This window comes from Bacteroides sp. M10 (genome assembly GCF_014334015.1).
Classification (GTDB): domain Bacteria; phylum Bacteroidota; class Bacteroidia; order Bacteroidales; family Bacteroidaceae; genus Bacteroides; species Bacteroides intestinigallinarum.
Genome location: NZ_CP060488.1, coordinates 1 through 115,343 on the forward strand (window position 1 = coordinate 1; position 115,343 = coordinate 115,343).

At 40.0% G+C, this 115,343-nt stretch carries 100 protein-coding genes (1 of these 100 running past the window's edge); 54 read left to right on the forward strand and 46 right to left on the reverse strand.

Translation table 11 applies throughout. The features are described from left to right. Window positions 1-1,413 (forward strand): chromosomal replication initiator protein DnaA, encoded by a 1,413-nt coding sequence (dnaA, locus tag H8796_RS00005; RefSeq protein ID WP_008998903.1) that lies wholly within the window; start codon window positions 1-3, stop codon window positions 1,411-1,413. A gap of 104 nt (window positions 1,414-1,517) precedes the next feature. On the opposite strand, the gene H8796_RS00010 is transcribed toward dnaA, so the two are convergent. After that, window positions 1,518-2,261 carry an NADPH-dependent oxidoreductase gene (locus H8796_RS00010; protein WP_117934411.1) on the reverse strand — a complete coding sequence of 248 codons (744 nt, stop codon included), beginning with the start codon at window positions 2,259-2,261 and terminating at the stop codon, window positions 1,518-1,520. A 284-nt stretch (window positions 2,262-2,545) separates the two neighbouring features. On the opposite strand from H8796_RS00010, the gene H8796_RS00015 reads away from it, so the two are divergent. From H8796_RS00015 to folB, 4 genes are all read left to right on the forward strand, one after another. After that, on the forward strand, window positions 2,546-5,089 hold the full coding sequence (locus H8796_RS00015; RefSeq protein ID WP_117934243.1) for an adenosylcobalamin-dependent ribonucleoside-diphosphate reductase: 2,544 nt from the start codon (window positions 2,546-2,548) through the stop codon (window positions 5,087-5,089). A gap of 131 nt (window positions 5,090-5,220) precedes the next feature. Beyond that, the gene (locus tag H8796_RS00020) at window positions 5,221-7,902 is read left to right on the forward strand and encodes a 4-alpha-glucanotransferase (protein WP_117934245.1); all 2,682 of its coding nucleotides are present in this window, start codon (window positions 5,221-5,223) and stop codon (window positions 7,900-7,902) included. 300 nt (window positions 7,903-8,202) lie between these two features. Beyond that, window positions 8,203-9,255 (forward strand): acyltransferase family protein, encoded by a 1,053-nt coding sequence (locus H8796_RS00025; protein ID WP_004326208.1) that lies wholly within the window; start codon window positions 8,203-8,205, stop codon window positions 9,253-9,255. Continuing rightward, complete coding sequence (gene folB, locus H8796_RS00030; protein WP_004326209.1) at window positions 9,239-9,610, forward strand: dihydroneopterin aldolase; 372 nt, start codon at window positions 9,239-9,241, stop codon at window positions 9,608-9,610. Before H8796_RS00025 ends, folB begins: the two co-directional genes overlap by 17 nt. A gap of 131 nt (window positions 9,611-9,741) precedes the next feature. On the opposite strand, the gene H8796_RS00035 is transcribed toward folB, so the two are convergent. From H8796_RS00035 to mtaB, 4 genes are read right to left on the reverse strand one after another with little or no spacing between them, the layout of a single operon-like run. Beyond that, window positions 9,742-10,266: a methylglyoxal synthase gene (locus tag H8796_RS00035; protein WP_004326210.1), complete on the reverse strand. Its 525-nt coding sequence runs from the start codon at window positions 10,264-10,266 to the stop codon at window positions 9,742-9,744. A 3-nt stretch (window positions 10,267-10,269) separates the two neighbouring features. Beyond that, the gene (locus H8796_RS00040) at window positions 10,270-11,298 is read right to left on the reverse strand and encodes a glycosyltransferase family 2 protein (RefSeq protein WP_117934247.1); all 1,029 of its coding nucleotides are present in this window, start codon (window positions 11,296-11,298) and stop codon (window positions 10,270-10,272) included. After that, on the reverse strand, window positions 11,295-12,218 hold the full coding sequence (locus H8796_RS00045) for a lysophospholipid acyltransferase family protein (protein ID WP_117934249.1): 924 nt from the start codon (window positions 12,216-12,218) through the stop codon (window positions 11,295-11,297). Before H8796_RS00045 ends, H8796_RS00040 begins: the two co-directional genes overlap by 4 nt. Before the next feature lie 2 nt (window positions 12,219-12,220). Next, a complete protein-coding gene (gene mtaB / locus H8796_RS00050; RefSeq protein WP_117934251.1) occupies window positions 12,221-13,540 on the reverse strand; it encodes a tRNA (N(6)-L-threonylcarbamoyladenosine(37)-C(2))-methylthiotransferase MtaB in 1,320 nt (439 codons plus the stop codon). Window positions 13,541-13,650: 110 nt separating this feature from the next. Here mtaB and H8796_RS00055 point away from each other — a divergent pair, with 110 nt between their 5' ends. Next, window positions 13,651-15,324, forward strand: a complete 1,674-nt coding sequence (locus tag H8796_RS00055) for a long-chain fatty acid--CoA ligase (protein WP_117934253.1) — start codon at window positions 13,651-13,653, stop codon at window positions 15,322-15,324. Window positions 15,325-15,483: 159 nt separating this feature from the next. Continuing rightward, on the forward strand, window positions 15,484-15,699 hold the full coding sequence (locus H8796_RS00060; RefSeq protein WP_117934257.1) for a hypothetical protein: 216 nt from the start codon (window positions 15,484-15,486) through the stop codon (window positions 15,697-15,699). 89 nt (window positions 15,700-15,788) lie between these two features. Here H8796_RS00060 and H8796_RS00065 read toward each other — a convergent pair whose 3' ends face one another. The 8 genes from H8796_RS00065 to rpsF all read right to left on the reverse strand — a co-directional run bounded on the left by H8796_RS00065 (window position 15,789) and on the right by rpsF (window position 23,423). Next, complete coding sequence (locus H8796_RS00065; protein WP_117934259.1) at window positions 15,789-16,697, reverse strand: sugar phosphate isomerase/epimerase; 909 nt, start codon at window positions 16,695-16,697, stop codon at window positions 15,789-15,791. Between the two features lie 146 nt (window positions 16,698-16,843). Then, the gene (locus H8796_RS00070; protein WP_004299334.1) at window positions 16,844-17,710 is read right to left on the reverse strand and encodes a DUF1080 domain-containing protein; all 867 of its coding nucleotides are present in this window, start codon (window positions 17,708-17,710) and stop codon (window positions 16,844-16,846) included. Window positions 17,711-17,748: 38 nt separating this feature from the next. After that, window positions 17,749-19,236: a Gfo/Idh/MocA family oxidoreductase gene (locus tag H8796_RS00075; RefSeq protein ID WP_074559144.1), complete on the reverse strand. Its 1,488-nt coding sequence runs from the start codon at window positions 19,234-19,236 to the stop codon at window positions 17,749-17,751. Window positions 19,237-19,248: 12 nt separating this feature from the next. After that, window positions 19,249-20,361: a Gfo/Idh/MocA family protein gene (locus tag H8796_RS00080; RefSeq protein WP_117934261.1), complete on the reverse strand. Its 1,113-nt coding sequence runs from the start codon at window positions 20,359-20,361 to the stop codon at window positions 19,249-19,251. 238 nt (window positions 20,362-20,599) lie between these two features. Continuing rightward, window positions 20,600-22,264 carry a DUF6377 domain-containing protein gene (locus H8796_RS00085; protein WP_117934263.1) on the reverse strand — a complete coding sequence of 555 codons (1,665 nt, stop codon included), beginning with the start codon at window positions 22,262-22,264 and terminating at the stop codon, window positions 20,600-20,602. 81 nt (window positions 22,265-22,345) lie between these two features. Continuing rightward, complete coding sequence (rplI, locus tag H8796_RS00090) at window positions 22,346-22,789, reverse strand: 50S ribosomal protein L9 (protein WP_004299330.1); 444 nt, start codon at window positions 22,787-22,789, stop codon at window positions 22,346-22,348. A 14-nt stretch (window positions 22,790-22,803) separates the two neighbouring features. Further along, a complete protein-coding gene (gene rpsR / locus H8796_RS00095; RefSeq protein ID WP_002562536.1) occupies window positions 22,804-23,076 on the reverse strand; it encodes a 30S ribosomal protein S18 in 273 nt (90 codons plus the stop codon). 2 nt (window positions 23,077-23,078) lie between these two features. Continuing rightward, window positions 23,079-23,423, reverse strand: coding sequence for a 30S ribosomal protein S6 (rpsF, locus tag H8796_RS00100; RefSeq protein ID WP_004306610.1), 345 nt, complete (start codon window positions 23,421-23,423; stop codon window positions 23,079-23,081). Between the two features lie 160 nt (window positions 23,424-23,583). Here rpsF and H8796_RS00105 point away from each other — a divergent pair, with 160 nt between their 5' ends. Both H8796_RS00105 and H8796_RS00110 read left to right on the forward strand, forming a co-directional pair. Next, a complete protein-coding gene (locus tag H8796_RS00105) occupies window positions 23,584-24,030 on the forward strand; it encodes a MarR family winged helix-turn-helix transcriptional regulator (RefSeq protein WP_004299328.1) in 447 nt (148 codons plus the stop codon). 141 nt (window positions 24,031-24,171) lie between these two features. After that, the gene (locus tag H8796_RS00110; RefSeq protein WP_167511779.1) at window positions 24,172-24,348 is read left to right on the forward strand and encodes a hypothetical protein; all 177 of its coding nucleotides are present in this window, start codon (window positions 24,172-24,174) and stop codon (window positions 24,346-24,348) included. Between the two features lie 79 nt (window positions 24,349-24,427). Here the strand turns inward: H8796_RS00110 and H8796_RS00115 are convergent, their stop codons facing one another. The 4 genes from H8796_RS00115 to H8796_RS00130 form a co-directional block, all read right to left on the reverse strand. Beyond that, on the reverse strand, window positions 24,428-25,129 hold the full coding sequence (locus tag H8796_RS00115) for a response regulator transcription factor (RefSeq protein ID WP_004299326.1): 702 nt from the start codon (window positions 25,127-25,129) through the stop codon (window positions 24,428-24,430). A gap of 1 nt (window position 25,130) precedes the next feature. After that, entirely contained in the window at window positions 25,131-26,687 is a 1,557-nt protein-coding gene (locus H8796_RS00120; RefSeq protein ID WP_004299325.1) for a sensor histidine kinase KdpD, read from the reverse strand. A 322-nt stretch (window positions 26,688-27,009) separates the two neighbouring features. After that, complete coding sequence (locus H8796_RS00125) at window positions 27,010-27,945, reverse strand: FKBP-type peptidyl-prolyl cis-trans isomerase N-terminal domain-containing protein (RefSeq protein ID WP_158570810.1); 936 nt, start codon at window positions 27,943-27,945, stop codon at window positions 27,010-27,012. A gap of 124 nt (window positions 27,946-28,069) precedes the next feature. Next, complete coding sequence (locus H8796_RS00130) at window positions 28,070-30,226, reverse strand: translation factor GTPase family protein (RefSeq protein WP_117934267.1); 2,157 nt, start codon at window positions 30,224-30,226, stop codon at window positions 28,070-28,072. A gap of 431 nt (window positions 30,227-30,657) precedes the next feature. Between H8796_RS00130 and hemW the strand changes: the two genes are divergently transcribed. The 10 genes from hemW (at window position 30,658) to H8796_RS00180 (ending at window position 39,810) form a co-directional block, all read left to right on the forward strand. After that, window positions 30,658-31,788, forward strand: a complete 1,131-nt coding sequence (hemW, locus tag H8796_RS00135) for a radical SAM family heme chaperone HemW (RefSeq protein ID WP_117934269.1) — start codon at window positions 30,658-30,660, stop codon at window positions 31,786-31,788. 19 nt (window positions 31,789-31,807) lie between these two features. Then, window positions 31,808-32,362, forward strand: coding sequence for an RNA polymerase sigma-70 factor (locus H8796_RS00140; protein ID WP_008650130.1), 555 nt, complete (start codon window positions 31,808-31,810; stop codon window positions 32,360-32,362). A gap of 87 nt (window positions 32,363-32,449) precedes the next feature. Next, window positions 32,450-32,884 carry a hypothetical protein gene (locus tag H8796_RS00145; protein WP_117934271.1) on the forward strand — a complete coding sequence of 145 codons (435 nt, stop codon included), beginning with the start codon at window positions 32,450-32,452 and terminating at the stop codon, window positions 32,882-32,884. Window positions 32,885-32,910: 26 nt separating this feature from the next. Next, the gene (locus H8796_RS00150; protein WP_117934272.1) at window positions 32,911-33,789 is read left to right on the forward strand and encodes a FecR family protein; all 879 of its coding nucleotides are present in this window, start codon (window positions 32,911-32,913) and stop codon (window positions 33,787-33,789) included. A gap of 1 nt (window position 33,790) precedes the next feature. Beyond that, window positions 33,791-36,493: a TonB-dependent receptor gene (locus H8796_RS00155; RefSeq protein WP_187343895.1), complete on the forward strand. Its 2,703-nt coding sequence runs from the start codon at window positions 33,791-33,793 to the stop codon at window positions 36,491-36,493. Between the two features lie 7 nt (window positions 36,494-36,500). Then, window positions 36,501-37,499, forward strand: a complete 999-nt coding sequence (locus tag H8796_RS00160; RefSeq protein WP_117934276.1) for a DUF4249 domain-containing protein — start codon at window positions 36,501-36,503, stop codon at window positions 37,497-37,499. Continuing rightward, window positions 37,496-38,266, forward strand: coding sequence for a hypothetical protein (locus tag H8796_RS00165; protein WP_233530306.1), 771 nt, complete (start codon window positions 37,496-37,498; stop codon window positions 38,264-38,266). The genes H8796_RS00160 and H8796_RS00165 overlap by 4 nt, the downstream gene beginning before the upstream one ends. A 2-nt stretch (window positions 38,267-38,268) precedes the next feature. Continuing rightward, window positions 38,269-38,556: a LysO family transporter gene (locus tag H8796_RS00170; RefSeq protein WP_004299315.1), complete on the forward strand. Its 288-nt coding sequence runs from the start codon at window positions 38,269-38,271 to the stop codon at window positions 38,554-38,556. Next, entirely contained in the window at window positions 38,553-39,161 is a 609-nt protein-coding gene (locus tag H8796_RS00175; RefSeq protein ID WP_004326224.1) for a lysine exporter LysO family protein, read from the forward strand. The genes H8796_RS00170 and H8796_RS00175 overlap by 4 nt, the downstream gene beginning before the upstream one ends. 292 nt (window positions 39,162-39,453) lie before the next feature. After that, window positions 39,454-39,810: a hypothetical protein gene (locus tag H8796_RS00180; protein ID WP_004299310.1), complete on the forward strand. Its 357-nt coding sequence runs from the start codon at window positions 39,454-39,456 to the stop codon at window positions 39,808-39,810. 77 nt (window positions 39,811-39,887) lie between these two features. Here the strand turns inward: H8796_RS00180 and H8796_RS00185 are convergent, their stop codons facing one another. The 10 genes from H8796_RS00185 to H8796_RS00230 form a co-directional block, all read right to left on the reverse strand. Continuing rightward, window positions 39,888-41,894, reverse strand: coding sequence for a glycoside hydrolase family 97 protein (locus tag H8796_RS00185; RefSeq protein WP_117934280.1), 2,007 nt, complete (start codon window positions 41,892-41,894; stop codon window positions 39,888-39,890). A 22-nt stretch (window positions 41,895-41,916) separates the two neighbouring features. Further along, a complete protein-coding gene (locus H8796_RS00190; RefSeq protein ID WP_117934282.1) occupies window positions 41,917-44,025 on the reverse strand; it encodes a glutaminase family protein in 2,109 nt (702 codons plus the stop codon). A gap of 31 nt (window positions 44,026-44,056) precedes the next feature. Continuing rightward, the gene (locus H8796_RS00195; protein ID WP_117934284.1) at window positions 44,057-45,526 is read right to left on the reverse strand and encodes an endo-alpha-N-acetylgalactosaminidase family protein; all 1,470 of its coding nucleotides are present in this window, start codon (window positions 45,524-45,526) and stop codon (window positions 44,057-44,059) included. Between the two features lie 27 nt (window positions 45,527-45,553). Then, the gene (locus H8796_RS00200) at window positions 45,554-47,593 is read right to left on the reverse strand and encodes a hypothetical protein (RefSeq protein ID WP_369907089.1); all 2,040 of its coding nucleotides are present in this window, start codon (window positions 47,591-47,593) and stop codon (window positions 45,554-45,556) included. Window positions 47,594-47,684: 91 nt separating this feature from the next. Beyond that, complete coding sequence (locus H8796_RS00205) at window positions 47,685-49,202, reverse strand: DUF1735 domain-containing protein (protein WP_117934286.1); 1,518 nt, start codon at window positions 49,200-49,202, stop codon at window positions 47,685-47,687. Window positions 49,203-49,220: 18 nt separating this feature from the next. Next, window positions 49,221-51,152, reverse strand: coding sequence for a RagB/SusD family nutrient uptake outer membrane protein (locus tag H8796_RS00210; protein ID WP_117934288.1), 1,932 nt, complete (start codon window positions 51,150-51,152; stop codon window positions 49,221-49,223). Between the two features lie 31 nt (window positions 51,153-51,183). After that, window positions 51,184-54,510, reverse strand: a complete 3,327-nt coding sequence (locus H8796_RS00215) for a TonB-dependent receptor (protein WP_370449145.1) — start codon at window positions 54,508-54,510, stop codon at window positions 51,184-51,186. A gap of 202 nt (window positions 54,511-54,712) precedes the next feature. Continuing rightward, window positions 54,713-55,693: a FecR family protein gene (locus tag H8796_RS00220; RefSeq protein ID WP_117934290.1), complete on the reverse strand. Its 981-nt coding sequence runs from the start codon at window positions 55,691-55,693 to the stop codon at window positions 54,713-54,715. A gap of 72 nt (window positions 55,694-55,765) precedes the next feature. Next, a complete protein-coding gene (locus tag H8796_RS00225) occupies window positions 55,766-56,335 on the reverse strand; it encodes an RNA polymerase sigma factor (RefSeq protein WP_117934292.1) in 570 nt (189 codons plus the stop codon). 27 nt (window positions 56,336-56,362) lie between these two features. After that, complete coding sequence (locus H8796_RS00230; protein WP_117934294.1) at window positions 56,363-57,427, reverse strand: DUF2027 domain-containing protein; 1,065 nt, start codon at window positions 57,425-57,427, stop codon at window positions 56,363-56,365. A gap of 184 nt (window positions 57,428-57,611) precedes the next feature. Between H8796_RS00230 and H8796_RS00235 the strand changes: the two genes are divergently transcribed. Then, window positions 57,612-58,304, forward strand: coding sequence for an HAD family hydrolase (locus tag H8796_RS00235; RefSeq protein WP_117934296.1), 693 nt, complete (start codon window positions 57,612-57,614; stop codon window positions 58,302-58,304). Between the two features lie 17 nt (window positions 58,305-58,321). On the opposite strand, the gene H8796_RS00240 is transcribed toward H8796_RS00235, so the two are convergent. Continuing rightward, window positions 58,322-59,095, reverse strand: a complete 774-nt coding sequence (locus tag H8796_RS00240) for a response regulator transcription factor (RefSeq protein ID WP_008998911.1) — start codon at window positions 59,093-59,095, stop codon at window positions 58,322-58,324. A 111-nt stretch (window positions 59,096-59,206) separates the two neighbouring features. Here H8796_RS00240 and H8796_RS00245 point away from each other — a divergent pair, with 111 nt between their 5' ends. Continuing rightward, entirely contained in the window at window positions 59,207-59,848 is a 642-nt protein-coding gene (locus H8796_RS00245; RefSeq protein ID WP_117934298.1) for a DUF1349 domain-containing protein, read from the forward strand. Between the two features lie 117 nt (window positions 59,849-59,965). Here H8796_RS00245 and H8796_RS00250 read toward each other — a convergent pair whose 3' ends face one another. Both H8796_RS00250 and H8796_RS00255 read right to left on the reverse strand, forming a co-directional pair. Next, on the reverse strand, window positions 59,966-61,018 hold the full coding sequence (locus H8796_RS00250) for a winged helix DNA-binding domain-containing protein (RefSeq protein ID WP_117934300.1): 1,053 nt from the start codon (window positions 61,016-61,018) through the stop codon (window positions 59,966-59,968). Beyond that, window positions 61,015-61,563, reverse strand: coding sequence for a WG repeat-containing protein (locus tag H8796_RS00255; RefSeq protein WP_008998914.1), 549 nt, complete (start codon window positions 61,561-61,563; stop codon window positions 61,015-61,017). Before H8796_RS00255 ends, H8796_RS00250 begins: the two co-directional genes overlap by 4 nt. A 190-nt stretch (window positions 61,564-61,753) precedes the next feature. Here H8796_RS00255 and H8796_RS00260 point away from each other — a divergent pair, with 190 nt between their 5' ends. The 6 genes from H8796_RS00260 to H8796_RS00285 all read left to right on the forward strand — a co-directional run bounded on the left by H8796_RS00260 (window position 61,754) and on the right by H8796_RS00285 (window position 66,401). After that, window positions 61,754-62,248, forward strand: coding sequence for an RNA polymerase sigma factor (locus H8796_RS00260; RefSeq protein ID WP_117934302.1), 495 nt, complete (start codon window positions 61,754-61,756; stop codon window positions 62,246-62,248). Further along, window positions 62,235-62,825 carry a hypothetical protein gene (locus H8796_RS00265; RefSeq protein WP_117934303.1) on the forward strand — a complete coding sequence of 197 codons (591 nt, stop codon included), beginning with the start codon at window positions 62,235-62,237 and terminating at the stop codon, window positions 62,823-62,825. Before H8796_RS00260 ends, H8796_RS00265 begins: the two co-directional genes overlap by 14 nt. Before the next feature lie 39 nt (window positions 62,826-62,864). After that, window positions 62,865-64,094, forward strand: coding sequence for a 3-phosphoshikimate 1-carboxyvinyltransferase (locus H8796_RS00270; protein WP_370449146.1), 1,230 nt, complete (start codon window positions 62,865-62,867; stop codon window positions 64,092-64,094). Window positions 64,095-64,106: 12 nt separating this feature from the next. Continuing rightward, window positions 64,107-64,676: a Crp/Fnr family transcriptional regulator gene (locus H8796_RS00275; protein ID WP_117934307.1), complete on the forward strand. Its 570-nt coding sequence runs from the start codon at window positions 64,107-64,109 to the stop codon at window positions 64,674-64,676. A gap of 74 nt (window positions 64,677-64,750) precedes the next feature. Then, window positions 64,751-65,467 carry an SDR family NAD(P)-dependent oxidoreductase gene (locus H8796_RS00280; protein WP_117934309.1) on the forward strand — a complete coding sequence of 239 codons (717 nt, stop codon included), beginning with the start codon at window positions 64,751-64,753 and terminating at the stop codon, window positions 65,465-65,467. Window positions 65,468-65,651: 184 nt separating this feature from the next. Further along, window positions 65,652-66,401, forward strand: a complete 750-nt coding sequence (locus tag H8796_RS00285; RefSeq protein ID WP_117934311.1) for an N-acetyltransferase — start codon at window positions 65,652-65,654, stop codon at window positions 66,399-66,401. Between the two features lie 57 nt (window positions 66,402-66,458). Here H8796_RS00285 and H8796_RS00290 read toward each other — a convergent pair whose 3' ends face one another. Then, window positions 66,459-67,457, reverse strand: coding sequence for a M28 family metallopeptidase (locus tag H8796_RS00290; protein WP_117934313.1), 999 nt, complete (start codon window positions 67,455-67,457; stop codon window positions 66,459-66,461). A gap of 49 nt (window positions 67,458-67,506) precedes the next feature. After that, entirely contained in the window at window positions 67,507-68,601 is a 1,095-nt protein-coding gene (locus tag H8796_RS00295) for a leucine-rich repeat domain-containing protein (protein WP_117934315.1), read from the reverse strand. Between the two features lie 121 nt (window positions 68,602-68,722). Here H8796_RS00295 and H8796_RS00300 point away from each other — a divergent pair, with 121 nt between their 5' ends. From H8796_RS00300 to H8796_RS00315, 4 genes are all read left to right on the forward strand, one after another. Then, on the forward strand, window positions 68,723-69,148 hold the full coding sequence (locus tag H8796_RS00300; protein WP_117934317.1) for a phospholipase: 426 nt from the start codon (window positions 68,723-68,725) through the stop codon (window positions 69,146-69,148). Between the two features lie 88 nt (window positions 69,149-69,236). Next, window positions 69,237-70,049, forward strand: coding sequence for a metal ABC transporter permease (locus H8796_RS00305; RefSeq protein ID WP_007757858.1), 813 nt, complete (start codon window positions 69,237-69,239; stop codon window positions 70,047-70,049). A gap of 12 nt (window positions 70,050-70,061) precedes the next feature. Continuing rightward, window positions 70,062-70,475, forward strand: coding sequence for a tRNA (adenosine(37)-N6)-threonylcarbamoyltransferase complex ATPase subunit type 1 TsaE (gene tsaE, locus H8796_RS00310; protein ID WP_117934319.1), 414 nt, complete (start codon window positions 70,062-70,064; stop codon window positions 70,473-70,475). Next, on the forward strand, window positions 70,472-70,699 hold the full coding sequence (locus H8796_RS00315; RefSeq protein WP_117934321.1) for an immunity 17 family protein: 228 nt from the start codon (window positions 70,472-70,474) through the stop codon (window positions 70,697-70,699). The genes tsaE and H8796_RS00315 overlap by 4 nt, the downstream gene beginning before the upstream one ends. A 54-nt stretch (window positions 70,700-70,753) precedes the next feature. Here H8796_RS00315 and H8796_RS00320 read toward each other — a convergent pair whose 3' ends face one another. From H8796_RS00320 to H8796_RS00345, 6 genes are read right to left on the reverse strand one after another with little or no spacing between them, the layout of a single operon-like run. Then, window positions 70,754-72,064 carry a DUF58 domain-containing protein gene (locus H8796_RS00320; protein WP_117934323.1) on the reverse strand — a complete coding sequence of 437 codons (1,311 nt, stop codon included), beginning with the start codon at window positions 72,062-72,064 and terminating at the stop codon, window positions 70,754-70,756. Beyond that, window positions 72,065-73,039, reverse strand: coding sequence for a MoxR family ATPase (locus tag H8796_RS00325; RefSeq protein WP_117934325.1), 975 nt, complete (start codon window positions 73,037-73,039; stop codon window positions 72,065-72,067). It lies immediately after the preceding gene. An 11-nt stretch (window positions 73,040-73,050) separates the two neighbouring features. Beyond that, window positions 73,051-74,322, reverse strand: a complete 1,272-nt coding sequence (locus H8796_RS00330; RefSeq protein ID WP_117934327.1) for a DUF4350 domain-containing protein — start codon at window positions 74,320-74,322, stop codon at window positions 73,051-73,053. Beyond that, window positions 74,319-74,936, reverse strand: coding sequence for a DUF4129 domain-containing protein (locus H8796_RS00335; protein ID WP_117934329.1), 618 nt, complete (start codon window positions 74,934-74,936; stop codon window positions 74,319-74,321). The genes H8796_RS00330 and H8796_RS00335 overlap by 4 nt, the downstream gene beginning before the upstream one ends. Window positions 74,937-74,952: 16 nt before the next feature. After that, entirely contained in the window at window positions 74,953-75,891 is a 939-nt protein-coding gene (locus H8796_RS00340; protein ID WP_117934331.1) for a hypothetical protein, read from the reverse strand. Further along, window positions 75,872-76,834 carry a stage II sporulation protein M gene (locus H8796_RS00345; protein WP_117934333.1) on the reverse strand — a complete coding sequence of 321 codons (963 nt, stop codon included), beginning with the start codon at window positions 76,832-76,834 and terminating at the stop codon, window positions 75,872-75,874. Before H8796_RS00345 ends, H8796_RS00340 begins: the two co-directional genes overlap by 20 nt. Before the next feature lie 101 nt (window positions 76,835-76,935). Here H8796_RS00345 and H8796_RS00350 point away from each other — a divergent pair, with 101 nt between their 5' ends. Beyond that, window positions 76,936-77,661 (forward strand): RDD family protein, encoded by a 726-nt coding sequence (locus H8796_RS00350; protein WP_008998930.1) that lies wholly within the window; start codon window positions 76,936-76,938, stop codon window positions 77,659-77,661. 91 nt (window positions 77,662-77,752) lie between these two features. On the opposite strand, the gene H8796_RS00355 is transcribed toward H8796_RS00350, so the two are convergent. The 3 genes from H8796_RS00355 to H8796_RS00365 form a co-directional block, all read right to left on the reverse strand. Further along, entirely contained in the window at window positions 77,753-78,088 is a 336-nt protein-coding gene (locus H8796_RS00355; protein ID WP_004307939.1) for a hypothetical protein, read from the reverse strand. 41 nt (window positions 78,089-78,129) lie between these two features. Beyond that, complete coding sequence (trxA, locus tag H8796_RS00360; RefSeq protein WP_008998931.1) at window positions 78,130-78,444, reverse strand: thioredoxin; 315 nt, start codon at window positions 78,442-78,444, stop codon at window positions 78,130-78,132. 134 nt (window positions 78,445-78,578) lie between these two features. Next, entirely contained in the window at window positions 78,579-79,607 is a 1,029-nt protein-coding gene (locus tag H8796_RS00365; protein ID WP_074559169.1) for a LacI family DNA-binding transcriptional regulator, read from the reverse strand. A gap of 199 nt (window positions 79,608-79,806) precedes the next feature. Between H8796_RS00365 and H8796_RS00370 the strand changes: the two genes are divergently transcribed. The 13 genes from H8796_RS00370 to H8796_RS00430 all read left to right on the forward strand — a co-directional run bounded on the left by H8796_RS00370 (window position 79,807) and on the right by H8796_RS00430 (window position 102,027). Then, on the forward strand, window positions 79,807-81,246 hold the full coding sequence (locus tag H8796_RS00370) for a mannitol dehydrogenase family protein (protein ID WP_099146655.1): 1,440 nt from the start codon (window positions 79,807-79,809) through the stop codon (window positions 81,244-81,246). 27 nt (window positions 81,247-81,273) lie between these two features. Further along, window positions 81,274-82,599, forward strand: a complete 1,326-nt coding sequence (locus H8796_RS00375) for an MFS transporter (RefSeq protein WP_117934335.1) — start codon at window positions 81,274-81,276, stop codon at window positions 82,597-82,599. A 223-nt stretch (window positions 82,600-82,822) separates the two neighbouring features. After that, window positions 82,823-83,413, forward strand: a complete 591-nt coding sequence (locus tag H8796_RS00380; protein ID WP_117934417.1) for an RNA polymerase sigma factor — start codon at window positions 82,823-82,825, stop codon at window positions 83,411-83,413. Window positions 83,414-83,502: 89 nt separating this feature from the next. After that, the gene (locus H8796_RS00385; RefSeq protein WP_117934337.1) at window positions 83,503-84,498 is read left to right on the forward strand and encodes a FecR family protein; all 996 of its coding nucleotides are present in this window, start codon (window positions 83,503-83,505) and stop codon (window positions 84,496-84,498) included. Window positions 84,499-84,657: 159 nt separating this feature from the next. After that, a complete protein-coding gene (locus tag H8796_RS00390; RefSeq protein ID WP_117934339.1) occupies window positions 84,658-88,005 on the forward strand; it encodes a TonB-dependent receptor in 3,348 nt (1,115 codons plus the stop codon). A 12-nt stretch (window positions 88,006-88,017) separates the two neighbouring features. Beyond that, entirely contained in the window at window positions 88,018-89,511 is a 1,494-nt protein-coding gene (locus tag H8796_RS00395; protein ID WP_117934341.1) for a RagB/SusD family nutrient uptake outer membrane protein, read from the forward strand. Between the two features lie 46 nt (window positions 89,512-89,557). Further along, complete coding sequence (locus tag H8796_RS00400; protein WP_199488031.1) at window positions 89,558-91,045, forward strand: arylsulfatase; 1,488 nt, start codon at window positions 89,558-89,560, stop codon at window positions 91,043-91,045. 12 nt (window positions 91,046-91,057) lie between these two features. Beyond that, window positions 91,058-92,023: a DUF6528 family protein gene (locus H8796_RS00405; RefSeq protein WP_117934345.1), complete on the forward strand. Its 966-nt coding sequence runs from the start codon at window positions 91,058-91,060 to the stop codon at window positions 92,021-92,023. Window positions 92,024-92,102: 79 nt separating this feature from the next. After that, window positions 92,103-92,990, forward strand: a complete 888-nt coding sequence (locus H8796_RS00410; protein WP_117934347.1) for a DUF6528 family protein — start codon at window positions 92,103-92,105, stop codon at window positions 92,988-92,990. 22 nt (window positions 92,991-93,012) lie between these two features. Next, window positions 93,013-95,334, forward strand: coding sequence for a family 20 glycosylhydrolase (locus H8796_RS00415; protein ID WP_117934419.1), 2,322 nt, complete (start codon window positions 93,013-93,015; stop codon window positions 95,332-95,334). A 20-nt stretch (window positions 95,335-95,354) separates the two neighbouring features. Then, a complete protein-coding gene (locus H8796_RS00420) occupies window positions 95,355-97,172 on the forward strand; it encodes an alpha-L-rhamnosidase C-terminal domain-containing protein (RefSeq protein WP_117934349.1) in 1,818 nt (605 codons plus the stop codon). 72 nt (window positions 97,173-97,244) lie between these two features. Then, entirely contained in the window at window positions 97,245-98,630 is a 1,386-nt protein-coding gene (locus H8796_RS00425) for a LamG-like jellyroll fold domain-containing protein (protein ID WP_004299223.1), read from the forward strand. Between the two features lie 154 nt (window positions 98,631-98,784). Continuing rightward, on the forward strand, window positions 98,785-102,027 hold the full coding sequence (locus H8796_RS00430; protein WP_004299222.1) for a glycosyl hydrolase: 3,243 nt from the start codon (window positions 98,785-98,787) through the stop codon (window positions 102,025-102,027). A 218-nt stretch (window positions 102,028-102,245) separates the two neighbouring features. On the opposite strand, the gene dnaE is transcribed toward H8796_RS00430, so the two are convergent. Beyond that, window positions 102,246-106,052: a DNA polymerase III subunit alpha gene (gene dnaE / locus H8796_RS00435; RefSeq protein ID WP_117934351.1), complete on the reverse strand. Its 3,807-nt coding sequence runs from the start codon at window positions 106,050-106,052 to the stop codon at window positions 102,246-102,248. A gap of 161 nt (window positions 106,053-106,213) precedes the next feature. Here dnaE and H8796_RS00440 point away from each other — a divergent pair, with 161 nt between their 5' ends. The 3 genes from H8796_RS00440 (at window position 106,214) to H8796_RS00450 (ending at window position 107,976) form a co-directional block, all read left to right on the forward strand. Next, complete coding sequence (locus H8796_RS00440; protein ID WP_117934353.1) at window positions 106,214-106,900, forward strand: phosphatidylserine decarboxylase family protein; 687 nt, start codon at window positions 106,214-106,216, stop codon at window positions 106,898-106,900. 10 nt (window positions 106,901-106,910) lie between these two features. After that, window positions 106,911-107,618, forward strand: a complete 708-nt coding sequence (gene pssA, locus H8796_RS00445) for a CDP-diacylglycerol--serine O-phosphatidyltransferase (RefSeq protein WP_004306563.1) — start codon at window positions 106,911-106,913, stop codon at window positions 107,616-107,618. A 67-nt stretch (window positions 107,619-107,685) separates the two neighbouring features. Continuing rightward, window positions 107,686-107,976: a DUF4834 family protein gene (locus H8796_RS00450; RefSeq protein WP_004306562.1), complete on the forward strand. Its 291-nt coding sequence runs from the start codon at window positions 107,686-107,688 to the stop codon at window positions 107,974-107,976. Window positions 107,977-107,991: 15 nt separating this feature from the next. Here H8796_RS00450 and H8796_RS00455 read toward each other — a convergent pair whose 3' ends face one another. Together H8796_RS00455 and H8796_RS00460 are read right to left on the reverse strand one after the other, a co-directional pair. Continuing rightward, a complete protein-coding gene (locus H8796_RS00455; RefSeq protein WP_004299216.1) occupies window positions 107,992-108,429 on the reverse strand; it encodes a nucleoside deaminase in 438 nt (145 codons plus the stop codon). A gap of 42 nt (window positions 108,430-108,471) precedes the next feature. After that, the gene (locus H8796_RS00460) at window positions 108,472-108,705 is read right to left on the reverse strand and encodes a hypothetical protein (protein WP_004299215.1); all 234 of its coding nucleotides are present in this window, start codon (window positions 108,703-108,705) and stop codon (window positions 108,472-108,474) included. 67 nt (window positions 108,706-108,772) lie between these two features. Between H8796_RS00460 and H8796_RS00465 the strand changes: the two genes are divergently transcribed. From H8796_RS00465 to H8796_RS00480, 4 genes are all read left to right on the forward strand, one after another. Next, the gene (locus H8796_RS00465; RefSeq protein WP_117934355.1) at window positions 108,773-109,138 is read left to right on the forward strand and encodes a YraN family protein; all 366 of its coding nucleotides are present in this window, start codon (window positions 108,773-108,775) and stop codon (window positions 109,136-109,138) included. 53 nt (window positions 109,139-109,191) lie between these two features. Then, window positions 109,192-109,548 (forward strand): MmcQ/YjbR family DNA-binding protein, encoded by a 357-nt coding sequence (locus H8796_RS00470; RefSeq protein WP_117934357.1) that lies wholly within the window; start codon window positions 109,192-109,194, stop codon window positions 109,546-109,548. Next, window positions 109,532-110,290 carry a biotin--[acetyl-CoA-carboxylase] ligase gene (locus tag H8796_RS00475; protein WP_117934358.1) on the forward strand — a complete coding sequence of 253 codons (759 nt, stop codon included), beginning with the start codon at window positions 109,532-109,534 and terminating at the stop codon, window positions 110,288-110,290. Before H8796_RS00470 ends, H8796_RS00475 begins: the two co-directional genes overlap by 17 nt. Window positions 110,291-110,376: 86 nt before the next feature. Then, window positions 110,377-111,813: a S41 family peptidase gene (locus tag H8796_RS00480; RefSeq protein ID WP_117971421.1), complete on the forward strand. Its 1,437-nt coding sequence runs from the start codon at window positions 110,377-110,379 to the stop codon at window positions 111,811-111,813. A gap of 34 nt (window positions 111,814-111,847) precedes the next feature. Here the strand turns inward: H8796_RS00480 and H8796_RS00485 are convergent, their stop codons facing one another. Further along, on the reverse strand, window positions 111,848-112,531 hold the full coding sequence (locus H8796_RS00485) for a lipopolysaccharide assembly protein LapB (RefSeq protein WP_099146643.1): 684 nt from the start codon (window positions 112,529-112,531) through the stop codon (window positions 111,848-111,850). A gap of 112 nt (window positions 112,532-112,643) precedes the next feature. Here H8796_RS00485 and H8796_RS00490 point away from each other — a divergent pair, with 112 nt between their 5' ends. Beyond that, complete coding sequence (locus tag H8796_RS00490; protein WP_117934362.1) at window positions 112,644-113,972, forward strand: MATE family efflux transporter; 1,329 nt, start codon at window positions 112,644-112,646, stop codon at window positions 113,970-113,972. A gap of 54 nt (window positions 113,973-114,026) precedes the next feature. Beyond that, window positions 114,027-114,737, forward strand: coding sequence for a UMP kinase (gene pyrH / locus H8796_RS00495; protein ID WP_004306551.1), 711 nt, complete (start codon window positions 114,027-114,029; stop codon window positions 114,735-114,737). A gap of 105 nt (window positions 114,738-114,842) precedes the next feature. On the opposite strand, the gene H8796_RS00500 is transcribed toward pyrH, so the two are convergent. Beyond that, on the reverse strand, window positions 114,843-115,343 hold the end of the coding sequence (locus H8796_RS00500; protein ID WP_117934364.1) for a hypothetical protein. It continues 1,053 nt past the right edge of the window; 501 of the gene's 1,554 nt are visible here — the last part of the coding sequence; its start codon lies beyond the right edge, outside the window — the gene reads right to left on this strand; its stop codon occupies window positions 114,843-114,845.

Sequence of the window (115,343 nt, forward strand, 5' to 3'; positions counted from 1 at the left end):
ATGATTGAATCAAATCATGTCGTACTTTGGAACCGCTGTCTCGACGTAATTAAAGACAATGTTCCTGAGACGACATATAATACTTGGTTTGCCCCTATTGTCCCGTTGAAATATGAGGACAAAACTTTGATCTTACAGATCCCGAGCCAGTTTTTCTATGAAATCCTGGAAGAGAGATTCGTAGATCTAATACGCAAGACATTATATAAGGTCATTGGCGAAGGCACCAAGTTGATGTACAACGTCATGGTGGACAAGACTTCGATTCCGAATCAAACCGTGAATCTCGAAGCAAGCAATCGTTCTACAGCTGTTACCCCTAAAAGTATAATCGGAGGCAACAAAGCTCCCAGCTTCTTACAGGCTCCTGCCGTTCAAGATCTGGACCCGCATTTGAATCCCAATTATAATTTTGAGAACTTCATTGAAGGATACAGCAATAAACTTTCAAGAAGTGTAGCAGAAGCTGTAGCGCAAAAACCAGGAGGGACCGCTTTCAACCCGTTATTCCTTTATGGAGCATCCGGAGTGGGAAAGACACACCTGGCAAACGCAATAGGCACGAAAATCAAAGAAATTTATCCAGAGAAAAGAGTATTGTACGTTTCGGCACATTTGTTCCAGGTACAATATACGGATTCTGTACGTAATAACACGACCAACGACTTTATTAATTTTTATCAGACGATTGATGTATTAATCATTGATGATATTCAGGAGTTTGCCGGTGTCACCAAGACTCAAAACAACTTCTTCCATATCTTCAATCATTTACACCAGAATGGTAAACAGCTCATATTGACTTCGGACCGTGCTCCTGTATTATTGCAGGGTATCGAAGAGCGCCTCCTGACCCGTTTCAAATGGGGTATGGTAGCCGAGCTGGAAAAACCGACCGTAGAACTTCGCAAAAACATTCTACGCAACAAGATACACCGCGACGGGTTACAATTCCCGGCAGAAGTGATCGACTATATTGCTGAAAATGTGAATGAAAGTGTACGTGATTTGGAAGGTATCGTCATCGCCATCATGGCCCGTTCTACTATTTTCAACAAGGAAATAGACCTGGATTTGGCACAACACATTGTACATGGCGTGGTTCACAATGAAACGAAAGCTGTCACTATTGATGATATTCTCAAAGTGGTATGCAAACATTTCGACCTGGAGCCGTCTGCCATACATACAAAATCCAGAAAAAGAGAAGTCGTCCAAGCACGACAGATCGCCATGTATCTGGCTAAAAACCACACAGACTTTTCAACTTCTAAGATAGGTAAGTTCATTGGTAACAAAGACCATGCAACCGTACTTCACGCCTGCAAAACCGTAAAAGGACAATTGGAGGTAGACAAGAGCTTTAATGCAGAAGTACAGGAAATAGAGTCGTTACTGAAGAAGAGAAACTAGAATCAAGTATTAGGTATAAAGTATTAAGTATTGTCCGTGCAAACACGCATTTATAATGCAGTTTCACATCAGTACGGCAATACTTAATACTTTATACCTAATACTTATTTTAAGAACCCTTGTTGGCGGAGTACTTTCAACAAGTTTTCAGACATAAATTCATTATCTTTCTTTGTATAACGCACATCCGTGAAAACCTGAGCCAATGTTTCTTTTTTATTTTCCTCGATGAACTGCTTATTTTCCGGCAACGATTCTTTGTAGGCATAGAGTTTATCTATCTCTTCCTGTGTATAGTCGTGATATTTTTCGTCATGCACAGCAGCTTCCAAAGGTAGACGGTCGACTTGGGCGGGAATACCATCCGGATAGCCTACCGTTATTGTTGTGAGAGGGAATACCAATTCAGGCAGTTGGAGAGTATCGATAATCATTTGAGGATTATAAGTGGTAGTCCCCAGATAACAAATGCCGAGTCCTACTTCTTCCGCCAGTGTACAGAAAGTCTGCGCAACGAGCAAAGTATCCATAGACGCATTCATAAAAGACATTAAATTATCATAGCCCGGCACAGCTTTCCGTTGTTCACACCATTTACTGAAACGACGGAAATCAGCACAAAAAGTCAATACGACCGGTGCATTTTTTACCATAGGCTGATTGAAATGAGCAGGCGAAAGTTTCTCCTTCATTTCTGCATCACGAGTCACAATTACACTATAAAGTTGCATTCCCCCCATCGTAGAAGCACGGAAAGAGGTTTCGAGCAAATCATTTAACAAACTAGGATTTATATCTTTAGGCAGATATTTCCGGATAGTTCTTCTGTTCTTTACGGTTTCAAACATATCTTTTTTTTGCAAAGATATAAAAAGAAAAAAATATTCTACCACACTAACAGAATAGAATAGTTTTCTTTTTGGAGAACTTTAACCTTTGAACAAAATTCAATTTTAACTGTTTATCAAACACTTAGCATAGACAAATGGAAAACTTGCAACCTGTTAATAAATTATTTCATTTTTATTTTGATAGATGAAAAAACATTCTTAGCTTTGCGGCTGCATTTGTTAACGATAAGTAAACTTCTACACATTACTTATTAAAAACGAGATTTAACACACATTGAATCGTGGAAAAACAAATTTATTCTTACGACGAAGCCTATGAAGAATCTTTACGATATTTTCAAGGCGACGAGCTTGCTGCAAGGGTTTGGGTAAACAAATACGCAGTAAAGGATTCTTTCGGTAATATCTATGAAAAATCTCCGGAAGACATGCATTGGAGAATTGCAAATGAAGTGGCACGCGTAGAATCAAAGTATCCGAATGCGTTGACAGCAAAAGAACTGTATGATTTATTAGATCACTTCAAGTACATCGTCCCCCAAGGTAGCCCGATGACAGGAATCGGTAACGACTATCAGGTTGCTTCACTATCCAATTGCTTCGTTATCGGAGTGGATGGCGCAGCCGACTCTTACGGTGCTATTATCAAAATCGACGAAGAACAGGTACAACTGATGAAAAGACGCGGTGGTGTAGGTCACGACTTATCACACATCCGTCCGAAAGGTTCTCCCGTTAAAAACTCGGCACTGACTTCTACCGGTCTTGTTCCGTTTATGGAGCGTTATTCGAATTCCACTCGTGAGGTTGCTCAAGACGGACGTCGTGGTGCACTGATGTTGAGTGTATCCATCAAGCATCCGGATTCTGAAGCATTTATCGATGCCAAGATGACTGAAGGTAAAGTGACAGGAGCCAATGTTTCTGTCAAGCTGGACGATGCTTTCATGCAGGCTGCCGTAGACGAAAAGCCGTATGTACAGCAATATCCTATTGACTCTGTCAACCCGACATTTACCAAAGAAATCAACGCTTCCACCTTGTGGAAGAAAATCGTTCATAATGCATGGAAATCGGCAGAACCGGGAGTTTTATTCTGGGATACGATTATCCGTGAGTCTGTGCCTGATTGTTATGCAGATCTGGGTTACAGAACTGTATCTACCAACCCATGCGGAGAAATTCCTCTATGTCCTTACGATTCATGCCGTCTATTGGCTATCAATCTATATTCCTATGTAGTGAATCCGTTCAAACCGGATGCATCTTTTGATTTTGATCTGTTCCAGAAACACGTGGCTCTTGCTCAACGGATCATGGACGATATCATCGACCTCGAACTCGAGAAGATCGAACGTATCATGACCAAGATTGACGAAGATCCGGAAAATGAAGAAGTAAAACATGCAGAACGCGCACTTTGGGAGAAAATCTACAAGAAGAGCGGACAAGGTCGCCGTACTGGTGTAGGTATCACTGCAGAAGGTGACATGCTTGCTGCATTGGGATTGCGTTACGGAACGGAAGAAGCGACAGAATTCTCTGAAAAAGTACACAAGACAGTCGCCCTCGGCGCATACCGTTCTTCAGTGGAAATGGCCAAAGAACGTGGTGCTTTCGAAATATACAATAGCGAACGTGAACAGAACAATCCGTTCATCCAACGTTTGGCAGCAGCCGACCCGAAACTGTATGAGGATATGAAGAAATACGGTCGCCGTAACATTGCCTGCCTGACAATTGCTCCAACCGGAACGACCAGTTTAATGACACAGACTACTTCGGGTATTGAACCTGTATTCCTGCCTGTTTACAAACGCAGAAGAAAGGTAAACCCGAACGATACGAATGTACATGTAGATTTTGTAGACGAAACAGGAGATGCATTCGAAGAGTATATCGTATTCCATCATAAGTTTGTGACCTGGATGGAAGCTAACGGATACGATCCGGCCAGACGCTACTCTCAAGAAGAAATTGACGAACTGGTTGCCAAATCTCCTTATTATAAAGCAACTTCCAACGACGTCGACTGGTTGATGAAAGTGAAGATGCAGGGAAGAATCCAGAAATGGGTAGACCACTCCATCAGCGTAACAATCAATCTGCCAAACGATGTAGACGAGGATTTAGTAAACCGTCTGTATGTAGAAGCATGGAAATCCGGCTGTAAAGGCTGTACCGTATATCGCGACGGTTCACGCTCTGGAGTTTTGATTTCCACTAAATCGGATAAGGAAAAGAAAGAAGACCTTCCTCCTTGCAAACCGCCTACGGTTGTAGAGGTACGTCCGAGAATATTGGAAGCAGATGTTGTCCGTTTCCAGAACAACAAAGAAAAATGGGTAGCTTTTGTCGGATTATTAGATGGGCACCCTTATGAAATATTCACAGGTTTGCAAGATGATGATGAAGGTATCTTGTTGCCTAAGAGCGTGACTTGCGGACGTATCATCAAAAATGTAGATGAAGACGGTACCAAACGTTACGACTTCCAATTCGAGAACAAACGCGGATATAAGACGACCATTGAAGGATTGTCAGAGAAGTTCAACAAAGAATACTGGAACTATGCAAAATTGATTTCCGGCGTGCTTCGCTACCGGATGCCGATTGAACAGGTTATCAAACTGGTTGGCTCTCTCCAATTAAACAGTGAAAGTATCAACACTTGGAAAAACGGTGTGGAACGTGCATTGAAGAAGTATATTCAGGATGGAACAGAAGCCAAAGGTAAGAAATGCCCGAACTGCGGTAATGAGACATTGGTTTATCAGGAAGGCTGTCTGATTTGTACAACTTGCGGTGCTTCCAGGTGTGGATAATAGTCCTACGTATGTTAATTAATATATAAACAAAAGATTAAAAGGAGTCCGGTGCGGCTCCTTTTATTTTTTATTCAAAAAAATGTCTTATACTTGCAGTGTCTTACATATACAATTAAAATCTAATATATATGATTCTATCATTTAATATTGAATACCGCACCAACTGGGGAGAAGAAGTAAGGATTTCCGGCTTATTTCCGGAATCAATTCCTTTACACACCACTGATGGTATCTATTGGACGGCAGAAGTTGAGCTTGAAATCCCGCATGAAGGGATGATTATCAATTATAACTATCAGATAGAACAAAACGGAATAGTTATCCGCAGGGAATGGGACAGTTTTCCGAGATCTATTTGCCTATCGGGCACTTCCAAGAAGATATACAGAATCAATGATTGCTGGAAAAACATCCCGGAACAATCGTATCTGTATAGTTCAGCTTTTACAGAAGCTTTACTGGCACATCCCGAGAGAGAGAGTATCCCGCAAAGTTATAAAAAGGGACTGGTTATCAAAGCCTATGCTCCACATATCAATAAAGATTATTGTCTGGCGATCTGTGGTAACCAGAAATCATTAGGCCACTGGGACCCGGAGAAAGCGGTTCTAATGAGTGATGCCAATTTCCCGGAGTGGCAGATAGAGCTGGATGCCAGCAAACTAAAATACCCGCTGGAATACAAATTCATCCTCTACAACAAACAAGAAAAGAAAGCGGACTGCTGGGAGAAAAACCCCAACCGTTATCTGGCAGACCCGGAACTGAAGACAAACGAAACGCTCGTGATCTCCGACCGGTATGCCTATTTCGACATTCCTGCCTGGAAAGGCGCAGGAATCGCTATACCTGTATTCTCCTTAAAATCGGAGAAAAGTTTTGGAGTAGGTGATTTTGGTGACTTGAAACGTATGATCGACTGGGCAGTGAGCACCCATCAGAAAGTTATTCAGATTTTACCGGTCAACGACACCACCATGACTCATGCATGGATCGACTCTTACCCCTATAACAGTATTTCCATTTATGCTTTCCACCCGATGTATGCGGATATCAAGCAAATGGGAACTCTGAAAGATAAAGAAGCCGTATCAAAATTTAGCAAAAAGCAAAAGGAGCTGAACAGCCTGCCTGCCATTGACTACGAAGCAGTCAACCAGACTAAATGGGAGTTTTTCAACTTACTATTCCGGCAGGAAGGAGAAAAGGTTTTGGCCTCCAAAGGTTTCAAAGACTTCTTTGAAGCCAACAAAGAATGGTTGCAACCCTATGCAGTCTTCAGTTATCTGCGCGACGCCTACAAAACGCCCAATTTCCGTAAATGGCCACGACACTCTGTTTATAATGCGGAAGATATAGAAAAAATGTGCCAGCCGGAAACTGTAGACTATCCTCATATCTCATTGTATTACTATATTCAGTATCACCTGCACCTGCAATTACTGTCTGCAACCGAATATGCCCGTCAACACGGTGTCGTATTAAAAGGAGATATTCCAATCGGTATCAGCCGCAATAGTGTGGAAGCCTGGACAGAGCCTCATTACTTCAATCTCAACGGACAAGCAGGTGCTCCACCCGATGATTTCTCCATCAACGGGCAAAACTGGGGATTTCCTACATATAACTGGGATGTCATGGAAAAAGACGGCTACCGCTGGTGGATGAAACGTTTTCAGAAAATGGCAGAATACTTTGATGCCTATCGGATCGATCATATCCTCGGTTTTTTCCGTATCTGGGAAATACCGATGCACGCCGTACACGGATTGTTAGGTCAGTTCGATCCTTCCCTCCCTATGAGCCGGGAAGAAATCGAAAGTTATGGTTTCACATTCCGGGATGAATACCTGCTCCCATCTATTCATGAATCTTTCCTTGGACAGTTGTTCGGACCACATACCAATTTAGTAAAACAGGACTTTCTTCAATTAGTTGACGACTCCGGTACCTATCGGATGAAACCGGGATTTGAGACACAAAGGGAAGTAGAACAATTCTTTGCCGGCAGAAACGATGAAGATAGTATCTGGATTCGGGAAGGGCTTTATTCGTTAATCAGTAATGTTTTATTTGTTGCGGACAAAAAGGAGGAAGGGAAATTCCACCCTCGCATCGGCGTACAGCGGGATTTTGTATTCCGATTGCTAAACGAAGAAGAAAAGAATGCTTTTAACAAGCTATACGACCAGTATTATTATCACCGGCACAATGAGTTCTGGTATCAACAGGCTATGAAGAAATTGCCCCAGCTGACACAATCAACCCGTATGTTGGTTTGTGGAGAAGATCTGGGAATGATTCCTGCTTGTGTATCGTCAGTGATGAATGATCTCCGTATTCTTAGTTTGGAAATTCAGCGGATGCCTAAAAATCCGATGTATGAATTCGGGCATTTAAATGAGTACCCATACCGGTCTGTCTGCACAATCTCCACCCACGATATGTCTACCCTGCGTGGCTGGTGGGAAGAAGATTATCAACAGACCCAACGTTACTATAATGCAACGTTAGGACACTACGGCGCCGCACCAACCACTGCTACTCCGGAGCTGTGCGAGGAAATTGTACGCAATCATCTCAACAGTAATTCTATTCTCTGTATCTTATCTTTCCAAGATTGGTTATCAATAGACGAGAAATGGAGAAATCCGAATGTGACGGAAGAACGGATTAATGTTCCATCAAATCCACGAAATTATTGGCGATACCGGATGCACCTCACATTGGAACAGTTGATGAAAGCAAAAACACTCAATGATAAGATTTGTGAACTGATAAAAAACACAGGAAGAGATCCGAATAAATAAGATAAAAGACACTAACTCTTTTTAAAGGACATTTTCCGGACACTACTGACGCGGATAACACTAGATTAAGAACTCTAAAATCAATATTATCCGCGTCATTCGTTTTTTAAAGATATATTGCCAATAGAGGTAAAATAAGGAATTTCAAAACACAGCCAACGTTTTTTTTCGCAATAACAGTATTACCTTATATCATACTTTTTCGCTTTGCGTATCATTCGTTTATTTTTTCAATCTTCCTCTTTTTATTCCAATTTATGAAGTATCTTTGCGCCGAAAAAGTGAAATTGAAAAGAGATAATGGAAGGCAACCAAAGCAGACGTATTGATTTCGTGGACTTAACCAAAGGAGTCTGCATCATCCTTGTAGTAATAGCGCACGTTGGAGGAGCCTTCGAACAGCTGGATACCAATTCCATGCTCTCCTGTTTTCGCATGCCGCTTTATTTCTTTATCTCCGGAGTATTTTTCAAATCATACGAAGGCTTGTTCGGATTTATCCTACGGAAAATAAACAAGTTGATTATCCCTTTTCTTTTCTTCTATCTAAGCGCATTTCTAATGAAATATATCGTTTGGAAAATAGCACCCGGGGTATTTCAACTGCCTGTATCATGGAATGAGCTCCTGGTAGTGTTTCATGGACATGACCTTATCAAGTTCAATCCTCCGATTTGGTTCCTACTTGCACTATTCAACTGCAATATCCTGTTTTATCTGATCCACTTTCTGCGTGAGAAACACTTGCCTATCATGTTTGCTGTCACACTCCTGATTGGTTGCACAGGATTTTATCTCGGAAAGTTACAGATAGAGTTGCCTTTGTATATAGATGTTTCCATGACCGCCCTCCCTTTCTATGTAGCCGGTTTCTGGATTCGGCGGTATAACTTTTTTCTGTATCCCAGTCATCGTTTCGACAAGTTGATCCCGGTTTTCATTCTGTTGGCACTGGTAGTCATGTACTTTACCGCTACCACATTGGGTATGCGCACCAACAACTATGCGGGAAATATTTTTCAAGTATATATCGCTGCATTTGCAGGAATATTTATGATTATGTTACTTTGCAAAAAAGTGAAGGAAATAAAGGTTATCTCTTACTTAGGGCGATATTCGATCATCACCTTGAGTATTCATGGACCGATACTTCATTTTTTAGGTCCATTGGTCAGCCGTTATATTCACAATAGTTGGGCACAGGCAAGTGTACTTTTGCTTATAACACTAAGCATCTGCATTCTGCTCACCCCCGTCTTTCTAAAAGTGATTCCACAAATGGTTGCACAGAAAGACCTGTTAAAAGTCAAACAAGATCACACTAAAAAGACAGTATATGAAGATAAACAGTAGCTATATTCTTTTGAAAGAAATTCGTTGTTACGCCTATCATGGAGTTGCACCGCAAGAAAATCTGATTGGAAATGAATATATCATTGACCTGAAACTGAAAGTGGATATCAGCAAAGCTACCCGAACAGACGAAGTTGCCGACACCGTCAACTACGCCGAAGTACATCAGGTGATAAAAAATGAAATGGCTGTTCCCTCAAAATTGCTGGAACACGTTAGCGGACGGATTATACAAAAACTCTTTGACCAATTCCCCTGTATTGAAGAAATCGAACTCCGGCTTTCCAAACGAAACCCACCGATGGGAGCAGATATAGAGTCCGCAGGAATTGAGCTACACTGCAGCAGGAAATAAGATATCACAGTTGGAAATGAAACATAAATGACGAAATGCAGATAATACGATATTAATAAAGTAATCCGTATCATCTGCATTCCTTTTTTAAGCAAGATCTGCTTCTATTTTCACAGCCGTAAACTACCGGCTTATTTTCTCTTCTTTTTTCTTCTATTTACCGATTCTACAGCCTCCGTCACCACAGGTTTATCCTGGAAACGCTTCGTATAACTGGAATAGTCCGGATGAATGCGCTCGTAGTCAGGATCCATAAATAACGGACTGGAAATAATATGATCCGCCGTAGAACGATTACAGCAAAAAACAATGTTTTCTACACCAGCCAAGCGGGTTAATGCTTTCACATCCGTATCATGCGGTTGCAATGTCATAGGGTCAGTGAAGAAAAACAGATAGTCAATCTGTCCATCCACAATACGTGATCCCATTTGTTGGTCACCACCCAGCGGACCTGATTTTAAAATCGTAAAATCCCATTCTTCATCAGGGTGCTTCTCTTTTAATGCTTCCAATATCAAAGTACCGGTAGTACCTGTACAATAGAATTTATTTCCCATCAACAGTTCCGAGTTCCACAGTACCCATTCGATGAGGTCTTTTTTCATTGCATCATGCGCTACCAGCCCGATGCCTCTTCTAACCTTTGCTTTCATTTGCTATCCTTTTAAATCCGACAATTGAGAGAATCTTTTGCATCCTCTCGCATAAAACTGCCACAAGATACTACTTTTTGTCCGTTCAGGTATCGGATTCAAAGTTTTTTTTCTCATATTCTCTTCACGGGATAAAGAAAATGAAGGACGTAGCTGTTGGTACTCTTTCCGTGCACGCATGACGGCACGAGCATTGTCCCAATGTCCTTGCAACAAGAAATTAAACGCTGCCACATAATCAAGACAGGCCCGGATACGCATCACTTTATTTAACTCCTCCTGTGGAAGATTCTTATAGAGCATGACAAGATTATTACGGAAATTAAGAAAAGTCTTATGAGGATTCTCTTTTTTAAGAGTAGCTCCCCCCACATGATAGACAACACTTTGAGGCACACAAACAATCTCACGTCCTCGCGAACGAAGTCGCCAGCACAAATCTATTTCCTCCATGTGTGCAAAAAAACGTCCATCCAATCCTCCGGCATTCATATAATCAGCGCGTCGGATAAACAGGGCTGCCCCCGTCGCCCAGAAAACAGGAATCACTGTATCGTACTGACCGTCATCTTTCTCCACAACGCCCATTATACGCCCCCGACAGAAAGGATAACCGTATTTATCAATAAAACCACCGGCTGCCCCGGCATATTCGAAATATTCTTTTTGTCGCTGGCTACGTATCTTCGGCTGACAGGCAGCCACCTCCGGATGAGCATCCAGATAAGCAACCATTGGTTCCAGCCAATGCTCCGTCACCTCGACATCCGAATTCAAAAGCACTACATATTCTGCATCTACCTGCTGTAATGCCAAATTGTATCCGTCTGCAAAACCATAATTCCGATCGAGCACAATCGTCCTAACAGAAGGAAATTCCTGTTGAAGCAAAGCCACAGAATCGTCCGTAGAGCCATTATCAGCCACACAAACCTCTATCCCCTCTCCTTTCGAATAGCGGACAACAGACGGAAGAAAAGTACGGAGCATATCACATCCGTTCCAATTCAAGATTACAACTGAAACTTTCATTGCTGTTCTTTCTTCTTGTTCAATTCTTCCTGTTGTTCAGCCTCCTCCCTGTTTAATTTCCAGCGTTTATGAGACCACAACCAGTATGCCGGTTCTCTACGAATCGTCTGCTCCAATCGGTGAGCAAACATTTCAGTAATTTCTCCTTCCTTGGTTTCTTTCGGCGTCTCCGTCATTAGTTTGAATTCCGCTTCACAATATCCTCTCCGTCTCTTACTAAGTTCGCAATAGAAAACAGGAAAATTCATCATTTTAGCAATGCGCTCAGCACCATTCAGAAAAGCAGTCTCCTGCCCTAAAAAAGTAGTCCAATATCTATCAAATCCGCTGGGCCATTGGTCGGTAATCAGACCGACTACCATCTTTTTCCCATCACGCTTCAACTTAATAATTTCGCGTGCAGTAGAATGTTTTGGAATATTATATCCACCGAAACGAGAGCGGATACGTTTAAAAAGTTTATCCAGATATTGATCTCTCAACGGTTTATAAACCTGCACAGGAACATCTCCGGGTTTCATGATTGCACCCATGCCAATCAACCATTCATAATTGGCATAATGAGGAATCATCACAATAATACCTCCGTACTTTTCAGTCAGTTCCAGATATTGTTCCGTATTCTTATAAGTCATTCTCACACAAAGCTCTTCGGCAGACATATGCAACAGTTTCAAATCCTCAAGCATATAATCCGACAGATAGCGATAGAATTTGCGCTCTATCTGCAATCTCTCTGCATCAGTTTTTTCCGGAAATGATCTCAACAGGTTCCCCCGAACTACTTTCCGGCGATATTTTCCAATATGATACATCAACAGATAATTCAAATCCGAGAACATATACAAAACCCGGAACGGAAGTGCCGAAAACAACCACATCCCACTATATACCAACCAGTAGATAAGTTTTGATCCCATACTTATATCAGAATTGTACCTTTAAGTGCTGTCATCTCTTCATTAAAATCTCCCAAACATACATTGACCACCCTATTATCCAGTGAATCATCGCTTTCCACCTCTACACGTATATAGTTCTCCGTAAATCCATGCATCGGAGCACCTGCCTTTGATTTTTCCATCAGCACCGGCATTGTCTGCCCAATATGACGAGCATAAAAGGCCTGCGTTTTTTGGTCCGACAGTGTCAATAAACGTTGGCTACGCTGATGTTTCTCTTCCGGAGAAACCACATATTCTATTTTTAAGGCCTGCGTTCCGGGACGTTCGGAATAACTAAACACATGCAACTGTGTCACATTCAAACTCTCAATAAACTGATAAGCTCGTTCGAAATACTCCGGCGTTTCTCCACGGGTTCCCACAATCACATCCACACCGATAAAAGCATCCGGCATCACCTCTTTGATCTTCTTCACTTTCGAAGCAAAAAGAGCTGTGTCATAACGGCGGCGCATTAATTGCAAAACCTCATCACAACCGGACTGCAAAGGGATATGGAAATGAGGCATAAAACTACGGGAGCGAGATACAAATTCAATGATCTCATCAGTCAACAGATTAGGTTCTATAGAAGATATCCGATAACGTTCGATTCCATCTACCTGATCCAGTGCTTTTACCAAATCAAAAAAGCTCTCTCCTGTTGTTTTACCAAAATCTCCAATATTCACTCCGGTCAGAACAATTTCTTTTCCTCCCTCGGCAGCCGCTTGACGGGCCTGCTCAACCATGGAAGCAATAGTCCCGTTACGACTTCGCCCCCGGGCAAAAGGAATCGTGCAATAAGAACAAAAATAATCGCATCCATCCTGCACCTTCAAAAAGAAACGGGTACGGTCTCCCCGTGAACACGAGGGAGAGAATGAACGGATATCTTTGGTCGTCGTAGTGATAGCCTCTCCTTTTTCATGCTTTTGGAGGTCGCCCAGATATTGAAGCAATTCTCCTTTCTGTTCCGCTCCCAACACTACGTCCACTCCATCTATCTTTGCCACATCGCCGGGCTTCAATTGCGCATAACATCCGGTCACTACCACAAAAGCACCAGGGTGTTGTTTTACCAGACGATGAATCGCTTGCCGGCATTTCTTATCCGCCATCTCCGTCACCGAACAGGTATTTACCACACAGATATCTGCTTTCTCTCCTTTACGCGCAGTCCGAACTCCTGCCTCACGCAGAATTTTACCAATAGTTGAAGTCTCTGAAAAATTTAATTTGCAGCCTAAAGTATAATAAACGGCTGTCTTATTTTGAAATACAGTGGTATCTATCATAAGCTGTTATAAACACATTAACTTTGCAAAGTTACACATTATTATTAGTAAAACGCTTTTGGATACGAAAGTTTATTCTTATTTTTGCACAATTCACTAAAAAACGTGCAATGATTAAAGAGAATTTCATTAAACTATACGAAAATAGTTTTCGTGAAAATTGGGATCTACCTTGTTACACTGATTATGGAGAAGATACCCAATATACTTATGGGGAGGTAGCTGAAAAAATCGCCCGTTTACATCTGTTATTCAAACATTGTAGCCTCCGCAGAGGAGATAAGATTTCAGTTATCGGCAAAAACAACGCTCACTGGTGCATCGCCTATATGGCAACCATCACGTATGGAGCAATCATTGTTCCCATCCTTCAAGACTTTACGCCCAACGATGTTCATCATATCGTCAATCATTCCGAATCCGTATTTCTGTTCACCAGCGACAGCATTTGGGACAATCTGGAAGAGGAAAAACTAACGGGACTGCGAGGCGTATTCTCACTGACCGATTTCCGGTGTCTTTATCAGCGTGACGGAGAAACCATACAGAAGTTTCTGAAAAATACCGATAAAGAAATGCATTCTTTATATCCGAAAGGATTTGCCCGCGAAGATGTTCAATATACCACTTTATCCAATGATAAAGTGATGCTATTAAACTATACTTCCGGAACCACCGGTTTCAGTAAAGGAGTGATGTTGACAGGGAACAATCTGGCAGGAAATGTCACTTTCGGTATCCGCACCGAACTTCTTAAAAAGGGAGACAAAGTACTCTCTTTCCTCCCACTCGCTCATGCATACGGCTGTGCGTTCGACTTTCTGACTGCAACCGCTGTCGGCACCCATGTCACTCTGCTTGGTAAAACTCCTTCTCCGAAGATTATAATGAAGGCTTTTGAGGAAGTGAAACCCAACCTTATTATTACTGTCCCACTAGTGATCGAAAAGATATATAAGAATATCATCCAGCCACTCATTAATAAAAAAGGTATGAAGTGGGCACTCAACATTCCGCTGCTCGACACACAGATCTACAACCAGATACGCAAAAGACTGATTGATGCACTAGGAGGTCGGTTTAAGGAAATCATTATCGGCGGCGCCGCTATGGACAAGGAAGTAGAAGAATTCTTCTACAAAATTAAGTTCCCTTTTACTATAGGTTACGGTATGACGGAATGTGGACCACTAATCAGTTATGCCCCTTGGGATGAATTTGTACTAGGCTCTTCCGGAAAGATTCTGGATATAATGGAAGCACGTATCTATAAAGAAAACCCTGAAGCAGAAACCGGAGAAATCCAGGTCCGGGGGGAGAACGTGATGGTAGGATATTACAAGAACCAGGAAGCAACAGAGGAAGTATTCACACAAGACGGCTGGCTACGTACGGGTGACCTCGGTAGCATGGACAACAGCGGGAATATTTTCATCCGGGGACGGCTCAAAACCATGATCTTAAGTTCAAGCGGACAGAACATCTTCCCCGAAGAGTTGGAAACAAAACTGAATAACCTGCCTTTCATTCTTGAAAGTCTCGTTATCGAGCGCAACAAAAAATTGGTAGCACTCGTTTATGCCGATTATGAAGCGTTGGATTCTCTCGGATTAAACAATCCGAATAACCTGAAAACAATCATGGATGAAAATCTTAAGAATCTGAACAGCAATGTAGCCGCTTATGAAAAAATCAGCAGAATCCAACTTTATCCTACGGAATTTGAAAAAACTCCCAAAAGAAGCATAAAAAGATACCTATATAACAGTATTGCTGTCGATTAGCATGTTCTAAAACATACGAAAGAGGGAGAAAAGTGGCTAGTTACAAAAAAAAATATAAAAAAAGTTGGTGTTTCGAGAACAACGTATTGAAAAAGTACATACCTTTGCAACGTTTTAATAAAGCAATTGATTGTATTACGTTTTTAAAAAGCAAAGAAAATGAAAAAATTAGTTTTGATGGCCGTAGCTATCGTAGCAGTATCATTCGCATCATGTGGTAACAAAGCAGCTGACGCAGCAAAAGCAACTGCAGATTCTATCCGTATCGCTGACTCAATCGCAGCAGTAGAAGCAGCAGCTCTTGAAGCTGAACAAGCAGCAGCAGCCGCAGCAGATTCTTTGAATGCTGATAGCACTGCAATTGTAGCTGAATAATTCAGACACAACTTAGAGAGAATTGAAAGTCTGCCATGCGAAAGCATGCACAGACTTTTTTTTATGCCTTTATTTTAGCAATTCACACGCTATTTAGCGTATGAACTCTTCACAAAAGGAGCATCCAACAAATAATCCAAGCTCACTTCCACACTTTCTTCTACCGGCATACTATAACCCTCGATTTCAGCAACGAGATAGTTAACACCTGCAGTTTTTGCATTCTTAAAGATAGCGTCAAAACCTACCATTCCACTTTGTCCGATCTCTCTGTGATCCTTAACATGGAATATCTTGAAGCGGCCGGGATATTTATTAAAATAATCAACAGGACTGTTTTGTCCGCGAACTACCCAATAAAGGTCCATCTGGAAGAAGACATATTCAGGATTCGTATGTTCCAGCATATAATCATACATCACTTTATCTTCTACTTTCTGAAATTCATGAGCGTGATTATGATATCCAAACGACAGACCTTGTTGTTTACAACGCTTGCCTATCTCATTATAATATGCACAATACGTATCCAAATCCTTGAGCGTCTTAGGTACATCCATCCACGGAGCTACAATATATTTCATACCGGCAGCTTTATGATCGGCAATACACTGATCCCACCATTCAAGTGATTTCGAATAGTCACCGGAAGCAAGTTCTTCTTTCGACAGTCCACGCGTACAGTGTGAAGACAAGACTTTTAATCCAGCCGATTCTACATCTTTCTTAAATTGTTGAGGAGTCCGGTCATAAAATTTACCGTTGTTATAATTGGCAGCTTCAACACCGGTATATCCCATGTTTGCCAATTTCTTCAGAAGAGCAGTATAAGTGGGGTCACACTTACCATCTTTATTGTCTACTTTATTCAATATATCTCTGACAGAATAGAGTTGAATAGCTACTTCTTTTTTAGCTTTCTTCTTTGTTTGCGCTGTCATTGCCTGTGGAATCATGAAAAGAGCAGCCAACGCACATAAATAAATTTTTGTTTTCATATAATAGATATCAGGGGATTACAATTATTAGATTTATATAGAAAAAAACAGGCACGGATTACACAGACTTCACGGTTACTCTATGGCAATCGCCATTCAAAAAAACGTGAAATACGTGTAACCAGTGCCCTTTTATTGCTATTTGATTAGTCCAAAACCTTCACGCGGATGTTGCGGAACCAAACATCATCACCGTGATCTTGCAAACCGATGAAACCTTCGTGATTTTCGCCACCACAGTTATTCAGCAATTCAAATGCCAAAGGCCATTTATCTTCGCTGAACTTACTTGCCTGCAACATATCAGTCCATTGTTTTGTCCACAAATGATATTCAAGTACGTTTTCATCGTTTTGTCCGTGAACCACTGTACCTTTATAAACCATAATCTTAGCCTTGTTCCATTCGCCAAACGGTTTAGAGTTTTGAGGAACTGCCGGAATCATGTCATACAAAGAAGCCGACTGACGATTGTTATCTTTACCCAATTTAGCATCCGGATGATTGGCATTATCCAGGATCTGATATTCAGGTGCGGAAATATAAATAGGTTCAAGCACATCATTACCATCTTTGTCTTTAGAAGTAACTTCCTGAGCTAAATACAGAATACCTGAATTGCTACCTTTAGCAACCTTCCATTCCAATTCCAACTCGAAGTTTTTAAATTTGTGAGCAAAGATCAAGTCACCACCATCACCGTCTTGAGCTTCACCGCCGCCAGAACCGTTGAATTTAATACAGCCATCTTCGATTGTCCATTTAGTAGGAACACGGTCTTTTCCATAACCACGCCATCCGTTAAATGTTTCACCATCAAAGATTGTGATATAACCATTTTCGTCAACAGGCAGATTCAAACTATCAGTTTCCGGTGCTTTCAATGATTTAGAGTAAGACAATGCAACTTTGCTCGGTTCTTCCTGAGCATTTGCTTTTTTCTGACCACCGCAAGAAGCAAAAACTCCTGCAGCAAGACAACAACAAGCTAATGGATAAAATACTTTTTTCATGATAATAACGATTTAATTTTTTATCTTTAATTTCTAATTTATCTCGGCATATCAGGCAGTCTCCAGCCGTCACGATAAGTATGTTTCACTAATTCAGCAGCAAACTGTTTCGCATTAATCGGATCAGTCCATGTCTTGTCAAATGTCGGATGACCATCATGAATCTTGAATCCGTCTTTGATAACGGTACGGATCGTTTCGTTATCACCGATATTCGTAAAGCACATGTTAGCTCCATCCCATTCAAGAGTCTTATTCAGCGCTTGCAAACGAATAGCCAATACACCCATTGCTACCATTTCATTCATTGGTCCGGCTTCTGAGAAATCAGACTTAGTCATGATACGGTTAGATTTATTTTCTTTACATGCACGTACCCAGTCCATTTCGTGACCACCGTTCATAGCATTGGGAACACGACGGCAAACCTTTGGCGCATTTGGTTTACGACCAGAAAGCAACCAAGGATTCTGTCCATAACATCCGCAAATCAAAGTATCTTTCGTTCCGTGGAAAATAGTCAAACCACCACCACTCTGCATCAGTTGTTTTCCTTCCGGGAATCCTTTCGGACGTTCAGGCATCATACCGCCATCGTACCAATGTACTTCCACTTCAGGCATAGCTACTTTCGGCATATTTTCACGAGCAGGGAAAATCATTTTCACATGCTGTGCCTGCGGAGCACAAGCATTCAACAATAAAGTAGATGATCCTTCCACTTTGGTAGGATATTGCAATTTCAATGCTCTAAACGGCTGATGCAAAATATGGCAAGCCATATCACCTAATGCACCTGTTCCATAATCCCACCATCCACGCCAGTTCCAAGGATGATAAATAGCATTGTAAGGATTCATTTTAGCAGGACCTGTAAACAAATCCCAATTCAATGTACTAGGAATACGGTCTACACCTTCAGGAACATTCAATCCTTGCGGCCAAATAGGACGGTCTGTTGCACATTCCACCTTAGTTATATCACCGATTTCACCATTCCAAATCCATTCGCATACCAAATCCGTACCTTCGTCCGATGAACCCTGATTACCCATCTGAGTAACAACACCTGTTGAAGCAGCTAAATTTGTCAATAAACGAGATTCATAAACAGAGTGGGTCAACGGCTTCTGACAGTACACGTGTTTTCCCATTGTCATTGCATCAGCAGTGATGATAGCATGAGTATGATCGGCAGTTGCAATAATCACACCGTCGATAGATTTACCCATTTCCTCATACATCTTACGATAGTCCCAGTATTTTTTAGCCTTGGGGAATTCGTCGAACACACCTTTTGCATACTTCCAATCCACATCACAAAGAGCCACAATATTTTCAGTGCCCTTTACGTGATTAATATTGGCATGTCCCATACCACCAATACCCACGGCTGCAAGATTTAGTTTGTCAGTAGGCGAAATATGCCCGTGGCTCATACCTAAAATAGTACTGGGAGCAATAGTAATGCCTGCTAAAGCAGCAGCCCCCGTTTTGAGAAACTTTCTCCTCGAAATGTTTGACATGATTTTATTTATTTAAGGGTTAATAATCTTTGGAAGGTTGCCATGCAACAATCCATATCCATTTTTCATGTTTCTTCTTCGCTCGCGTATTTGCTCCAGAGTGCGCAAATTACCAATAGCGGGCAAATCGTGTTTGCGTGTGTCTTTCAAGAATGTCCACGCATATTCGGATGCAATGGCCGAATCGCGCATGGACGGTAAGCGGGAACTGCGCTTTCCGGTTTCTACCGAATCAGCAAACAGGTCACACAACACGTCTATATTCTTGCCACCGAAAGGCTTCTCCACACGAATGGTCTGATTGACACCGTGTAGATCGACAACAGCGGTATTGAAATCATGCGTCATACGCACAACTCCTTTTGTACCTATAATATCCACATACGAATTATGTGTCTGGTCTTTAGATAATTGTCCATAAACAAAGCCCTGAGTAATATCAAAGACTACACCATTTTGGAAAGTTCCGTGACATTGTACCCACCAAGGATCTTTATAATTCCACATATTCACTCCCTGGGCATTCCATGTTCTATAATCACAGCCTGCATACCAACGGGTAATATCGACATAGTGCATTCCACAATCATGGAAAGCCGGCCCCTCATACTCATGCCCTTCGCCCGGTGCCAAGCCGGGAGTCATGTGGCAAATACGGATAATAGCCAGTTCTCCAATCTCTCCCTGCTCGATATACTCTTTCATTAGATTATGGTACCAGGAATTCCGCAGATACAAGTTTACCGCAGAAATGAGGTTGGTATTTTCTGTCATTTCCACGACCTTCCACTCATTTTCCATGGTATCTGCAATCGGTTTTTCTGAAATAATGTGTTTGCCGTAGCGAATAGCTTTTTCTATTTGTTCCATCCGCGAGTCGGCCAAAGTGAAAAGACCGACTACCTGTACACTTTCATCCTCAAAAACTTTTTGATTATCTTCTACTATAAGAGATTCAGGAGATAACTTCTTAGCCAATTGACGTGATTCCGGATCGGTATCGCAAATATAAGCAATATTCCATCGCCCACTTTTTGTCATCGCTTCCCAATAGAATCTTCCCATTCTACCGAAACCGATAATTCCAACTTTAATTCTCGTGTCTACTGAAGATTGCGTGTTCATAATAAAACATAGTGAATTTAAGTACAAATAATAGATAAAGTATCAATTTTCACCATCAAGCTGATGAGTAAAAAACTGATATTGCAAATCTAGCCAAATAAATAACGGCTTATTTGACTTACACTACTTTATGTAGATAGCAAATTAGTATTTCTCCCTATTAATCAAACACTTAACGCTTTAAGTATATCCCAAAAATGTAGATGATTTGGAAAGGGGGTCAGCAGTAAAATGATAATTATGTCTCTTGAGTTGAACTAATTTTCATAATTTCGTTCTCAAATTCATCTCTGTCGACAGCAGCTTTATTTCTCATCTTCGTACGATAATTATAAACCGTACTTGTAGAGCACCGGAGGAAGTTCGCTATCTTCCCACTATCCGTAATACCCAAACGTAATAAAGCATAAATACGAAGTTCCCTATTCAATAAAGCATCCGGTTTTAAAATAATCTTCTCTTCATCTTTCAATAAAGCATTAAAATCTGAAACAAAAGTAGGATACAAACCTAAAAAGACCTTATCGAAACGGGCATACAATGCACTAAGCTCTTCATCAATAAGCGCGGACGACTTTAGTTTCTTAATCAACTCGTCATAGTACTTATTAATAGCTATTTTATACAACATATTCTGGAATTTCTCCATTTTGTGGATATAGCTAAAGCACACATCGAAAAATTCGGCTATATAATATTCCTTTATACCATTAATTTCATACAACTGATTATTGGTGTCATTCAACTGGCTGTTCATACTATTCAGTTTATTGTTCAGCCGCAGAAGTTCTTCATTACTTTGTGCCAATGCCTGCTTTATTTTCAACGTTTTCTTCATCTGAATATAGATAAAAACAACGAGCAGAATCAAAAGGAAAAGGATAACGCTTGTAGAAATAAGAAAAGTAGTCAGATGCGATCTCGATTTAGCCTGTTCCGCCTGATAGGCAGTATTGATAATAGAATTGAATTTATAGATTTCGATTGCACGGAAATGAATGCCGGAAGAAATTACATCATCAATAGCAGACTGTGTAAACTTAAAAGCATCGGCCAGATTCTTTTCTTCGTATTGTATCAATGCAAGAGATTGAAGAGAGGCATTTTCACGTGTTGCATTCCGGGTATCGGCAATCGCCGACAACATCAGATATTTTTTTTCCTCATCATATTTCTTCTGATGGTGGCATAACCTGGAATACGAATGAGTAATCATGGCATAATTAGGCGTTCCTACCTCCTCAATATCCAACAATTCCTTAAAAATTTCCTTCGATTTTAAGGTATCACGCCAGATATAATAAGAAGCTTGTGACATCCGGTAATCCCAAGAAGTATGATCTATGAGAGCAAACAGTGAATCCTGATAAGCAGATTGTTGCTTTCCATACAGATTGTTGGCAACAGAAATGGAGTAATGCCCCCAGAAACTGGAGTAAGTCTGATAATAGTCTATTAATAAATCTTTGGGGAGTTCTGAAGTCTTTATACTTTTCAAAAGAATCTCGGCTTCGCGGAACCTGCCGCACATCGAATACAAAAGACTAAGATTTAAAGACGACTGATTGGTAAAATAAGGTTTATTCAACTGGTGGGAAATCTCGATATTACGATCAACATAATGAATGGCCGAATCAATATGAAACTTTTTATACTCGCTATATAACCGTAAATTGATTCTATACTCCCCTTCAAGAGTCAAACCGGGACTTTTCAACATACATTTTATCCGGTTTATCCTCTCCTCTTTCTTTTGAACATAGACATGCTTCTCATCTATCACTCTACGCAAAGAATCCGTCAATAGCTTCAACTCATCATTCGCATAAAGGACACTGCCAATTCCCAAAGCAATCAGCAGAAGCAAAAACCTCTTCTTCAGAAAACAACAGTTGAATTTCATAATAGTAATAGCAAAGATAACAAAAAAAGCGATTCATCCATTCAGAACAAATCGCTTTTTGTATATGAAGTAAATTTGCTCTTATTCAGCAACTACTTCGAAAGGAATTTCTACCGAAACTTCCTTGTGAAGCTTAACAATAGCCTTATAGCTACCAACTTCTTTCACAGCGTCTTTTACAACGATGATCTTTCTGTCAACTTCATGACCCAGCTTAGACAAAGCCTCAGCGATCTGGATGTTACCAACAGAACCGAAGATAGTACCGGTTGAGCTAACTTTAGTTGCAATAGTCAAAGAAACGCCTTCCAACTTAGCAGCCATAGCCTCAGCATCTTTCTTGATTTTCTCAAGTTTGTGAGCGCGCTGTTTCAGTTCTTCAGCCAACATTTTCTTTGCAGAAGGAGAAGCGATGACAGCTTTTCCAGTCGGGATCAGATAATTACGACCGTATCCGGATTTCACGTTTACGATATCGTTCTTATAACCCAAGTTTACTACGTCTTCTTTCAATATAATTTCCATACTTTTCCTCCTTCTTATTTCATCATGTCAGTTACATAAGGCAGCAATGCCAAGTGACGAGCTCTCTTCACAGCCTGCGCGATACGACGTTGGAACTTCAAAGAAGTACCTGTAATACGACGCGGAAGGATTTTTCCTTGTTCATTCAAGAATTTCTTCAAGAATTCAGGATCTTTGTAGTCGATATACCTAATACCACTCTTTTTGAAACGGCAGTATTTTTTCTTCTTAACATCTACTGACGGCGGAGTCAAATATCTGATTTCTGATTGAACTTGTTGTGCCATGATTAATCCTCCTTTTTGTTTGATTTAACACTTCTTCTTTTTGCAGCGTATTCAGCAGCATACTTATCCATCTTGAAAGTCAAGAAACGGATTACGCGTTCATCACGACGGAAATTAAGTTCCAGCTTGTCAATTACAGTAGGATCTGCATTGAACTCAATCAGTTGGTAAAAACCTGTAGACTTCTTCTGAATTGGGTAAGCCAATTTCTTCAGTCCCCAGTTTTCTTCATTGATAATCTCAGCACCTTCAGCTTGAAGAACGCCTTTGAATTTTTCTACCGCTTCCTTCATCTGAACATCAGACAAAACGGGAGTTAAAATGAAAACGGTTTCGTATTGATTCATACTTCGTTTAATTAAATAAATAAATTATTTGATTTTAAATGCGGGTGCAAAGTTAGACATTTTATTTTGAACTACAAATATTTAATCTTTTTTTGTATCCGAAGATAGGATTTATCCGGGAAGTGACTTACCTTTGCAAAGTTGTTTAAACAATAATTTCATGATAGAGCAATTTAATTTCGATATCCGGCTTATATTCGCCATACTAAATGGCAAAGTTTCCGCGGCAATCAACCGTAAACTGTACCGTAACTTTCGTCAGAACGGACTGGAAATCAGTCCGGAGCAATGGACGGTACTCATTTTTCTGTGGGAAAAAGACGGTGTTACACAACAAGAGTTGTGTAATGCAACTTTTAAAGACAAACCCAGCATGACCCGTTTGATAGACAATATGGAACGGCAGCATCTTGTTGTGCGCATTTCCGATAAAAAAGACCGCCGTACCAATTTGATCCACCTGACTAAAGATGGAAAAGAACTGGAAGAAAAAGCGCGCGTCATTGCCGGCCAGACTCTGAAAGAGGCTCTTCATGGCATCACCCTCGACGAATTGAGCATTGGCCAGGAGGTACTGAAAAAGGTATTCTATAATACGAAAGATTAAGCAGAAGAACAGATCTTAAAATCATAAAATCCACTAAATCGTGCATTTATAATGGAATTTTTATCCAAATAATTTCGCCCGTTAAAGAATTATGCTTTAATTTGTGACTGGAATATTATAATCTATTAAAAATACACACGCATGAAAGGCTTATTAAAGAACTTAGGATTGATATTAATCTTGGCCGGAGTAGTCATCCTGTTGGCTTGTTCCTTTACGGGAAATGTAAACAACAACGCCATCCTGGGTACTTCAGTAGTACTTGTAGTACTGGGACTCATTTCTTATATTATTATTAATAAGAAAATCGCTGATTAATTTCGCTGAAAATCAATAAAAAATCCCGGAAACGAATGCTTCCGGGATTTTTTATTTGTAGTCATCTCAAATGCGATTATTAAGATTCAACTTCCGGGGTAATCAGCTTATAGCCTTTTCCGTGGATATTGATAATCTCGATAGAATCATCTTCTTTCAGATGCTTACGTAGTTTCGTGATATACACGTCCATACTACGGGCATTGAAATAGTTATCGTCGATCCAGATCGTTTTCAAAGCAAAGTCACGTTGCAAAATCTCATTTGCATGTGCACAAAGCAATCCGAGCAGTTCAGATTCTTTGGTAGTCAGTTTAGTCTGTTTGCCTTCTGACGACAGAATTTGTTTCTGTGTATCGAAAGTAAACTTACCAATCTTATAGATATTGCTTTCTTTGTTCTTCTTTCCACGAACACGTCTCAAGATTGCTTCAATTCTGAACGTCAATTCTTCCATACTAAACGGTTTGGTGATATAATCATCCGCACCGATTTTAAATCCTTCCAGGATATCTTCTTTCAGCGTTTTAGCAGTCAGGAAGATAATAGGAATTTCAGCATTTGCTGCACGGACATCCTGTGCCAGTGTGAAGCCGTCTTTTTTAGGCATCATTACGTCGAACACGCACAAGTCATATTTATTCTTCAAGAAAGCCTTATAACCGGCTTCTCCATCAGGATATAACTCAGCAGAATAACCTTTTGCCTGTAGATATTCTCTTAAAAGCATGCCAAGATTTTCGTCATCCTCGCATAATAAAATACGCAGTTTCTCGTCCATATCAATTATTTTTTAATAAAGGTAATGCAATAATAAATTTAGTTCCCACGTTCAGGTCACTTTCCGCCCGGATGGTTCCCTTATGATCCAATATAATTTTTCTCACATAAGCCAATCCTAGTCCAAAGCCCTTCACATCGTGCAGATTACCCGTATGCACACGATAGAACTTTTCAAATATTTTTTTCAGGTTCTCCTTCTTGATACCAATACCGTTATCCTGTATCGAAATCATCAGTTTACCCGACTCATTCCACGTTCTCACTTTCAGTTCCAAATCCTCTTCCGGTTTCTTATATTTCACCGCGTTATCCATCAGATTAAAGATTACATTTGTAATATGCATCTCATCTGCAAATATAACAGGATCGGTAGCCTCAAGGTTCGATGTTATCTTACCATTATATCGTTCCACTTTCAGAGCAAAGGTATTGACAACACCTGCAATCAATTCATTCGCATCAATCTCCTTCATCTTCAAAGTTGCCTTCTGACGTTCGAACATCGACATCTGGAGCACCTTTTCCACCTGGAAGCGCAAGCGCTTGGTTTCATCATTAATCACTCCCGATATATGCTGGAACATCTGCGGTGATTTTCCTACCGCGGGATCTTTCAACATCTGTGCTGCCAATGAAATGGTAGATATCGGTGTTTTAAATTCGTGCGTCATATTATTGATAAAGTCATTCTTCATTTCCGTCAGTTTCTTTTGCCGGAATACGATATAAATCGTAAAGATGAATGTCACTAACAATACCAGCGTAAATATCAGCGACGGAATCATGAAACTGATTGAGTCAAAGATATAATCTTTCTTACCCGGAAAGTGCACTTTCAATATGCTCATTTTTGCAGGCGGATCATTTTTGAACAATGCCTGCTGATAAGCGTCTTCACTTCCCTTTGCCTCATAATCCGCACAACGATAGACTTCCCTACCGTCTTTGTCAATCACCGTAAAGTGATAAGGCAAGTCTATACTATTATTATATAAGCTCGATTTCAGATAGTCATCCAGTTCTTTGAACCGTACCCTGTCTCCAATCGATTTGTCACTTCCCCGATAAATCATCTGCCAGGCCACTTCATCGAGTAACGCCCGTTGATACATATACCGATTCTTGATGGCTTCCACTAATGAACGCGAAGTTTCCGGAATGGTCTTTGTTCCCCTATAAGGAGAAATCATAGCCTTTGGAAGCTCGGAGGGCTTAGTGGTCATCACTTTCAGCTCAAAATCCGAATATACTTTTCCATCCTTAGACTTCACCGTGAACCGTTGCGTTTGCTGAATCAAGTTGTCTTGTTGTATGGAAGCGTTATTCGCAATCAGCGCTTTTCTTTCCGCTTCTGAAATATCTTCGATCAACCAACGTCTGGTCTCTGCATATTCCACATCCTTGGAAACCTGATCCAGGCTATTGCGTACAGCCGAATCAAACTGTTCCTTACGGGTTTTCATCATTTCCTCGATATAACTAACCTGCAAATACAGCAGGCTAAGGAAGGAAAGCCCCATTACAATACCTAATATCCAAATTGTTGACTTCTTCATAGCAACAAAATTAACACTCCCTAATTAACACTCCTAATGCATTAACTTGATTTAACCGGAACTTCCCGGAAATTAACCGTAAGGAGCTATTTAGGTTGTATTCTGATTACTACAACAATAAAACCCCTCCTTTGGTTTGCAAATTTAATAAAAAATTAAATCTTTTCCTTGCGTTTTTCCATTTTTATTAATCATAGTTAAACAAAAAACGGCATCTTTTGGGCGAATTAGTTAAATTAAGAATGACTATTAACACAAAACGACTAAATTCATTGAGAAAAAAGCCTATAAAAATAGTAGAAGAGAATAAAAGTATAAATATCTACTCTTCCTGATAAGGTTCAATTGAGACTAGTTCGTATTCACAAATGAGAGGCAGATTAGGACTGGTTGCACTACGCAGGTTCAAAAAGTTGGTATCCGTCCAGATGGTGATTTTCCCACCTACACCCATCAGTTTTATTATTTCCAAGAAGTCCGGAGATGGAAACCTGTTGTATGAGAAACATCTGTCTATTTCATATTCACATGAGTTTTCTCCTCCAGCCACTCCTCCCAACTGGACTGTTTGCCGATAGTTCATTCTGCAAATGTCAGTGTCCCGGTTGATTCGTTCGTTACTACCCATCTTATCTATACGATAAAGCACTCCGCTTTTACTACGCTGTATACCCGGAGTCTTAGCTTCAATTTCTGCAAAGTACTGTTTAGCTTTGACCAGATTGCGCGCAGGCAGACGTTTTTCATAAAAGTCTCTCAACAAATTTTCTGCCTGTTCTCTTCCCAACAATGGTTTAGGATTATCTGTTAACGCATCATGCATTCCTTTAATAAGAATATCCGGATTTTGTTCGAACAGAACGATTTCTTTTCTAAACTTATCCTGATAAAAGAGAATCCCATAAACAATAGCCAACGAATCCAGATTGACAGGGCACCCGGCATTTTGTGCATCAAAGAAATCATGTATTTTGTGGTTGGCATCAGGATACGATATAGGCTGACGCCCGGCAAAAGCCATGCGCAAAACATTTGTAATCGTATCAAAATTGCATTTCTCTATATCCGGAACTGCTCCTTTTATAAACCAGAAGATATTCGCTTCCTGTTCTTTATATTCGCACACAGTACAGTAACCTGCCGCATAACTCAATGAATCGACTTCAGTACGCATCTTTAAACCCGATGTAGCACAAGAGCACAACATCATATTCACCAAGATTATCAATAATTGGATAGTCAGTGTTTTATTGTTCATTTCGTTTAAATCAATGTGTTTTGTTTGGAATCTACAAAAAGAGAGCATCCGCGATGGACACCCTCTTTCTTTGTATTATAATCAACTATCCGGAGTTAAATCTGAAATTCCGGAGAAGTTATCTTTATTCTTCTGTCTGCTTAGCCTCAAAGTCTTTCATCAACTTATCCTGAACATCTGCCGGAACAAGCTCATAACTAGAGAACTTCATAATAAACGAAGCACGTCCGCCGGTGAGTGAGCTAAGAGCTGTAGAGTAGGACGACATTTCTTTCAAAGGAACTTTAGCAACCAGTTTCTCAAAACCTTTTTCGCTACTCATACCCATAATCATGGCACGACGTCCCTGAAGATCTCCCATCACATCTCCCATCCTATCAGACGGAACAAACACTTCTACATCATAAATCGGTTCCAGAATTTTCGGACCGGCGTTCTTGAAGGCTTCACTAAAGGCATTACGTCCGGCAAGCATAAAGGAGATTTCATTAGAATCTACCGGGTGCATCTTACCATCGTAAACAATGACACGCACGTCACGAGCATACGAACCCGTCAACGGACCTTGCTCCATACGAGACATAATACCTTTCATAATAGCAGGCAGGAAGCGTGCATCGATAGAACCACCGACGATACTGTTGATAAACACCAGTTTACCACCCCATTCCAATGGTATTTCTTCCGTACCTCTCACGGTAATCTTAAATTCCTGTCCATTGAACTTATACGTATCGGGCACAGGCATACCTTCTTTATAAGGTTCTACAATCAGGTGAACTTCACCAAACTGACCGGCACCACCGGATTGTTTCTTATGACGATAGTCGGCGCGGGCGGCTTTTGTAATCGTTTCACGATACGGAATCTTCGGTTCTTCGTACTTCACCGGAAGTTTTTCGTTGTTTTCCAAACGCCATTTCAATGTACGAAGATGGAATTCTCCCTGTCCGTGTACCAAAGTCTGTTTCAATTCCTTTGACTGTTCGATCACCCAGGTAGGATCTTCTTCACGCATACGATTCAGAATACTCATCATCTTTTCCACATCCGCTTCATTCACCGGCTTGATGGCACGGGTATATTTAGAATTCGGATATTTGATAAAGTTGAATTTATAGTCGCAATCCTTACCGTTCAGCGTATTACCGGTTTTCACATCTTTCAGTTTCACAGCAGCACCGATATCACCGGCTTGCAGTTCTTCCACCTTGACACGGTTACCACCGGCTACCACATAAATTTGCGCAATACGTTCCTTCGAACCACGGTCGGCATTCAGTAAATCGTCCCCTTCATGAACTTTACCGCTCATTACTTTGAAATAGGAAACTTCACCGATATGCGGCTCCACACTGGTCTTGAAGAAATAAAGGGATTCCGGTCCGTTAGTATCCGGAGCCACTTCTTTACCTTCAGTATTCTGTACCTTCGGCATTTCAGAAACAAAAGGAACAACGTTACCCAAGAATTCCATCAAGCGGCGAACGCCCATATCCTTACCTCCACAAACACAGAATACAGGGAACATACCTCTGGCGATCAATCCCTTACGGATACCTTCGCGCATTTCATCTTCTGTAAGAGAATCTTGTTCGAAGAATTTCTCCATCAGATTTTCATCATTCTCGGCAGCAGCTTCTACCAATGCTTTGTGCATCTCCATAGCCTTATCCATTTCTTCTGCCGGAATATCTTCGATGGTCGGAGCCCCTCCTTCGGGTTTCCACGAATATTTCTTCATCAACAGCACGTCGATCAGCGCATTAAAGCCCGGGCCGGTAGCTATTGGATATTGGATAGGAACAACCTTAGAGCCATAAGCCTCTTTCAGCTGTTCGAGGATATTATCATAATCGCATTTTTCATTATCAAGCTGGTTGACTAGAAAAATAACAGGTTTATTCAGCTTTTCTGTATAACGGAAGTGATTTTGTGTACCGACTTCGACGCCGTATTGGCCATTAAGAAGAATGATTGCTGTGTCGGTCACATTTAGTGCAGTTACTGTACTGCCTACGAAGTCGTCCGATCCCGGACAGTCAATAATATTAAGTTTTTTGTTATTCCATTCTACATGGAGAACGGTGGAGAAAACGGAGTAACCATACTCTTGTTCAACAGGGAAATAATCGCTAACAGTATTCTTTGCGGCAACAGATCCGCGACGTTTTATAACACCACTCTCGAAAAGCATCGCTTCCACGAGAGTGGTTTTCCCAGAGCCAGAACTTCCCAACAAGGCAATGTTCTTGATTTCATTAGTCTGATATACTTTCATAATATATAAGATTTTAGTAATTACTCAGTATGTTTCTCACATACCATTAATTTTGTGATGCGCAAATTAGGGATTAATTGGGGGAAAAGCAACACTTATGACGGTGTTACTAAACAATGTTATGTAACACATCTTTAACATAAACATTTTTTGCTTGCTCATAATTTAATTTCTATACGAACCACCATTCAATAGTATATATGCATATAATATTTAGACTGCACAAACGGATTGTTCAACACCCGGGTCTCAGGCATACCGACACCCGGGTGTTGATAGTGCTGACACCCGGGTGTCAATACCAATGAGACCCGGGTGTCAGACAACTTATCTATGCAACGCCTCATAAGAATGATTTCAGTCAATAAGATTTTTTGTTATATCTGATAATAATCTTACTTTTACAGCCACTAAACTCAAACGGCACAACTATGGCAGGTATCTATCTTCATATTCCTTTTTGTAAAACACGGTGCATCTACTGCGATTTCTACTCAACCACCCGTAGCGAGCTCAAAACCCGTTATGTACGAGCACTTTGCCAGGAGTTAGCCATGCGGAAAGACTACCTGAAAGGAGAAGATATAGAAACCGTTTATTTCGGTGGCGGAACCCCGTCTCAATTGGAAAAAGAAGATTTCGAACAGATATTTGATACGATCCGGACACATTACGGATTAAGCCATTGGCAGGAAATCACATTGGAAGCCAATCCCGACGATCTGACAAGTGAATATCTGAAAATGCTTTCTTCGCTCCCTTTCAATCGTATCAGCATGGGAATACAGACTTTTGACGATCCCACTCTCAAACTATTGAAACGTCGTCACAATGCCCGTACAGCTATCGAAGCTGTTCACAGATGTCGGGAAGCCGGTTTTCAAAATATAAGCATCGATCTCATCTACGGATTACCGGGAGAAACCAAAGAACGATGGGAGAATGATCTTCGTCAGGCTGTCAGTCTGAACGTGGAGCACATTTCCGCTTATCATCTGATTTACGAGGAAGATACACCTATATATAATATGTTAAAACAACATCAGATATCGGAGGTGGACGAAGATTCCAGTTTAGATTTTTTCACGTTACTGATAGAGCATCTGCAGAAAGCGGGATTTGAACATTATGAAATTTCGAATTTCTGCCGTCCGGGCAAGTACTCTCGTCACAACAGTTCTTACTGGAAAGGAATACCTTATCTGGGGTGCGGACCGTCGGCACATTCTTTTGACGGGATGACACGGGAATGGAATGTTTCTTCCATCGATACATATATAAAAGGTATAGAGGAAAACAACCGTGCTTTTGAAATAGAGTATCTGGACCAGACGACCCGCTACAATGAGTTTATTATCACTACCATACGTACTGTATGGGGAACACCTATAGAAAAGCTGAAACAGATGTTCGGCAATGAGATGTGGGAGTATTGCCAGAGAATGGCTGCGCCTTATCTGAAAAATGGGAAACTGGAAGAACACGATGGAGCCTTACGCTTGACTCGTGAAGGTATTTTCATCTCCGACAGTATAATGAGTGATTTACTTTGGGTAGATTAACAAAACAAACAGCAAGCCGATGACCGAATCAGAAGTTAGAAAGTTATTGCGGCAAATGAAAGAACTGGATTCGCAAACTGCTTTCCGGGACTTTTACAACATGACTTACGATCGCCTCTTCCGCATAGCCTACTACTATGTGAAGCAGGAAGAATGGTCGCAGGAAATCGTTCTCGACGTATTTCTGAAACTATGGAAACAGCGTAGCAATTTACTTGATGTGAGAAACATTGAAGATTATTGTTTCATTCTCGTCAAGAATGCTTCGCTCAATTATCTGGAAAAAGAATCAAAACACACTTACATTCATCCCGATTCTCTGCCGGAGCCACAGGAACAGAGCTATTCGCCGGAAGAATCACTCATCAGTGAAGAATTATTTGCTCTTTACGTAAAGGCACTCGACCGGCTTCCGGAACGTTGCAGGGAAGTATTCATTCGCATCCGCGAAGAAAAACAAAGTTATGCACAAGTAGCGGAAGAATTAGGTATCAGCATGAATACAGTGGACGCACAACTTCAGAAAGCAATCACACGACTCAAAGAGATGATTAGCCGGGCAGAAATAGATTAACAATTATTTAGAAAAAGAGCGTAGGGAGTTTCTGTCAACCTCCGGTCTTTATCAACAAATAAATCAATCACTAAAAAAGACAGAAAAATGAAAAAGCTAAATGACGCAAACATTGGAATCCTTGTTCTTCTATCAACTTGTCTGTGCCTGTTTTCATGCAACAATGACAACGACAATTTGCCCAAAGACTATGCAGGATTCGAACATTCGAAGGAAACGGTAGAATGTGAAGGAAACAAATCAGAGTGTGAATTGGAAATTAAAATTGTGGCGATGGAGAAAGCGAAAGAAGACCGGACGGTAGTACTTGCCGCACCTCCTTCGGTGACAGGGCAAGCAGCAGTCATACAACTGACGGAAAAGAAAGTAATCATCAAAGCGGGTAAGAAGTCGGCTACGACTATCATTAAAATCTATCCCAAACAGATGGTATTGAATAAACAGAATGTCACTTTATCCTGCACTCCCCAATGGAAAGAAGGAGGAATCAGCAAACTGACCATTCTGTTGAAACGAAAATAATGGATCAAGAGTAATACAGAAAAAATATGAAACACACCGATACGGAATTAGAAGAAATACTGAATCAGCTCATTGCTTCCACGCGTTCACCGCGAGGGCGTTTTTCAGCAACAGCCAGTTACCCGGAACTAGAAAAAAGACTGAAGTCGCATACCCGGCGCCTGACTTTGATACGCACCTTCTCGGCAGCGGCGGCAGTAGCTCTACTTTGCCTATCGGTATGGACAGCTTATTTATATATGCAACCTGCTGCAATACAAACGGTTTCCACTCTGGCAGAGACACGTACAGTCCGTCTTCCTGATGGTAGTTCCGTCACGCTCAACCATTATTCTTCGCTTTCTTATCCGGAAAAGTTCCAATCGGACAAACGGGAAGTGGAGCTAAATGGAGAAGCCTATTTTGAAGTAAGCAAGGACCCAAAGCATCCGTTTATCGTGCAGACTGAAACGATTGACGTTCAAGTGTTGGGAACCCATTTCAATGTAGATGCATATCATGACAATCCGGATGTAAAGACAACGTTATTGTCCGGCTCGGTAGCAGTCAGCAATAAAAGTAAATCTGTCCGTATGATTTTGAAGCCTAACGAGATTGCTATATATAATAAGGTAGAAGAAAAACTCACCCGCAAGGTTTTAGAGAACGCAGAAGATGAAATTTCCTGGCGACAGGGAGAGTTTATATTCGACGACCTGCCTTTACAGGAGATTGCCCGCGAACTGTCCAACTCATTCGGAGCAACGATCCATATAGCCGATACGACTTTACAAAATTACCGGATCACAGCACGATTCCGCGATGGAGAAGATCTGGCAACCATTTTATCTGTATTACACAACGCCGGTTATTTCAACTACTCACAAAACAATAAACAGATTATTATCACTGCTAAACCAGACTAAGATGAATATAATATTCCAAGATCGCTTCCCTATCAGAGCCATTGTTCTGATAGGGGTGGCGCTCCTTATCACCACGCAAATATATGCACAAAATGCGGAAGCCCGGCTTTCGCTGACACTACGAAACGCCACACTAAAAGAATTCGTCAAACGGATTGAAAACTCAACCGGATATTCTTTTATCTATGGCGAGGAAATTATCATCAAACATAAAATCAATTTGCAGGTAAAGGATAAGCCGTTGCGTGAAATACTTGATCTCGTATTCAAAAATGAACAGATCAGTTATCAATTCACCGGCCGCCATATTCTACTGCAAAAGAAAAAAGAATCAAAAACCGTAGGCCGTAAGTTCACTATCAGCGGATATGTCACAGATGGAACGTCTTCCGAGACGTTGATTGGAACCAATATCATTGAGAGTCATCAGAATCAAGGAACAACCACCAATCCTTACGGTTTTTACAGCATCACTTTGCCCGAAGGAGAAACCGAACTGCGTTTCTCCTATCTGGGTTATGCCACAGAAGCGCACCATTTTACGCTCTCACAAGATACATTGCTGAATATCCGCATGCAGGGAAACACGCAGTTGCAGGAGGTAGTGATCGTTTCCGATAAAACTGAAACGGGCACCGTAGCCACCCAGATGGGCTCTATCGAAATTCCGATGACACAGATTAAAAATACACCGAGCATACTGGGAGAGGCAGATGTCATGAAAGCCATCCAGCTGATGCCTGGCGTACAGGCAGGAGTAGACGGTTCAGCCGGACTGTATATACGCGGCGGCAGTCCGGACCAGAATCTTATTCTACTGGATGGGGCTCCTGTATACAATGTAGACCACATGTTCGGATTCTTTTCGGTTTTTACTCCGGAGGCTGTCAAAAAGGTAACACTATTCAAAAGTTCCTTTCCGGCACGTTTCGGCGGACGGCTTTCTTCCGTCATTGATGTCCGTACCAATGACGGAGATATGCAGAAATACCACGGCACGCTTAGTATCGGATTACTAACCAGCAAAATCAATCTGGAAGGCCCGATTGTGAAAGGAAAAACCTCTTTCAACATTTCCGCCAGACGTTCGTATGTCGATCTCATCGCCAAGCCATTTATGCCGGATGATGAAGAATATGGCTATTACTTTTATGACATCAATGCCAAAATCAATCATAAATTCTCCGACCGGAGCCGTATCTATCTAAGCGTTTACAACGGGAAAGATCATTTTGCCGCCAATTATGATGGGGATACCGACTCCAAAGATGGAAGTACAATGAATTGGGGAAATACCATTGTTTCCGCCAGATGGAACTACATATTCAACAACCGTCTGTTCAGCAACACGACTATCTCTTACAACAACTATTTATTCGACGTCAACTCATACAACAACAATAAATATGCTAACAGTATGGGAGCTTCGATAATTAACCGATATTCAGCCGATTATCGTTCGGGAATCAATGACTGGAGCTATCAGATTGATTTCGATTATAACCCGTCTCCCACACACCACATTAAATTTGGTACAGGATATATCTATCATCGGTTCCGTCCGGAGGTCATGACATCCAAAATCTCCGAGAAAACAGGAGACAAAGTAGATCGCGACACCACTTACCACAGCATCGCCAACAGCCGGATTTACGGGCATGAGCTATCGGCTTATCTGGAAGACAACATCAAGGTGAATGACCGTCTGCGTCTGAATCTCGGATTACACTTCTCCTTGTTTCAGGTACAGAAGCAGAGTTATTCTTCTTTGCAGCCACGAGTTTCCGCCCGTTATCAACTAGGGAAAGACGTAACTCTGAAAGCCTCTTATACACAAATGAGCCAATACGTACATCTGTTATCATCCATGCCAATCGCAATGCCTACGGACTTATGGGTTCCCGTGACTAAAAAAATCAAACCGATGCGCTCTCACCAATATTCATTAGGCGGATACTATACGGGAATCGAGGGATGGGAATTCTCGGTAGAAGGCTATTATAAAGATATGTATAATGTATTGGAGTATAAAGAAGGAGTCAGCTTCTTCGGTTCTTCTGCCGGTTGGGAAAATAAAGTGGAAATGGGCAAGGGACGTTCGGCAGGTATTGAGTTTATGGCACAGAAGACACTTGGAAAAACGACGGGATGGCTGTCCTACACTTTGTCCAAAAGTGATCGTCAGTTTGCCAAAGGCGGTATCAACAACGGTGAACGGTTTCCATATAAATATGATCGAAGACACAATATCAACCTGACAATCAACCATAAGTTCAGCGAACGTATCGACATCGGTGCTTCCTGGGTGTTCTATACAGGTGGAACAAGTACAATCCCTGAAGAGAAAACCGCTGTCATCCGTCCTAGCGACGGCACAAACAACGGATTTGGAGGAGGATATGGATATGGAGATTATTTTGATTCAGGCATAACTTCACCCATCATCGGAGAAGCTTCGTATGTGGAGCATCGTAATAATTACCGGTTACCAGCCAGTCACCGGTTGAATGTGGGAGTCAATTTCAACAAAAAGACCAAACATGGTATGCGTACCTGGAATATCAGTCTGTATAATGCATATAATGCGATGAACCCTACATTTGTATATCGCAGCACCAGCAAAAACGATCCCTACAAACCGATTATCAAGAAGTATACTATACTTCCATTAATTCCATCATTCACTTACACTTATAAATTCTAAACCCATTATGAGAACTCGTATATATTATCCATTTATCCTGTTAATAGCATTACTGACAACAGTATCTTGCGAAAACGAACTCCCGTTTAGTGTAAAGGACAATCCACCCAAACTAGTGATGAATGCACTAATCAACGCAGATAGTCTGACCAATGTTCTTTACCTCAATTTCACGGGAAGAGGATATGCCACTCATGCAGAAAAAGCCACCGTGGAAGTACGTGTTAACGGGCAGTTGTCAGAAAGTTTACGTCCGCTCCCACCACAGGCGGAAGGAGACATGCAATGCCGCTTCAATATTTCCGGCAAGTTCTCTCCCGGAGATGTAGTACGTATCGACGCTCTCACTGACGACGGGCAGTATCACGCATGGGCTGAAGTTACCGTTCCACAGCGTCCCCACGAAATAACTGATATCGATACGGTCACTGTTCCACTGACACAGTATTATTATACACAGAATTATCTCCGGTATAAAATCAACATCAAAGATCGCCCCGACGAAAATAATTTCTATCGACTTATCATGGATAAGCAAATGACAGTGAAAGACTATAATAATGAAATAGGCGAATATGTCACTCAAACTATACACCGTTATCATTTTATATCCCGCGAAGATGTTGTATTGACGGACGGACAGCCTACCAACAGCGATGACGAAGATAATGGCATGTTCGACACCGTGAAGAATATATATGGGGTATTTGACGACTCACGATTCAAAAATACATCTTATACCATGACAGTTTACAACCAGACAAATGTTGAGGGGCTTTCCAAATATGGAACGAATGTAAAGATGGATATGATTGTGCGTCTGTTAAGCATTACAGAAACCGAATATTACTATCTGAAAGCACTCAACCTGGCAGATTCCGACGCTTATGATGAGACAATAAACGAACCAATCAAATATCCCGGCAATGTGCACGGAGGGGTCGGGATTGTCGGGATCAGTACGGAGACAAGCAAAATCATTCATATAGAAAAGCCATGGATATGAAAACTCATCACCTGCTATTTATACTCATCGCATTACCGCTGTTCTGTTCCTGCCGAAGCAGCCGGAGTATGCTAAGGGAGATACAAGCCTTAAAATCCAGCTTGTATTACGAGCTCACTTCTCCTATCTATCAGGAGAAAGCAGATCAAACCGTATATCTGGACTTCATCGACTATTCCAACATGGATTATTACACCAGCGTGAAACGAAAAAAGTCTGCATATATTCCGCTACTATTATATAACTATGAGGGCGAACTTTTCCATCTTCGGTTAGGAGAGTCTTCTCTCACCCAACTCTATCGGGAATTTCTGACGGAGGCACTGCTTACCGAATGTAACAGTAGCACCTGCTGTCATCTGATAGATAATCAGAAAGGAAAAATGATTCCCGATTCCGCCTATCGGCTGGAAATAAAAATCAGAAAGAATGAGACGTGTGGCAGAATCAAACTCAACCAGTCAAGCATCCCTTGGTTTGAGGGAGAAATGTTGGAGGTTGTCAATAACAAAATTCGCCCGGCAGCTTCCAGTCTTGCCATTTCTATCCGCCTCACTCAAAAGGAAGATTGCCTGCTTGATAAAACTTACTCTACAGAATATCAGCAAACTACCAAAGCGCAAAGATTCGAAGATTCACCGTCCGCCAATGCCGCTTGCCTGGATGATATGACCGAATGTTTGTCAATGGCTACGAAAGAAATCGTGGAGGAGATTAGTCGGGATATACATTTAATACTATCTTTGCAGCCAAAAAGCAGGCACTAACTATGTTTATCATTATTGGAATTATGCTGACAGGCATGCTTCTTGGCTACTTGTTGCGCAGTAAAAGACTATCATGGATACACAGGATAATTACTCTTCTTATATGGATTCTCCTCTTTCTTCTCGGAATAGATGTAGGAGGTAACGAATCTATTATCAAAGGTTTGCATACTCTCGGACTGGAAGCTATTATCATCACGGTAGCTGCCGTTGCAGGAAGTACGTTATGCGCCTGGGGATTATGGTACCTATTATATAAATGGAATGGAGGAAAGGAGACAAAAGCATGAAAGGTAGTTTGATTATCGTCTCTTTCTTCATTATCGGTACTCTTTGTGGAGTTTATCATCTTATTCCATACGACTTCACCGACAGCAAGCTCAGTTACTATGCCCTCTGCGGACTCATGTTCTGCGTAGGCATCAGTATCGGCAACGATCCGAATACTTTGAAGAGTTTTCGCTCCCTAAATCCGCGGCTTGTATTCCTTCCCATCATGACGATCATTGGCACATTAGCAGGTTGCGCCGTAGCAGGAGCCTTTATGAGCCAACGAGGTCCTTTAGACTGTATGGCAGTCGGAGCCGGATTTGGCTATTATTCACTTTCCAGCATTTTCATTACCGAATACAAGGGTCCCGAATTGGGAACTATTGCGTTACTTTCCAATATCATGCGTGAAATCATCGCTTTGCTGTGTGCGCCATTATTAGTGAAGTATTTCGGAAAGCTAGCCCCTATTTCTGTTGGTGGAGCCACTACAATGGATACCACTCTTCCTATTATTACCCGATATTCGGGAAAAGAATTTGTAATCATTTCCATTTTCCATGGTTTTGTTGTTGATTTCAGTGTTCCTTTCCTAGTCACGTTCCTTTGTTCAATATCATTTTAATAGGAATAAATCCTAAAAAGCAGATTATTTTCACTATCGTTTTCGCACACGTATTACAAATATGTTTCATAAAGAACTATTTTTGTATCAAAAAGCATATCATCTCTTGACTTACATCAAGAAATGAGGCTAAATAGAATCTTTTCCTTTCCTTTATTTTTATGCTATAAAACATATTCTTATATTTGCATAGGTAAAAAGAAAAAACTAAGCGCTTAGACTAATTTTCAATAGGTATTAGATTTGTTTTTAGGAATAGTTTTTAGGTATAACAATTAAAAAAGTAGGTATTATGAAACGTTTAGGATTAACATTAGTGGCAGCGCTCTGCCTTGCTGCTACAACATTTGCAGCCGGAAATCAACCTACAACTGCAAAATGGGAAGGTAACATCAATGTTAGTAAATTAGGTAAATATTTGAACTTGAATTCAGTTCAGAGTGAAGAGGTTGCAAACATCTGCGATTATTTCTCCGAACAGATGTCAAGAGCCACAACAGCAAAGAAAGATAAAGAAGCTAAATTGCGTAACGCTGTTTATGGTAACTTGAAACTGATGAGAAAGACTCTTAGTGCTGAACAGTATGCCAAGTATGCTGCATTGATGAATATCACTTTACAGAATAAAGGTATTGAACTGAATAAGTAAAATGAGTAATATGCAAAAGAGAGAGAGGGTGGAAGCCAGTTTGGGCTTCCACTTTTTTTATTTCTCTTTATCCTCATCTATTCACATGGTTTTATCTTTATCGCATATCCGCCCCCCGGATACATTACAACTTTAAGCTTCCTATCAACTGGTAACTTTTTTATTACTTTACGATAGTCGGAAGCATTTCTATCCGAATTTAAACCATCACAAAAGATTTCTACATAATAATCTGCATTCGGCAAAAAAGACAAATCAACCAGAGTCTCACGAATCGACCAATCATTCATCCCCCCTACATACCATACATCTCCTTTACGACGAGCAATGTGAATATAATGAGAAAGTTTGCAGTCCAACGAGCGCGTCTCATCCCAAACTGTAGGAACAGATGATATAAAATCAGTGCATTCTTGTTCTTTCATGTACCGGGTAGGTGAATCACATAACATATTCAAAGGAGAATTAAAGACTACATACTCCGCCATTTGACGACATCGCGTACCTTGACTCATTGGGTTACTATAAACCGGATAAAAACTTCCCCGAACAGCATTCTGCATAGCTCCTTGTGTATAATCCACAGGTCCTGCCATCATTCGTATAAACGGAAATTGCAAATCATAAGTAACCTGATCACATTCTATTGGTCTCCATTTCATTTGCTCCAATCCATGTACTCCTTCAAAATTCATCACATTCGGATAAGTCCGTTGAATACCAAAAGGTTTACAAGCACCATGATAGTTAAGAATCATGTGATATCTGGAACATAATTCCGCTGCTTCCCACATAAATCGAATCATATCCTGATCATCCCTATCCAGAAAGTCTACTTTAAAACCTTTCACTCCCATTTCTGCATAGTGCTTCACCACTTTTTCCATATCCCGGTGAAATGCCCAATAACCAGCCCATAAAATAATATCTACATTCTTACTTTTAGCATAAGAGACTAACTCTGTCAAATCAATTTCAGGAATAACCTGCAACATATCCGCTTGCTGGTTTACTGCCCAACCTTCATCCAAAATTACATACTTAATCTGATTTTTAGCAGCAAAATCAATATAATATTTGTATGTCTCATTATTAATTCCTGCTCGAAAATCCACTTTGGAGATATTCCAATCGTTCCACCAATCCCAAGCGACCTTACCAGGCTTAATCCATGAAATATCTTTTAGTACGGAAGGTGTAGCCAACAAGTAAACCAAATCATTATCCAACAATTCCCTATCCAGTTCAGCTATCGTAAATATTCTCCAAGGAAATGTACGCTTTCCATTAGTGTGGGCAATATAATCACAACGTTTCACCACTATTTGCTGTAGTTGATTATGCCCTCCCTGCACTGTTTTCTCTGGTAAAGGTGCCCAAACACCTTTCATTGAAAAGCTATCAGGACTACTTTGCAGAAACATACCGGGATAATCGCGCAGGTCACTTTCCGTAATACATACCTTTTCAAATTTATCCGGTAGTTCCACTAAAAAAGGATAGAAAATCAACCGTTTACTATTCAGTTGAGACAACAATTGATTATCATAAGTATTCTCAAAAGAATTTAAATACTGACTAGACAAGTCGTTATCATCTCCATAATTACTGTAAGCAGCATACCCTTTAGTTCCTGATGGGAAATGAAAAACAGCCTTCTCATTATTAATAACAATCTCCCTCTCCTTGAAATCAGTTACAAAACGATAAGCAACTCCCTGATTATAACAACGGAAAACAACCGAATAATTACCTCTAAAACTAGCAGTCAATTCATTATAAATATTATCAACCTCATCTTTTATATATATAGGAGATAATAATTTTTCCGTCACTGAACGTCGGCTTACACTTTTTAGTTTTGGATTTTCTCCTAATATTCCTATAAAACGGACATCCATACCAATCGCAGACGGTTGAAGTACTGTCGTCCCATTCCGAATAATAGCGATCTCCAATTCTTGACCTATCATAACCTGAAGTTCAATTTTCCTATCTGGCGACTGCACATATAATACTTTTTGTCCCCAGCTTACTACAGGTAACAACAAAATATATAACAACAGTTGATACTTGATTTTCATTTTATCAATCGAATTATTTATTTTATTCACCTTTTAAACGTCTCTCCAGCATTTTCATATAATAGCCACCAACTACCGAACGTGCACGGAATACTTTCACTTCGGGTCGATCCGTATACATCCAGTCAGTCATCGGTACACGATCTGGAGTTGTAGTCATAAACAAATAAACAGGATCAACAAATTTTTCGAATGTTTCCATATCCGAAGCCAAAGTAGCCGTCCACATAATCCAGTCAGTTTTGGTATAAGTTTCACGGTTATCCAATGGTAGACCGTATTTATTCTGTACTGAAAGATAATAAGGTATTTCTGTCTGTATTACTTTATCTGGAAATATATGCCAATCCATCAGTTTATCCCACACCAAATTATACTTTTGGCTCCATGTTCCCGGTTTGTCAAATGCCAATTTATAATGATCACCATCATCAGCCATCTTTACCCATTCCAGAGCCATTTCTTTTGCTTTTTGTATATAGCTTTCACTTTGTTCCTTATAGCCTAGCTTACCAGCCAGATAACCATAAGAAGCTACCCCTAAAATTGCTTTTATAGAAAGATTTGCATTATGAGCCAAATGCCCGGCAAAATCATCTGTACAGAGTTGGTTCGCAGGATCAAGGCCGTTATGAAGTAAATAATCTGCCCACGCTGTTAATGTTTTCCAATGTCTTCGGGCATAATCAGTATTTCCCTCTACAGCAGCAATCGACGCAGTTAAAATTAAGATATTACCAGATTCTTCTATGGGCATTTCTCCAACATATGTCTCACCATTAGCTAGTGGATAAGTTCCGACATCATGAGCAGCAAACGGTTTAGTCCATCTACCACTCTCGCTATAATAGAAGATAGGATTCAACATACCCTTAACTAGTTCCGGATTATAAAGCAGAAACAAAGGAGCTGAAGGATAAGTAATATCCACTGTGCCAATAGATCCATTACTGGAATTTTCTTTTGAAAGGAACAGTAAATCTCCATTAGGAGCCTCTACCAATTTATGTGCCGAAATTGCCTGACGATATGCCAAGGCACAAAGCTCTGCATATCTACGTCCTCCTGCTTCAGTTGCCTCTTTCATTAATTGATAATCGAAAGCTATGCATTTCTTTATTAATTTCTCATAATCCGAATTCGCCTTATGAAATTGAGATAGAATTGTTTCTGTTCCCTTCCGATTCCAGTAAGGGCGCAAGTTCTCCCCAAAATACTGAATTGAAAATATATCATCATATCCAATTAAAAAACGCCCCTCTGACTTTCTAATAGTTCCCAAAGAACAAACTAAAGCCATTCGTTGATTTTCTCCTTTAGTATTAGCCGCACTAGCATAAAAGTCAGTATTTCCCTTTAAAAAATTTTCACGGAGTGTATTACGGTTTCCAACAGCAGCAAGAGTATTATGCCTATCGGTGCCTAAATAGAAATATCCCCAGTCAATACGAACATCATCTCCCTTCGTCCCAAGTATATTCTGTTGTTTCGTACCACTTTTAAGAAAAACAAAACCATCTTTAGTAAAAGTCTCTGAAACAGACGACTGGTTTGACAGATTCATAGCCCAATGTGGAGACACTTCTATATAAAGTTCTACATTGTGCATTTGACCATCATCAGTTTTCATTTCATAAGAAAGATAATTTACCGGACGGGCCACAAGCTCAAGATCATCCATCAAAAGAGGGGCAATAAAGGTCAAATCTAATTGAACCGGGCCACAAACAAACTGATAAATCGTCCTTGTCGGCTGTACATCAACAGAAAGTTGGCGAGCTGTCTGTGTAAAATAGGACATACTATCTCCTTCAGTGGACAAACCCGGAACATCACCATTCGTACTCATCATCGGATCATAATCCTCTATCCCCATAAAACGATACGGTACTCCATCTACTTTGACAACACCTATCAAAGGAAAATCTTGTCCTGTCCAATGTTTCAAAGAAGAATCATACAAATTATCCCCGAAGGACCAAGCATTAGTATAAGGATCTATCGTTACTAAAGGATAAGCAGGAGCGCGCAACTCATTCTTATCAACACAGTGTACTTCTTTATTATTGCAACCTAACAATAACAAAATCATTACTATTCCCGAAAGAATCCGAGATTTTATAATTTTCATATAGAGTTCAAATATTAAATGATAATTCTATTTATTCCACAGGTTGTATTGAATACATTTCGTTTGCATTCAGTGCCAAAGTAATCTGTCCATTGCTAACCGCTAGAACTTGAGCTTCCCCTAATCCTTTTTCCGTTACAGGATATATTGTCACCTGTTTTATTCCATTCCAACTAGAAGGCAACGTCCATTTCATAGAAGAGTATCCTTTCTCTGAAAAAGCGATAATCTCCTTGTGGTCTTTTATCCATGTTACAGGGATAAACAAATTATTATCCCGACGTACTAGGTTTCCGTCTTTTATAAGCGTTTTATTTTGTCCGTTTACAACTAATCCATCGGAATAGATTACAGTTTTAGTATCAGCATTATAACTTTCTACTTTATGTTGATTCAAGTAAGCCCATTGCAAAGTAGTTATACAAAATTGCTTTTTAAATTCCGCAAAATTCGTATTTGTACTTATTATTTCTTCACCATGCATATTATCACCAAATAAAAAAGCTGTATCCCATATGGTCCCATACAAACCACTACGTCCGCCGCAAGCCAATGCCGGACTAATTGTACAACGTTCTTCAGGAGTCAGATCGCTATACCATGCTGCCGGTTGTAAACCATAAAAAGCATCAGTGCGTTGATAACCCTTATAGAACTCACTTGTTACATCTATCCCTTTATCCCTCCAATAACGAAAAATTTTCCTCATAACCTCGGTCGTCATTTCTTTCGAATATCCATGAAAAGGACTTTCGCGAGGCTCAAATGCATCAATATGTACCGTCTTTGAAGAAGTTAAGTCCAACAGCTCTATCACTTCGTCTATACGTTTCTTAGTATATCCTTTCTTCCATTCATTAATCAGGCATACTTGAAAGTTTGGCATATTATTATAAGATCCCCATTGTAAGAAAGTACCATCCGCATTCCTACAAAGTAAATCCTTTTTCACATACGTATGCCACAAAGGACTATTCGTATAAGCATCTGTCAAATTGATATGAACAGAAATTATCGTATTATACTTGGCAGCTTCCTTTTTCAACCAAAGATAGCTATCACGAGCAGTCTTATCCTCCGGTCTTTTTAATGCTTCATTAAACACATTAAAGGCAGGGTATTTGTCATCATGTCCATTAAACTGCCAGCCTACCAAATATACTACTTTCGTAATGCCACGCGTTAAATTATCTATTTTCTTCACATTTTCTAAGACATCATTATAGTCCAATTTCTTAATAGTACCTCCTTGAGGATCAGGTTGTGCAAGAAACATTTTCATCAACATAGAAGTATGATAAGAAAGCATATAGGGACGTTCCGGTTTTCCAGTCTTTGTATAGTCATATTTCTCTCCCGAAATATTATCAATAAATTCTTCATCTTCCTCATTCTTTATTACTGAAGTTCGCTCTTCATTACTACAAGCACTACTAACTGTTGATACCATTACAAACAGCAAGAAATATATAAGACATAGACGATAACTAAAATTTCTCATGATATTATTTATTAGATGGTTATTATATTATTTTAATCGCACCTGGATGGATTTTCCAACCATTGAAGAATATGATTTCCAGACCTTTCCTTCCCTCTCTATTACTGTCTTGATCCTGTCACCATGCCGAATAACACGAATATTAAAAGGCTTTGTACCAAAAGCATACACATTTTTGAGTTCCATAAAATTCCATTCGGCCGGAAGTTGGGGAGTCAACATAAATGCATGTAGCCCCATTGGCCGGATACCAAATATACCTTCCGTAATTATTCGGCAATAAAGACCGCTTTCTGCTGACAAATGACGCTGATTACCTTCCGGCCAGGCTTCGATCGGATAAGGTACATGATCGCCTAATAATCGTTGCACGGAATAACGTTGCAAATACCGGGTGGCTTTCTCACGCTCACCAGCAGCATAAATACCTCTTAAAGCATACAAAGCAGGACGATCCCAATAAGTAGAGGTTCCCGTTTGTGATAATAAACCATTCTCTGTCCATAAATTTGGAGAAAGTAATGCATTAATAGTCCCCTCTTTACGGTCGAAAATACCAGCTACTAATGGCACACATATCCAAGAACGAAGCACATCGTTACCTTTATAATAACAATATGTTTCATACCCTTCTATATTCGCTTCAAAATAATGAGCTATATTCTTTCTTAATATCTCTGCCTCTTTCCGATAGCCATTAGATAGTGATACAGATTTTCCTAGTTCTTTACTTAGATAGCTGGCAGAAAGAAGAGCGTCATAGTATAAAGTAGATGTATTAAGATTTGCATTTCCTGCCGGAAAGCGATTCTCCATCTCATCAGTATCTGAAATTACCACACCTTCAGCATTAAGTTTTCGTTTACAATACATCAGACACCATTCTATCAGAGGCCACAATTCATTTGCAACATCAGTATCTCCTAATTCCAAAGCAAAACGTGCTGCACCATAAGCAATCATCGCCGCATCTCCACGGTCACCGGCACCATGCCAGATATCCTTTCCTTCTGCTATTATTGAACTCGGAATCGGATTGTATTCTGGATTCATAAAACGAGCGAAATGCCGATAAGAATTGATAGCTGCCTCATTACCTATTTTATACCCAAGAAAAGGGAAAAAAGGATTAACATATTCCGCCTGATCGTTTGCCCAAATTGCTGCATAATAAGCTTCACCACCCGGTCCATGCATTAATCCACCACTTGTACGATAAATGCTTTCCGATGCACGGATTTTAGCAAAAGCAAAAGCTGTATTCAAAATTGTGTCAGGAGAACAAAATTCCAGGCTATTCCATACCTGCTCTATAAAGCTATCTCGTGAACGAAGCTCTGCCTCTACATCCGGCAATAGTTCTGTCTGACCTCTTTTATAAGCCTGAACCGACGCCCCAAAAGTGATGGATTCACCACTTCCAAGTAGAAAAGCCTCCACTTTACCTACAACAGTAGAAGCTACTAATGTATAACTTCCATCCACTCCCTGATCCGGCCTTGTCTGATACACAACACGAGAATGAGGAAGCAATACTTCCACCTTTTCATTTCCTATATTCTTAACAGTGTATCGTTCGCACAACATCGGCTTGTCAACAGAAGGAAAGAAAACGCGAGTTAATTCTATTGCAGGAACAAGTTCTCCACCTGCCTTGGTTCCTCTTGTATGTCCGATTGTAAACTCACTGACTACCGTCAACTTTCCATCCAATTGTATTGACTTTACCTGCTCATTATTCAAGGTTAATCCATTTACCTGTAACATAGCTAAAAAGTCAACAGAAAAACGACGAGTCAAGCTAGCATGAGTATCATTAGGAACTGTACGCAACATAGGCCATATCACCGAACGTTCCAAAGAAAAAGCACCATCAGTATTCACACCATAACGAAGCACGGTAGCGACCTTTTCACCCCCCATTTCTATATGATCATAATGGGGAATATTTTGTCCTATACTCCATTTTATCGATTGATCCGATTGAATCTGCCAACGAGACTGCCCATCCATTTCACAGAATGGTAATAACCCCACAAATAAAATAACCAGTTTAGCAATTTTCATCCTTTGTATATTTAAATGCAAGAACATAAAATGTAATATTTATAAATCCCATCATCGTAATCATCATTTCATACGATGATGGGAAATTGTCTTAATCAATTGGTTGTCCGTCAACAGAAGTCACTTTCTTCATAGAAAACTCCCAAATTGCCGTACGGTCAGCATTACCACTTGGAATAACCTCCATCTTCACATATTGAGTTCGCAACTGATTATCAAGCATATCATTCGGTATTTCTCCCCAATACAGACCATCCTCTGGAATATTTATAGAAGCAACCTTTATCCAGTTGACAGTAGCATCATACTCTTTCAGACGATTATGTAGTCCTCGATATTCATCCCCTTCTCCTTGATACCCTGAAAGTATATTCCAGTCATTATCAGATAAGGAAACATTTATATCATCAGTAGTAATATAGAAATTAACACCACCTGCTCTTACATCCCATTTTGAGAACACACCTAATTGCGCAATGAAATAAGGATCCCCAAGATCAATTACAATATACGGATTTCCATAATTCCCGCCATGACTATCATTTACATATCCCATCCAACCGAAATTATTAGAAGTATTACTATCGAACAGATAAGAATAAGCATGCCCCCACGGTTCATAAGTTAATGTTCCATAAGCAACCTTCCACTTCGATTTGTCTGTCACTTCCGTATTTGTATAAGTGTGGAAACCACAAATCAACAGCATTTCATCTTTATCTGTATTAGCTGTTTCAGAAAGAGCTAGTAATCTGACAGGCAATACATAAATCACTCCACTATTATTCTTTTTAGCTTCATAAATTTTATCCGGATAAAAAGTTATATTAGCAACCACATTTGTTGCAGATGCACCCATTGAAATAAGTTTATTCGGCAATTCATACATATCAGATTCCAAAACTTTATATGCTATTCCTTCAGGAATACTATATTTTTCATCCAAATCAGATTGAGAAATCAACTCCAACTGTACATCAGTAGCCAAAGCACCCTTTTTCACAATACTAACCGGCACTATATGAGATATTTCAGCACTGTTTAATATCAATTGTTCCCTACTCTCCCCAAACGATACAACTACAGGAGATACATTGCATCGAAGTAGTACCCTATTCTTATCAGCATTAACTGAATCGCTGGCACTAACTAAACGCACCGGTAACACATATTCCACACCATCTCCTCCCTCTTTAACAGCACCATAGATTTTCTTGGGCTTAAAAGTAACATTAATGGTTTTTCCTGTTTCATCTCCAGAAATAGATACAGACTCATCTACTATCATATACATGTCCTTAGACAAGACCTGATAATTAGTCCCCTGTTTATCATTATACTCTACATCTACTTCATTCTGTGTAAGCACTTCCAAGGAAGCATTTGCCTCCAGATCCTTGCGTAAACCACCTTTTATTACTGTCAACTGATACTCGTATACCTCTTCTTCCACAGACATTATAACCTCTTGTGAGCCTGTTTCCTTTATTGATAAGATCTTATGATATTCATCCGGAACCAGTTCGTCATACTTTCCATCCAGATCATTACAAGATATAAGTAGCCCCAGGCATCCTAGCAGACAGATATTCAGAATATATTTTTTCATATTTCAGCATTTTTCAAATTAATATTTAGGAGCTTGTATCAAATGCGGGTTATTATAAATTTCACTAGCATTGACAGGAAGCAAATACATACGATCATCCCATTGAAATGGCTGATCCACTTTTGTCCGTCGGTTAAACTCTTCAAAAGTAGGATTCTCCTTTTCTATTGCATTCAATCCTTCGCGTACTCCAGCCTTAAATAGTTGTGGAGCAATCATCCAGCGACGTGCATCGTAATAACGGTGACCTTCGGCAAACAATTCAACAAAACGTTCATTGCGTATCCAATCCATCAACGACATTTCATTTAAATCTTTTGCTCCTATTACAGAAATACCTGCACGTTCCCGGACCTCATTCAATTTATCCAACGCAGACTGTTGCTCACCTAAAGCAGCATGGCATTCAGCCAAACTTAAATATAACTCTGACAACCGAATGAAAGGAGTAGGTACTGAACGATAATTATATCCACCATCCTTCCGAAATGTCAAATTAGGAGCTGCCCATTTCTTAAGGAAATATCCGGTAGTACAATTATCGCGATTAAACTTGCTTGGATTATATCCCTGCTTTAACGAATTTCTCACTTGTACAATCAGAGGCGAACCATCACATATCTTTTGTCCAAATTCATCACCATCAAACGATAGCCATGCATAAAAACGAGGTTCACGTTTGGTATTCAATTTTATAATATCCTCTCTACCTGTATATCCGGCAGACTCGAACCAACTATCTTTCGGCAACTGCGAATCATTTTCCGGAAGTTTTCCATCAGCTGTATAAAAGTGCTCCACAGCATAAAGTAATGGAGACATTGCACACACACCTCCCCAAGCAGAACCGTCATTCTTTGTTACCACCCAATGAGGAACAGCTTCTATCGCATTAGTACTTAATCTATCTGTTACTATTCCCCAAATCACTTCCCGATTTCCTTCTGTTTCTGCAGAACACATCATATAACGCATTTGCATAACTCTTTTCTTAAAATCATCACTTACCCCCGGAATATTAGGCAAATTCAATTGATGCATGTTCCGAAGACTCTCTGAAGTAAGAAGATCAAACAAAGATCTCCCCCCTTCACCCAATGCCAGATCTAATGCCTCCTGACATGCTGTCTTGGCGCGTACCCATTTATCACGACTATACATCAAACTCACTAGCTCCTTTCCATACCCCGGTGTTTCATAGTTTGTATTTTTCCATCCCGTAAAAGGGAAACCACCATTCCATAAAGGAGAAGCGGCATATAAAAGTACCCTAGCCTTCAAAGCTTTACTAGCAACAGAAGTGGCACGGCCTAAGTCATTAACATCTACTGTTGCAGGCAAAACCTTAGCAGCTTCATCTAACCAACCAACTATTTTATCGACACAATAATCAAAATGAGAACGTCCGGGAAACTCTGACTTAGGTGTATTCTGCGAATAATAATGTTCAATTATAGGAATAGGTCCATACGCTTCCAACAAACGGAAATGATAATATGCCTGTAAAAATAAAATTTCAGCTTTCCAACGCTGCCTGTCATTTTGAGAAACACCAACCGGATTCAGTTCATCCAATGTCTTTAAAAACAAATGACAATGCCCTAGATAATCATAACAAGAACTCCAAGGTAAGGCCGCCGGTCCCCAGTTTGAAACATAAGTAGACGAAAGTTGGTCCCAACTAACTTGTTGCCCCAGATACCCCCACAACAATGGACTCACAAATTCATCCGTAGAACTCTCCAATGCCCCTAAATTATTACAGGGTGCACTATAATTTGTGCCAGAATAGCATGAATAAAGAAAACCGATAGCATCATCCTTATCACGCATCGTATCATCAAAATCAGCTGTTTCAGGAGGTACCACATCCAAATAATTACAAGCTGTAAAGCAACAGACCGGCAATATTATTTTTGCCCAATATAACATGTGTTGAATGATCTTCATAGTCTATATTTTTTTAAGTATTTCTAACTGATTAAAAAGTAAACTGAGCACCAATATTAATAGCACGCTGTAGTGGATAAGCACTATAAGATAATTCTGGATCCCAAAGTTTAAATGGACTCCATACTGCCAAATTATCTCCACTAAGATAGATACGACAGAACGGAAAAGAATATCCTAACTCCAACGTTTTGAAACGTAAAAAATTACCATTACGCATCCAAAAACTACTAGGCTTCATATTATTAGCTATTTGAGAATTATTGACCCCCAATCTGGGATAAGCAGCTTCTTGATTAGGATTAGCTTCCGACCAATAATTATCAGCTATAAATTTCATCAGATTCCTGTCCTGGTTCCCTACATCCGAACAGAACGGAGCAATGTTGTCTATCATCAGTGTACGTTTGGCGGAACCATTGAAGAAAACACCGAAATCAATGTTCTTATATGTCCAGTTCAGACCAAACCCATATTGGATGCGGGGTATTCCCCCGTAGCGTGATAACATAATCTGATCTTCGGTTGTAATAGTACCATCTCCATTCACGTCCCTGTATTTTATATCACCAGGCATTACTGTACTCCCCAAATTCTTTTGTGAAGGACTATTACGTATATCATCCTCATCCTTAAACAACCCATCTGCAATATAACCATATGTGCAAGATAGAGGCTTACCTGTTTTCGTTTGCCATACATAAGGATAATCCGGTTCATCATTATACACATATTTATTTTGTGTATATGTAAAATTACCACGTAAATCCACAAACATATCCTTTATTATTTCTTTCTTCCAGTTCACACTTAATTCAAAGCCTTTATTATCAACTTTCCCGATATTACTCCATGGAGTAGCATGAGCATATCCCATAATAACCGGCCATGAGCCACGCTTCTGCAAAATACGGTCACGCCGATCATGGAAATAATCGAAAGTGATGCTCACCTGATCAAAAAGATTCAAATCAACTCCAATATCAAATTTTTTAGCACGTTCCCACGAAGCATTCTCCACTGCATATCCTTCTATCCCCGGACCTCTTTTAGATATATAAACTCCATCATAAGGACCGGTAGAGAATATTCCGCTTCCATCGATATTAACATTATTAATATACAAAAAATGAGCGGCACCAGCCGAAAGTCCTGTTTCATCACTTCCTACAAGCCCATAAGAACCGCGAATTTTCAAGTGAGTAACAGCTGTTGAAAGGGGTTCCCAGAAGCTCTCATTGCTCACTACCCAACCTAACGACATTGCAGGAAAAAACTCAAATCGGTGTCCACTGGCCAAACGTTCCGTCCCGTTATAGCCAAAATTAAATTCAGCAAAATATTTATTCTGATAGTCATAAGTAAAACGTCCGGATAACCCTTGATTTCTCTGTGGCAATACATCACTACGATACTCACGCTGCATATACATTAACATACCGGAAACTGTGTGATCTTCACCAAAACGCCGATTATAGTTAACACGCGCATCAAAATAGAAAGTTCTATCAGAATAACGATTTATTGTCCCTTGCTTAATATAATCTGTTCCTTTCTGTAATAACTCAAGATAAAAAAACTCCGGATCAGAAGGATCCCAAGTATAATCCATCACTTTATAAAAATAAGGATCAAGTGTATTCGTGTATGAAGAACTGCTGTGGCTCTTCATATTCACAAGCACCGTTGCACTCAACCCTTTAGTTATGAAATCAAACTCCTGACTGATGCGCAAAGAAGCATTTATAGTCGAATAATTACTCTCGCTAAATGAACTCATCATAGCAGCATAAGGATTTATATTCACAGTTGCCCCAGTAAGTATCGAATTACCAAACCGAATGTGGTTATCGCCTTCTTCTGTCGGATAGGTGGCAGGAAAAGCCACCGGATTGGCATTATAAACAGCATTAAAAATATCAGTGGTAGAAATACCAGGACCTTTTTGGTTTCCAAACTGTGCATTCAGGTGCAAATCTACTTTTGTGGTAGAAGTAGGTTTATAAGATATGTTATTCTGAAAAATATAATTCCAATCGTTGATATTACTATCAAAAGAATAAGTACTCGGTACATCCAGTAAACCTGTATCATGATTTGCCTGAATTCCCATGTAATAAGTTACTTTTGAACCACCGCCCTGCATATTGATATTCGCACGTTGATTCATATTAAAATCCTTAAACATCAGACCATACCAATCTACATTCGGATAAACATAGGGATTTATCCCATTCCGGGTATACTCTATAACTTCATCAGAATATTTTGGAGTAGCTGATGGAGTACGTGTAGTCAAAGCTTCATTATACAAATTCATCCACGTAGGACCATCTACATACTCCACCCGATTCATCGGCTTTACAAAAGAATTCTCTACTGTTACATTAATTCTTGTACGAGTATTCTCCATCCCTTTTTTAGTAGTAATCAGCATCACTCCATTTGCACCACGTGCACCATAAATAGCAGTGGCAGAAGCATCCTTTAAAATTGAGAAACTTTCGATTGATTCAGCAGGAATACGATCCAAATCACCTGCCGATATTTCCACATCATCCATAAGAATTAACGGAGTAGCCCGTCCACCAAAAGTTCCAACTCCGCGAATATAAAATTCAGATACAGAACCCGGTTCTCCACTAGTAGTGGACGAAATAACTCCTGCCAATTTTCCTGCAAAATTACTCGTTAAAGAAGAGCTGGGAGCTCGTAGCTCCAATCCTTTTACAGTAGCAATAGAGCCTGTCACAGACACTTTTTTTTGAGTTCCGGCACCCACAACTATCACTTCTTCCAATTCATTGGAAGAGCCCATTTTTACCTCAATAAATCCCAGATCTCCTACAGGAAGCAAGCGTTTATCGTAACCTATATAAGAGACTTCTAATATACTTTTATTCGTACATTCCGGAAGAGAGAATTTTCCGTCCAAGTCTGTTATTACTCCCACGTCTTTTCCTCTAATCTTAACACTGGCTCCAATCAATGGCGTATTATCGGAACCATCCGTCACTATCCCACTGATTGTTCTTACATCGTCTTTCTTATTATCTTTCTTGCTTTCTCGGATAATAGCAAATGAATTTCCACTTCTTCGATATGTCAATTCTGTAGATAAGAGTATCTTTTTCAGGAAAGCTTCAACAGGCATTCGTTTTACGGAAAGAGTTATTTTTCCAACCTTCGCTAAATCTGTGTCACGATAAGTAAATCTGTATACAGTCTCCTTTTCAACCTGGTTTAAAACATGCTGTATACTTGTGTTTTTCACAGACAATGTTATATACTCATTTTTATCCTGTTGCTGTGCAAACAAGCTCAATGGAATAAAAAATAAAAAGATATAAAACAGAATTAAATAATTATTGCTACTTTTGTAGAAGTTGCATTTAAAAGAGTTACACTCTTTCTTGACATTTTTCATTATAATTATCATATAAGGTTAATACTAAATAATACTCACAATTGTATTAACTAGAGGGGAACCGTCAGTCTGCCAACTTTTCGGTTCCCTTTTTTATGGCGCTCTTTCTTTCATCTGATTTAATTTAAAGTTACTACTCTGATTTAATCACTATTTTATCATCCTTTACCTTAAAAGTAAAATCATAATGCATTTGAAGAATTTTTAATACATCATAAATATTATCTTCTTTAAAGCTTCCGGTAAATAAGTCCAAATTATATTTATTCTCTAGTATTTCGATTTTCATTCCATAGCGTTTCTCTAGTTTCTTCATTATATCCGAGAAACAAGTTGAACGGAATACTAATTCTCCTCTCATCCAAGCTGTTTCAAATTCGCCAGATGTTGGTGAAATATATAATGAATCATTCAATTTACTATAAACAACCTTCTCATGTGGCTTCATTACAACCGCATGAGCACGATTACCTGTAGTAGTCAGCTTGACACTTCCCTCTATCAGCATCGTTTCCACATGTTCCTGTTCAGGATAAGCACATATGTTGAATGTAGTACCTAGTACTTCAATATTCACATTCTCTGTATGTACATAAAATGGTTTCTTTACATCTTTGGAAACTACCAAATAGGCTTCTCCTGAAAGATATATATTTCTATTCTTCAATCCAAAATCAGAAGGATATGATAGAGAAGTAGTAGCATTCAGATAAACTTTCGTACCGTCTGGTAATGTCAATTCTGTTTTATCCCCACTCTCTACTTGTACCATCAATTGAGAATTCAACAAGCTGTTTAGTTTTTCATTACTATAATAAAAATAAATTTGAGTACCTAACAAAATCGGTATGACAATTGCAGCCGCAATTTTGAGAAAAGTATACAGAAAACGAGGCCGGCGGGAATAAGGAGTCGGACTTAGTTTTTTCATAAAATGACCAACATCATCTGGTACGGTAACCAATGTATCATAGTTTTCCCAAACATCCGATAACGCTCGTGCCAATTCTTCATTAGACATCTTTGCAACAGAGTTCTTTAATTCCTTACCTTCTTGCGAGGTGATAGAATTACGCACAAATTTTTCTAATAGAGTATGTGTCTTTCTTTCCATATGTTAACTGTTTCTATATAGTTAATACGAAACTGCTAATATAATCTACTATGGAAAAATGAGTTTTTTTTATCAACTAAAAAAAAGAGTGAAAAAGAAGAGAAGAGTACCTTTTATTTCCTTCTTAAGAAGTCTCAAGGCAGTAGAAAGTTGATTATAGACCGTTTGTTCACTTATTCCCAATTTGCTAGCTATCTCTGAAGAAGTTAATCCTTCCTCTTTACTCATTTCGAATATTTCTCGTTGCCTCGAAGTTAATTTATCCTTTGCCCGATTTAATTCTTCTACAAAAAGATCAAAATCCAATTTTTTTTCAATCTCAGTAGGAGTACTTAATACTGCCTCATCACAATAATTCAGATAATCTTCAAAAAGAGGTTCATTAAGACGCTTTCGGAATTCATCTATGATCAAATTTCGAGATATTTTGAACAAATATGATTTAAAAGAAAGATCTGGATCAATAAATTCTCTATTGATCCAGACTTTTATAAAAGTATCTTGAACAATACTACCAGCCAAATCAGCAGAACGTGTCATTCCTAACACAAAGCCATACAGATTCCCTGCATACATTTTATATAATGCATCAAAATCACGATATGAACCTAAACGTAGCCTTTTTAGCTGATCTTTATCCATGTTATCTATATTACTGGAAATGTGATATTATTTAATAGTCACCATCGTGGCTCCAAACCCATATTCCTGGAAAGAAGCATCCTGATAACGGCAATTACTATATTTCCGTTTCAATTCATCAACGATAGCTTTCCGAAGCACACCATCTCCTTTGCCGTGAATAAAGACAATCTTCTGCTCACGTTTGTTCTTATAGACTTCCATCACTTCGCGAAACTTATCCAATTGATAATTCAGTATTTCAGCATTACCCATTCCTTGAGTATCATCCAGTAGAGAGTCGATATGAAGATCTATTTCAACAATCTCACTCTTTCCACCATGAGCGTGATTCGGTTTCACAATAGGTTGTGATCTGGGCTTATCGACAGATTTCTTCTGCAGCAAAGCCTCTTGAAGCTCTTCTGCCGAAACATATACTTGTTTGGTAGGCATATCATCTTTCACAATGTCATAAATCAACGCCGGTTCTTCGAAGAAATCAGAATCGCTAAAGGTATGAAGTTTATAGAACTTCACGGTATCAATCCGTATTTCCACACTGACAGCCGGTTTGATAGCCGCAGGCTTACCATCCTTGAAAGCAATCAACTGAACGGCCACCCGCTCCATATCATTCAGTACATCTTTTGTGAACTCCTCCAACAGCAATTTCGTATTAGGTTCCACCAACCCGTGCGAACGGTTCTTCCAGGCTTTTCCTTCTGCACTCAAATAAGTGTAATACAAATAATAATTGCTATCATTTACCAAATAAGTTTCGAAAGGAGTAGTCATCATAGCCTTTGCATCTTCAGGCACATAAGCCAGAAATACATTCAGCGTATCTCCTCCCTTCACTTCCGGCTGGCGTTGAATGACGGGCATCTCCGGTTTTACCGGTTTAGCAGGTTCCTCTTGTTTCGGAGCAGAAGAAGTCGGTTTACGCTTCAAATTATAGTCATCCGTTTCAATCACTACACACTCACGTATCGGCATCGGAATATCAAATCCATCCGCATCTTCCACCAACACAAAATCCTTTCCCTGGAATCCAGTGACGATTCCACCGCCTACCTCACTAAGAAAGCGTACTTTATCTCCTATTTTCATTGTTGTATATCCAATTAAAATTCAAACTCAAAAAAACGAGTAACAAAGATAAAGATTTCTATGAAATTAAATGGTGATTCGGTTCTAAAAACAAATCGCCTGCCTTTATTCCTCTTTTTATTATAACTTTGCATCCGAAAAGCCCAACATATTACTCAAAACTTACTATTAACGACAATAACCGATGAAAGAACTTATAAAAGTCATAGCCTTCGATGCAGACGATACTTTATGGAGTAATGAACCGTTTTTCCAGGAAATAGAAAAACAATACGTAGACATGTTAACGCCTTATGGCACTTCCGAATATATTTCAGCCGCTTTATTTCAAACGGAAATGAATAACTTGAAAAATCTCGGGTATGGTGCTAAGGCTTTTACCATTTCTATGGTGGAGACAGCATTGCGAATTAGCGGACAGAAAATTTCGGGCGCAGACATCCAACACATTATTGAATTAGGCAAATCATTGCTAGAAATGCCTATTGAGCTATTACCGGGAGTGAAAGAAACACTGAAAGTATTGAAAGAAAAAAAGCAATACAAATTAGTAGTTGCTACCAAAGGGGATTTGCTCGATCAGGAGAATAAACTGGAACGTTCCGGGTTAACTCCTTATTTCGACCACATTGAAGTTATGTCCGATAAAACAGAGAAAGAATATCAGCGTATGTTGAATATATTACAAATCGCTCCTTCCGAATTTGTCATGGTTGGCAATTCTTTGAAATCAGATATTCAGCCTGTTCTATCGCTGGGAGGGTATGGTATACATATTCCTTTTGAAGTGATGTGGAAGCATGAAGTCGTGGATACATTCATACATGACCATCTGATACAGGTGAAAAGAGTTGATGAGTTACTGACGTTGTTTTAAGTAATTTCTCTTCTTGATTACAACAGTTTCATCAATTCAGCAGCCCGGCATGCTTCTATCGAATTCCCGACAGAAAGTTTCTCCAAAATATTCTGTCGGTGCCGGTTGACTGTATTCACACTGATATAAAGGGTTGTTGCAATCTCCTTACTTGATAGTCCTTTACGTATACAGCGAAGTATTTCCTTTTCACGTTCGGACAATATATTACGATGTTCCTCCGATAAGAAAAGTGTTTCTACCTCTCCACGTTCCATGTGAGTAATGGTAGGGTATATACCTTGCTCTGTCCGTTGGTCTGCCGACAGGGAATAAAGACAAAAGATCAGCCATGCACTCCCCGAAGGAGTATTTTCCATAATCTGCACTAAGTTATCAATATACTGATACACTCCTTTCTCATTCATCATACGTATTCTGCATCTTCCCCGGTATTTCAACCGTTCATCAAAAGGCATTGCAAAGGTTTTCTGGAAAAACTTATATTCTAACAAACGCTTTTCTACCAAATCTTCGGGATGAATACGCCGATAAATACAATCTTCATCCATAGAATCAATTACACTCAAAGCAGCTTCTTCGGGAGTCAACCCCAAGAAATGTGCCCACGGATGAACGGCAATATAACTCTTCCTGTTCGAAAGATCTGAAATTACAGCACACCCGCCATTAATCTCTGTCAATGAATGAATAAAACGTCGATGCTGCTCTACAACCCCATTATCCAATGTTTCATCAGTGATCGGTTGCGTTGCATAAACTTCATCTATTTCCTTTTGTAATACGTCCATTCGATAAAATGGTTATTATTCAGTATTGTTACACACGGCGGCTTGCGCTATCTTTGCACCACAAAGATAATCAAATAAGAAATAATCATGAAATATTTAAAAATCAAAATCATGTCAATAGCCTTTATGGCAGTAGCAACTTCTTCTATGGGACAAAGTTTGAATAAAATGAACTGGCTGAATGAGCCTCAACAATGGGAAATAAAAGATGGTAAAACTTTAGTGATGGACGTTCCGGCAAAAACTGACTTCTGGCGGATTTCTCATTATGGATTTACCGTAGACGACGGTCCTTTCTATTATGCCACTTACGGTGGAGAATTCGAAGCCAAAGTAAAGATAACCGGCAATTACGTAACAACTTTCGACCAAATGGGATTAATGCTGCGCATCGACCATGAAAACTGGATCAAAGCAGGTGTGGAATATGTGAATGGCAAACAGAATGTGAGTGCTGTTGTAACTCATCGGACTAGCGATTGGAGCGTAGTGCAGTTGCCGGATGCTCCCCGTTCTATATGGATAAAAGCAGTCCGCCGCTTGGATGCAGTAGAAATATTTTTCTCACGTGACGATAAAGAATATATTATGATGCGCACTTGTTGGTTGCAAGATAATTGTCCTGTCATGGTTGGGTTGATGGGAGCTTGTCCGGACGGGAAAGGCTTCACCGCTACATTCGAAGAATTTAAAGTGACTCCACTAGCCGATCAACGAAGACTGGAATGGGCCAAGAAACAAATGAATAAATAGGTACTTCACATATATAGGTTGTTTTACCTGACTAAAGCATAGCTTTAGGGAATGAAAAGCATAGCTTTAGCCAGTCTAAAGCTATGCTCTTGAGAGTTAATAAGACATTTTTTCATATTATTTCCAAAATCGTATATACCTGTCCTTTTCACGGTTCAAAACAACTTCATCGACACAATCATCCAGACGGAACCATGAATGTTCTATGAACGAGCCTCCTTTTTTAACAGATTTATCCCAGTTTCCTATCACCTGCCCCTCATGAAGAACAATCGGATAAAACAGACCATTATTCGTAAATGCTTTTGCATAATGCTCTTTAGGCAAAACGTCTGTCCGATCTTTATACCCAAGCAAATACTCATCATAAGAAGGAAGAAAATGTAAACTTCCGGAGACTTTTCCGCGAGTCCGGCAATCTTCATGAATATACCATGTCTGTCCATTCCATTCTTCCGCAGTCAATTCTGAATCAATCAGATAGATAGCTTGCCGTGCTTCAGTAACAGGTAGTCCCGACCACCAGACAAAATCTTGTAAAATAGCGGGAGCATGACTCCGAAAATAGCTTCTGGCCAAACGAGCCAAAGATTCATCTTTTGTCAGTTCGGGCATTGGCGGAACACGTTCTTCCAAAAGTGCATACGTGCATTTACTTCCTTTATCTTCTCCACTACAGACAATACCTACCTGTTCTGCCCGCGCCATAAAGCGGGTCATACGATGATTATCCGCCACAATTCCCGAACGGCTAAAATGTTCAGCAATCTCCTGCCTTGTCAGACTCTTTTTTCCACTAAGAATCTTTTCCAGTAACCGATAACTTTTCGCATAAAGTTCTTCTGAAATATCCAGATCATGTCCTTTCGCATAAGATTCATTGGCAGCTATCACACGCTCGGCAGAAAGTTTCAACATCCATCGGATATCCTCTGCCGCTACCAGATGCCATGTCGGACGCATTACATGGGTCCGCAAAATCTCACCCTCGCGTAGTGCTTTCTCCACAGTCTGAATCGTTGCCGACTTCAAACGCATTCCTACTGCCCACTTTACCATGGAATAATTCTGTGCCTGTATGGCTCCCATCCATGACACAAGTTCCTTCGGTTGAGAGAAAAGAGGACTTAACAACTGTTGGTTGAGTAAACGTATATTCGATATTTTCATTTCAATTTATTACCTTTTTTATCAATATAAAACCAATGATCGCTTTGCCATGTCCAATGCTCCCCATAATCATCCATTGCCTTCTTTGCCCCGGTATAGGTCACTTCGGCCTTCCCGTCTTTAAAAGGAAAAACGAAAGCAAACTGCGGTTGGATGACGACATTCCCCAATGTATCGGCAAATCCCATCAGCATCTCATCGTTTATGATACGAAAAAGCCCTTCCTCTACATAGTCCGGCCCATTATCAAAGCTAAAGGTATAAAAAAGTTTTTCTCCTTTATTGTTGATCGTTGTCCATCCGGGGGTATGAGGTTCCACTACAAAACCGATATGCCGTATGGTATCACTCCCTCCATAATGATATTTACCAAAAGGAATCACCGTATCACCTCGTTCATTCAAATAACAGACAGAAGAGCCTAATTCCGGAAATTCTGTTGACGTATAAGCGATAAGGATTGCATGATCCGACTGTTTCTGACCGTCCAAACATCCAGTCGTAAAAATACAAAACAATAAGGCATACAAGGATTTTATTTTCATGAGCTTATTATTAGTATATTGCAAATATAAAATTTCTTTCCAAACAAACCATTGTTAATGAAAAGAATAAACTGGAAAAATCACTTTTATTCATCAACTAGAAGTTTTATTTCACTTTTTATTTCTTTCTTTGTAAGAACTACTACCAACAAAACGACTAACTCTTCAAAACACATTAAAATTAAGTGAAGTGGAAGAAGAATTCATCAAATTAATTACCCGGCATGAGGGGATATTACAGAAAATATGCAATATCTACTTTTATCAGCATCCATTTCGGGAGGATTACTATCAGGAAATATTAATCCGGTTATGGAAAGCTTATCCAAAATTTAAACGAGAAAGTGCCGTTTCAACCTGGCTATATAGAGTTGCTTTAAACGCTGCCATCGACCTTGTGCGAAAAGAGTCTATACAACCTGTCTATAAAGAGCTTTCAGCTCAAGAATATTCCATACACGACAGCCATTCAGCAGACAATTCCATGACAGATAAAAAGGAACAATTATATCAAGCTATCAATCAGTTATCCGATATAGAAAAAGCGATTATCATTCTCTATCTTGAAGGGAACGAGTATAAAGAGATTTCTGCTGTTATCGGTATTTCAGAAACCAATGTAGGAGTGAGAATTAATAGAATTAAAAAGCAACTTATTAAACTTTTGAAAGATGGAAGAGTATAATTTAAAAGAGTTTTGGCAAGAAATACATACAGAAACGGAAGTAAAACCTGTCTATGTAAGAGAAGTTATACGAAAGAAGCATTGCAATGTTATTTCCCAAACTATACATCGTCAGAAAATTCTGATCTGCTTATACACATGTTTTCTAGCTATGTCTGTGGCGACTAGTATTTGGGATATGTGTATAATAGGCAGTGCCTCTCTCTCTTTATGGACTGCAAGTGCTTTCTTGCTATTTTTATTACTTTCCAGTATCGGACACTATCAATTACTGATAAGATCTGCCGACTTATATTCAATAAAAGACTCCGGAGTTATGCTAAGAAAACGATTAAGACGAAGAATCAATATCGATTTTTCCATCTATTTGATATTCTTTTACGGAACAGCGAGCAGATTTATCATCCAATATTTCAAAGATTTCGAAGGATTAAAAGAGCTTTCATTTGTATTAATACTCTTCGTATGTATCCTTCTTACTATTCCCTGGTTAATGAGATATCAGCAAAAGCATCGATACAGATATTACCTCAACTCTCTTGCCAAGAGCCAAAACCAGTTGGAAGTCTCCGAATAAATCTCTACTTTTGTACTCCATAACAAAGAATATAAAATGATGCTCTATAAACTCATCCCTCCCTCAACGGTAACAGCAGCTATCCAGTTGCCGGCTTCTAAAAGTATCAGTAATCGTGCATTAATCATCAATGCATTGGGTAAAGGAACGTATGTTCCTGAAAACCTGTCTGATTGTGACGATACACAGGTGATGATAAAGGCTCTCACCGAAGGGAAAGAGATGATTGATATCATGGCTGCGGGCACTGCTATGCGTTTTCTTACCGCCTATTTAAGTGTGACTCCGGGAGAACGGACCATCACAGGAACAGCACGTATGCAGCAACGTCCGATACAGATATTAGTCAATGCTCTTCGGGAGTTAGGAGCTGAAATAGCGTATACCAACAATGAAGGGTATCCTCCTCTATGTATCAAAGGGGCAGAGCTGAAAGGAAACGAAATAACACTGAAAGGAAATGTCAGTTCCCAATATATATCTGCTTTACTGATGATAGGTCCGGTACTCAAAGACGGTTTGACGTTGCATTTGAGCGGGGAGATTATTTCCCGTCCATATATTAATCTTACATTGCAACTGATGCAGGACTTTGGAGCCAAAGCCGCATGGACTTCTCCAAGCAGTATTTCCGTTGCTCCACAACTCTACCAGAGTATTCCTTTCAAAGTGGAAAGTGACTGGAGTGCGGCTTCCTATTGGTATCAGATTGCTGCCTTGTCTCCCAAAGCAGAAATAGAATTGTTAGGATTGTTCCGTAACAGTTATCAGGGTGATAGTCGGGGAGCAGAAGTTTTCTCACGCCTAGGTATAACTACCGAATTTACATCGCAAGGTGTGAAACTAAAAAAAACAGGCAAAGCGCCGGAAAGGCTGGAAGAGGACTTTGTCGATATTCCGGACTTAGCACAAACGTTTGTCGTTACTTGCGCCTTGCTGAATATTCCTTTCCGTTTCACAGGATTACAAAGTCTGAAAATAAAAGAAACTGATCGTATTGCCGCATTGCGCACCGAGCTTAAAAAGCTGGGATATGTTATCGAAGAAGAAAATGACAGCATATTAATGTGGAATGGCGAACGATGTGAACCGGAGGAAATTCCGGTGATTGACACCTACGAAGATCATCGGATGGCAATGGCATTTGCTCCGGCAATTATCTGTCATCCTAATTTGCTTATTGCCGATCCGCAGGTTGTCACCAAGTCATATCCCGGATATTGGGAGGATTTGAAGCAGGCCGGATTTCAGGTGATAAACGAAGGATAATCTCCGGACATTGTGGAAGATTTCAATAAATATACTTCCCATATCAACTACTCCCCTATTGTAGATTTCGTATTGCAACAGGGGAAGCAGACCTATTATAAGAAAAGAGAATACTTTTCCCGTCAAGGAGAAGTATGTAAAACAATGGGGTTCGTCAGTTCCGGTTCTTTCCGGTACTGTTGTACTAACAGTGCAGGCGAAAACAGCATCGTAGGATATACTTTCGATCATTCTTTTGTTGGCAACTATCCGGCTTTTCAATTACAAGACAAATCCAATGTAGATATACAAGCTTTATGTGACTGCTCGGTATACGTAATCAATTACCAGCAAATGACAGAATTCTATGATACCAACGACGCTCACCAAAAGTTGGGACGCCGCATTGCAGAAACTTTGCTATGGGAGGTCTACGACCGGATGATTTCAATGTACAGCCTGACACCGGAGGAACGCTATCTCGAAATTATCAACCGTTGTCCCGACTTACTGAAACTGATTACTTTAAAAGAACTGGCTTCTTACCTTCTTATTCGTCCCGAAACATTAAGCCGTATCCGAAGAAAAGTCGTACAAAAGTAAATTCTTGATTTCAGTCAAGAGTTTATTTATTCCCTACCCCTACTTTTGCGGACAAATAAAGTATACGGTATTTCATGAAGAAAATTATAATTATAGGTGCAACCTCCGGCATCGGCCGTGGATTGGCAGAAATTTATTCTCAAGAAGATTTCCTTATCGGCATTACCGGCCGTAGAGAAAATCTATTGAAAGAGGTATGCGCCCGTGACGAAGACAAACTATTCTATCAAGTGTGTGACATCACCGACACGCAATCCACTATTTCATCCCTTGAGACACTCATTCAAAAAATGGGTGGAATGGATATACTGATTATCTGTGCCGGTACCGGAGAACTAAACCCTGAACTATCCTACCAACTGGAAGAACCCACCTTACTAACGAACGTGATAGGATTCACCAACATCGCAGACTGGGGATTCCGATATTTCGAACGGCAAAAAAGCGGGCATCTGGTTACTATTTCCTCTGTTGGAGGTACGCGTGGAAGTGGCATCGCTCCCGCCTACAACGCGTCGAAAGCCTATCAAATCAACTATATGGAAGGACTACGGCAGAAAGCTACCAAATCTCACTATCCTATTTATACTACCGATATTCGTCCCGGATTTGTAGATACTGCCATGGCAAAAGGAGAAGGATTGTTCTGGGTTACTCCTGTTGATAAGGTTGTGAGGCAAATAAAAAAGGCTATTTCTAAAAAGAAAAAAGTAGCTTTCATCTCTAAAAGATGGAAATATGTGACTATTCTATTTCGTCTTTTGCCATCTGCTATTTATTGCCGGATGTAAAGTTCTTCTTATTCGCCGTCTCTCCTATTTAAGAAAGAAACTTCCGTGAATTCTACCATCGGAAAACAAAGATTATCTACACAAATTCGCTATCTTTGCAAAGATAGTCTGTCAACAGGCCAATAAAGGGTTACAATTACCCCACTGGCTGATTGATACTATCTAAATAAAAACGAGAGCATATATGAATACTGATTTCATAAACTTAACAGCAGAAAATCTTTCCAATGAGCATTTATGCTGCATTATCCGTAGCAAGAAATCTCATCCGGGCATTGAAGCAAAACGGCAATGGCTTTCCGACCGACTGAAAGAAGGTCATGTTTTTAGAAAGTTAGATGCAAAAGCTACGGTCTTTATTGAATATGCTCCTCTTGAAACAGCTTGGGTTCCCATCATCGGTGACAACTATTATTATCTGTATTGTTTATGGGTTTTAGGTAGTCCCAGAGGGAACGGCTATGGAAGTTCGTTGATGGAATACTGCATAGCCGATGCTAAAGAAAAAGGTAAATCCGGCATTTGTATGCTTGGGGCAAAAAAACAGAAGAATTGGCTTTCAGACCAATCATTTGCAAAGAAGTTCGGCCTTGAGGTGGTTGACACTACCGATAATGGATATGAATTGCTTGCTCTTTCTTTTGATGGGACAACCCCGAAATTCACTCCAAATGCTAAAAGGCTAAAAATAGAAAGCGAAGAACTGACTGTTTATTATGATATGCAATGCCCTTATATCTATCAATACATTGAGATGATTAAACGGTATTGCGAAACAAATAATGTTCCTGTTTCTTTCATTCAAGTGGATACATTAGAAAAAGCAAAGCAATTGCCTTGTGTTTTCAACAACTTCGCCCTGTTTTATAAAGGAGTTTTTGAAACTGTGAATCTGCCAAATATCGACTACTTGAAAAGAATACTCAAAAAATAAGAAATACAATCCTGACACATTTTCCCGTTCATTATCAGGATTGTATTTTATCTATTTTTAAAATGACTTCTCATTCGCCATCTTCCACATATTGAGAAAAGATGCTTTGGTAATTTCCACTATTTTATCCCAATTCAATCGATCTGCATGATCGGAAGGTTGGTGATAATCAGGATGCCCATCGGTATGATACCAGATGATCGGAATGTCGACTTTGGCAAACGAACCGTTATCACTTCCTCCTATCGGTTGATCCCAGGCACGGTAATCTGGTTCCAATTGCAAACTGTATTTTCTGATATCCTCTTTTAGCCAATCACCGAAAGCCGGATGAGCGGCTGTATAGAAATAGACAACATGTTTAGGCTGTTGAGGTTTGTTATTACGACCAATCATGTCGAAGTTCAGATATCCTTTTATTTGAGACAGGAAAGGACAGGTCTGTACAAAATATTTAGAGCCTAGTAATCCTTTTTCTTCTCCATCCCAAAAGGCAAAGATTACATTCCTTTCGGGTTGCTGTCCACTGGCAAAAAAGGCTCTCGCTATCTGCAACACAGCCGATACACCGGAAGCATTATCATCGGCACCGTTGTATATTTGATCGCCATCGAGTGCAGGATCGATGCCTAAATGATCGAAATGAGCCCCTACAATCACATATTCTTTCGTGTTTTTACCAGGAATCATTCCCAATACATTCCTCATAGAGAGCTTCTGATGGACTTCCTGTTTCAGTTTGACAATGGAATCAGGATGTACTTCCAGGCGCCCTTTTTTCTGGCGTTCTTTGCGATAAGCATCAAAAGGCTGGAAATAATTGTCAGTCAAAGGTTGGATTCCCATCCATTGCAATAAAGAGGCAATATACTCCGAGGTCACACGTGAACCGTGAAAACCTGCCTCACGACCTTGCAACTCATCGCCTGCCAGAAAATTGATAGTAGCTTCGGCGGAGGAACGGTTGATCGTATTTAATCCTCTCTCAATAGGAGATTGGGCAAAAGCAATGTTTCCAACAAACAGAAATGCTAATAGTAAATAATTTCTCTTCATTATACTTCAAATATCTTAAGTCGTTTTTCATTTATTGATAAGGCAAAGTTCAATTCACCCGCCAATGTTTATTCTGTAGTATAGTCTCGTCACAATCTGCCGCTCCCGGATTATTCTTGTACATAATCACGTATTTATCATAATAAGCAGGATATCCTGTAATATCCGGCAAAGTATTAAAGATATTATTAAGTTGATCTTTATCCAATTTGTTATAACGGCAATCAAGCTTTCTCAATTCATTATTCATTGGGATAGACAAACTCTTTAATTGATTGTTATAACAATCCAAATACCACAGTTTTTTATTACCAGATGTATCAAGGTCTGTCAATTTGTTAGAGCTACAATATAATTCAGTCAATGACATTAACTTGTTTAAAAAGTCCAGTTTTCGAAATACACATCCTTCAATATGCAATACAGTAATCATATTATCATCATCTACTTCCAAAGCCGACAACTGCGGTGTACCGGTTAACTCTACCGTATGTAATGCTGGTAACTTTTTCAATGAAAGTGAAGTTATTCCATTATCTACACAATGCAACGAGGTCAAGAATTTACAATGCCCAAATTTGATTGAAGTCAGTTTCGGATTAGCGTATACCTGCACCGTTTTCAGATTCAGACACTCATCAAAATGTAATTCTTCCAAACCCTCCCAATTTCCAATATTCATATGTTCCAAATTAGGGCAGGAAGTATTCAAATCTAAGAAACTGCTTTCTTTTATACTATTTAATTCAATCCTCTTCATCCTGGGAAAATCCCCCAAATGCATATTACTTACCGACATCAACACACCACTAACACTGAAATCAGTCAATTCCTCTGCCCAAACCCTTACCGTGAAACTCCTCGAAGGCTTATATCTATATTGAATCGAAGCATTATCGGGATGTTCGATTTTTTGTAATCGTCCATCACCCCATTCGATAGCAATTCGTCCACCACCTGCATTCATTTCTATCACCTTCCATTCACCGCTAGCATCTACCGTGAATTGAATAGTATTTGCATCTGTCAATTCAGGAATCTCGAAGTCGTCCCCAAACACACTTTTGTCTTCACTGGAACAGGAAGAGAATCCTAATAACAAGCATACTCCTATCAAGCTAAATAACAATTTCTTTTGTTTCATCACGTATGAACTTTAGGTTAGTAAGATACAAAAGTAAGAAAAGAAATAGATAGCCTAACATGATAGAATGCAAATTTATAAGTAACTTTGCACAAATTTGATTCGTAATTGTTATATTGGTATGTGGATACTCATTATAAGTCTGGTACTGCTGGGTGTTATCGCGCTGATAGCCGGAATCATCCGCAACAAAAGACTAGAAAAGAAAATAGAAAAAGGCGAACTGGATCGTATGCCGGAAGTGAAGGAAGTAGATGTGGAATGCTGCGGACAACATGAAGTATGCGAACGGGATAGCTTGTTGGCCGCTGTCAGCAAAAAGATAGAATATTACGATGATGAAGAGCTGGACCAGTTCATTGGCAGACCTGGAAATGCATATACGGCAGAAGAGACAGATATGTTTCGGGATGTACTGTATACAACATTGGATATAGAAGTGGCCGGATGGGTACGTAGTCTTCAACTCCGTGGCATCGAACTGCCGGATGATCTCAAAGACGAGGTCTTTCTGATTATCGGAGAAAGAAGAAACGGAGAGAGTTGATAGGTGATAAATGATAGGTGAGAGATGATAGCCTGTTGTTTATTATCTAATCAAGGTCTTTAATTTTTAATCTTTAATTTTAAATTACTTGGATTTACTACAATATACATTCTTTCAACACGCCTTGTTGGGTAGTCTGCTGGCAAGCATTGCCTGTGGGATTATCGGTACATACATCGTTACCCGCCGCTTGGTGTTCATCAGTGGAGGAATCACTCATGCTTCTTTCGGCGGTATTGGGTTAGGATTGTTTGCCGGAATTTCCCCGATACTCTCGGCGGCTGTATTCTCGGTTTTATCAGCCTTCGGTGTGGAGTGGCTTAGCAGACGTAAAGATATGCGCGAGGACTCTGCCATTGCAGTATTCTGGACGTTGGGAATGGCACTCGGAATCATGTTCAGCTTTTTGTCACCCGGATTTGCACCCGACTTATCAGCTTATCTTTTCGGGAATATCCTAACCATTAATCAAATTGACTTATGGATGCTCGGCATATTGGCACTCATACTGACCGGATTCTTTTATCTGTTTATCCGCCCTATCGTATATATTGCCTTTGACCGTGAATTTGCACGTTCGCAGAAGATTCCGGTAGAGATATTCGAATACGTGTTGATGATGTTCATCGCATTGACTATTGTGGCCTGCCTGCGGATGGTAGGTATTGTGTTAGCCATATCTCTTCTCACCATTCCACAAATGACGGCTAATCTCTTCACTTATAGTTTCAAGAAAATCATCTGGTTATCCATCGGCATCGGTTTCTTGGGATGCTTGGGCGGATTGTTTATTTCTTATCATTGGAAAGTCCCCTCGGGAGCTTCAATCATATTCTTCTCTATCCTGATTTATGCTGTCTGCAAAATCGGAAAGAGTTGTTGCAGGAAAAAGTCATCATAATAGATATAGTATATGGAAATCAAAATTCAATCACTGGAAAGTATCCGTGAAGCAGCCCGGGAATTCATCGCTGCGATGGGCGACAACACTGTATTTGCTTTATACGGAAAAATGGGTGCCGGTAAAACCACATTTGTGAAAGCACTCTGCGAAGAATTGGGTGTAGCCGATGTTATCAGTTCTCCGACTTTTGCTATTGTCAACGAATACCGTTCGGACGAAACCGGGGAGTTAATCTATCACTTCGATTTTTACCGCATCAAGAAACTAAGTGAAGTGTACGACATGGGATACGAAGATTATTTCTACAGTGGTGCTCTCTGCTTTATCGAATGGCCGGAACTGGTAGAAGAATTACTGCCGGGTGACACTGTAAAAGTAACGATTGAAGAATTGGAAGACGGAAGTAGAGTGATTAAACTATGACCGGACAATATATCGTACAAGGAATCTTTGCGCTGGCAGGAACTGTCTCCCTGCTGGCGTCATTGCTTAACTGGGACTGGTTCTTTACAACACGTAATGCGCAAACCATTGTCAGAAACGTAGGACGCAACCGGGCACGACTCTTCTATGGGATATTAGGGATTATCATTATCGGCATGGCTATATTCTTTTTTGTAGAAACACGAAAAGCCATAGGATTATAAGTTCTATAAAAAAATAAACAAGAAGAAAAAGTCAGACTATTATTGATATTCATATTACAATAGTTGTCGTGACTTCATTTCCAGATACTTATTAATCACATCAATTGAAAGGTTGTCCGGCGTGGTTAATAAGGAATAGATTCCATGTTGTTTCAAAGTAGATACAATCAGCCGCTTTTCGTAAGCAAACTTTTCTGCGATCACATGACGATAGTAACTTTCCGTGTCTTTTGCGGGTTGAGCGATATATTCTTTCAGATCGACATCTTCGAAAAAGACTACGAGCAAACGATGCTGGCGGTTTAATTGTTTCAGATAAGATAATTGACGGTTCATACCTCCTATGCTTGAGAAGTTTGTGTATAATACTAACAAACTACGTTTGCTGACATGCTTGTTCAAATGGACACAAAGAGCCGAGAAATCCGTCTCTCCGAAAGTGGTTTGCTGACTATAAAGATTCTCCAGCAAGGTTTGCATATATCCCGGTTGCTTGGAAGCAGGAACAAAAGAATCAAAGTGCTCATCAAAAGTCACTAAGCCGGATTTATCTTCTTTCCGCATGGCAACATACGATAATACCAGCGAAGCATTAATCGCATAATCCAACAGAGTCATTCCCCGGAAGGCTTGCTGCATCACTCTACCTTTATCTATCACATTATAAATCTGCTGAGAACGTTCGTCCTGATATACATTCACCATAAGTCCATGTCGGCGGGCGCTTGCTTTCCAGTTAATCGTGCGGTAATCATCACCTTTTACATACTCTTTGATCTGCTCAAACTCCGTATGATGTCCTACCCGGCGAATACGCTTTATTCCCAGTTCAGTCAGATTATCACTTATTGCCAACAATTCATATTGATGGAGCATCAGATATGACGGGTACACTTTAATATCCAGAGGTTCCGCACAAGTATAACGTCGGGATATAAAGCCGATTTTTCCGGTCACAAAAACTCTGATATGCCCGAAAGAGTAAACACCACGATGAGTAGGGCGAAGATGATAGGTAACTGTTTTTCCCTCGTTTGCTCCAAGCTTCACCTGAAAGTCAACATCACGTTTCTGAAAGATAAAAGGAATCTCATCTATGATCTCTAAAGATACAGGATTCGAATAACTACTTTCCACCCGGATACTCACTTCATTTTCGTCACCATTGGAGAAGCGGTCGGCACACTGACGGAAAGCACGGATTCCACGAATGCGATAAAGAGAATATGCATCTGCCAGTACCACCAGAAGCAGGACAAAAAGAGTCCACTGCCCGATGACAAAGAACGGAGCAAAGACGTATCCGCTACCCAATAACAGGATAACTACGACAAGGGCAATATAGAAACGACGAGTTAAAAACATCTATTTCGGAACTTCCACTTTATCAATCAAACGCTGTGTCACTTTCACCGGAGAATAACCTTCCATTTCAGCTTCCGCAGTCAGGATCAGGCGATGCTGAAGTACATAGGGAGCAACAAACTTAATATCTTCCGGCGTCACAAAATCACGTCCCTGCAAAAGGGCATAAGCTTTCGACGATTGCAGCATGGCTACAGATGCACGTGGAGAGGCTCCCAAATATACGGCTTTACTGGTACGAGTCTGCTGCACAATCAATGCGATGTATTGAAGCAACGTTCGATCTACAAACACCTGATTCATGAAAGCACGGAGCGACAGCACTTCTTCTTTAGTAATGGCGGGAGTGATATCATCCAACTTCACCAATGCAGCATTCGTATGATGACGTTCCAGAATGTTCACTTCTTCCTCTAATGAGGGATAATCCATTGTTATCTTCATCAGGAAACGGTCGAGCTGTGCTTCGGGAAGTTTGTATGTTCCTTCCTGCTCTACCGGATTCTGGGTAGCCAGAATCGTATAAAGATCTCCCATCCGGTGAGTAGTTCCGTCAATACTGATCTGACGTTCTTCCATTACCTCAAACAAGGCGGCCTGTGTCTTGGCAGGAGCACGGTTGATTTCATCCACCAATACAATATCTGCAAAAATCGGTCCCTGATGAAAATCAAAGCCATTGGTCTTCATATTAAACACCGTCGTACCTAACACATCACTCGGCATTAAGTCCGGAGTAAACTGAATACGACTGAAATCGGCATCAATCAGACGAGCAGTCAAACGAGCCAACAGTGTCTTAGCAACACCCGGAACACCTTCTATCAATACGTGTCCATTCGCCAGAATAGCCGTCAGTACCAAATCGACAGTTTGCTCCTGTCCTACTATGACGGAAGCAATTCGGTCTTTCAACTCTTGTATCTTCTCGGAAAAGAGAGTTAAATCCACTCGCTGTTCTGTATTCTCTTCCATAAATTTCTTCTTTAGATATGATTGATTATTTCATTCATTTTATCAATATACACTTTCATCTGATCCGCATCAATCGTACGTCCTCCATAAATCACCGGGCGCACTTCGCGAATCAGTTTCGCAATCTCTTGTATATCCATTCCTGTTTTCCGGGCAATTCTGTTGAAAGAGCGTTCATCATCTTCCACTTCTTCAATATCTACCTGAATCTCCCTCCGAAGTTCTTCGGCCAAATAGGAAAACTTCTTTCGGACCAGATCCGCATGGTCTTTCTTTTGAAAGTAAAGCGTACCTATCAGTTCGGTAAATTCAAGAGATTTATTGGCCGGTTCCTGAATAACAGGGATAGCCCGTTGCCGCCTCTTCGCTGTGAATATCATGAAGAGTATGATGGTAATCATTGTCAGATATAAAGCCCAACGAAGCGGCTGATGTGCCAGAAGATAGCGGAAAGGTGATTGCTGCACCTGTGCCGTCTCCTTCATGTATCCCTCTGTACGAACTATGGGCAGCTTTCCCATCTGCGACAACAGACGGAAAATATAGGTTGCATTCTTGCCATCCAATATACCGTAATTGGTGAAAATCAACGGAGTGGAAACTAAAATGACCTCTCCTTTACCCCACTGACGGGACATTGCAACAGGCATATAAGTAACACCATCTGTTACCAGTGAGTCCGCCTCGGTTTCGTATTTAAATTCATTCGACTCAAGGACTTTTTGTGCCAGTACCCTTTCAGGAAGCGAATCTCCCCAGAAATAAGAAGAGCACAACTGGGGATAAAAATAAAAAGTCTGACGGGGATAAACCGCCGAATCTCCCACCCAGCACAGACTGTCTTTTAACAAGAATGAAGTTGCATATTTCTTCAAAGCCATCGGACTGAAGTAGGAATAATAAGACCTGAAGCTCAAAGTATCTTCCATATATCTGCCAAACAAAGTACTCACCAGCATGATCTTATCTCCGCGTTCCGCCATTTTCAACAGAGCATTTACATCAACATCCGACAATCGCAAATTATCAGAGATTACCAATATCCCTCTGCGCTGCGTCGTATCTTCCTGCTCCAACTGATAGAGACTTTTTTTCGAAAAGGTGTAGCCCTGTGGCAAAGAAGAGGACAACAGACTATCGAATATCGCGCATCCGAAAGGTTGCTCATCATAATGCCCGAAAGTGGGCTTCCACACAAAGTTCTTCGGCAAATGATATTCTATTGCAAACATAATGAATAGAAAGGCAACAATAAAGATAATAAACCAATGGCTTCCTTTCATGAGACGCCTCCTTTCTCTATTTCTCCCTGTAGAGACTGCATGGTTCGGAAGAGTTCTTCCGTCGCCTCAAAGTTACCATAACGTACCCGCAAGAAATGATTGGTCAGTTGCCGGAAAGCCGGCATCCGCACTTCATTGATATATTGGGTAGGTGTTTTATAAAGTTGCCAGTCAATACGTTCTGCGTCACTAAGTTGTTTCAAAGTTTGCAAATAAAGCAAACGTACCGCTTCCCGGTAATCCTGACGGGAAAGTGCCTCTGTAATACCTCCCGGAAAATCCACACCGTAAATTGTATCCTCTTCAATCGTATAAGGCAATGCATTCTTACGAGAGACCATAAACAATTCGGGACGTTTCCGGTAGACGAACCAAACAATCAATAGCAAAATAAGAATGGCAATACATATCAAGATAAGCCCTGAATACTCTTCAGCAAAACGACTGCCGAATATCTTACGCATCAATTCCCCAAACTGCCTGCTGATCCACTCAAAGACATTCATCTCCGGAGTCATCAATTCACGGTTATAGTTGTATGCCGGGTCAGACTGCCAAAGGGCAATCTGCGCCGTATCACAAACTAATGTATCAGCCGGGGAAGTGAGATTCATCTAGTTGAAGTCTGTTTTAGAGTTTGTCAAAATTATCAATATCACTTTCTACCGTTATGCTGTCTACCACTTCCGATGCATGACCGTACTGATAAACCAAGCCGACAATACTGAATATAGCCGACAAGTAAGAGCCATACAGCATCAGGATAGAGAACAAATATTGTGCGAAGTTCAGTCCGACCGATGAAGAGGTTGCACCTCCGTCACTCATAGTAAAGATCATTTTCACAATATAGATCACATACCATGGTATAGAAACAATTGTCTGCAATACGCTGGCAATGAGTCCCATTACAATTAATATCAGAAAAATTCCGCCCCAGGTTGCGAATCCCAACCGGAATGTCTTTGCAAATGCCTCGCTCAACGAAATATCTTCAAATAAGTAGATGGGAGACATTAATACCAAAGGTATCATAAATGCGAATAAAAGCGGAATGGTCAGAATGAGTGTGAAAGGTGTTAACACAGCCAATAGAACAACAAGGATCACCGCAAAGAAGAACAAGAAGCCACAAGCAATCCCCATCAGGAACAGCCTCTTGACATTACGGAGCAGCAACGGTTTTATATCGCCAAATACAATTCCGTTCAGGCGTTCTTCCCGTTCATTGTACAATCGCACCATCGCATAAATCAGGGAAGTCAGCAGCAAACCTCCCAAGCATGAGAAGAAAATCACTCCCGCATAATTCAATGCAAATGAAGGTCCCAGGGCAGCCAACGGATTCTCACCTATTCCTCCTGAAGTCTGCATGGCACTAAGATCTGTCATACTTCCCATTAAACCACTAAAGTTAGCAGCCTGAATTAAGCATATAGGGAGTATCAAATAAGTTGAATACTTAAACAATTGTTTCCAATTCTCTTTTATAAAATCAAAAGAAGCGTTCAACTTCTCACCGAAAGGACGTCTCACATACATCGCAATCTTAGGTTTCTGTGATTCCATGTTTTTTTCTATTTGGTAAATAAATATAGTAGAATATAATAAATGCCAGAGAAGTGAGTATCACACCGAGCCTCAACATATCGGGAAGTTCTGTATGACGGGTAATAAAACCTTCTATAAAGCCTGCCATAATGAATACCGGAACAGTGCCGATCACAATTTTCAAGCCTCGCTTCGCTCCTCTTCTGAAAGATTCCAGTCGTGAATACGTGCCGGGAAACAACCAACCGTTGCCTAAAGCTAATCCGGCGGCACCGGCCACGATGATCGCCCAAATCTCAAGCGTCCCGTGTAGCCAGATGGCAAGACTGGACTCCCATAACAAATCGTGCTGATAAAAGAATGTTTGAAAAGCTCCTACCATGATACCATTGGAAAGAAGCATATATCCTGTGCCGAAACTGGTCAGCAATCCCATGGCAAAGCAGTTGAAAGATACCATCACGTTATTAAGCGTAATGCCTAGAAACATCGGTACTTCAGAAGAGCCGTTATACACGGCCATGGGCTCACCATTGGCTATATTGTCGAGTGTCATATCTACATAACCGTTTCCTAATATCAGCCGGACAAAATCCGGATCATTCGCTGCAGATAATACACCGATTAATGCGCTGGCTACAAAAATCAGAAAGGAGGTCAGTAATTCGCGGCGTGCATCGTGCATGGTTCGTGGCACTTCCTGTGTCCAAAAGGTAATAATGCGTGTCCACTTCTCTCGTTTATTCCGGTAAATCTCGTTATGCAACGCCGAAGCCAGATTGTTCAGATAAATAGTAATACGGGAAGTCGGGAAATGTGTTTGAGCAAATGCCAAGTCAGCTGTCAAGTCCGTATATGCATCGGCCAGTTGATCGGGAGACAGACTCGCCGCCCACTCTACAATCTTCTCTGTCTCCTTCCATTTTTCAATGTTCCGACGAATAAACGTTACTTCTTTCATGCTTTTCAATAGATTTCGGATAAGTTTTGTCCGAAACCGGAAGCAAAAATAAGAGAATTATGATATATTTGCAACGGAATCCTAAAAATGTTTAACCTGAAATGGCAGAATCTACGATAATAACCGGACAATTCGTTCGTATCAGCCAAACGCCAGCCAGTATCGGCGAACGACTGATGGCTTTAATCATCGATTATTTTCTGATCGGGCTTTACATTTTGTCCACTGCCACTCTCTTATCCGAATTAAGTTTACCATCAGGATTCAGTTTATTCTTTTTCTTGTGCATCGTTTATTTGCCTATTCTCGGTTATTCTTTTCTTTGCGAGATGTTCAATCACGGACAGAGTTTTGGAAAGAAGCTCATCAATATCCGTGTTGTAAAAGTGGACGGTTCCACTCCCAGCATAGGATCTTATCTGTTACGATGGATTCTTTTCCCGATCGACGGTCCTATCACAAGTGGCCTGGGACTTCTGGTCATTTTATTGAATAAAAACAATCAACGGCTAGGAGATCTTGCTGCCGGTACGATGGTGATTAAAGAGAAAAACTACCGTAAGATACATGTCAGCCTGGATGAATTCGATTATCTTACCCAGAATTATCATCCGGTATATCCGCAATCGGCTGATTTATCACTCGAACAAGTGAATGTAATTACCCGAACACTGGAATCCAGTGAGAAAGACCGGGCAAGACGTGTCACGGCACTTGCCAAGAAAGTACAGGAATTGCTTTCCGTTACTCCTCGTGACGGTAATCAGGAAAAATTTCTTCAGACTGTACTTCGCGATTATCAATATTATGCATTGGAAGAAATATAGAAAAAGCACTAGTTTCCCTATAAAAAAGAGGTATACTCGTATGAGCATACCTCTTTTCTTAATTTTATCTGCAATGAGACCGGACGTCATTTTAGTCCACTTGTCCCAGAGAGTTTCCGTATTCCATCTCTCCCTGAACCACAAAGAGGACTTCTTCAGGATCATATTCTCCTACTTCATCCTTTTTGGCTTCTTTTACAATGTAAGCCACAACCTCTTCCAAATCGATGTTGACATAACCATCTTCATCGGGCTGAGCGTCGAGAATGCCACTTTCAGAGTAATACTCGTCGATTAAATCGAGAAAATAATACAATTCGTCGTCCGAGAACTTCTCCTTCAGTTCTTGAGGCAGATAGTTTTTGATAAACTCGATGGTCTTTTCGTCATCGGCATCTGCTAATAAAAAATCGTCTTCCAGTCCCATGGTAATTTAAGTATTAAGTAATAGGTATTAAGTATTATCGACTATAAAAGCTTCTTTACTTTTTCCGCAAATACAGATTTAGCAACTGCACCTACCTGCTTGTCTACTATTTCACCGTTCTTGAAAAACAATACAGTAGGAATATTACGGATACCATATTCAGCAGCCATATCACCATTTTCATCTACATCGCATTTACCGATGATTACTTGTCCTTCAAACTCCGCAGCCAATTCTTCAATGATAGGAGCCACCATCTTGCAAGGGCCACACCAAGGAGCCCAAAAATCCACAACAACCGGTTTTCCTTCTGCAAGAACCTCTTTATAGTTGCTGTCTGTAATTTCTAAAGCCATTTTTTTAAGTATTAATTATTAAATGTTATTTCGTTAGCTTATTCGCGCCACAAATATAATCAATAAAATTCAATTGAAGTTATCTATTTATTGTTTTATAATATCAGTAAAGCACTTTGTGCATAGGTTGGTTCCTACTTACCTTTTGAATCTTTTTCCTTTTTAGAAGAAGCACGCAACTTAATCTCGGCATCCAACACTATCGAACGATTTGGAGATAACGGCTCCTTAATCTTCTCAATTATCAATTCAGCCACCACCTTACCCATTTGTTGTAAAGGAGGCTCAACCGTAGTCAATTGTGGATAAACAATTGTAGATAACACCGTACCAGAAAAACTAGCAATAGCAATCTCCTCCGGAATCTTCTTACCTAAATCCCGCAGTCTATTCATTGCACCAATAGCCAATGTGTCTGTGAAAGCAAAAATTGCATCAAAGGAGACTCCTTTTTCTATTAACATATCTGCCGCATTTGCTCCATCCTTGAAAGTCAACCCCGCCTTTAACATCCTATCTTTATCAAACGGAATGTTAAATTTAACCAATGCGTCTTTATATCCTCTCGCCCTCTCTACTGAATTATACACATCATCAGGTCCCTGTAAATGAACAATATGCCTATAACCTTCCCGAATCAAATGCTCAACCAAAAAAAAAGCCTTTATATAATCGTCTACAATAACCTGGGAAACATTCATTCCATATGGTATACGATCATAAAAAACCATGGGCATTTCCGCCTGTTGCAGACGTATATACTGATCCAAATTCTCCTTATAACTACAAAGACAGATAATAATTCCATCTACCATAAACCTTTCCATTGTTTGCAAATTCTCTCTTTCCTTATTTGGATCTTCATCTGATTCTGCAATAATAACCTTTATCCCATTAGCATAAAGTACACTTTGTATACCGCTTATCACTTGTGAAGCAAACGGAGTGAGCATTTCCGGAACGATAACCCCAACAGTATTCGTATGTCCATATTTCAAATTGGTAGCTACCGGATTAGGCTTATACCCTAACATTTTTGCTGTTTCCAGCACCCTTTCCTTAGTCTCTTGACGGATGTTCTTATCATTTATCAACGCACGAGATACTGTTGAAACAGACAAAGACAAATGTCGGGCTATATCTTTAATGGTAATGTGCTTCATAGCTACTTTTGTATTTTAACTTAGGGCAAAAATATGCATTTACAATGACAAATCCTAATCATTGGGAACGTTTGCAGATTTTGGGAACGTTCCCGCAATCGTTTGCAGGTAAAACGTCCTCAAAAAACAGCTTTTTATTATTCACCAAACTTATCTTTGCTTCATTAACAATAATATAGAATTAAAAAATAAAGAAAACATGAAAACACAAGTACTTTCTTACAATTACAACCGCGAACATATCAAACCAGGTATCTTACATATTGGTGTCGGTAACTTCCATCGTGCCCATGAAGAATTTTATACTAATTCATTATTAGAAGATCCTACCCAACAGGATTGGGGTATTTGCGGCGCTATGCTATTGCCTGGAGATGAGCGCCTGTACAGAATACTAGAAAAGCAAAAAAAGGAATATACACTAACTATTTGCGGACGAGATGGTAAAGACCAAACTTATCAAATAGGCTCATTAATCGAGTTGATTTGGGGAATCGAAAATCCAGCAGCCATTATTAATAAAATTGCCGATAAAAATATCCATATCATTACACTAACTATCACCGAAGGCGGATATAATATAGCGAAAGCTACCAATGAATTTATGCTGGATAATGAAAATATCAAATATGACTTAACACACCCACAAAGCCCGAAAACGACCTTTGGCTTTGTAGCCGAAGGGTTACGGAAAAGAAAAGCTGTCGGGAATGGACCTATCACAATTTTATCTTGTGACAACTTACAACATAATGGTAACACCGCACGCAAAGCATTTCTCTCCTTTTTCCAAGCCCAAGATCCAGAACTAGCAGAATGGGCAACAGTAAATATCACTTTTCCTAACAGTATGGTAGATCGTATAACCCCCTCGACCCAACCTGAAGACATTATCCGGCTGAACACCCAAAATGGGACTCAAGACGGAGCACCTGTATATTGCGAAGACTTCATTCAATGGGTAGTAGAGGATAAATTTATCGCCGGTCGTCCTGCATGGGAAAAGGTCGGCGTAGAATTTACGCAGGATGTGACTACCTATGAAAATATGAAGCTCAGCCTATTGAATGCCTCCCATACCTTACTTTCATATCCTGCTTTCCTGAGCGGATATCGTAAAGTAGACGTCGCCATATCCGATGAACGAATTAAAAAGTTCGTACGTGGCTTCATGGATATTGATATTACTCCGTATGTTCCTGCACCGGGAAACATGGATCTGGATTTGTACAAACAAACTTTAATAGAACGTTTCGGTAATCATACCGTTAGCGACCAAGTAGCGCGTTTATGTTTTGACGGTGCATCCAAATTTCCCGTATATATCATGCCAAATCTGATCCAGATGATCCGTGACCGCGCAAATCTTACTCGCCAAGCGTATCTTTTTGCTGCTTATCGTCATTACTTGAAATATAAGACTGATGATAACGGAACTAGATTTGAGATTGCAGAGCCATGGCTGACAGCAACAGATGACATCCTTATAGCCAGTAATTCCCCAATAGATTTCCTCTCACTATCACCTTTCCAAAGTACAGAACTGAAAGCTGCCGACGAATTTGTTGAATTATATCTGCAAATGGTGAATGCAATCAAAGAAAAAGGAACAATGTCAACATTGGAAAGTATATTATAACAAAACTCTTTTTTGTACCCTAATATTATGAATACACAAAAAAATAACAGTCTCGGTCCATTCATTGTCCTGACTTTCATATATTTCATAGTAGGTTTCCTAACAACTGTGAACGGGCAGTTTCAAGGTCCTTTAAAAATTGCGTTTCTTTCGCATGCAGATGAATTGAGAAATACATTAACAACTTTTATATCTTTCTTTTTCTTCCTCGGATATTTACTGAATAGTTCATTAGGAGGAAAATGGATAAACGTGCACGGTTACAAGAAAACATTACTACGCGCACTGTCAATCATGGTTATCGGTCTATTAATGTATTCTCTCTCGTCCTGGCTTGTAGTACACTACGGAGATGCTCGCATGCTAATTTTTAAAGACCAAGTTCCTTATGGCTACTTTATTTTTCTATTGGGCTCCTATTTAATGGGAACATCAGCGGCCTTACTACAAGTTGTAATCAACCCTTATATTGCCGCCTATGAACTGCCAAATACGCAGCCGGTACAGCGTATCAATATCGTATGTGCTATCAATTCGTTTGGTACTACGATCGCTCCTTTTTTTGTTACAGGAATTATCTTTGCCGGTGTTACGCTTGAAAGTGTTACGGCCGACCAATTAATGTTTCCCTTTTTAATGATCACCTTATGTATCATTATCACTACATTAATCACCTCCCGACTAAACCTGCCTGATATTCAAGGAACCAGAGTTGACAATAACAATAAGCCCAAACACAGTATTTGGTCTTATCAACATTTAAGTTTAGGAGTCATCGCCCTATTTTTTTATGTAGGGGCAGAAGTATCAATTGGAGTAAATATCAATTTGCATGCAATGGAACTAATAGAAAATGGGCACAGTTTTTTTTGCTTTGGAAAAAGTCATATAGTAGTCTGGGGGTTAGATCTAGGTATCCCCGCATTACTCGCCACTCTCTATTGGGGAGGTTTGATGGTAGGAAGGCTTATATTTAGTTTTTTCAACAATGTTTCTCCACGCATATTACTCACTGTAACCACCATTATTGCTACAATACTTATATTGGTGGCTATTCTTACCAACAATTTATGGATATTGGTATCTGTAGGACTATGCCATTCTGTAATGTGGGGTTGCATATTCACTTTAGCTATTAAAGGATTGCAGCAATACACTTCCAAAGCTTCCGGCATTCTTATGATGGGAGTATTCGGCGGTGCCATATTCCCTGTACTTCAAGGCATCCTTGCCGACACATGGGGAAGCTGGCAATGGACATGGATAATTGCACTTATATGTGAACTAGTTATGCTATATTATGCCATTTCCGGATCACATATTAAAAACTTACCCAAAGTATTGCAATCGTAACATTTCTACTGTTTCTTCACATAGAAAGATTATATTTGATATTTTTTCACAGTTTTTTTATACGCAATTCTTTAAGAATACATAAATTGCGACACTATTTAATATTTCATATGAATATTATATCTGTATAAATTCGCTCAACATAGTTCTATCCAAGAACTATGATACCTAAAAAACAGACAATCAACAATCCTATTTGTTTATTAACATATTATCCAAAGTGATGCATTGTGAAACTATAGAAAAACAAAGAAAAATATTATTATCTGTTCGGAATGGCTCCGAGAAAGCCTATCAAGAACTTTATGAGCAATGGGTATCTCGGCTATATGGGTTCGTGTTTCAATACCTAAAGTCGAAAGATGCAACCGATGATGTTGTTCAGGAAACTTTTTTACGTATATGGTCTAATCGTGCTAATCTTAATCCAAACGTTTCGTTTAAATCATACTTATTTACGATTGCATATCATTTTCTACTAAAAGAAATGCGCCGTCAGTTAAATAACCCCTTGATGGAAGATTACGTTGAATATCTTAATCGGTCGTCTACAGAAACAGTTGAAGCTGAATCATTGATGTGCTATGACCAATTTGTAAATGCATTAGAAAGAGGAAAACAACACCTATCTCCTCGTCAACGTATCATATTCGAAATGAATAAAGAATATGGTATGTCAATTTCTGAAATTTCTGAAAAATTGTCGATAACTAACCAAGTCGTGAGAAATCAATTATGTATGGCTCTAAAAATTCTCCGTGTAGAATTGCGTCAATATTATCCTCTTCTTCTTCTCTTCCTGAAAGATATTTGAAAGTTCTCTTGTTTATGTGTTTTATAACATAATATTTTTGATGTTACATTTAGCTTACTTGTGGATATAACATATAAAATGTTATAAATATGCACATAGTAAATAAAGCAAAAGACTTATTAAAGAAGTTTCAGTCCGGTAATCTTTCACTATCGGATTTTAAAGAATTGGTATCAACTGTTAACGACTCGTCTGACCAAGAGTTAGAGGACGTTTTTTTCGAAGAATGGAATAAATTTGATACATATCCTTCTTTATCTCAAGAAAAGATTGACTCCTTGTACTGTCACCTACATAAAAAGATGAAGATCTCACCTTTTTACAAAATAACACGGCACTGGGGACAAATTGCAGCCTCAATTCTTTTTCTTTTCGCAAGTGGATTAACCATACTGTACTACATACAACACCAAGAGTTGCAAACATTGGCTGAACAAGATGTAATAGTACGTTCAGGAGATTCCGGCACTTCTCAAGTGACTCTTCCTGATGGTACATTGGTTCGTCTAAATGCAAACTCATCCCTTACATATCAACAAAATTTCGGACAGAATAATCGCAAGGTGAAATTATCGGGTGAAGGATATTTTGAAGTTAAGAAAAACACAGAGAAAAAGTTTATTGTCAATACCGGATATATAGATGTCACAGTTTTAGGAACAAAGTTCAATCTTTATGCCTATGAGGATAAGGATATTATAGAGATGGCTTTGGTAGAAGGACATGTTAATGTATCTACATCGCAGCCTCCCTATCAGACTATTTGCGTTAAACCCAATGAAAAAGTTACTTATAACAAATATGATAATAAACTTAATATAGAAAAGACCACTACTAAAATAGAAACAGCTTGGTTGAACAAAGAATTAGTATTCCGGGAAGAAAAATTGGAGAATGTATTCCAATGTTTATCAAGGAAATTTCGTGTGAAATTCTCAATAGATAGTTCAGTATCCGTAGATGATGTATACACTGGTGCATTCGATGATGAGAAAATCGAAGATATATTGGAAGTATTGAAAATACATTATGGATTCAATTACACAGTTAAGGATGGAAAGATAAATATTCGAATGAACAAATAATTATTAATCTTAAAATGAAATGATATGAAAACATGAATGAAAAACAAAAAAACTTCGGATAATTTGCCCATTATCCGAAGTTAGGAATGAGTCTTGTATGAGTTTCCGCTCATACCAACTCTTAATAAAAAAGAAAATAAACCAAATAGTTGTGTATTTATGAAAAATAAAAAACAATTAATCAGTTTAGTGCAGAAAGATAATAAAAATACAATCAAGTTGTATTCCTTATTGTTATTTTTTTGTTTCTTAACATTCACAAGTGCTAATGCACAGACAGGAAAAGTCAGTATTAATTTAAAAAATGCATCAGTAAAAGAGTTATTTAATGCAATTGAATCCCAAACACCCTATCGTTTCTCATACCGTAGCGTAGAAGTAGAGAATAAAAAAGGGGTCACCATTTCTGTAAAGAATGCTAAACTTAAGGATCTGCTTATTCAAGAACTACCTAAACATCACCTCTCTCATATAGTACAAGGTAACAAAATAATTGTGACCCCTGCTACAGATAACCAGTCCTCTGACAAGTCTAATAAAGTAACAGGGAAAGTGGTTGATACAAATGGCGAGCCTATAGTTGGCGCTACCATCAAGGAACAGGGAACAACGAACGGTACAATTACGGATATGGATGGTAACTTTAGTTTTGTGGTTTCTCCCAACACAATGATTGAAATCTCCTATATAGGATATCAAGAGCAACGGATAAAAACTATCTTTGGAAAAAGTATGTTCATTACCTTAAAAGAAGATACAGAACTTCTTGATGAAGTGGTTGTAGTTGGCTATGGAATACAAAAAAAGGTAAATCTGACAGGAGCCGTTTCCGTAGTAGATGCCAAAACAATTCAGAATCGTCCGATTACAAATGCAACCCAAGCATTACAAGGTGCACAAGGAGTTTATGTAAACTCTGCAGCCGGTGCTCAGCCTGGAAACGACGCAGCTACTATTCGTATCCGTGGTATGGGAACATTTTCCAGTGCAGGTAATGATCCATTATTTCTAATTGACGGAGTTCCTGGAACATTGACCGATGTGAATCCAAGCGATATTGCCAGTATTTCCGTATTGAAAGATGCGGCCTCGGCTTCTATTTATGGTTCGCGCGCAGCAAATGGAGTGGTATTGGTGACAACTAAAAAAGCGGAAGCCGGAAAATTTTCTGTTTCATATAACAACTCTTTCGGATTACAGCAAATCACTTATCTGCCAGATGCCGTATGGGATCCGATCCTTTATATGAAAGGTTTTGATAAAGCTTACGAGAATGAAGGAAGAGCTCCTCTTTATGCAGATATCATAGAAGAATATAAAGAAGGAATGAAAGTAGATCCTTATACCTATCCGGCAACAGATTGGTTCGACCTTTACTTTCGTGATGCTTTTATGCAAGAACATAATATACGTATCTCCGGTGGCAATGACCATATACAAACTGGTTTATCTGTCGGATACTTAGACCAAGAAGGGGTTGTTAATTTTACAGACGCTAAAAAAGTTTCTATTAATTTCAATAGCACTATTAAATACGGTCAATTCAAAGCAGGAATCAATGTGTCGGCTAATTATAGAAATTACAATGAGCCGCATACTGGAATCTCCGATTACATGCAATTGGGAATGCGTGCTCTACCAGTAATGACTCCTTATCTGGCTGATGGCAGTTATGGCCGTAGTTGGGTGGTAACTCCCGGACAGAATACATTCAACAACTTGCTGTCTTGCAAGGATGGAGAGAATAATTACAAACAGACTCGTATTGTCGGTAGTGCATTCGCCGAGTATATTTTCCCTTATGATATCAAATACAACATTACATTGGGAGTCAGAAAAGTAGATTTAACTAGAAGATACTTCCAACCAACAACCTACACTTACAATCCAAAGACATTGGAACCGCAAAAAATGATTGCAAATACAACAGCAATGAATGCAGCGAATGACGATATCAATCCATCAATAAGCCAGACCGTCAATTGGAATCGTAGTTTTAACGGTAAACATAACATTGCTGCCTTGTTGGGTATGAACTACGAAGAATTCAATACGTGGTCATTCAGCGCAAAAGGACAAAACGGATATCTGGATAATGAACTGACAGAAGTAGGACTGGCTACAACATTTCTTAAGCCAACCAGTTCAAGCAGTAAAGTTCGGTTACTTTCCTATTTCGGCAGAATAAATTATGATTACGCAGATCGCTATCTCTTTGAGGCAAATCTCCGCTACGATGGTTCTTCCCGTTTTGCAAAAGGACATCGTTGGGGACTTTTCCCATCATTCTCTGCCGGATGGCGTATCGATCAAGAAACTTTCATGGAAAACACTCAAAATTGGTTATCAAACTTGAAGTTGAGAGTATCATGGGGGCAATTAGGAAATCAATCTATTGGCTTATTCCAATACACTCCAGTTATGAGTTCTGGTGTAAATTATATATTTGGGAATACACCTGCAACAGGATATGCAATGACCCAAGCTGTCGACCCGGAAATTTCTTGGGAAACAACAACTATTACCAACTTAGCATTGGACTTCGGAATTTTCAATAACTCACTGAGCGGTTCGATTGAATTCTTCAAAAAAAGGACAAAAGACATTCTCCGCTCTGTTAACCAACCATCACAGGTAGGAAATCTAACTGGAGCCATGCGTAATATCGGCACAGTAGATAATACCGGTTTAGAAGCCAATTTGGCTTATCGCAATAATATAGAAGCCTTCAACTATCATGTATTTGGTAACGTGACTTATGTTAAAAATGAAGTTGTACACATTGGTGGTGACGATATGATTAATGGCAAAAGAATTACGAGAGAAGGATATCCAATTGACGCTTATTATCTTTATATCTGTGACGGGATTTTCCAATCAGAAGATGAAGTAAAACACCATGCTTACCAAAGTGCTAACACACATGCCGGTGACTTAATTTTCAGGGATGTATCCGGCCCTGAAGGAGTACCTGACGGACAAATTACAGAAGATGATCGTGTAGTAACAGGCAGTTCTGTACCAGATTTCACCTATTCGTTTGGCTTAAATCTAGATTATAAAGGAATAGGACTGAATGTATTTTTTCAAGGAGTATCAGGAATTAGCACTTACCCTACTCATAATTTGGTGTACCCCTATGCTAATGGAGCAGGTGTTACCTACGAATGGCTGAAAAGAGCATGGACACCTGAAAATACCGGTGGTGGATTCCCCCGTTTACTGACTACTAACAGTCAACATGATAATTATACAAAATCCAGCACATTTTGGTTAAGAGATGCCTCCTATTTACGTTTAAAAAACATTCAACTAAGTTATGATTTTCCCAAAAAATGGATCGCTCCATTAAAAATTGCATCGTTAAAAGTATTTGTGAATGCAGAAAATCTCTTGACATTCTCGGACTTTGACATATTTGATCCGGAAAGATCGTTAACCTCAGACTATATATGGTCATATCCTTCTGTAAAATCATTTACAGGTGGAATCAATGTTACATTCTAAATTATGCCAATTATGAAGAAAATATTAACTGGATTTGTTTTTTGTCTTTCTATAACAAGCTGTTCTCTAGACACGATTCCCACAAGCCAGTATGTAGAAGATAATTTTTGGAAAACCCCTGAACAAATTGAGGCAGGTTTGGTAGCCTGTTATAGTACGATGTATAATGTATATATGTACGGAAGTAATTTAATTTTTAGTGAAACCGGAACCCCTAACGCCTACAATTATAATGGAACTTATGGATGGCGAGTAATTGGCGATGGCTCAGTAAATTCTATAAATTCAGATATTGTCAATGGTAAATGGGGAGCTTGTTACCAAGGTATCGGACGTTGCAATACATTTATAGCCGGTGCTCCTTCTTTTGTTATTTCAGAAGAAGATAAAAAGGAGATGGTAGGAGAAGCAAAATTCCTGCGTGCGTTGTTTTATTTTGATCTTACTAACATGTATGGTGATGCTCCATTAATTTTAGATAAACCGGATGTAAATACACAGTCATTTCTGCCTAGAGATCCGAAAGCTAAAATTATAGCTCAGGTTATTCAAGATCTGAAAGATGCTTTTTCTGCATTACCAGCAACTTCTTCCCAAACAGGAAGAGCCAATAAATGGGCCGCAAAAGCATTACTAGCACGTGTCTATCTATACAATGAGATGTGGGAAGAGGCAGAAAAAGCAGCTGAAGAAGTGATAAACTCCAAAAAGTATTCCCTCTTTTCAGACTACCGTAATCTCTTTTCAAGAGATCATGAAAACAATCAAGAAGTGATCTTTGATGTACAATACCTGTACCCAACTTTTGTTCATTCGGGTAACGGGTTGGATGTCGTACTTCGCCAATTCAACTCAATTGCTCCAACCTTAGATTTGGTAAAAGCTTACGATATGAAAGATGGTTCATCGTACACCGATGGAAAAGATTTATATATAGATAGAGATCCTCGTTTCTATGCAACTATCGTTCATCCCGGTGCCACTTATATGGGACAGATTGTAACAAACGATAAATTCATAAATACCGGTTATACGTTCAAGAAATATTCACGTTATGACACAGCTGCCGCCACCATAGACGATAAGAATGATATCAATATTATTCTTATGCGCTATGCTGATATACTTATGATATATGCGGAAGCACGAAATGAACGTTTAGATAAACCAGATCAACCTATATACGATGCCATAAACGAGGTACGTAATCGTCCTAGCGTAAAGATGCCTTTATTTGATAAAACAAAAGATAATTTTACAAAAGAGCAGATGCGTGAAAGAATACGTCATGAACGCCGCATCGAATTTGCAGGTGAAGGTTGGTATTACAATGATATACGCCGCTGGAAAATCGCAAAGGAACTAATGAACGGTAGTACCGTACAAAAGTATGATGGTTCCATTATTGAAAGACGTATATTTAACGATAAGAATTATTTATTTCCACTTCCACAACAAGAAGTGAATGATAATCCGAATCTATTACCCAATAATCCCGGTTGGTAAAAATAAATTTCTTATTAAAATGAACAATAAGTATCCATTATTATATATGTTCTTTTTGCCTGTAATGTGTCCATCAGGAACAAAAGCTCAGAATCCGGATCAACGACCAAACATTATTTATATTTTGGCGGATGATATCGGTTATGGGGATCTAGGGTGCTATGGGCAGCAAAAGATAGAAACGCCGAATTTAGATCAGTTAGCTGCAAAAGGTATGCGGTTTACCCAACACTATTCCGGTTCTGCGGTTTCTTCTCCTTCTCGTTGTTCATTAATGACAGGATTACATACGGGACATGCCTATATCCGTGGAAATGACGAATTACCTGAACGAGGTGATATTGGGAATTATTTGGCTGTATTGGCAGATTCTACTTTAGAGGGGCAACGTCCGATGCCTGAAGGTACGATAACGGTGGCATCCTTATTAAAGCAAGCAGGTTATACAACCGGTTGCGTTGGTACATGGTGTTTAGGCTATCCAGGATCAAGTTCTACTCCCCGCAAAATGGGCTTCGATTTTTTCTATGGGTATCATTGTCAACGACAGGCACATGATTATTATCCACCTTTTCTGTGGCGAAACGAACATCGGGAATATCTGCCTAATCGCCTTCTTTCACCAAATCAGAAATTCGATGCAACAGCCGACCCTAATAAGAAAGAAAGTTATGAATTCCTTGTCTCCAAATCTTATGCACCGGAGTTAATGCTTCATGAGGTCCTTTCATTTGTAAAACGACACAAAGAACGTCCTTTCTTTCTATATTGGCCTACTCCCATTGCACATGTACCATTGCAAGCACCTCAACGCTGGATTGATTATTATGTAAAAAAATTCGGTGACGAGTCCCCTTATTTGGGTGACAAAGGATACTTCCCTTGTCGCTATCCAAAAGCTACATACGCTGCCATGGTTAGTTATATGGATGAGCAAGTCGGCTGTCTGGTTGAATTATTAAAAGAATGCGGGATTTATGAAAACACATTGATCCTATTCAGCAGTGATGACGGACCGACTCACAACGGAGGAGTGAATGCTCCTTGGTTTGATAGTGCAGGACCCTTCAAATCGGAAAAGGGCTGGGGAAAAGGCAGTTTACGTGAAGGTGGTATCCGAGTGCCAATGATTGTTCATTGGCACGATCAGATCACCGCCGGATCTGTTAGCGATCATATTTGCGCCTTTTGGGATGTGTTGCCTACATTAGGCGAAATTAGCGGCTATTCCTATAAAAAAACAGATGGCATCAGTTTTCTTCCTACTTTGAAAGGCAACCATCAAGAAGTGCATGAATATCTTTATTGGGAGCTTCCGGAAGGGAAAGGTTCGAAAGCTCTCCGTATGGGAAAATGGAAAGGATATCTTTCTAATATTAAAAACGGAAACCGTTGTGTAGAGTTGTATGATCTGGAAACAGACCCGCAAGAACAGTACAATCTTTCATCTATTTATCCGAATGTAGTGAAGGAAATAGAGAAAAAGATGAAAAAAGCTCATACGGAATCCCCTGTTACTAATTACAAATTATAAATTATCGAAAATATGAAAAAGTGGAATTTATTACTTGTGTTGGCTTTACTTTTTGTTGCATGCAAAGATGAATACGATGTCAACTTAGATGAACTTTATGGCACGACCTCTGGTTCATCTTCTAAAGTAGATAAAGAAATCATTACATGTGGAGACTCTAAAGTCATGATTATCAATATAGGCAAAGCCTCTATGACCACAGTACCATATGAGTGGGAATGGGATTCGAAAACAGCCGATGACCTTTCTGCAACATTGAAAGGACGTTTATTGGGAATGGATGAATGCAAAGTCGTAAATGAAGGAAACGACCAACTTGTCTTGCTAGCATCTTCAGGAGGATCAGCTCTTATTCTTTCTCGTAAAACCAAAAAATGTTTATTCACTGCTGTGGATGCTCCAGGAGCACACTCTATTGAATTGCTACCCAACAATCGAGTCGTTGTGGCCCTCTCTGGTGACGCAGGTGGCTTCCAAGTATATGACAGAAACGCTTCCAATAAAGTTATCTTTAAAGAAGATCAAAAAGGCGGACATGGTGTCATTTGGATGGAAAATCAGCAACTTTTATACGCATTAGGATATGATAAATTACTCGCTTATGAACTAAAAGATTGGAATACATCAACGCCTTCATTTGTGAAGAAGCAAGAATGGGATCTACCTTTAGGTGGGACAGAGCAAATACCGGATGGACATGATTTAATTCGTATTTCAGACCATGAATTAGGATTTACAACAGCTTATAACGTATATGTACTCGATACAAATACAGGAACTATCTCTGAATTCGAACCTATGAAAGGTCGCAAATTTATCAAATCCTTCAATTACGATAAAGAAAGCGGATACTTAGTTTATACTTATGCAGATATTGAGTGGTGGACACATAATATTCACATCCAAAATCCCAACAAAACAATCACCATCAGTAATGTAAATCTTTATAAAGTGAGAACAGTACCTGAAAGGGAATAAATAAACTGAAAGAAGCGATTACAAATTTGTAAAAAATAGCTTTCTAAATAGTTCGTAAAATGGATATAAGAAAAAAAACATGAAAAAGATATATGCAATATTTATACTTTTTTTTGTCTTGTGCGCATGTGCTACCGGACAAAAAAAGAACGAAATTGTTGTCTGTGGTGACGACAAAGTATGGATTGTCAATGTAGATAACTCAGAAGGAAAAAATCTAGATATCGTATGGAAATGGAATGCACAAGAGTCTAACATCCCTGACGATTTCAAAAAATACTTTCGAGGAATGGATGAATGCAAAACTGCAAAAAATGGTGACTGGTTACTTACATCTTCTTCGGCTGGAGGAGCAGCAATTATTGAACGTTCATCTGAAAAATGCTTGTTTTATGCAAGAGTTCCAGCCGCACATTCCATAGAGCTACTTCCTGATAATCGGGTAGTGGTAGCATTATCACATAATGAAGAAGGAGACTGTATACAATTATTTGACATCAACCGCCCTAACCAAGTTCTTTTTCAGGATAGTCTTTTTTGGGGGCATGGAGTAATCTGGATGGAAAACCGTCAATTGTTGTACGCACTCGGCTTTAATGAATTGAAAGCTTATTCCCTAAAGAATTGGAAAAGTGAACAACCGACATTACAGATGGAAAAAGTATGGAAACTACCGACAGACGACGGACACGATTTGATTCGCATTTCAGAAAATGAATTGGGATTTACAACATCGTCCGGAACTTATGTAATTGATTTGGACACGGAAAAAATTGTTTCATTTCAACCTTTAGAAGGGAAAAAATTCATCAAGTCATTTAATTATAATAAGGAAAATGAAATTTTGAGTTATACACAAGCCGAAATCGAATGGTGGACTCACAATATTTATCTGGAGAATCCAAAGAAAACGTTGACTATAGACAGCATCAATCTGTATAAGGTTCGTCCAGTTATCTATGAATAATCACAAAATTAATAAAGTATTTATGCATATTATTAATAAAATATTAATATTGGGGAGTTGGCTGGTTGTTCTATTGTTAGTCCATACTTCATGCACAAACTCTGTTGACCATTCGGAAAGGACATTAAAATTACTTCCTGAACCTGCCCAGTTAACAGTAGGAAAAGAAGCATTCATTCTACAGGACGATATGATTATCAGCATCAATGCCCCCTCTTTAAAATCGGCCGCAGATTATTTAGTTTCCATCTTGCAACGTGCCACTGGGTATAAGTTTGTTGTTACAGAAGAGGGAAGAGGCCATATTCAACTATGTATAGATGAGAAATTACCTCACAAAGAAGGCAATTACACTTTAAAGGTTACCTCGAACCAAATACACATATCTTCGGCGAATTATGCCGGTGTAATAGCCGCTATATCAACAATCCGTCAAATGTTTCCTGTTGAAATAGAAGCATCAACCGTTGTTTTGGATACAGTTTGGTCAATACCAACTGTTTCTATCATAGATGAACCACGTTTTGCATGGAGAGGCATACTACTTGATGTAGCTCGCCATTTTTTCAGTAAAGAAGAAGTGAAAGAGTTGTTAGATGTTATGGCACTTTATAAGATGAATAAGTTTCATTGGCATCTGACTGATGATCAGGGGTGGCGCATTGAAATCAAGAAATATCCCCTACTGACAGAGAAAGGGGCATGGCGCACATTTAATGACCAAGATCGTATTTGCATGAGTCGCTCAAAAAGAGAACAAAATCCCTCTCTTGCCATTCCTTCTGATAAATTACGGATTATAGAAGGGGATACTCTATATGGGGGCTTCTATACACAGGAAGATATACATGAAATTATAAGGTATGCAGCAGTACGTGGCATTGACGTAATTCCAGAGATAGACATGCCGGGACATATGCAAACAGCAGTTAACCTTTATGCGAATGTATCTTGTTTTCCACAAAAAGAAGCACCGATGAATATTTCTTCTCCTGTTTGTCCGGGTAAAGAGAGTGCCTTAGAGTTTTGCAAGAACGTGTACGACGAGATTTTCCGACTATTCCCTTCTGAATATGTACACTTAGGAGCGGATGAAGTTTCAAAAAAGAATTGGGAAAAGTGTTCAGACTGTCAGAAACGTATGAAAGTAAACAACTTAAAGACAGAAGAAGAACTGCAATCATGGTTCATTCATCAAATGGAACAATATTTCAATGAAAATGGAAAACGTTTGATTGGCTGGGATGAAATATTGCAAGGTGGAGTGTCGCCTACGGCTACAGTGATGTGGTGGCAAAGCTATGAAAAAGAGGTTGTAAAAAAATCCATAGCCCAAGGTAATTCGGTCATTCTTTGCCCGAACTACGATTTCTATTTGGATTATTCCGAAATAGGACAGTCCACTCGTCTGATTTGTGAATCAGTATCTTTATTGGACTCATTGAACGAATCTCAATCCAAACAAATATTAGGAGTACAAGGAAACATTTGGGGTGAGTTCATTCCTTCCCGTGAACGAATGCATTATATGGCATTTCCTCGGTTACTCGCCATCGCAGAGACAGGTTGGTCACAAGCTGCAAATTACAATTGGAAAAGCTTCCAGAGACGCATGACCGGACAATTCAATCGTTTAGATGCATTGGGAATAGATTACCGCATGGCTGATTTGGAAGGATTTTGCAACACAAATACTTTTATCGGTGAAACTAAAGTAAATGTCATTTCCCCTGATCCAGACGTTGTTATCCATTATACTGACGATGGCACAGAGCCAACCGAAAAATCGGCAGTATACACCACTCCTATATCCATCCGCGATTCTGCAAGTTTTGCGTTCCGCGCATATCGCCCCAATGGAAAATCAAGTAAAGTTTTCCATGCTTCTTATAAAAAGCAGAATGGATATATTCCAGCGGTAGATATTAAAGCTCCGAAAAAAAAGGGATTAATGCTTACATGGTATGAAGGCGACATTCCTTCTTGCCAAGTAATAGAAAATTACCATTTAAAAGAAAAGAGAACCATCGACGATATATATATTCCTTCAGAAGTAGGCAACAGTAAAGTAGGTTTAATTTTTACCGGTTATTTTTACGTATCGGTTGACGGTATCTATTCATTCAGCCTTTCATCTGATGAAGGAAGTACATTAAAAGTAGATGAAGAAATGATTATAGACAACGGAGGCCGACATTTGAGGAATGAAGTTTCAAGTCAACGTGCATTGGCAAAAGGATGGCATCCGTTAGAAGTTCGTTACTTCGATTTCAATGGTGGATGTTTGTCGTTAAAGATGCATGATGCTTCAGGCAAACAAATAAAACCAATATACAACCATTAATTAACCAATGATAAATAATCATGAGAACACAACTGATAATTATATTGTCGCTGTTGAATGTATGTTTGGTGCCTGCCCAAGAGCGTGATACGCGTGTGCGTACCTACATTACTCCCACCCGGATTGTTTGGCAACAAGACAGTGATCACATCACTAATTGTAATTTTCTGTTAAACCAGGGAGATGGTCAGGCTTATTGGGGAGCGTATTACGATTACGAATCAACAGATACCGGTTTACAAGGCAAGAAAGAGAAAACGGTCAAAGCCGCCACATATTGCCGACTATCTTCTACCGATGGGGCTCGTCCAGCTATTCTGCTTGATTTCGGGAAAGAACTTCATGGCGGAGTACAATTAGTCACTGGTGCCTGGCCAAGCCATAAGCCGGTAAAAATCCGTCTTCGTTATGGCGAATCGGTCAGTGAAGCAATGTCCGACATAGACGTCAAAGGAGGAGCGACAAACGACCATGCTATTAGAGATCAAGAGCTTATCCTTCCATGGCTCGGAGTATATGAAACAGGAAACTCCGGTTTTCGTTTTGTGCGCATTGATCTATTGGATACAGACGCAATACTTGAGCTTAAGGAGGTCCGTGCAATCTCTATCATGCGCGATATTCCGTATCGCGGTTCTTTCCAATGTAATGATGAGAAACTTAACACAATATGGCGGACGGGAGCTTATACCGTTCACCTGAATATGCAGAATCATCTCTGGGATGGAATTAAACGAGACCGTTTGGTCTGGATAGGTGATTCCTATCCAGAGGTGATGACTGTAAACTCCGTGTTCGGTTACAATGAAGTGGTACCTAAAAGTTTGGATTTAATGCGTGATATCACGCCATTGCCACATTGGATGAATGCAGGATTCTCCTCTTATTCTATCTGGTGGCTGTTGTGTCATTATGAATGGTATCGCTATCATGGAAATAAAGCCTATCTGGAACAATCACGTGATTATATTACAGCTTTATTGAGACAATTAATGACTCAAATAGCCCCCGATGGGCAGGAATGTCTGGATGGCACTCGTTTTTTGGATTGGCCATCGAATAGCAACAAAGACGCAATTGCGGCAGGGCTCCAAGCCTTAATGGTTTGGGGAATGCGAGTCGGAGTTGAATTTGCAGAACTATTTGAAGACAGACAATTGTCTAATGACTGTAAAGCTGCCGAGAAGAAGTTGGTAAAAGCTGCATCCAAAGTTTATAAAAAGTTTTTAGCTTCCTGTCCGGCTCCCGATGCGCCCGGCTCCAAGCAAGTGACTGCATTAATGACGATTACAGGATTAATTGATGCCCCAAAAGCTGATAAAGAGTTCCTCTCAATAAATGGTGCACAGGGCTTCTCTACTTTTTATGGCTATTATATGTTGGAAGCAATGGCTATGGCCGGCAATTATCAAGGAGCATTAGACGTGATTCGTGAATATTGGGGAGCAATGATCGACTTGGGAGCCACTAGTTTTTGGGAAGATTTCGATATCAATTGGATTCCGAATGCAGCCCCCATCGACGAACTAGTACCGGAAGGGAAAAAAGATATTCATGGTGACTGTGGCGCTTATTGCTATGTAGGCTTCCGTCATAGTTTGTGTCACGGTTGGGCTTCAGGACCAACTTCTTGGTTGAGCCGTCACATTTTAGGTGTGGAAGTAATAGAACCAGGATGTCGTCAAGTACGTATAACTCCTCATTTAGGCGATTTACAGTGGGTGAAAGGTACATTTCCAACTCCTTATGGCGAACTACAAATTTACCATGAGAAGCAAGCAAATGGCAATGTAATATCAGAGGTGAAAGCCCCTAAGGGAGTATCAGTCATCAAATAGATAATGAGTTTTATAAAACAATTAGAAGGTAGTTTACACTGCCGTAATGTATAAATTAGAAGGAGTAAACAAATGAAAAAGAAATTATTAATGAATGTATGGATAATGCTTGCATTATTCACATGTGTAGGTATTTCTTCTTGTTCAGACAACGACGAAGACGGCACAAAAGGACATCAAGTATTACGTTTAGTTGATAAAAGTGGAAATCCAATTGGCGGTATCAGTGGTGGAGACTGTAATTTGACTGGTAGCGCTGAAAACCTGACGCTGAGAGTGATGTCCGATTTAGACTGGGAAATAACTATTTCCGAAGGCAACGAATGGTTTAAAGCCGACATCACAAAAGGAAGCGGTTCAAAAGAGATTTCATTTACAGTAGCCGAAAATGAAGGATTGGAAGAAAGAAAAGCTACAGTGATATTATCGACCACCCAGAATTCATCTGTTCAAGATTTCGTATTGAATTGTATTCAGCCAGGTGGACCAAGATTAATAGTGACTCCTGAGAATACTTCTGTCGAAAAAGAAGGGAAAGATGTCACCATTGCAATTAACACTAATTTACCTTCATTGAAATGTATCATACCTGAAAATGTTAAATGGATTACTCAAAAATCATTAACAAACAAACAGTTAATTCTTACAGTAGCAGCAAGTGATATCGCAAAAATACGTACTGCAACGGTGGAAATTACTTCTGAGTCGGCCGCTTATCCTACAACAAAAAGCATAGAAATCAGGCAAGCGGGTGCTGTGGATATGGCAGAGTTACTCGATGTTAAGTTCAATGCAGATGGTACTGCAGAAGATCTTTCTGCGATGAAAATGCCTATTAAAGCATTTGCCGGTTCTACTTTGAGCATGATTGAAAATGAAACTTTTGGTTATATTGCAAAATTCGACCCAGTAACAATAAATGCGAATAAAATTACCAGTGGTTTCTATATTGTTGATTTCACCCAAAACTTAATTTTCCAAAATGCAATTGCCGATGGATTCTCAATGGAATTATATGTAACTGCTAAAGATTACGGAGAAAGCGGTCCGATTCCGATGGGGTGTCATGGTGGTGGCGGTGTTGCCATTACTTGGCAAGATAAAGATAACTATTGGACTTTTGAACCCTATATAGGTAATTATTCAGCTTGTAATACGCCTCCACTGGGTGAAGTGCCAGAAGAAACATGGTACCATGTAGTGGGTGTCTGGGATGGTACAGGAAGTGCAGGTGCCATTAAATTGTATCTAGATGGAGAAATCAAGGCAGAAAGAGCCCCTGCTAAGGGTAATTCATTCCAATTTCCAGGAAATAAATGGTTCGTAATTGGTGGAGACGCTGGTGCTGCAAATGAAGCAGACAGAGCCTATAAAGGTCAAATTGCCGTAGCTCGTATATATGACCGTGCTTTGACAGCCGAAGAGGTTAAACTATTATATGATACATTGGAAGAATAAAACACTCCGCAGATGAATCATTTTTCATAGGTAATCAGAATAAACAAGCTACAGAGATTACTTTCCAGCTTTTAATTCTTAAGTTGAAAAGTAATCTCTGTATTTTTTCTTATTGTAAAATAGGTCCAATATAGATTCATATAATTAACAATAAATGAAGAAAATAACCAAACTCATTTCAGTCATAGGTTTCATCCTTTGTCTGTCCGCCTGCCAAGAAATTCGGGAAGTCAGTTATGAGCAACTTCGCGGAGGGTTTACCAACCTCCCGGATTCCATTCAGACAAGTGTCTACTGGCACTGGATTTCTGGAAATATTTCCAAAGAGGGAGTCATCAAAGATCTGGAATCAATGAAACAGGCTGGCATCAACCGTGCATTTATAGCGAATATCGGACTAAGTGCAGCGGAAGCACCCACCGGAGATGTGCAGATTTTCTCCGACGAATGGTGGGAGATACTGCATGCCGCTTTAAAAAAGGCAACCGAGCTGAATATAGAAATCGGTATCTTCAACTCTCCGGGATGGAGTCAGGCAGGAGGTCCGTGGATCAAGCCGGAGCAGTCCATGCGGTATCTGGCATCTGTCGGCACGCAAGTCAAAGGCGGACAGGCAATAGAAGTTATGTTACCCAAAACCAATCCTAATTTTCAAGATGTAAAAGTACTGGCTTATCCGTCTGTGAAAAGCAAAGCTACGATCCTTAATCCGGCCAACTGCACTGTTAGCTCTTCCCCCGCCATCACTGCTATCCATCATCTGATAGATGGAGAAACGGCGACAGAAATACGGTTTGGCAACCAATCCGAAGTCGTAATAGACTTTAAGAGCCACGATACAGTAGCATTGCGAAGCCTCCGCCTGCTTACCTCCGCCGCACCTATACGTTGCCAGGCGGTTCTGCAAATGAATGATAACGGTGAATACAAAGAAATCAAGCAGTTCAGTATAGAAAGATACAACGATAATCTGGCTGTAGGATTCGATCCTTATGCTCCTATTGCCATCTCTTTCCCCACAGCCAGCGGTAAAGACTTCCGGTTGTCACTCTCCGGTCTGAATCCCAATAGTGGCATCCGGGAAATAACATTGTCTTCTGCTCCGGTAGTAGAAAGTTATTCGGAGAAAACATTCGCCAAAATGTATCAGACTCCACTTCCTTACTGGAATGAATATCAATGGCCGGTGCAAGCAGTGGTGGACGACCCTGCATTGATCGTTCAGCCCGAACAAGTGAAAGACATCACCGCCTGTATGAAAGGAAACAAACTTTCCTGGGACGCTCCCGACGGAGAATGGGAAATTGTGCGAATGGGAATGGTACCCACTTATGTAGAAAACGGTCCTGCATTAAAAGACGGGATAGGTCTTGAAGTGGACAAAATGAGTAAGGAGCACCTCCGAAGCCATTTCGACGCCTTTATCGGCGAGATTTACAAGAGAATCCCTGAAGCCGACCGTAAGACTTGGAAAGTAGTTGTAGCGGACAGTTATGAAAAGGGAGGTCAAAACTTCACGGACGATTTCCTTGAATCATTTGAGAAGAAGTACGGTTATAGCGCACTACCTTTTCTCCCTGTCTACAATGGAGTGGTTGTGGAAAGCGAAGATGCCTCCGACCGCTTTTTGTGGGATATGAGAAAGATGGTGGCCGAACGGTTATCATACGATCATATTGGTGAACTAACCCGTCTAAGCCACCAATACGGAATGACTACCTGGTTGGAAAACTACGGTCACTGGGGATTCTCCGGAGAGTTTTTGCAATACGGCGGGCAAGCAGATGAAGTGGCAGGAGAATTCTGGAGCGAGGGAGAACTAGGCAATATAGAAAACAGGGCTGCTTCTTCGTGTGGTCATATCTACGGTAAACAAAAAATCTCTTCCGAGTCTTTCACCTGTGGCGGTATGGCTTACAGCCGTTATCCGGCTACCATGAAACAACGTGGTGACCTTTTCTTCTCCGAAGGAATCAACAACACACTGCTGCACGTCTATATTTCACAGAAAGCGGAAGGCAAACTGCCCGGACTGAATGCACCTTACAGCAACGAATTTAACCGTTTCAACACTTGGTATTCCCAGTTGGACCTATTCACCGACTACCTGAAACGTTGTAACTTCATGCTCCAACAGGGACTCAACGTAGCTGATATTTGCTATTTCATAGGAGAAGATACTCCCAAAATGACCGGTGTCACGAATCCTCCCTTGCCGAAAGGATACCAGTTCGATTACATCAATGCAGAAGTGATACTCCGCGATATGACTGTCAAAGACGGTCTATTGACTCTACCCCACGGCACAAGTTACCGAATCATGGTATTACCGGAATTGGAAACAATGCGTCCCGAACTATTAACCAAAATCACTCAACTTGTGAAAGACGGAGGTGTCATTCTCGGTCCGAAGCCTAACCGTTCGCCAAGCTTGCAAGACTTCCCCGAAGCAGATAAGAAAGTTCAGGAAATGGCAAATGCCTTGTGGGGAAATGTAGACGGTATCAAGGTGAAAAGCGGCAATTATGGCAATGGCATGATATTAAGCGGTATGAATATGCACGAAGCATTAGAATTAGTGCATTGCATTCCCGACTGTGCATTGACTAAAGACATTCCTGTAGTATACGGTCATCGCAGCATCGGTGATATGGATGTTTACTTCCTGTCCAACCAATCTTCAGAAAAAGTCGTATTCTCACCGGAATTTCGTGTAACCAATAAGCAACCTGAACTTTGGGAACCGACAACTGGTGCTATCCGCCTTTTAAAGAAGTACGAACGCAACGCAAATGCGACAGTAATTCCTCTCGAACTGGAACCTTTGGAGAGTATCTTCGTCGTATTTGCCAAAGAAGTTTCCTCATCTTCGTTAGTCAACGATACGGACACCAATTACCCGGAACCACAGACAATCGCCACACTGGCCGGTCCGTGGACAGTCTCTTTCGATAAGAGTCAAAAAGGTCCTCAAGCCCCGGTTGTCTTCCAAAGCCTGTACGACTGGAGTACAAGTAAAGAAGACGCCATCAGGTATTATTCAGGAACAGCCGTCTATCGGACTGAATTTACGCTAAAAGATATAGTACCCAACAGTCCATTATTTATCAACCTCAATGAGGTAGCCGTTATGGCAAAAGTGAAAGTCAATGGACAATACATCGGTGGTGTATGGACGCCCCCTTACCGACTCAATATTTCGGAAGCCATCAAGCAGGGAACAAACAAAGTAGAAATTGAAGTGGTAAATACATGGGTGAACCGACTCATCGGAGATAGCAAATTACCTGTTGAAGAACGTCCGACCTGGACTCCTAACAATCCCTGGAATTCATCATCTCCTTTACAGAAGTCCGGACTGATAGAACCTGTCGTTATTGAAAGCATCACTTATTAAAACAGGGAATTCTTAAGGTATTAAACCATGTCAGCGATTATGACATTCAGCAACTGAATATGCTTTGGTCGGTACGTATGTTGAGCTTAGGCGTTGCATTGCTGTGCGGGTGGGGACTTTCAGTAATTTGGAAGTATCCACTATAATAAGTAAAATCGCTTATAATTTATGTTTATAAGCGATTTTACTTATTATAAAGAAAATAAATGAACACTTAATCAATTTATATGAAATCCCAGTTCGGGACGTTCCTTTAAATATGTTATTAAATCCCGGCCTACTGAAAGTCTAACCGGACGGGAAATCAAATCAACCGACATATGAGTTACATCAGCATCATCTGTCACCTTGAAGTATAGTTCCGTATTTCCCGGATGTTCCTTCGTCAGAGTAGCAAGTTCAGTGACCAAAGCCGAATTCAAGACAGACAGGGGAATGACGATTGTGATCTTCTGCACCAGTTCTTCTTTCACGTCGGGAAGAAGTTCCATAGAGGTGATTTTCACTTCCAGTTCATCCTGCCGCCATTGCTTGGCCTGACAGCGTGCCTTGATATACAAGAACGTTCCTTCATTGAGATATCCCTGATAAGTCACCCAGTCGTTTCCCCAGAATGGAATCTCGGTAGAACCGGAATAGTCCTCAATCTTGGCGATACCATACGGATTTCCGTTCTTGCTGACTCCACGACGAACACTGGTCACAATTCCTCCCATCGTTATTTCACGACCGACAAGGGCAGCTTTATCTTCCAAATCTGCCATACGTGTATTGCAAACATGTTCCAATACGATAGAGAATTCATCCAACGGGTGAGCGGAAAGATAGATACCAACCAAATCACGTTCACGGTTCAGACGGTCGAGATCACTCCAGCGTTCTACCCCTTGAGGAATTTCAGGAGTTGCAACATCAATAACGTTTTCACCACCGAACAGAGAATTGACGGCAGCCGCCTTATCTGCCTGATAACGGTTACCATAACGCATCAATGTTTCCAGGAACACTTCCCCTTTAGAGTTTACAGCAAAATATTGTTCCCGTTTCAGTTCCGGGAAACTATCAAATCCTCCGGCTAATGCCAGACATTCCATATTCTTCTTGTTGCAGGCATTGAGATTGACACGTTGCACAAAATCAAAGATTCCGAGGAAAGGACCATTTTGCCTGCGTTCTTCCATAATGCTTTGCACGGCAGCTTCACCTACACCTTTGACGGCCCCAAGTCCAAAACGAATATCACCATCATGGTTCACGGTAAACTTCAGGTTACTCTCATTTACATCCGGTCCCAGCGTCTGAATACCCATTGCCTTACATTCGTCCATCAGTTTCGTGATATCGGTAATGTTAGACAAACTTCGGCTCATCACAGCTGCCATATATTCAGGAGGGTAATTTGCTTTTAGATAGGCTGTTTGGTAAGCTACCCACGAATAACAAGTAGCATGTGATTTATTGAAAGCATAAGACGCAAACTTTTCCCAGTCGGTCCAAATCTTTTCAAGCACTTTCGGGTCGTGTCCGTTCTTACGCCCACCTTCAATAAATTTAGGTTTCATGTGATCCAACTTGTCACGCAACTTCTTACCCATGGCCTTACGGAGTGCATCAGACTCACCACGAGTAAAGTCTGCCAATAAACGTGACAGAAGCATCACCTGTTCCTGATAGACCGTAATCCCATACGTATCCTTCAAGTACTTTTCCATTACAGGAATATCATACTCAATCGGCTTGCGTCCATGTTTACGATCAATAAAATCAGGGATATAATCCATCGGTCCCGGACGATAAAGGGCATTCATGGCAATCAAATCTTCGAATGTAGAAGGCTGCAATTCGCGCAGGTACTTCTGCATACCGGCAGATTCAAACTGGAATGTACCAATCGTACGTCCGTCACTATATAATTTATAAGTAGCCGGATCAGAGATGTCTATTGCGTCGACATCTACCTCAATATTACGACTTAAACGGATATTTTCAACAGCTTCTTTGATGATAGACAAAGTTTTCAGACCAAGGAAATCCATCTTAATCAACCCAGTATCTTCAATCACCGAGCCTTCATACTGGGTAACAAGCATCTTTTCGCCCGTTTCCTTATCATCAGCAGTGCTGACAGGTACCCAGTCAGTAATATCATCACGGCAAATAATCGTACCGCAAGCATGTACACCTGTACCACGCACGTTGCCTTCAAGCATTTTGGCATACTTGATCGTATCCCGCAATAGAGGATCAGACGACGCTTCCGCTGCTTGCAATTCGGGAACATAAGCAATGGCATTCGGCAAATTAAGTTTCTTGTCAGGAATCTTGTCAGGAACCAGTTTACACAAACGATCGGATTCTGACAAAGGTAGCTTTTGTACACGCGCGACATCCTTGATAGCCATCTTTGTCGCCATAGTACCATACGTAATAATATGAGCAACTTTTTCCTGACCATATTTATTTGTCACCCAACGAAGTACCTCACCACGACCGTCATCATCAAAGTCCACATCAATATCGGGCAAGGAAATACGGTCTGGATTCAAGAAACGTTCAAACAGCAAATCATATTGGATAGGGTCTATCTTCGTAATACCCAAACAATAAGCCACTGCTGAACCTGCTGCCGAACCACGTCCCGGACCTACCGACACACCCAGTTCCTTACGTGCCGCATTGATAAAGTCCTGTACAATCAAGAAGTATCCGGGGAATCCCATCGTTTTCATGATGTACAATTCGAAGTTCATTCGTTCTTTGACTTCTTCCGTTAGAGGTTCACCATAAATTCTTTTAGCTCCGTCAAAAGCCAGTTTTGCCAAATAATCTCCCTCAAGTTTTATACGATAAAGTTTATCATAACCACCCAAGCGTTTAATTTTTGCTTTCGCATCCTCTTCACTTAATACCACATTACCATGTTCATCTTGAGTAAACTCGTTGAACAAGTCTTTTTCTGTAAACTTCGCCCGATACCCCTCCTCTGTTCCGAAATCTTCGGGAATGGCGAAAGTCGGCATGATAGGTGCATGGTCGATCGAGTAGTATTCTACCTTATCAAGAATCTCCAGTGTATTGCTCAATGCTTCGGGCACGTCGGCAAAGAGTTCGTTCATCTCTTCGCGTGTCTTCATCCATTCTTGTTTGGTGTAAAGCATTCGGGTAGGATCATCCAAATCCTTACCGGTACTCAAACAGATCAAACGGTCGTGCGCTTCCGCATTCTCTTCATCTACAAAGTGAACATCATTCGTACAAATCAGTTTGACATTGAATTTCTTAGCATATTCTATCAAATGTTTGTTCACATTCACCTGCAACGGGTAACATTCGTGATTGGCACGGGGAACAGTCGCTTTATGGCGTTGTAACTCCAGATAGTAGTCATCGCCAAACAAGTTCTTATACCATTGTATTGCTTCCTCCGCTTCGGCAAATTGCCCGGCAGTAATCCGCTTCGGCACCTCACCACCGAGACAGGCTGAACAAATAATAAGTCCTTCGTGATATTTTTCCAGTTCGCTACGGTCAGTACGCGGACGCATATAATAACCGCGCGTCCACGCGTGCGATACTAATTTAATAAGGTTGTGATAACCTGTTTCATTCTTAGCCAATACGATCAGGTGATAACCACTCTGGTCGGGCTTGCCTTCTTTCAGGTCCATGGTACGGCGGGCCACATACATTTCACAACCGATGATCGGTTTGAATAATTTGTTTTCCGCTTCCACGATCTTAGCTTTGCAAGCAGCAATCTCCGCCTCTTTATCCTCGCACTCTATCGTGCCGGCCTCAATTCCTGCAATTCGCTTCTTCAGGTCCTTGACTTCACCTTTCGGGCCACTATTCTTCTTATTGACGTAGTTCGTAAATTCCTTAATACCGAACATATTTCCATGATCGGTCACGGCAATACCCTTCATCCCATTCTTCATGGCCTTATCGACCAGACGAGCTACGCTAGCCTGACCATCCAACAAAGAATATTGAGTATGGACATGTAAATGAACGAAATCCTGCATAATGATAAGTAGTTAATTTGAAGGCATAAAATTACTACCTCCTGGGTTATAAACAAAAATAATCCTCAAAAAGTTATCAACATTCGCATTTCTATGCTCATTTACTTGCTGAATTTTTAAATTAAGTATATTTTTGCAGACAATATCATTAAACAGCATTCATGGGCCGACTAAAGAAATTGAAGAAAATACGTATTCACCGCGAAGGAACACATATATTATGGGCTAGCTTCTTGCTATTGCTATTGATTAATGCGGCTCTTTATTGGGGGATCGATTGCAAAATACCATTTTATGTGGTAGCAGTAGCGAGTATAGCAGTCTATCTGCTGATGGTGAATTTCTTTCGATGTCCGATCCGTCTCTTCGGACAGGACACTGAAAAGATTGTCGTAGCACCCGCCGATGGAAAAATCGTCGTTATCGAGGAAGTCGATGAAAACGAATATTTCCATGACCGCCGGTTAATGATATCCATCTTCATGAGCATTGTGAATGTACATGCCAACTGGTATCCGGTGGACGGTACCATTAAAAAGGTAGCACATCATAATGGAAACTTCATGAAAGCATGGCTGCCGAAAGCCAGCACAGAAAACGAACGTTCTACGGTAGTGATCGAAACTCCGGAAGGAGTGGAAGTACTCACCCGGCAAATTGCCGGAGCAGTGGCACGCCGTATTGTCACCTACGCTGAAATAGGAGAAGAATGTTATATTGACGAACACATGGGATTTATCAAATTCGGTTCCCGTGTGGATGTGTATTTACCCATTGGCACAGAAGTATGTGTCAGCATGGGACAATTAACGACCGGTAACCAAACGGTTATCGCCAAACTTAAATAATTCTGTCACAATGACAAACGTTATTAAAAACAGTATTCCGAATACCGTAACCTGCCTGAACCTTTTCTCCGGTTGTATTGCCTGCGTCATGGCTTTTGAAGCCAAATATGAGCTGGCACTACTTTTCATTGCTTTAAGTTCCATTTTCGACTTCTTCGACGGATTGTTGGCTCGTATGCTCAATGCACATTCCATTATCGGAAAAGACTTGGACTCATTGGCAGATGATGTCAGTTTTGGAGTTGCTCCTTCACTGATCGTATTCTCTCTGTTCAAAGAAATGTATTATCCGGCAAGTATGGAGTTCATCGCTCCTTACCTACCCTATTTAGCATTCTTGATTTCTGTTTTTTCAGCATTGCGCCTGGCTAAATTCAATAATGACACGCGACAGACCAGTTCTTTTGTGGGACTTCCGGTTCCCGCCAACGCTCTGTTCTGGGGTTCTTTAGTGGCGGGTGCACATGACTTCCTGATATCAGACAACTGCCATCCTGTCTACCTTCTTATACTTGTCTGTCTGTTTTCCGGACTGCTGGTATCAGAAATACCGATGTTTTCGCTGAAATTTAAAAATCTGTCATGGAATGACAACAAAATCAGTTTTATATTCCTGATTATCTGCATTCCTCTCCTTATATTTCTTGGAATCAGTAGCTTTGCCGCCATCATTGTATGGTATATTTTACTTTCACTTTTTACAAGAAAAAGTAAATAAACAATCTCTTGGCACGTTTGTTGTACTATGAGTTTTATCGAAGTAACAACATAAAAATCATAGCCCGATGCATATACTTTTATTCATACTCATTTTTATTATTGCCATATTCGTATTTGGCCTTTCTATTATCGGCTTCATACTAAGAACGATTTTCGGATTAGGACGTGGTTCTTCTTCATCACGCCCGAAACAAACGGAATCGGGACGTACAAGCCAACAGGACTATGGCCAAAGAGATCGCCGTTCAAATGATGATGAAGAGGAAATATATTCCGAGAATGTTCCGGAGAAAAGACATAAAAAAATATTCACCCAAGACGATGGTGAATATGTAGATTTTGAGGAAATCAAATAAAACAGGATACTGCTTTTATTTTCGTTTCGCAGCAAAGAACTCTTTCATTAGTGTAGCACATTCGTCAGCCATTACCCCTTTTACAACCACCGTTTTAGGATGTAGAGCCGAACCGGCATATTTCTGATAGCCGCGTTTTTCATCTTCGGCACCAAATACAAGCTTACCAGTCTGTGCCCAAGCAATAGCTCCGGCACACATTACGCAAGGTTCAACTGTGACATACAGGGTACATTCGTTCAAGTACTTGCCACCAAGCACATTGGCAGCAGCTGTAATAGCCTGCATCTCGGCATGAGCCGTTACATCATTCAATGTTTCTGTGAGATTATGGGCACGTGCGATAATCCGCTCCTTACAAACCACGACAGCTCCAACGGGAACTTCCCCCCGCTCGGCAGCCTTTCCTGCCTCTATCAAAGCTTGTTTCATGAAGTAAATATCGTCCAGCATTCCACCCTTTTATTTTGAATCTATAATTTTTTAATTATCCCCCTATCGTCTCATATCATGTTCACCAAAAAGGGTCGGATAATCTTCTTCCATATTTTTATGGATAAACATGAGAATCGTCTCACGAAGCCAACGTGACTTGTTCGTTATCTTATATTTCTCCAGATAACGATCTACAATCAACTGTTCTTCGTCGCTCAACAAAATGCTCATTCGACGTTCCCTTTTGGTACACTCGACATGCATTTTCAGGCACTTCTTACTCCTTTTTCTCATATCTTCTGCAAAATTACTTTTACTTCTGTAAATACAAAGAATAAAAGCAGTAAATTTGCAAAAAAAGATGGCTAAACATAATGATTTAGGAAAAGCCGGAGAAAATGCCGCCGTAGCTTATCTTGAACAGAAGGGGTATCTCATCCGTGACCGGAACTGGAGAAAAGGACATTTCGAACTGGACATTGTAGCAGCAAAGGATAATGAACTGATTGTAGTAGAAGTGAAAACCCGCAGTAATACTCTGTTTGCAGAGCCGGAAGACGCCGTTGATTTACCTAAAATAAGACGTACGGTACGCGCAGCGGATACCTATATCAGATTGTTTCAGATTGACTTTCCTGTACGCTTTGATATCATTACGATAGTAGGCGATGAGATAAATTTCAAGGTTGAACACATAGAGGAAGCATTTTATCCTCCTTTATATTAAAGTTCACTACAGAAGATGCAGAATACATAGAGTTATTATATAATCGAATCATTATGAATGTAGAAACTGTCAGAGAATACTGCCTCAACAAGAAAGGAGTTACCGAGTCTTTCCCTTTCGATGATGTATCACTTGTTGTCAAGGTGATGAACAAAATGTTTGCTCTCATTGATTTGGAAGAAGCCAATCACATCGCATTGAAATGTGATCCGGAAAAAGCGATCGAACTGCGCGAACATTATTCAGGAATTGAAGGAGCTTATCATTTTAATAAAAAATACTGGAACAGTGTTCGTTTTGAGAGTGACGTAAACGATAAACTGATGAAAGAACTTATCGATCACTCTTATGATGAGGTAATCAAGAAATTTACTAAAAAGTTACGCGCAGAATATGATGCCCTCCCCTGATATATTCCCGGTTCCATTGATTCATATCAGCGAGACTAATTCTACCAACAACTATCTGCAGTCTCTCTGTTCTAAACAAAAAGTGGAAGAACTCACTGTCGTAGTCGCCGACTTTCAGACTTCCGGTCGTGGACAACGCGGCAACTCTTGGGAATCAGATTCCGGTAAGAATCTTCTTTTCAGCATCGTCATCTTCCCTGAATTCCTGGAAGCACGACGCCAGTTTCTCATTTCACAGATTATTTCTTTGGCTATTAAGGAAGAACTGGATACCTATACCACCGATATCTCTATCAAATGGCCGAACGATATTTATTGGAAAGAAAAGAAAATATGTGGAATGTTGATAGAAAACGATCTGATGGGACGGAACATCAGTCAAAGTATAGCAGGGATTGGAATCAATATTAATCAGGAAACGTTTCACAGTTCTGCCCCTAATCCTGTTTCACTGCGACAAATTACAGGAAAAGAGTTCGATCTATTTGAAATACTGAAGAACATCGTATTGCGTATCCAATCTTATTATAGTTTACTTAAAAAAGGCAATACGGAATCAATAGTCTGCCAATATGAAATGTCTCTTTTCAGAAAGGAAGGAATGCATCGTTTTAAAGATGCCAACGGTGAATTTCTTGCACGAATCATTCGTGTAGAACCCGAAGGAAGATTAATACTGGAAGATGAAATGCTAAACAAAAGAGGCTATATGTTTAAGGAGGTGGAATATTTACTGAAATAATCATCACTTAACAAACTATTATTGCTACATTGTGTTGAAAAAATAAATATATTTGTGAATTAGTAACCTTATAAAAAATGAGAAAAATGACGAAAGTTCAATTCGGCCTACATATATGGATAGGAATATTCCTTTGTTTATTTAGCGTGTCTTGTTCAGATGATGATACAGATTCGATAAAAGGAGACGATGATGATACGGATCTTAGCATAAATCATTGGATAGAGAAAAAATTGCGCAACGATTATTTATGGTATAATGAGTTACCAGCAACTAACAAAATAGATTACACAGCCGACCCTGAAACTTTCTTTTATTCATTGCTCAGTCTGAACGATGGCAAAACAAGGAATGGAAAACACCTCTACTACTATTCTTACATGGAGAAGAATAAAGATTATAAAACACGTACCAGTATTGATGCAGACAATACCTATGGAATGGAATTTACATTGTTTAATATAGTAGATGGAAATAACAAACCTTTAGGATATTATTATGCCCGAGTAGTGTATATTCTACCCAATAGCCCTGCACATGCAGCCGGTTTGGAACGAGGAGATTGGATTATAGGTATAGATGGAAAAAATAATATAAAAGAAGGAAATTACAAGGCCCTATTGAATGGTTCTGCTTCTCAATGGACTATAAAACACAATTCAGAAACTAAGACAATTGCCATAGGAGCTTCTACGGCAGTCGAAGATAATCCGTTATATTATCATGCCGTACTTACGTTTGGAGATAAGAAAATAGGCTATCTGGTTTACAACCATTTCACTCCGGGACCAACGGGCGTAGATGATCGTACTTATGATGAAGAAATGAAAACCATATTTGCCGATTTCCAATCAAAAGGAGTGAACGAGTTTGTATTAGATTTGCGCTATAATGGGGGCGGTTATGAACATTCGGCCAATATGCTAGCGGGACTTTTGATTTCCGAAGAGTCCAAAGATAAAATATTTGGCATTTTCTACAATAACAAAGGTAAAGTGACACACACCAGAACTTTCAATAAGGAAACAGAAGGAACAGCAGGTTATTTGAAACTTAATTCTAATCGCATCTATATCTTAACAAGTGAAAATACCGCTTCATCCTCTGAATTGGTTATCAGCAGTTTGGAACCCTTCATGAATATCGTACTCATCGGTGAATTAACAGAAGGAAAAAATGTCGGAATGCAGAAGTATTCAGATGAGCAATATGAATGGGCGTATTGGCCTATTACTACAAAGGTTACCAATGCTGTAAATTCAGATTACAGTGCAGGCTTTACCCCCGATTATGAGTGGAACGAATTCAATTTAGCCCAAAACCCAGAAGACACTTTACTCCCTTTAGGCAGCCCTGATGAGTTTATGTTAAATAAGGCCATTACTCTGATAACGGGAACCAATCGAAATACAAGAAACATAACAATGCCGTCTCAAGCAATACTAAGAAGCCAACCTATATATCAATCGATAGATCGCCATACTACTGGTGGAGTGCTACTTTGTCCGATTGAGATGGAATAAAAATACCTAGAGAATAGAAAAAGAGGTGAACCGCTTAGCGATTCACCTCTTTTTCTATTCTCAATATCTTATCCAATGTCTTTTGAGCTTCTGTCGATGGAAAACGTAGAACAACTTTCTGTAAAGAGTTACGCGCTTTCTCATACCGGGTAGTAAACAACTTCGATAATCCGTCCCGATAGCGAGCATACTGCATTTTAGTGGGAGAAGGAAGTTTCTTATAATCCGTTTCTAACTTTTTCTTCTCCTGCTCTGCCATCAAATAATAATAGTTTCCTAAAAAGATATTAGCAGCCAGATTATCCGCATCCAGTTGCAATATTTTTTCGTACATACGCAAAGCATCTTTTTCTTGTCCACGGCACACTTGCATTTCTGCACATGTTTCCAAACAATCTACATTATTTGGGTCCTTTTGCAGCAACTCTTTGTAGAACAAATAAGCTTTGTCGTAATTCCGTTTCTTTTTATAGGCGAGAGCTAATTCAGTAGCCAGTTTGGAGCTAATTTCACTATTCTTGTCCACATTCGTCCAATAATACATTTCCGTACGGTCTATATTCAGAGGAATAGTCTGCCGGAAATAGCTCACAGCCTGTCCATTCTGCCCAGCCTCAATGGCGGCAGATATTTTCTGCAACATCTCATCAACCGACTGTGCATTCAGCGCCAGCGGCAATGAGAATAAAGATAAAAGAAAAATAGTTAAGGTCCTCATAATCCATCTGATTGCTATTTAGTTCGTGATTCACAAAGATACAACAAAAAAATAAAAAATGTACCTTTGTGGACGAAAAGAACAATCAATTTGATAAAAGTGTTTCTATAAAATGATAGATAAAAAACAATCCTCCGAAAACAGACGAATATTACGGATAGCCATACCATCGATTATATCAAATATTACCGTCCCGCTACTGGGACTTATCGATGTTACCATCGTAGGACACCTCGGTTCTCCGGCCTACATTGGAGCCATCGCTGTAGGGGGAATGTTGTTCAATATTATCTATTGGATTTTCGGATTCCTGCGCATGGGAACGAGTGGCATGACCTCACAAGCGTATGGTCAGCATGATCTAAATGAAATCACCCGGTTACTGTTACGTTCCGTTGGCGTAGGATTGTTTATAGCTCTTTGCCTGTTGATACTCCAATACCCTATCCTGAAATTGGCATTCACTCTGATACAAACCATACCGGAAGTCGAGCAACTGGCAACTACTTATTTCTATATCTGTATCTGGGGAGCTCCCGCCACATTAGGACTTTATGGATTCGCCGGTTGGTTTATCGGAATGCAGAATTCACGCTTTCCCATGTATATCGCTATTACTCAAAACATTGTCAATATTGTAGCCAGCCTATCCTTTGTCTACTTGCTGGATATGAAAGTGGCAGGAGTGGCAACAGGAACTTTAATAGCCCAATATGCAGGTTTCTTCATGGCCATATTGCTATATATGCGCTATTACAATGCCCTAAGAAAGCGGATCGTATGGAAAGAAATTATACAGAAACAAGCCATGTACCGTTTCTTCCAAGTCAACCGGGACATCTTCTTCCGTACCCTTTGCCTGGTTGTGGTCACCCTGTTTTTCACCTCTGCTGGAGCCGCCCAAGGAGAAATTGTATTAGCCGTAAACACCTTGCTCATGCAACTATTCACTCTGTTTTCTTACATCATGGACGGATTTGCTTATGCCGGTGAAGCACTGGCCGGCCGTTACATAGGTGCCAAGAATCAAACAGCCTTACGCAACACAGTACATCACCTTTTCTATTGGGGATTGGGTCTTTCATTGATATTCACTATCCTTTATGCAATCGGTGGAAAAGAATTTCTGGGCCTACTAACCAATGACACTTCAGTAATCAACGCTTCAGACACTTATTTTTACTGGGCACTTATCATTCCGCTAGCCGGTTTTTCTGCTTTCCTGTGGGATGGAGTATTTATTGGTGCCACCGCTACCCGTCAGATGCTTTACTCCATGTTAGTCGCCTCCGCCAGCTTCTTCGGAGTATATTACGCTTTCCATCCTCTTCTGGGAAATCATGCCCTATGGCTGGCTTTTCTCATTTATCTTTCCCTGCGAGGAGTTGTACAAACCTTTTTGGGAAGGCAAATAATGAAAAAAGTAATCGCATCCCAGTGAGGCTATCCGATAAATTATCTCTATATTTGCGGCAAACAATAAAAAGCAAAAGGTATGGCAAAGTATAAAAGAATCTTACTAAAGCTCAGTGGAGAGAGCTTGATGGGCGAAAAGCAATACGGCATTGACGAAAAAAGACTGGCAGAATATGCTCAACAAATCAAAGAAATCCACGAACAAGGGGTACAGATTGGTATCGTCATCGGAGGAGGCAATATATTCCGCGGATTAAGCGGAGCCAATAAAGGTTTTGACCGTGTGAAAGGTGACCAAATGGGAATGTTGGCTACCGTTATCAATAGCCTCGCTCTAAGTTCTGCCCTTGTGGCTACCGGTGTAAAAGCACGTGTATTGACAGCAGTACGGATGGAACCTATCGGTGAATTCTACAGTAAATGGAAAGCCATCGAATGTATGGAAAACGGTGAAGTGGTCATCATGTCTGCAGGAACAGGAAATCCTTTCTTTACTACAGATACCGGTTCTTCACTTAGAGGAATAGAAATCGAAGCAGACGTTATGCTGAAAGGTACTCGCGTAGATGGCATTTACACAGCTGATCCTGAAAAAGATCCTACCGCAACCAAATTCGATGATATTACCTATGATGAAGTGTTGAAACGTGGTCTGAAAGTTATGGATTTAACTGCGACTTGTATGTGCAAAGAAAATAACCTGCCTATCGTCGTATTTGATATGGACACAGTAGGCAACTTAAAAAAAGTAATCAGTGGAGAAGAGATAGGTACATTAGTACACAATTAATCAGAAAATAAAAAGTGTGAATTTTGCAATAGTAGTTTTTATCAAAGCTATACAGCAAAATTCGCACTTTGTCTTTCTTTTCAAATATTATATCGAAACGAATACCTATTTATCAAAATACTGGATCAAATCATACGCATTAAAATTCAATTCGCGGGCAAAGAAAGATAAATAAGGAAACAACTGATAAGAATTATCATAAAGACCCTTATTGGCAGGTTTCGACGAATTATCCGTACCATCATCATCCTGATATTTAAACCAATGCCATCCGATACAATTCTTAGCTTCAAGCAATCCTAATGTAAAATGCTGATAAGCATAAGCCCTCTCATTTTGTGTAGGAACAGAATATCCGGCTCCCGACTGGTTATTCAGATCGGAATCCTCCACCCCTTTCGTATAAAACTCACTTACAAGAAACGGCTTATCCGCCCAACTTGCCCAGTCTGCAATCGCTGTTGTCAGTTCGGGACTCCAACGGCTATAATAGTTGATAGAAATAACATCACAATATTTTCCGGCAGCCCTCATCACTCCCTCCATATATTTAGGAGTTCCATGTAATCGAGTCCCCAGATAAAGCAGCTTATCATCTACTTTCAT

Coding starts and splice junctions, on each gene's coding strand:
- tsaE (WP_117934319.1), top strand. CDS start 70,062: ATGGAAATCAAAATTCAATCACTGGAAAGTATCCGTGAAGCAGCCCGG.
- H8796_RS00205 (WP_117934286.1), bottom strand. CDS start 49,202: ATGAAAAAATATATTCTGAATATCTGTCTGCTAGGATGCCTGGGGCTA.
- H8796_RS00075 (WP_074559144.1), bottom strand. CDS start 19,236: ATGTCAAACATTTCGAGGAGAAAGTTTCTCAAAACGGGGGCTGCTGCT.
- H8796_RS00375 (WP_117934335.1), top strand. CDS start 81,274: ATGAATACACAAAAAAATAACAGTCTCGGTCCATTCATTGTCCTGACT.
- rplI (WP_004299330.1), bottom strand. CDS start 22,789: ATGGAAATTATATTGAAAGAAGACGTAGTAAACTTGGGTTATAAGAAC.
- H8796_RS00330 (WP_117934327.1), bottom strand. CDS start 74,322: ATGAAAGGAAGCCATTGGTTTATTATCTTTATTGTTGCCTTTCTATTC.
- dnaE (WP_117934351.1), bottom strand. CDS start 106,052: ATGCAGGATTTCGTTCATTTACATGTCCATACTCAATATTCTTTGTTG.
- H8796_RS00245 (WP_117934298.1), top strand. CDS start 59,207: ATGTCAATAGCCTTTATGGCAGTAGCAACTTCTTCTATGGGACAAAGT.
- trxA (WP_008998931.1), bottom strand. CDS start 78,444: ATGGCTTTAGAAATTACAGACAGCAACTATAAAGAGGTTCTTGCAGAA.
- H8796_RS00170 (WP_004299315.1), top strand. CDS start 38,269: ATGTTTATCATTATTGGAATTATGCTGACAGGCATGCTTCTTGGCTAC.
- H8796_RS00350 (WP_008998930.1), top strand. CDS start 76,936: ATGGCAGAATCTACGATAATAACCGGACAATTCGTTCGTATCAGCCAA.
- H8796_RS00325 (WP_117934325.1), bottom strand. CDS start 73,039: ATGGAAGAGAATACAGAACAGCGAGTGGATTTAACTCTCTTTTCCGAG.
- H8796_RS00380 (WP_117934417.1), top strand. CDS start 82,823: ATGCATTGTGAAACTATAGAAAAACAAAGAAAAATATTATTATCTGTT.
- H8796_RS00475 (WP_117934358.1), top strand. CDS start 109,532: ATGATGCCCTCCCCTGATATATTCCCGGTTCCATTGATTCATATCAGC.
- H8796_RS00130 (WP_117934267.1), bottom strand. CDS start 30,226: ATGAAAGTATATCAGACTAATGAAATCAAGAACATTGCCTTGTTGGGA.
- H8796_RS00405 (WP_117934345.1), top strand. CDS start 91,058: ATGAAAAAGTGGAATTTATTACTTGTGTTGGCTTTACTTTTTGTTGCA.
- H8796_RS00125 (WP_158570810.1), bottom strand. CDS start 27,945: ATGAACAATAAAACACTGACTATCCAATTATTGATAATCTTGGTGAAT.
- H8796_RS00270 (WP_370449146.1), top strand. CDS start 62,865: ATGCTCTATAAACTCATCCCTCCCTCAACGGTAACAGCAGCTATCCAG.
- H8796_RS00490 (WP_117934362.1), top strand. CDS start 112,644: ATGATAGATAAAAAACAATCCTCCGAAAACAGACGAATATTACGGATA.
- H8796_RS00195 (WP_117934284.1), bottom strand. CDS start 45,526: ATGAGAAATTTTAGTTATCGTCTATGTCTTATATATTTCTTGCTGTTT.
- H8796_RS00220 (WP_117934290.1), bottom strand. CDS start 55,693: ATGGAAAGAAAGACACATACTCTATTAGAAAAATTTGTGCGTAATTCT.
- H8796_RS00315 (WP_117934321.1), top strand. CDS start 70,472: ATGACCGGACAATATATCGTACAAGGAATCTTTGCGCTGGCAGGAACT.
- H8796_RS00115 (WP_004299326.1), bottom strand. CDS start 25,129: ATGGACGAGAAACTGCGTATTTTATTATGCGAGGATGACGAAAATCTT.
- dnaA (WP_008998903.1), top strand. CDS start 1: ATGATTGAATCAAATCATGTCGTACTTTGGAACCGCTGTCTCGACGTA.
- H8796_RS00410 (WP_117934347.1), top strand. CDS start 92,103: ATGAAAAAGATATATGCAATATTTATACTTTTTTTTGTCTTGTGCGCA.
- H8796_RS00105 (WP_004299328.1), top strand. CDS start 23,584: ATGATAGAGCAATTTAATTTCGATATCCGGCTTATATTCGCCATACTA.
- H8796_RS00285 (WP_117934311.1), top strand. CDS start 65,652: ATGAATACTGATTTCATAAACTTAACAGCAGAAAATCTTTCCAATGAG.
- H8796_RS00165 (WP_233530306.1), top strand. CDS start 37,496: ATGAAAACTCATCACCTGCTATTTATACTCATCGCATTACCGCTGTTC.
- H8796_RS00460 (WP_004299215.1), bottom strand. CDS start 108,705: ATGAGAAAAAGGAGTAAGAAGTGCCTGAAAATGCATGTCGAGTGTACC.
- H8796_RS00485 (WP_099146643.1), bottom strand. CDS start 112,531: ATGAGGACCTTAACTATTTTTCTTTTATCTTTATTCTCATTGCCGCTG.
- H8796_RS00455 (WP_004299216.1), bottom strand. CDS start 108,429: ATGCTGGACGATATTTACTTCATGAAACAAGCTTTGATAGAGGCAGGA.
- H8796_RS00370 (WP_099146655.1), top strand. CDS start 79,807: ATGAAAACACAAGTACTTTCTTACAATTACAACCGCGAACATATCAAA.
- H8796_RS00340 (WP_117934331.1), bottom strand. CDS start 75,891: ATGGAATCACAGAAACCTAAGATTGCGATGTATGTGAGACGTCCTTTC.
- rpsF (WP_004306610.1), bottom strand. CDS start 23,423: ATGAATCAATACGAAACCGTTTTCATTTTAACTCCCGTTTTGTCTGAT.
- H8796_RS00265 (WP_117934303.1), top strand. CDS start 62,235: ATGGAAGAGTATAATTTAAAAGAGTTTTGGCAAGAAATACATACAGAA.
- H8796_RS00225 (WP_117934292.1), bottom strand. CDS start 56,335: ATGGATAAAGATCAGCTAAAAAGGCTACGTTTAGGTTCATATCGTGAT.
- H8796_RS00040 (WP_117934247.1), bottom strand. CDS start 11,298: ATGAAAGTTTCAGTTGTAATCTTGAATTGGAACGGATGTGATATGCTC.
- H8796_RS00400 (WP_199488031.1), top strand. CDS start 89,558: ATGTTCTTTTTGCCTGTAATGTGTCCATCAGGAACAAAAGCTCAGAAT.
- H8796_RS00035 (WP_004326210.1), bottom strand. CDS start 10,266: ATGAAAGCAAAGGTTAGAAGAGGCATCGGGCTGGTAGCGCATGATGCA.
- H8796_RS00450 (WP_004306562.1), top strand. CDS start 107,686: ATGCATATACTTTTATTCATACTCATTTTTATTATTGCCATATTCGTA.
- H8796_RS00415 (WP_117934419.1), top strand. CDS start 93,013: ATGCATATTATTAATAAAATATTAATATTGGGGAGTTGGCTGGTTGTT.
- H8796_RS00345 (WP_117934333.1), bottom strand. CDS start 76,834: ATGAAAGAAGTAACGTTTATTCGTCGGAACATTGAAAAATGGAAGGAG.
- H8796_RS00290 (WP_117934313.1), bottom strand. CDS start 67,457: ATGAAGAGAAATTATTTACTATTAGCATTTCTGTTTGTTGGAAACATT.
- H8796_RS00250 (WP_117934300.1), bottom strand. CDS start 61,018: ATGAAAATATCGAATATACGTTTACTCAACCAACAGTTGTTAAGTCCT.
- H8796_RS00020 (WP_117934245.1), top strand. CDS start 5,221: ATGATTCTATCATTTAATATTGAATACCGCACCAACTGGGGAGAAGAA.
- H8796_RS00155 (WP_187343895.1), top strand. CDS start 33,791: ATGAATATAATATTCCAAGATCGCTTCCCTATCAGAGCCATTGTTCTG.
- folB (WP_004326209.1), top strand. CDS start 9,239: ATGAAGATAAACAGTAGCTATATTCTTTTGAAAGAAATTCGTTGTTAC.
- H8796_RS00145 (WP_117934271.1), top strand. CDS start 32,450: ATGAAAAAGCTAAATGACGCAAACATTGGAATCCTTGTTCTTCTATCA.
- H8796_RS00175 (WP_004326224.1), top strand. CDS start 38,553: ATGAAAGGTAGTTTGATTATCGTCTCTTTCTTCATTATCGGTACTCTT.
- H8796_RS00335 (WP_117934329.1), bottom strand. CDS start 74,936: ATGAATCTCACTTCCCCGGCTGATACATTAGTTTGTGATACGGCGCAG.
- rpsR (WP_002562536.1), bottom strand. CDS start 23,076: ATGGCACAACAAGTTCAATCAGAAATCAGATATTTGACTCCGCCGTCA.
- H8796_RS00055 (WP_117934253.1), top strand. CDS start 13,651: ATGATTAAAGAGAATTTCATTAAACTATACGAAAATAGTTTTCGTGAA.
- mtaB (WP_117934251.1), bottom strand. CDS start 13,540: ATGATAGATACCACTGTATTTCAAAATAAGACAGCCGTTTATTATACT.
- H8796_RS00110 (WP_167511779.1), top strand. CDS start 24,172: ATGAAAGGCTTATTAAAGAACTTAGGATTGATATTAATCTTGGCCGGA.
- H8796_RS00185 (WP_117934280.1), bottom strand. CDS start 41,894: ATGAAAATCAAGTATCAACTGTTGTTATATATTTTGTTGTTACCTGTA.
- H8796_RS00210 (WP_117934288.1), bottom strand. CDS start 51,152: ATGAAGATCATTCAACACATGTTATATTGGGCAAAAATAATATTGCCG.
- H8796_RS00140 (WP_008650130.1), top strand. CDS start 31,808: ATGACCGAATCAGAAGTTAGAAAGTTATTGCGGCAAATGAAAGAACTG.
- H8796_RS00355 (WP_004307939.1), bottom strand. CDS start 78,088: ATGGGACTGGAAGACGATTTTTTATTAGCAGATGCCGATGACGAAAAG.
- H8796_RS00080 (WP_117934261.1), bottom strand. CDS start 20,361: ATGAACACGCAATCTTCAGTAGACACGAGAATTAAAGTTGGAATTATC.
- H8796_RS00280 (WP_117934309.1), top strand. CDS start 64,751: ATGAAGAAAATTATAATTATAGGTGCAACCTCCGGCATCGGCCGTGGA.
- H8796_RS00070 (WP_004299334.1), bottom strand. CDS start 17,710: ATGAAAAAAGTATTTTATCCATTAGCTTGTTGTTGTCTTGCTGCAGGA.
- H8796_RS00150 (WP_117934272.1), top strand. CDS start 32,911: ATGAAACACACCGATACGGAATTAGAAGAAATACTGAATCAGCTCATT.
- pyrH (WP_004306551.1), top strand. CDS start 114,027: ATGGCAAAGTATAAAAGAATCTTACTAAAGCTCAGTGGAGAGAGCTTG.
- hemW (WP_117934269.1), top strand. CDS start 30,658: ATGGCAGGTATCTATCTTCATATTCCTTTTTGTAAAACACGGTGCATC.
- H8796_RS00120 (WP_004299325.1), bottom strand. CDS start 26,687: ATGAAGAAGTCAACAATTTGGATATTAGGTATTGTAATGGGGCTTTCC.
- H8796_RS00395 (WP_117934341.1), top strand. CDS start 88,018: ATGAAGAAAATATTAACTGGATTTGTTTTTTGTCTTTCTATAACAAGC.
- H8796_RS00480 (WP_117971421.1), top strand. CDS start 110,377: ATGACGAAAGTTCAATTCGGCCTACATATATGGATAGGAATATTCCTT.
- pssA (WP_004306563.1), top strand. CDS start 106,911: ATGACAAACGTTATTAAAAACAGTATTCCGAATACCGTAACCTGCCTG.
- H8796_RS00425 (WP_004299223.1), top strand. CDS start 97,245: ATGAAAAAGAAATTATTAATGAATGTATGGATAATGCTTGCATTATTC.
- H8796_RS00465 (WP_117934355.1), top strand. CDS start 108,773: ATGGCTAAACATAATGATTTAGGAAAAGCCGGAGAAAATGCCGCCGTA.
- H8796_RS00235 (WP_117934296.1), top strand. CDS start 57,612: ATGAAAGAACTTATAAAAGTCATAGCCTTCGATGCAGACGATACTTTA.
- H8796_RS00390 (WP_117934339.1), top strand. CDS start 84,658: ATGAAAAATAAAAAACAATTAATCAGTTTAGTGCAGAAAGATAATAAA.
- H8796_RS00255 (WP_008998914.1), bottom strand. CDS start 61,563: ATGAAAATAAAATCCTTGTATGCCTTATTGTTTTGTATTTTTACGACT.
- H8796_RS00010 (WP_117934411.1), bottom strand. CDS start 2,261: ATGTTTGAAACCGTAAAGAACAGAAGAACTATCCGGAAATATCTGCCT.
- H8796_RS00320 (WP_117934323.1), bottom strand. CDS start 72,064: ATGTTTTTAACTCGTCGTTTCTATATTGCCCTTGTCGTAGTTATCCTG.
- H8796_RS00180 (WP_004299310.1), top strand. CDS start 39,454: ATGAAACGTTTAGGATTAACATTAGTGGCAGCGCTCTGCCTTGCTGCT.
- H8796_RS00025 (WP_004326208.1), top strand. CDS start 8,203: ATGGAAGGCAACCAAAGCAGACGTATTGATTTCGTGGACTTAACCAAA.
- H8796_RS00300 (WP_117934317.1), top strand. CDS start 68,723: ATGTGGATACTCATTATAAGTCTGGTACTGCTGGGTGTTATCGCGCTG.
- H8796_RS00085 (WP_117934263.1), bottom strand. CDS start 22,264: ATGAAATTCAACTGTTGTTTTCTGAAGAAGAGGTTTTTGCTTCTGCTG.
- H8796_RS00470 (WP_117934357.1), top strand. CDS start 109,192: ATGAATGTAGAAACTGTCAGAGAATACTGCCTCAACAAGAAAGGAGTT.
- H8796_RS00365 (WP_074559169.1), bottom strand. CDS start 79,607: ATGAAGCACATTACCATTAAAGATATAGCCCGACATTTGTCTTTGTCT.
- H8796_RS00190 (WP_117934282.1), bottom strand. CDS start 44,025: ATGAAAATTATAAAATCTCGGATTCTTTCGGGAATAGTAATGATTTTG.
- H8796_RS00420 (WP_117934349.1), top strand. CDS start 95,355: ATGAGAACACAACTGATAATTATATTGTCGCTGTTGAATGTATGTTTG.
- H8796_RS00200 (WP_369907089.1), bottom strand. CDS start 47,593: ATGAAAATTGCTAAACTGGTTATTTTATTTGTGGGGTTATTACCATTC.
- H8796_RS00240 (WP_008998911.1), bottom strand. CDS start 59,095: ATGGACGTATTACAAAAGGAAATAGATGAAGTTTATGCAACGCAACCG.
- H8796_RS00295 (WP_117934315.1), bottom strand. CDS start 68,601: ATGAAACAAAAGAAATTGTTATTTAGCTTGATAGGAGTATGCTTGTTA.
- H8796_RS00430 (WP_004299222.1), top strand. CDS start 98,785: ATGAAGAAAATAACCAAACTCATTTCAGTCATAGGTTTCATCCTTTGT.
- H8796_RS00230 (WP_117934294.1), bottom strand. CDS start 57,427: ATGAAAATAGGAGATAAAGTACGCTTTCTTAGTGAGGTAGGCGGTGGA.
- H8796_RS00060 (WP_117934257.1), top strand. CDS start 15,484: ATGAAAAAATTAGTTTTGATGGCCGTAGCTATCGTAGCAGTATCATTC.
- H8796_RS00065 (WP_117934259.1), bottom strand. CDS start 16,697: ATGAAAACAAAAATTTATTTATGTGCGTTGGCTGCTCTTTTCATGATT.
- H8796_RS00045 (WP_117934249.1), bottom strand. CDS start 12,218: ATGGGATCAAAACTTATCTACTGGTTGGTATATAGTGGGATGTGGTTG.
- H8796_RS00440 (WP_117934353.1), top strand. CDS start 106,214: ATGGGCCGACTAAAGAAATTGAAGAAAATACGTATTCACCGCGAAGGA.
- H8796_RS00385 (WP_117934337.1), top strand. CDS start 83,503: ATGCACATAGTAAATAAAGCAAAAGACTTATTAAAGAAGTTTCAGTCC.
- H8796_RS00160 (WP_117934276.1), top strand. CDS start 36,501: ATGAGAACTCGTATATATTATCCATTTATCCTGTTAATAGCATTACTG.